The organism is Cupriavidus sp. MPR-AND1C (genome assembly GCF_058809705.1).
Genome location: NZ_JBXASU010000022.1, coordinates 1 through 95,544, shown reverse-complemented (window position 1 = coordinate 95,544; position 95,544 = coordinate 1). Strand labels below are relative to the sequence as shown.

The 95,544-nt window shown below is 63.5% G+C and carries 81 protein-coding genes and 3 pseudogenes; 44 read left to right on the top strand and 40 right to left on the bottom strand.

The features are described from left to right. Window positions 1–187: 187 nt before the first annotated feature. Window positions 188–814 (top strand): VTT domain-containing protein, encoded by a 627-nt coding sequence (locus tag AC1RWI_RS14895; protein ID WP_236702056.1) that lies wholly within the window; start codon window positions 188–190, stop codon window positions 812–814. A gap of 49 nt (window positions 815–863) precedes the next feature. Here the strand turns inward: AC1RWI_RS14895 and AC1RWI_RS14890 are convergent, their stop codons facing one another. Together AC1RWI_RS14890 and murJ are read right to left on the bottom strand one after the other, a co-directional pair. Next, window positions 864–1,712 (bottom strand): SirB1 family protein, encoded by an 849-nt coding sequence (locus tag AC1RWI_RS14890; RefSeq protein ID WP_043349368.1) that lies wholly within the window; start codon window positions 1,710–1,712, stop codon window positions 864–866. Between the two features lie 235 nt (window positions 1,713–1,947). Further along, on the bottom strand, window positions 1,948–3,501 hold the full coding sequence (murJ, locus tag AC1RWI_RS14885; RefSeq protein WP_043349366.1) for a murein biosynthesis integral membrane protein MurJ: 1,554 nt from the start codon (window positions 3,499–3,501) through the stop codon (window positions 1,948–1,950). A gap of 380 nt (window positions 3,502–3,881) precedes the next feature. Between murJ and rpsT the strand changes: the two genes are divergently transcribed. Continuing rightward, window positions 3,882–4,148, top strand: coding sequence for a 30S ribosomal protein S20 (rpsT, locus tag AC1RWI_RS14880; protein WP_006157537.1), 267 nt, complete (start codon window positions 3,882–3,884; stop codon window positions 4,146–4,148). Window positions 4,149–4,402: 254 nt separating this feature from the next. Here the strand turns inward: rpsT and AC1RWI_RS14875 are convergent, their stop codons facing one another. Then, window positions 4,403–4,702, bottom strand: coding sequence for a DUF3579 domain-containing protein (locus tag AC1RWI_RS14875; protein ID WP_043349364.1), 300 nt, complete (start codon window positions 4,700–4,702; stop codon window positions 4,403–4,405). A gap of 396 nt (window positions 4,703–5,098) precedes the next feature. On the opposite strand from AC1RWI_RS14875, the gene argF reads away from it, so the two are divergent. The 3 genes from argF (at window position 5,099) to ppnP (ending at window position 7,870) form a co-directional block, all read left to right on the top strand. Beyond that, complete coding sequence (gene argF / locus AC1RWI_RS14870) at window positions 5,099–6,022, top strand: ornithine carbamoyltransferase (protein WP_492867186.1); 924 nt, start codon at window positions 5,099–5,101, stop codon at window positions 6,020–6,022. A gap of 189 nt (window positions 6,023–6,211) precedes the next feature. Continuing rightward, a complete protein-coding gene (locus AC1RWI_RS14865; protein ID WP_043349357.1) occupies window positions 6,212–7,441 on the top strand; it encodes an argininosuccinate synthase in 1,230 nt (409 codons plus the stop codon). Window positions 7,442–7,558: 117 nt separating this feature from the next. Then, window positions 7,559–7,870 (top strand): pyrimidine/purine nucleoside phosphorylase, encoded by a 312-nt coding sequence (gene ppnP, locus AC1RWI_RS14860; RefSeq protein ID WP_043349354.1) that lies wholly within the window; start codon window positions 7,559–7,561, stop codon window positions 7,868–7,870. Window positions 7,871–7,889: 19 nt separating this feature from the next. Here the strand turns inward: ppnP and murB are convergent, their stop codons facing one another. Next, window positions 7,890–8,906: a UDP-N-acetylmuramate dehydrogenase gene (gene murB / locus AC1RWI_RS14855; protein ID WP_043349350.1), complete on the bottom strand. Its 1,017-nt coding sequence runs from the start codon at window positions 8,904–8,906 to the stop codon at window positions 7,890–7,892. A 140-nt stretch (window positions 8,907–9,046) separates the two neighbouring features. Between murB and AC1RWI_RS14850 the strand changes: the two genes are divergently transcribed. Then, window positions 9,047–9,532, top strand: a complete 486-nt coding sequence (locus AC1RWI_RS14850; RefSeq protein WP_006157531.1) for a YajQ family cyclic di-GMP-binding protein — start codon at window positions 9,047–9,049, stop codon at window positions 9,530–9,532. A gap of 51 nt (window positions 9,533–9,583) precedes the next feature. Here the strand turns inward: AC1RWI_RS14850 and AC1RWI_RS14845 are convergent, their stop codons facing one another. From AC1RWI_RS14845 to AC1RWI_RS14835, 3 genes are all read right to left on the bottom strand, one after another. Further along, entirely contained in the window at window positions 9,584–10,033 is a 450-nt protein-coding gene (locus AC1RWI_RS14845; RefSeq protein ID WP_043349346.1) for a DUF192 domain-containing protein, read from the bottom strand. Between the two features lie 187 nt (window positions 10,034–10,220). Beyond that, window positions 10,221–10,442: a hypothetical protein gene (locus AC1RWI_RS14840; protein ID WP_043349343.1), complete on the bottom strand. Its 222-nt coding sequence runs from the start codon at window positions 10,440–10,442 to the stop codon at window positions 10,221–10,223. Between the two features lie 103 nt (window positions 10,443–10,545). After that, entirely contained in the window at window positions 10,546–11,232 is a 687-nt protein-coding gene (locus AC1RWI_RS14835) for a pseudouridine synthase (protein ID WP_043349339.1), read from the bottom strand. Window positions 11,233–11,553: 321 nt separating this feature from the next. Here AC1RWI_RS14835 and icd point away from each other — a divergent pair, with 321 nt between their 5' ends. The 4 genes from icd to AC1RWI_RS14815 all read left to right on the top strand — a co-directional run bounded on the left by icd (window position 11,554) and on the right by AC1RWI_RS14815 (window position 15,218). Beyond that, window positions 11,554–12,804: an NADP-dependent isocitrate dehydrogenase gene (icd, locus tag AC1RWI_RS14830; RefSeq protein WP_043349336.1), complete on the top strand. Its 1,251-nt coding sequence runs from the start codon at window positions 11,554–11,556 to the stop codon at window positions 12,802–12,804. A 284-nt stretch (window positions 12,805–13,088) separates the two neighbouring features. After that, window positions 13,089–13,661, top strand: coding sequence for a PAAR domain-containing protein (locus AC1RWI_RS14825; RefSeq protein WP_492867182.1), 573 nt, complete (start codon window positions 13,089–13,091; stop codon window positions 13,659–13,661). Then, the gene (locus AC1RWI_RS14820; protein ID WP_492867180.1) at window positions 13,661–14,362 is read left to right on the top strand and encodes a hypothetical protein; all 702 of its coding nucleotides are present in this window, start codon (window positions 13,661–13,663) and stop codon (window positions 14,360–14,362) included. The genes AC1RWI_RS14825 and AC1RWI_RS14820 overlap by 1 nt, the downstream gene beginning before the upstream one ends. A 379-nt stretch (window positions 14,363–14,741) precedes the next feature. Continuing rightward, the gene (locus AC1RWI_RS14815) at window positions 14,742–15,218 is read left to right on the top strand and encodes a type II toxin-antitoxin system mRNA interferase toxin, RelE/StbE family (protein ID WP_492867188.1); all 477 of its coding nucleotides are present in this window, start codon (window positions 14,742–14,744) and stop codon (window positions 15,216–15,218) included. On the opposite strand, the gene AC1RWI_RS14810 is transcribed toward AC1RWI_RS14815, so the two are convergent. After that, on the bottom strand, window positions 15,209–15,415 hold the full coding sequence (locus tag AC1RWI_RS14810; protein WP_006157526.1) for a cold-shock protein: 207 nt from the start codon (window positions 15,413–15,415) through the stop codon (window positions 15,209–15,211). The genes AC1RWI_RS14815 and AC1RWI_RS14810 overlap by 10 nt on opposite strands. A gap of 513 nt (window positions 15,416–15,928) precedes the next feature. Here AC1RWI_RS14810 and clpS point away from each other — a divergent pair. The 4 genes from clpS (at window position 15,929) to AC1RWI_RS14790 (ending at window position 20,569) form a co-directional block, all read left to right on the top strand. Beyond that, the gene (gene clpS / locus AC1RWI_RS14805) at window positions 15,929–16,255 is read left to right on the top strand and encodes an ATP-dependent Clp protease adapter ClpS (protein WP_006157525.1); all 327 of its coding nucleotides are present in this window, start codon (window positions 15,929–15,931) and stop codon (window positions 16,253–16,255) included. After that, window positions 16,252–18,546, top strand: a complete 2,295-nt coding sequence (gene clpA, locus AC1RWI_RS14800) for an ATP-dependent Clp protease ATP-binding subunit ClpA (RefSeq protein ID WP_043349328.1) — start codon at window positions 16,252–16,254, stop codon at window positions 18,544–18,546. The genes clpS and clpA overlap by 4 nt, the downstream gene beginning before the upstream one ends. A 152-nt stretch (window positions 18,547–18,698) precedes the next feature. Continuing rightward, entirely contained in the window at window positions 18,699–19,712 is a 1,014-nt protein-coding gene (locus tag AC1RWI_RS14795) for a Bug family tripartite tricarboxylate transporter substrate binding protein (RefSeq protein ID WP_043349324.1), read from the top strand. 14 nt (window positions 19,713–19,726) lie between these two features. Beyond that, window positions 19,727–20,569 (top strand): VOC family protein, encoded by an 843-nt coding sequence (locus AC1RWI_RS14790; RefSeq protein WP_043349321.1) that lies wholly within the window; start codon window positions 19,727–19,729, stop codon window positions 20,567–20,569. A gap of 39 nt (window positions 20,570–20,608) precedes the next feature. On the opposite strand, the gene dut is transcribed toward AC1RWI_RS14790, so the two are convergent. From dut to AC1RWI_RS14760, 6 genes are all read right to left on the bottom strand, one after another. Continuing rightward, entirely contained in the window at window positions 20,609–21,109 is a 501-nt protein-coding gene (gene dut, locus AC1RWI_RS14785; RefSeq protein WP_043349318.1) for a dUTP diphosphatase, read from the bottom strand. Window positions 21,110–21,209: 100 nt separating this feature from the next. Continuing rightward, complete coding sequence (locus AC1RWI_RS14780; RefSeq protein WP_043349315.1) at window positions 21,210–22,232, bottom strand: LLM class flavin-dependent oxidoreductase; 1,023 nt, start codon at window positions 22,230–22,232, stop codon at window positions 21,210–21,212. A 47-nt stretch (window positions 22,233–22,279) separates the two neighbouring features. Then, the gene (gene coaBC, locus AC1RWI_RS14775; protein ID WP_043349313.1) at window positions 22,280–23,476 is read right to left on the bottom strand and encodes a bifunctional phosphopantothenoylcysteine decarboxylase/phosphopantothenate--cysteine ligase CoaBC; all 1,197 of its coding nucleotides are present in this window, start codon (window positions 23,474–23,476) and stop codon (window positions 22,280–22,282) included. A gap of 193 nt (window positions 23,477–23,669) precedes the next feature. Then, entirely contained in the window at window positions 23,670–24,209 is a 540-nt protein-coding gene (gene lspA, locus AC1RWI_RS14770; RefSeq protein WP_043349310.1) for a signal peptidase II, read from the bottom strand. Continuing rightward, a complete protein-coding gene (gene ileS / locus AC1RWI_RS14765) occupies window positions 24,209–27,100 on the bottom strand; it encodes an isoleucine--tRNA ligase (RefSeq protein WP_043349308.1) in 2,892 nt (963 codons plus the stop codon). The genes lspA and ileS overlap by 1 nt, the downstream gene beginning before the upstream one ends. Before the next feature lie 148 nt (window positions 27,101–27,248). Beyond that, on the bottom strand, window positions 27,249–28,256 hold the full coding sequence (locus tag AC1RWI_RS14760) for a bifunctional riboflavin kinase/FAD synthetase (protein WP_043352294.1): 1,008 nt from the start codon (window positions 28,254–28,256) through the stop codon (window positions 27,249–27,251). Window positions 28,257–28,444: 188 nt separating this feature from the next. Between AC1RWI_RS14760 and AC1RWI_RS14755 the strand changes: the two genes are divergently transcribed. Then, window positions 28,445–30,235 carry a hybrid sensor histidine kinase/response regulator gene (locus tag AC1RWI_RS14755; protein WP_492867175.1) on the top strand — a complete coding sequence of 597 codons (1,791 nt, stop codon included), beginning with the start codon at window positions 28,445–28,447 and terminating at the stop codon, window positions 30,233–30,235. A 97-nt stretch (window positions 30,236–30,332) separates the two neighbouring features. Here AC1RWI_RS14755 and AC1RWI_RS14750 read toward each other — a convergent pair whose 3' ends face one another. Further along, the gene (locus AC1RWI_RS14750) at window positions 30,333–30,992 is read right to left on the bottom strand and encodes a response regulator (protein WP_043349302.1); all 660 of its coding nucleotides are present in this window, start codon (window positions 30,990–30,992) and stop codon (window positions 30,333–30,335) included. A 241-nt stretch (window positions 30,993–31,233) separates the two neighbouring features. Between AC1RWI_RS14750 and purN the strand changes: the two genes are divergently transcribed. The 8 genes from purN (at window position 31,234) to nadC (ending at window position 42,715) form a co-directional block, all read left to right on the top strand. Further along, entirely contained in the window at window positions 31,234–31,890 is a 657-nt protein-coding gene (purN, locus tag AC1RWI_RS14745; RefSeq protein WP_043349299.1) for a phosphoribosylglycinamide formyltransferase, read from the top strand. Continuing rightward, window positions 31,887–33,293, top strand: a complete 1,407-nt coding sequence (locus AC1RWI_RS14740) for an RsmB/NOP family class I SAM-dependent RNA methyltransferase (protein ID WP_043349297.1) — start codon at window positions 31,887–31,889, stop codon at window positions 33,291–33,293. Before purN ends, AC1RWI_RS14740 begins: the two co-directional genes overlap by 4 nt. A gap of 621 nt (window positions 33,294–33,914) precedes the next feature. After that, entirely contained in the window at window positions 33,915–35,570 is a 1,656-nt protein-coding gene (locus AC1RWI_RS14735; protein ID WP_492867172.1) for an amino acid adenylation domain-containing protein, read from the top strand. After that, window positions 35,567–37,312: a serine aminopeptidase domain-containing protein gene (locus AC1RWI_RS14730; protein WP_492867170.1), complete on the top strand. Its 1,746-nt coding sequence runs from the start codon at window positions 35,567–35,569 to the stop codon at window positions 37,310–37,312. Before AC1RWI_RS14735 ends, AC1RWI_RS14730 begins: the two co-directional genes overlap by 4 nt. A 187-nt stretch (window positions 37,313–37,499) precedes the next feature. After that, window positions 37,500–38,903: a mechanosensitive ion channel family protein gene (locus AC1RWI_RS14725; RefSeq protein WP_043349291.1), complete on the top strand. Its 1,404-nt coding sequence runs from the start codon at window positions 37,500–37,502 to the stop codon at window positions 38,901–38,903. Between the two features lie 399 nt (window positions 38,904–39,302). Further along, window positions 39,303–40,493, top strand: a complete 1,191-nt coding sequence (locus AC1RWI_RS14720; protein ID WP_043349288.1) for a DesA family fatty acid desaturase — start codon at window positions 39,303–39,305, stop codon at window positions 40,491–40,493. 168 nt (window positions 40,494–40,661) lie between these two features. Further along, window positions 40,662–41,813: a quinolinate synthase NadA gene (gene nadA / locus AC1RWI_RS14715; protein ID WP_492867168.1), complete on the top strand. Its 1,152-nt coding sequence runs from the start codon at window positions 40,662–40,664 to the stop codon at window positions 41,811–41,813. Beyond that, entirely contained in the window at window positions 41,810–42,715 is a 906-nt protein-coding gene (nadC, locus tag AC1RWI_RS14710; RefSeq protein ID WP_052494680.1) for a carboxylating nicotinate-nucleotide diphosphorylase, read from the top strand. The genes nadA and nadC overlap by 4 nt, the downstream gene beginning before the upstream one ends. 71 nt (window positions 42,716–42,786) lie before the next feature. Here the strand turns inward: nadC and nadB are convergent, their stop codons facing one another. The 4 genes from nadB to radC all read right to left on the bottom strand — a co-directional run bounded on the left by nadB (window position 42,787) and on the right by radC (window position 45,909). Continuing rightward, a complete protein-coding gene (gene nadB, locus AC1RWI_RS14705; RefSeq protein WP_492867166.1) occupies window positions 42,787–44,385 on the bottom strand; it encodes an L-aspartate oxidase in 1,599 nt (532 codons plus the stop codon). A 219-nt stretch (window positions 44,386–44,604) separates the two neighbouring features. Beyond that, window positions 44,605–44,775: a 50S ribosomal protein L33 gene (gene rpmG, locus AC1RWI_RS14700; protein ID WP_006157508.1), complete on the bottom strand. Its 171-nt coding sequence runs from the start codon at window positions 44,773–44,775 to the stop codon at window positions 44,605–44,607. A gap of 13 nt (window positions 44,776–44,788) precedes the next feature. After that, complete coding sequence (gene rpmB / locus AC1RWI_RS14695; RefSeq protein WP_006157507.1) at window positions 44,789–45,022, bottom strand: 50S ribosomal protein L28; 234 nt, start codon at window positions 45,020–45,022, stop codon at window positions 44,789–44,791. A gap of 212 nt (window positions 45,023–45,234) precedes the next feature. Then, window positions 45,235–45,909 carry a RadC family protein gene (radC, locus tag AC1RWI_RS14690; RefSeq protein WP_043349278.1) on the bottom strand — a complete coding sequence of 225 codons (675 nt, stop codon included), beginning with the start codon at window positions 45,907–45,909 and terminating at the stop codon, window positions 45,235–45,237. A 90-nt stretch (window positions 45,910–45,999) separates the two neighbouring features. Here radC and AC1RWI_RS14685 point away from each other — a divergent pair, with 90 nt between their 5' ends. From AC1RWI_RS14685 to AC1RWI_RS14655, 7 genes are all read left to right on the top strand, one after another. Next, complete coding sequence (locus AC1RWI_RS14685) at window positions 46,000–46,497, top strand: FKBP-type peptidyl-prolyl cis-trans isomerase (protein ID WP_043349275.1); 498 nt, start codon at window positions 46,000–46,002, stop codon at window positions 46,495–46,497. A gap of 50 nt (window positions 46,498–46,547) precedes the next feature. Next, window positions 46,548–47,510 (top strand): 4-hydroxy-3-methylbut-2-enyl diphosphate reductase, encoded by a 963-nt coding sequence (gene ispH, locus AC1RWI_RS14680; protein WP_492867163.1) that lies wholly within the window; start codon window positions 46,548–46,550, stop codon window positions 47,508–47,510. A gap of 639 nt (window positions 47,511–48,149) precedes the next feature. Continuing rightward, window positions 48,150–49,355 (top strand): branched-chain amino acid ABC transporter substrate-binding protein, encoded by a 1,206-nt coding sequence (locus AC1RWI_RS14675; protein ID WP_043349269.1) that lies wholly within the window; start codon window positions 48,150–48,152, stop codon window positions 49,353–49,355. Between the two features lie 208 nt (window positions 49,356–49,563). Further along, window positions 49,564–50,499 (top strand): branched-chain amino acid ABC transporter permease, encoded by a 936-nt coding sequence (locus tag AC1RWI_RS14670; RefSeq protein WP_043349266.1) that lies wholly within the window; start codon window positions 49,564–49,566, stop codon window positions 50,497–50,499. 13 nt (window positions 50,500–50,512) lie between these two features. Beyond that, the gene (locus tag AC1RWI_RS14665) at window positions 50,513–51,673 is read left to right on the top strand and encodes an ABC transporter permease subunit (protein ID WP_043349262.1); all 1,161 of its coding nucleotides are present in this window, start codon (window positions 50,513–50,515) and stop codon (window positions 51,671–51,673) included. A gap of 13 nt (window positions 51,674–51,686) precedes the next feature. Then, a complete protein-coding gene (locus tag AC1RWI_RS14660) occupies window positions 51,687–52,463 on the top strand; it encodes an ABC transporter ATP-binding protein (protein WP_043349258.1) in 777 nt (258 codons plus the stop codon). 15 nt (window positions 52,464–52,478) lie between these two features. Next, a complete protein-coding gene (locus AC1RWI_RS14655) occupies window positions 52,479–53,195 on the top strand; it encodes an ABC transporter ATP-binding protein (protein WP_043349255.1) in 717 nt (238 codons plus the stop codon). Between the two features lie 108 nt (window positions 53,196–53,303). On the opposite strand, the gene AC1RWI_RS14650 is transcribed toward AC1RWI_RS14655, so the two are convergent. Both AC1RWI_RS14650 and AC1RWI_RS14645 read right to left on the bottom strand, forming a co-directional pair. Continuing rightward, window positions 53,304–54,491: an acetylornithine transaminase gene (locus tag AC1RWI_RS14650; protein ID WP_492867160.1), complete on the bottom strand. Its 1,188-nt coding sequence runs from the start codon at window positions 54,489–54,491 to the stop codon at window positions 53,304–53,306. A 266-nt stretch (window positions 54,492–54,757) separates the two neighbouring features. Then, the gene (locus tag AC1RWI_RS14645; RefSeq protein ID WP_043349249.1) at window positions 54,758–55,822 is read right to left on the bottom strand and encodes a CDP-6-deoxy-delta-3,4-glucoseen reductase; all 1,065 of its coding nucleotides are present in this window, start codon (window positions 55,820–55,822) and stop codon (window positions 54,758–54,760) included. Window positions 55,823–55,831: 9 nt separating this feature from the next. Here AC1RWI_RS14645 and AC1RWI_RS14640 point away from each other — a divergent pair, with 9 nt between their 5' ends. The 11 genes from AC1RWI_RS14640 (at window position 55,832) to hutG (ending at window position 68,365) form a co-directional block, all read left to right on the top strand. Continuing rightward, window positions 55,832–56,812 (top strand): NAD-dependent epimerase/dehydratase family protein, encoded by a 981-nt coding sequence (locus AC1RWI_RS14640; RefSeq protein WP_043349246.1) that lies wholly within the window; start codon window positions 55,832–55,834, stop codon window positions 56,810–56,812. A 466-nt stretch (window positions 56,813–57,278) separates the two neighbouring features. Beyond that, window positions 57,279–58,250, top strand: a complete 972-nt coding sequence (locus AC1RWI_RS14635) for an ABC transporter substrate-binding protein (protein WP_043349244.1) — start codon at window positions 57,279–57,281, stop codon at window positions 58,248–58,250. Between the two features lie 13 nt (window positions 58,251–58,263). Continuing rightward, window positions 58,264–59,136 carry an ABC transporter permease gene (locus tag AC1RWI_RS14630; protein WP_043349242.1) on the top strand — a complete coding sequence of 291 codons (873 nt, stop codon included), beginning with the start codon at window positions 58,264–58,266 and terminating at the stop codon, window positions 59,134–59,136. After that, window positions 59,133–59,912 (top strand): ABC transporter ATP-binding protein, encoded by a 780-nt coding sequence (locus tag AC1RWI_RS14625; protein ID WP_492867156.1) that lies wholly within the window; start codon window positions 59,133–59,135, stop codon window positions 59,910–59,912. Before AC1RWI_RS14630 ends, AC1RWI_RS14625 begins: the two co-directional genes overlap by 4 nt. A 15-nt stretch (window positions 59,913–59,927) precedes the next feature. After that, window positions 59,928–60,701 carry a histidine utilization transcriptional repressor HutC gene (hutC, locus tag AC1RWI_RS14620; RefSeq protein ID WP_043349236.1) on the top strand — a complete coding sequence of 258 codons (774 nt, stop codon included), beginning with the start codon at window positions 59,928–59,930 and terminating at the stop codon, window positions 60,699–60,701. Window positions 60,702–60,777: 76 nt separating this feature from the next. Further along, a complete protein-coding gene (gene hutH / locus AC1RWI_RS14615; protein WP_043349232.1) occupies window positions 60,778–62,358 on the top strand; it encodes a histidine ammonia-lyase in 1,581 nt (526 codons plus the stop codon). Window positions 62,359–62,419: 61 nt separating this feature from the next. Beyond that, complete coding sequence (gene hutU / locus AC1RWI_RS14610) at window positions 62,420–64,141, top strand: urocanate hydratase (RefSeq protein WP_052494679.1); 1,722 nt, start codon at window positions 62,420–62,422, stop codon at window positions 64,139–64,141. Further along, the gene (locus AC1RWI_RS14605) at window positions 64,138–64,749 is read left to right on the top strand and encodes a HutD/Ves family protein (protein ID WP_043349229.1); all 612 of its coding nucleotides are present in this window, start codon (window positions 64,138–64,140) and stop codon (window positions 64,747–64,749) included. The genes hutU and AC1RWI_RS14605 overlap by 4 nt, the downstream gene beginning before the upstream one ends. Beyond that, complete coding sequence (gene hutI / locus AC1RWI_RS14600) at window positions 64,746–66,038, top strand: imidazolonepropionase (protein ID WP_492867152.1); 1,293 nt, start codon at window positions 64,746–64,748, stop codon at window positions 66,036–66,038. The genes AC1RWI_RS14605 and hutI overlap by 4 nt, the downstream gene beginning before the upstream one ends. Then, window positions 66,035–67,435: a formimidoylglutamate deiminase gene (locus AC1RWI_RS14595; RefSeq protein WP_043349227.1), complete on the top strand. Its 1,401-nt coding sequence runs from the start codon at window positions 66,035–66,037 to the stop codon at window positions 67,433–67,435. Before hutI ends, AC1RWI_RS14595 begins: the two co-directional genes overlap by 4 nt. A 114-nt stretch (window positions 67,436–67,549) precedes the next feature. Then, window positions 67,550–68,365, top strand: a complete 816-nt coding sequence (hutG, locus tag AC1RWI_RS14590) for an N-formylglutamate deformylase (protein ID WP_492867150.1) — start codon at window positions 67,550–67,552, stop codon at window positions 68,363–68,365. A gap of 665 nt (window positions 68,366–69,030) precedes the next feature. Here the strand turns inward: hutG and AC1RWI_RS14585 are convergent. From AC1RWI_RS14585 to AC1RWI_RS14555, 7 genes are all read right to left on the bottom strand, one after another. Beyond that, window positions 69,031–70,206 carry a DUF4382 domain-containing protein gene (locus AC1RWI_RS14585; protein ID WP_492867148.1) on the bottom strand — a complete coding sequence of 392 codons (1,176 nt, stop codon included), beginning with the start codon at window positions 70,204–70,206 and terminating at the stop codon, window positions 69,031–69,033. A 178-nt stretch (window positions 70,207–70,384) separates the two neighbouring features. Next, entirely contained in the window at window positions 70,385–73,600 is a 3,216-nt protein-coding gene (locus AC1RWI_RS14580) for a pilus assembly protein (protein WP_492867146.1), read from the bottom strand. A gap of 60 nt (window positions 73,601–73,660) precedes the next feature. After that, window positions 73,661–74,203, bottom strand: a complete 543-nt coding sequence (locus AC1RWI_RS14575) for a PilX N-terminal domain-containing pilus assembly protein (protein ID WP_492867144.1) — start codon at window positions 74,201–74,203, stop codon at window positions 73,661–73,663. A 3-nt stretch (window positions 74,204–74,206) separates the two neighbouring features. Next, window positions 74,207–75,220: a PilW family protein gene (locus AC1RWI_RS14570; protein WP_043352281.1), complete on the bottom strand. Its 1,014-nt coding sequence runs from the start codon at window positions 75,218–75,220 to the stop codon at window positions 74,207–74,209. A 17-nt stretch (window positions 75,221–75,237) separates the two neighbouring features. Beyond that, window positions 75,238–75,828, bottom strand: coding sequence for a type IV pilus modification PilV family protein (locus tag AC1RWI_RS14565; protein ID WP_043349214.1), 591 nt, complete (start codon window positions 75,826–75,828; stop codon window positions 75,238–75,240). Then, window positions 75,825–76,313, bottom strand: a complete 489-nt coding sequence (locus AC1RWI_RS14560) for a GspH/FimT family pseudopilin (protein WP_043349213.1) — start codon at window positions 76,311–76,313, stop codon at window positions 75,825–75,827. The genes AC1RWI_RS14565 and AC1RWI_RS14560 overlap by 4 nt, the downstream gene beginning before the upstream one ends. Before the next feature lie 3 nt (window positions 76,314–76,316). Further along, on the bottom strand, window positions 76,317–76,844 hold the full coding sequence (locus tag AC1RWI_RS14555) for a type IV pilin protein (protein ID WP_492867141.1): 528 nt from the start codon (window positions 76,842–76,844) through the stop codon (window positions 76,317–76,319). A gap of 790 nt (window positions 76,845–77,634) precedes the next feature. Between AC1RWI_RS14555 and AC1RWI_RS14550 the strand changes: the two genes are divergently transcribed. Together AC1RWI_RS14550 and AC1RWI_RS14545 are read left to right on the top strand one after the other, a co-directional pair. Further along, a complete protein-coding gene (locus AC1RWI_RS14550; RefSeq protein WP_043349211.1) occupies window positions 77,635–78,669 on the top strand; it encodes a patatin-like phospholipase family protein in 1,035 nt (344 codons plus the stop codon). Window positions 78,670–78,755: 86 nt separating this feature from the next. Then, a complete protein-coding gene (locus tag AC1RWI_RS14545) occupies window positions 78,756–79,661 on the top strand; it encodes an adenylate/guanylate cyclase domain-containing protein (protein ID WP_043349207.1) in 906 nt (301 codons plus the stop codon). Between the two features lie 260 nt (window positions 79,662–79,921). Here the strand turns inward: AC1RWI_RS14545 and AC1RWI_RS14540 are convergent, their stop codons facing one another. The 6 genes and pseudogenes from AC1RWI_RS14540 to AC1RWI_RS14515 all read right to left on the bottom strand — a co-directional run. Continuing rightward, a complete protein-coding gene (locus AC1RWI_RS14540) occupies window positions 79,922–80,254 on the bottom strand; it encodes a hypothetical protein (protein ID WP_492867138.1) in 333 nt (110 codons plus the stop codon). 414 nt (window positions 80,255–80,668) lie between these two features. Then, the gene (locus AC1RWI_RS14535; RefSeq protein ID WP_492867136.1) at window positions 80,669–80,806 is read right to left on the bottom strand and encodes a hypothetical protein; all 138 of its coding nucleotides are present in this window, start codon (window positions 80,804–80,806) and stop codon (window positions 80,669–80,671) included. A gap of 226 nt (window positions 80,807–81,032) precedes the next feature. After that, on the bottom strand, window positions 81,033–85,436 hold the full coding sequence (locus tag AC1RWI_RS14530; RefSeq protein WP_492867134.1) for an NACHT domain-containing protein: 4,404 nt from the start codon (window positions 85,434–85,436) through the stop codon (window positions 81,033–81,035). A gap of 228 nt (window positions 85,437–85,664) precedes the next feature. Then, the gene (locus AC1RWI_RS14525; RefSeq protein WP_492867132.1) at window positions 85,665–87,062 is read right to left on the bottom strand and encodes a PDDEXK family nuclease; all 1,398 of its coding nucleotides are present in this window, start codon (window positions 87,060–87,062) and stop codon (window positions 85,665–85,667) included. A gap of 267 nt (window positions 87,063–87,329) precedes the next feature. Further along, window positions 87,330–88,151: pseudogene (gene istB, locus AC1RWI_RS14520) on the bottom strand (IS21-like element helper ATPase IstB). A gap of 45 nt (window positions 88,152–88,196) precedes the next feature. Then, window positions 88,197–88,706, bottom strand: a pseudogene (locus AC1RWI_RS14515) (IS21 family transposase); the annotation flags it as partial. 280 nt (window positions 88,707–88,986) lie between these two features. On the opposite strand from AC1RWI_RS14515, the gene AC1RWI_RS14510 reads away from it, so the two are divergent. Continuing rightward, window positions 88,987–91,395 carry an nSTAND3 domain-containing NTPase gene (locus AC1RWI_RS14510; protein WP_492867130.1) on the top strand — a complete coding sequence of 803 codons (2,409 nt, stop codon included), beginning with the start codon at window positions 88,987–88,989 and terminating at the stop codon, window positions 91,393–91,395. A 111-nt stretch (window positions 91,396–91,506) separates the two neighbouring features. On the opposite strand, the gene AC1RWI_RS14505 is transcribed toward AC1RWI_RS14510, so the two are convergent. The 6 genes and pseudogenes from AC1RWI_RS14505 to AC1RWI_RS14480 all read right to left on the bottom strand — a co-directional run bounded on the left by AC1RWI_RS14505 (window position 91,507) and on the right by AC1RWI_RS14480 (window position 95,399). Then, window positions 91,507–92,376, bottom strand: coding sequence for a hypothetical protein (locus AC1RWI_RS14505; protein WP_492867128.1), 870 nt, complete (start codon window positions 92,374–92,376; stop codon window positions 91,507–91,509). Window positions 92,377–92,431: 55 nt separating this feature from the next. Beyond that, entirely contained in the window at window positions 92,432–92,683 is a 252-nt protein-coding gene (locus AC1RWI_RS14500; RefSeq protein WP_492867126.1) for a hypothetical protein, read from the bottom strand. A 213-nt stretch (window positions 92,684–92,896) separates the two neighbouring features. After that, window positions 92,897–93,889 (bottom strand): annotated as a pseudogene (locus AC1RWI_RS14495) (helicase RepA family protein). Window positions 93,890–93,987: 98 nt separating this feature from the next. Then, the gene (locus tag AC1RWI_RS14490) at window positions 93,988–94,815 is read right to left on the bottom strand and encodes a DUF7146 domain-containing protein (protein WP_492867124.1); all 828 of its coding nucleotides are present in this window, start codon (window positions 94,813–94,815) and stop codon (window positions 93,988–93,990) included. Beyond that, entirely contained in the window at window positions 94,812–95,183 is a 372-nt protein-coding gene (locus AC1RWI_RS14485) for a hypothetical protein (RefSeq protein WP_492867122.1), read from the bottom strand. Before AC1RWI_RS14485 ends, AC1RWI_RS14490 begins: the two co-directional genes overlap by 4 nt. Before the next feature lie 12 nt (window positions 95,184–95,195). Then, a complete protein-coding gene (locus AC1RWI_RS14480) occupies window positions 95,196–95,399 on the bottom strand; it encodes a helix-turn-helix transcriptional regulator (protein ID WP_492867120.1) in 204 nt (67 codons plus the stop codon). Window positions 95,400–95,544 lie beyond the last annotated feature (145 nt).

The following is a 95,544-nucleotide window of genomic DNA, read 5'->3' as shown; positions in this document are numbered from 1 at the left end:
GCTGGGCGGGGTGCGGGGCTTGGGCAGGCATGGGCGGAATTATACGTGGGTGCGCCGCCTGGCCCATGGGCGCGCGATGGATGAAAAGTGGCTGGGCAAGGTGACTTTGGCGCCTGTCCGGTCTTGTATGATGTCGGCAAATTATCGAACGGGGATCGAATTGGATATTGCATTGCAGTTCATCGACATGCTGCTGCACGTCGACAAATACCTAGGCACCGTCATCCAGAACTACGGTGCGTGGGTCTACGCCATCCTCTTTGCCATCGTGTTCGCTGAGACCGGGCTTGTGGTGCTGCCTTTTCTCCCGGGCGATTCCCTGTTGTTTATCGCCGGCGCCTTCTGCGCCACGCACGCCATGAATGAATGGGCGCTGGTCGGCCTGCTGCTGGTGGCCGCGACCGGCGGCAATACGGTCAACTACTTTGTCGGCAGCTGGGTCGGGCCGAAAGTGTTCGATGGCCATTGGCGCTTCCTGGACCAGCAGGCGCTGCGCAAGACGCACGATTTCTACGAGCGCCATGGCGGCAAGATGCTGGTGATGGCCCGTTTCCTGCCGATCGTGCGTACCTTCGCGCCGTTCGTGGCCGGCGTGTCGCAGATGACTTTCGCCAAGTTCCAACTGTTCAACGTGATCGGCGCGGCGGCCTGGGTGCTGGGCCTGGTGTTTGCCGGCTACTTCTTCGGCAACCTGCCGTTCATCAAGCAGTACCTGAACCTGATCGTGCTGGCGGGCATCGGCGCGGCCGTGGTGCCGCTGGTGCTGGGTGGCCTGTGGAAGCTCGTGCGGGGCGGCAAGCGCCGTCCTTCCTGAGCCAGCGTGGGCAGGCATTGGCCTGCCCCGCCTGAGTTTCAGCTCACTTTCAGCTTACGCTGCGGCTCATCATGCGCAGCGCCGGCATGCGGTCGCGGATCTGCGTGGTGTCGGCCGCATCCGGGCGCGCCATCACATAGGCTTCCAGGTCGGCCAGCGCCGGGCGGAAGCACTCCAGGTTGGCATACGCCAGCCCGCGGTCGCGCACCTCCTCGATCGAGCCGGGCAGCAGGATCACCAGGCGGTTCTGCACCGCCAGCAATCGCTGCCAGCGCGACTCCTGCAGATAAATCGACTTGAGATTGCGCAGCATGCGCGCCACGATCTCGCGGTGGCTGGCCACCTGCAGGAACAGGCCCAGCGGCACCTCGTTGGGATCCGCGATGCCCTCGCGCTCCAGGTGCGGATCGAGCATGTCCTGCAACTGTTCCTTTGACAAGGTCTCGCCGGTGAGCGGGTCCACCACCACCTCGCCGGCCGGAATCGACATCCGCACCAGGAAATGGTTGGGGAAGGACACGCCCTTGAGCGGCAGCCCAATGTGCTGGCCCAGTTCCATATAGAGTACCGCCAGCGAAATCGGGATGCCGCGCCGCTGCTTGAGCACGACGTTCAGGTATGAGTTGTCGGGGTCGTAGTAATCGTTCGCGTTGGCGCCGAAGCCCAGGTCGCGGTAAAAGAAATGATTGAGCAGACGCATGCGCTGAATGGCCGGCGTACCTTCGGCGACGCGGCGTTTCAGGCGTACCGCGAGCATGTCGAGCGCTGCGAGCTCGGCCTGCAGGTCCAGGTCCGGATAGGCATCCTGGGCGATCGAGAGCACGGTCTCTGTCAGCGGGATACCGTTCTCGTCTGCCACGAGACTGGCAAAGTATTCCAGGACTTTCGTGGTTGTCATTGCGGCGTTCCTGAATGCGGCCTGGCGGCTGTTCCAGATGAATGCTGGCGGCGTGGCGTGCGTTCCCGAACGGTAGGGTGTTGGTACCGTCCGCGGTCGCGCGCCTGGGCAGAACCGCTTCGTCTCATTCTGACACAACCTCAGTAGCCTTGACCCTGCACCGCGCGCTGCCGCGACCCCTGGCCGATGCCGTCTGGCACTGGCGAAAAGGGCAGGTTTGGCAGGCGGGGGCTTGTTAGCCGGCTCTCCGCTTGAACGCGGAGTATCTCAGCCCCATGAGCCACAGTGTACCGAAGTAGACGACTGCCGCAAGTACCAGGCACGAGGCCAGCAGGGCGATACGCAACAATGGCGTGGCACCCAGGGCGACCCAGTCGAAGTTGCGGGCGAACCACAACAGCATGCCCGCCAGCAGCGTTACGGCGGTCAGCAACTGTGCCAGGAACAGCCACCAGCCCTTGGCCGGCGAGTAAAAGCCGCGCTTGCGCAGGCCCAGGAACAGCAATAGCGCGTTGACGGTGGCACCGAAGCTGATCGACAGCGCCAGGCCCGCATGGCCAAAGCGCGGCACGAAGACGTAGTTGGACAACTGCGTGATCACCAGCACCAGCAGGGCGATCTTGACCGGTGTGCGGATGTCCTGGCGGGCATAGAAGCCCGGCGCCAGGATCTTGATCAGGATCAGTCCCAGCAGGCCGATGCCGTAGGAGACCAGCGCCTGGCGGGTCATTTCCACCGCATGGGCGTCGAACTTGCCATAGTTGAACAGTACCGCCGTGAGCGGCGCGCCGAACACGAACAGCCCGACCGCGCACGGCACGGCCAGCAGGAAGGTCAGGCGCAGGCCCCAGTCCAGCAGCCCGGAGTATTCGGCCCGGTTTTCCTCGGCGCTGGCTTTCGACAGGCTCGGCAGCAAGATGGTGCCCAGCGCCACGCCCAGCAGCGCGGTCGGGAACTCCATCAGGCGGTCAGCATAAGTCAGGTAAGACACGCTGCCGGCGGCCAGGCGCGAGGCGATATTGGTATTGATGATCAGGCTGATCTGGGCCACCGAGACAGCCAGCAGCGCCGGCGCCATCTGCCGCATGACGCGGCGCACGCCGGGCTCCGCCCAGGCCGCGCGCAGGTTCAAGCGCAGGCGCGGCATCACCCCCAGGCGCCGGAGCGCCGGAATCTGCACCGCCAGTTGCAGGATGCCGCCCACCAGCACGCCCCAGGCCTGCGCGTAGATCGGCTGCGCCATATGGGGGCCGACAAACAGCGCGGCAATGATCAGGCAGATATTGAGCAGCACCGGGGTGAAGGCCGGCATGGCAAAGCGGCGCCAGGTGTTCAGGATGCCCGAGGCCAGCGCCACCAGTGAGATCAACCCGATATAGGGAAACATCACGCGCGTCATGAAGACCGCGGCGTCATAGGTTTCGCCGCCATGCTGGCGAAAGCCCGTGGCGACCACCATCATGACCACCGGCGCGCCGATCACGCCAAGCAGCGAGACGCCCATCAGCACCCAGGTCATGACCGTGGCAACGGCATCGATCAGCGCTCGGGTATCGGTCTCGCCGCGCTTGCTGTGGTATTCACCCAGGATTGGCACGAAGGCTTGCGAGAACGCACCTTCGCCGAAAATCCGGCGCAGCAGGTTGGGGATGCGGAACGCCACGTTGAAGGCGTCGGTCATGTCCGAGGCGCCGAAGGCACGCGCGATCAGGATCTCGCGGATGAGGCCTGTGATGCGCGACAGCATCGTCAGGCTGCTGATGGTGGCGAGCGCTTTGAGCAGGTTCAAGATGGTTCGGCGGCAAGGGGTGGCGGCAGCAGCGTGGGTCGGACCGCCGGTGCGAACCGGGTTCAGACGCCGGGCGCGCGCCAAAGTTGCATCGAGGCCACGCGAGGGCGGGGCCGGTGTGGCGCGTATTATACGGTTTGGCCCCGCAGGCGCCCGGATATGCACGTATATCGGCCTTTGCTTCGCCCTGCTCGAGATGAGCAGTTGCTCGGCTTGCCAGCCGCTTTTTCTTGTGTGTATAATTGCCGATTCACAAGGCTAGTTGCGTTCCGGATTCGTGTGCCAGTGCATCCCGGGTCGCTTGATGTGCACTTAATTGTGTCCGCGGTTTGCTCCGTCCTCCCGTCGGGCACGCATCTGAATTCAGGAAATCTACTTAAATGGCAAATTCCGCACAAGCTCGCAAGCGCGCGCGCCAGGCCGTCGCCCAGAACGCCCACAACTCCAGCCTGCGTTCGCGTCTGCGTACCGCAGTGAAGGCTGTTCGCAAGGCGATCGAAGCCGGCGACAAGGCTGCTGCTGCCGAGATCTTCAAGAACTCGCAATCGATCATCGACGCTATCGCCGACAAGAAGATCGTGCACAAGAACAAGGCTGCACGCCACAAGTCGCGCCTGTCGTCGGCTATCAAGTCGATGGCTGCCTGATATAGGCTCTGGTGCCGGGCGCAAGCCAGGCACCTCCGGCTGTTGTCGGCCATTGCGTGATCGCGCTGCTTCGGCGGCGTATCGCGGTCCTGGCCAGGTTGCCAGTCGGCAGGGTGGATTGCCTGACGGTAGTCCAGCCGATAAAAAAGCTCGTCATTCGACGAGCTTTTTTTGCTTTGTACTTTGGGCTGGTGCCTGCCCCGGTGGTGCGTGCGGCTAGCATGCGGCCATGCCGAGGCTTCTTCAGTGCGAGCTCACTCCAGCGAGCAGGCCTCGACCAGTTGCAGGTTGTTGTCGCGGGCGAAGTTGAGCACGAAGTCGAGCGCTTTGGGCTCGATGTCGCGCAGCCGCGCATCGACCACCACGCTCTTCAATCCGCCAGCTATCACTGGCCGCACGTAAGGTGAGTAAGTAATGCGGGGGTCGCCGGTGTCGCCTTCGGGGCGGAATTGCGCCATCACGCCGCACAGTCGTTCAGCCCAGTCGCTTGGGCGGAAGGTCTTGCCTTCCTTGGTGATGCCTTGGATGAAGTATTCGCGAACTGTGGGATTCATGAGACTGCGGGGATAAGACGGGTGACTCGACGGTAAACCCGCCAGACTGACCAAACGGAAGCCCGTTTGACGCGGCCAGGAAACAATAAGTTCGTTTCATTCCGGCCGTGGCGGCGGGGGCGCCGGTGTCGGCGGGGGCACTTTTGATGCCGGCAGCGGGCGGTGGCATGGGTATGCCGGGCCCCGCGTGAATCAGCCGGTATTATATCTTATATAAGACTCGCGCATAAGCCTCCGTGCCGGGCGAGGTGCCGCGCATGCTCGCCAAAGCCACAATAATCCCTTATGATTCTTACAGTTAAATTGCGTAAGCGACGCGAAAGGCGGCTCCGCGGCATGGCCAGGTCATGAACCCTTCATGGCGGCATGCCACCACCGAGCCGCCTTCTTTGTTTTATGAGCCCAACTTCGATCAAGCATTACCTCCAGTTCAGCGACCTGACTCCCGACGAGTACGAGTACCTGCTGGACCGCGCACGGATTCTGAAGACCAAGTTCAAGAACTACGAGACATGGCATCCGTTGCACGACCGCACGCTGTCCATGATCTTCGAGAAAAACTCGACTCGTACGCGCTTGTCGTTCGAGGCCGGCATCCACCAGCTCGGTGGCCATGCCGTCTTCCTCAATACCCGCGACTCCCAGCTGGGGCGCGGCGAGCCGATCGAGGATGCGGCGCAGGTGATCTCGCGCATGGTCGACATCATCATGATCCGCACCTTCGGCCAGGAAATCATCGAGCGTTTCGCCGCGCATTCGCGCGTGCCGGTGATCAACGGGCTGACCAACGAATACCATCCCTGCCAGGTGCTGGCCGATGTCTTCACGTACATCGAGCAGCGTGGCAGCATCCGCGGCAAGACCGTCGCATGGATCGGTGACGCCAACAATATGGCCTACACCTGGATCCAGGCGGCAGAGCGCCTCGGCTTCACGTTCCATTTCTCCGCGCCTCCTGGCTATCAGCTCGATCCGGCCATGGTGCCGGCAACGGCTGCTCATCTCGTCAAGGTGTTCGACGATCCGCTGACCGCCTGCCAGGGGGCCGACCTGGTCACCACCGACGTGTGGACCAGCATGGGCTACGAGGCCGAGAACGACGCCCGCAAGCGCGCCTTCCAGGACTGGATGGTGACTACCGCCATGATGGATCGCGCCGGCGACGATGCCCTGTTCATGCACTGCCTGCCTGCCCACCGCGGCGAGGAAGTCGAGGCCGCCGTGATCGACGGCCCCAAGAGTGTGGTCTGGGAAGAGGCTGAGAACCGCCTGCATGTGCAAAAGGCGCTGATGGAATACCTGCTCTGCGGGCGCTACTGACCGCTGGCGGCCCGGCGCCACGATTGATGCACATGTGGTGCGCCAATCCGGTACCCGCATGCTCGCCCGGCTCGCCAAGTGCCGCCCAAGCCGGGGCGGACGTGTCAAAATAGCGGTCTTTCCGCATTCCTTTTTCTCGCGTGACTGGCTTTGTGGCCGGCCGCGCTTACTTTTCGCATCGAGTCGAACATGAGCGATATCAAGAAAGTCGTGCTCGCCTACTCCGGCGGGCTGGACACTTCGGTGATCCTGAAGTGGCTGCAAGACACCTATCAGTGCGAGGTGGTCACCTTTACCGCCGACATCGGCCAGGGCGAGGAACTCGAACCTGCACGCCAGAAGGCGCTCAAGTTCGGCATCAAGCCGGAAAACATCTTCATCGACGACCTGCGCGAAGAGTTCGTGCGCGATTTCGTCTTCCCGATGTTCCGCGCCAACGCCGTCTATGAAGGCGAGTACCTGCTCGGCACCTCGATCGCGCGTCCGCTGATCGCCAAGCGCCAGATCGAGATCCTGCGCAGCACCGGCGCCGACGCTGTGTCGCACGGCGCTACCGGCAAGGGCAACGACCAGGTTCGCTTCGAGCTGGGCTACTACGGCCTCGAGCCGGGCGTGAAGGTCATCGCCCCGTGGCGCGAGTGGGACCTGTTGTCGCGCGAGAAGCTGCTGGCCTACGCTGAAAAGGCCGGCATCGACATCGACATGAAGCACAAGAAGGGCGGCGCCCCGTACTCGATGGACGCCAACCTGCTGCACATCTCCTTCGAAGGCCGCCACCTGGAAGACCCCAAGGCCGAGGCCGAGGAAGACATGTGGCGCTGGACCGTGTCGCCGGAGAATGCACCGGACGCGGCCGAGTACCTGGACGTCGAGTTCGAGGGCGGCGACATCGTTGGCCTGAACGGCAAGCGCATGACCCCGGCTGAAGTGCTGACTGAGTTGAACCGCCTGGGCGGCAAGCACGGCATCGGCCGCCTTGACCTGGTGGAAAACCGCTACGTCGGCATGAAGAGCCGTGGCTGCTACGAAACCCCTGGCGGCACCATCATCCTGAAGGCCCACCGCGCTATCGAGTCGATCACGCTCGACCGCGAAGTGGCTCACCTGAAGGACGACCTGATGCCGCGCTACGCCAGCCTGATCTACAACGGCTACTGGTGGAGCCCGGAGCGCCGCGCACTGCAAGTGCTGATCGACCACACCCAGGCCAAGGTCAATGGCTGGGTCCGCGTCAAGCTGTACAAGGGCAATGTGATCGTGGTCGCCCGCGACTCCAAGGACACGCTGTTCGACAAGACCATCGCGACCTTCGACGATGACGGCGGCGCCTACAACCAGGCCGATGCCGGCGGCTTCATCAAGCTGAACGCGCTGCGCATGCGCATCGCCGAAAACGCTCGCCGCCAGCGCGGCGAGTAAGCCAGACCGCAGGCATGCAACAGAAGAGGGGCCGTCATGGCCCCTTTTTTGCGCCGCCTTGCCCTCCGGTATTCCCGATCCAGTCATCCAGAACCAAGAGCATCAAGGAGAAATAGCGTGAGCCAGTTCGACAACGTATCCGTCGTCAAGAAAGCCAACCTGTACTTCGACGGCAAGTGCGTGAGCCACACCGTGCTGTTCCCGGACGGCACCCGCAAGACGCTGGGCGTGATCTTCCCCGCTGCGCTGACCTTCAACACCGGCGCCCCGGAGATCATGGAAATCAATGGCGGCGTGTGCCGCGTCAAGCTGGCTGGCGAAGACCAGTGGCAAACCTATGGCGCTGGCCAGCAGTTCAATGTGCCCGGCGACAGCAGCTTCGATATCGAAGTGACTGAAACGCTGGACTACGTCTGCCACTTCGGCTGAGCACGGCAGCCCGGACGGTTTAAAGCACCACCGGCTCGGGTTCGATTCGCACGCCGAAGCGGGCCTGTACCGCATCGGCAATGCGGTGCGCCAGCGCCAGCAGCGCCTGCCCGGTGCCGCCGCCGTGGTGCACCAGCACCAGCGCCTGCTTGCCATAGACGCCCACCGGGCCGTCGCTGACCCCCTTGAATCCACACTGGTCGATCAGCCAGCCGGCCGCCAGCTTGTAGCTGCCGTCAGGCTGTGCATGGCTGACCAGGTCGGGATACCGGACCAGCAGCGCGTCGCGCTGTTCGGCGCCCACTACCGGGTTCTTGAAGAAGCTGCCGGCATTGCCGACCTGGGCCGGATCGGGTAGCTTGCGCGAGCGGATCGCGATCACCGCGTCGCGGATGCGGTCCGCCGTGGAATGCGCTGCGGAATCTTGCGCCAGCTCGCGCGCCAGTTCCGCATAGCCCAGCACTGGCTGCCACGGCAGCGGCAGGCGCAGGGTGACGGCAGTGATGATGTAGCGGTCCCGCCCCTCACGCTTGAACAGGCTGTCCCGGTAGGCGAATTGGCACTGCTCCAGCGTCAGGTGGACGAATTCGCCGCTATGGCGGTCGAACGCGCGCAGGCTGTCGAAGCGCTCGCGCAGCTCCACGCCGTAGGCGCCGATGTTCTGGATCGGCGCCGCGCCCGCGGTGCCGGGGATCAGGGCCAGGTTTTCCAGGCCCGGAAGGCCGTCGGCGATCGTGCGGCTGACCAGCGCATGCCAGTTCTCGCCGGCACCGGCCGTGACCAGGTGGGCGGCATCCGCCGAGGCCACCGCGTAGCCGGGAATCTCCATCAGCAGCACCAGCGCGTCGAGGTCCCGCGTAAGGACCACATTGCTGCCGCCGCCGAGCACCACCAGCGGCAAGCCTTGCGCGCGGGGATCGGCCAGGGCGGCCAGCAGGTCGGCTTCGCTGCGCACATGCACCGCAAAGCGCGCGCGCACGTCGAATCCGAATGTATTGTGGCGGCGCAGGGGATAAAATTCGAGGAAATCTGCCATGCAAGGGAAAGGTGAAGCGGCCCGCCGGGGTCGACGGCACCGGACTGCAGGGTAGGCTGGATTATACGTAAGCGCCGCCGCCAGCCGGCGCGCGCCCGGTACAGGCAATAAGCAACACGCAGCAAGACAAGGAGAATGCAATGCCGTCGTTTGACGTAGTGTGCGAAGCGAACATGATCGAGGTGAAGAACTCGGTCGAGCAGGCCAACAAGGAAATCACGAACCGTTTTGACTTCAAGGGTTCGGATTCGCGGGTCGAGCACAAGGAGAACGAGCTCACCGCGTTCGCCGATGACGATTTCAAGCTCGGTCAGGTCAAGGACGTGCTGATCAGCAAGATGGCCAAGCGCAATGTCGACGTGCGCTTCCTCGACTACGGCAAGACCGAGCGCATTGGCGGCGACAAGGTCAAGCAGGTCATCACCATCAAGAAGGGCGTCACCGGCGACCTGTCGAAGAAGATCGTCAAGATGATCAAGGACAGCAAGATCAAGGTGCAGGCCAGCATCCAGGGCGACGCGGTGCGTGTCACGGGGACCAAGCGCGACGACCTCCAGAGCGTGATTGCGTTGCTGCGCAAGGACGTCCCCGAAGCGCCGCTGGACTTCAACAACTTCCGCGACTGATCCTGTCGCCGGCAAGCGTGGCAGCCATGCTGCCGCGCGCCTGCTTTTTCTTTAGCGCGCCTGCGGCAAGCCGCCGATCTTCGCGCCGGCCTTCAGGCCCTTCTGCGCAAACCAGCCCTTGTTCATCTCCAGCGCGTAGCGTACGGCCGCGCGCGGGCAGTGGTTGTCCTCGGTCTGGGGCGCCATGTCTTCGATATTGACGATGGACCCGTCATCGGCCAGGAAGGCGATCGACAGGGGCAGGTCGGTATTCTTCATCCAGAAGCAGTGTCCGGCTTTCTCTTCGAACACGAACAGCATGCCCTCGTTGGCGGGCATGGTCTTGCGGTACATCAGGCCGAGCTCGCGGGCTTCCGGCGTGGCGGCGATTTCCGCCTTGATCGCGTACATGCCAGCGGTGAGTTGCCTGACCGGCAGGCTGGCCGGGGACTGGGCACAGGCGGTGGCCATGGCGGCGAGCGAGCAGCCGCTGACGAGCAGGTTCTTGAGCAAAGGGCGCATGTGTTGGAGCGGCGAATGACGGGTTCGGGACAGCCGCCAGCATAGCGCAGCTACCGCGCGAGCGGCACGGACAAATATTCCACTTCGTTGCACAGGGCCTTACTACCGCGAGCAAGAAAAAAGGCAGGCGCCCTGCGGGCAACCTGCCTTGCTTGCCGGGCGCAAAGCCCGGCCTGCCTGCAAACTCTTACTTCGTTGCAGCAGCTTCAGCCTTGGCAGCCGGAGCAGCCTTGGTCTTGCTGTGAGCGTGCTTCTTGGACTTCTTGGCGCTCTTCGTCGCGGGCTTTGCAGCCGGTGCTTCAGCGGCAGGCGCTGCAGCAGCCGGGGCTGCCGGTGCGGGTGCGGCGGCTTGGGCGAAAACGCCGGTGGCGAACAGGCCGGCAACCAGAGCAGCGATCAGTTTGTTCATGCTTAACAACCTCGAAGGTAAATCGATTCGGAAGAGTTGACGCGTATGCGACGTGTCAGTGTCAAAAACGAAACGAGGCGGTGAGCCGTTGACCCACGACTTGTTAATATTTGTAACTTCTTGCGCGAGGGCGTGCGCGGCGCCGCTGCGCCGGGATGGGTGCCGCCCCCGATCCGCCCCCGCCCCCGCGCACGATCGCGCGGGGGCGTGGTGCGGTTACGGCTACGGCTTCCAGACCGAGCGCGCTCGGGTCGATCTCGCACCATTGCCCCGGCGCGAGCCCGAGCGTGCGCAGGTCGAGCATGCCAATTTGCACGCGCACCAGGCGCAAGGTCGGAAATCCCACTGCCGCGGTCATGCGGCGCACCTGGCGGTTCTTGCCCTCGCGGATCTCGAGTTCCAGCCATTGGGTCGGGATGGCGGCGCGAAACCGCACCGGCGGATGGCGTGGCCACAGAAAATCTGGCTCGTCGATGCAGCGCGCTCGCGCCGGCAGCGTGCGGAAGTCTCCGAGGTCGACGCCACTGCGCAGGTGCGCCAGCGCAGCTTCGCCGGGCACGTTTTCGACCTGGGCCAGATACGTCTTGGGCAGTTTGTGGTGCGGATCGGCGATGCGCGCCTGCAGGATGCCATCATCGGTCAGCAGCAGCAGGCCTTCGCTGTCGGCATCGAGCCTTCCCGCCGGATACACGCCGGGCCGCTGCACGCAGTCGGCGAGAGTCGGGCGCGACGGGTGCGCGGAGAACTGGCTCATGGTGCCGAAGGGTTTGTTCAGTGCGATCAGCGTCATCGAGAGTAATGGAGTCTGGCGCACGGGTGGGCGCTTGAATGGCTTCAGTATGGTGCGTCAGTATGCCGTAGCCCCGGCCGGGCGGCGCGGGGCCGGCCAGGATGGCGGATCATGAAATTTTGCTGCATAATACGAAAAGGTCTTATGTCTTATATAAGACCCGTGTGCGTGTGACGCATAGCCGGGCAGTCCGCGTGTGGTGCGCAGCGGCATCGCCTGCGCGCCAATCGCCGTTAAAATGCCCGCGCGCCACCCAAATCTCGCCGTCTGGTCACGAATCCGGCGGCTCGTTGCAACCCCCCGTTCCGTACTGGAGACGTCATGTATCAACACATCAAGGTTCCGGCCGGCGAAAAGATCACGGTCAACCAGGATTTTTCGCTGAATGTTCCGGACAATCCGATCATTCCATTCATCGAAGGCGACGGTACGGGCCTGGATATCACCCCGGTGATGATCAAGGTTGTCGATGCAGCCGTGGCCAAGGCCTACGGTGGCAAGCGCAAGATCTCCTGGATGGAGATCTACGCCGGCGAGAAGTCGACCAAGGTGTATGGCCCCGACGTGTGGCTGCCTGAAGAAACCCTGGAAGTCCTCAAGGACTACGTGGTGTCCATCAAGGGCCCGCTGACCACGCCGGTTGGCGGCGGCATCCGCTCGCTCAACGTGGCGCTGCGCCAGCAGCTGGACCTGTACGTCTGCCTGCGCCCCGTGGCCTACTTCAAGGGCGTGCCCTCGCCGGTGCGCGAGCCGCAAAAGATCGACATGGTGATCTTCCGCGAGAACTCGGAAGACATCTACGCCGGGATCGAATGGGAAGCGGAAAGCGACCAGGCCAAGAAACTGATCGCCTTCCTGCAGAACGAAATGGGCGTGAAGAAGATCCGCTTCCCGGATACCTCGGGCATCGGCGTCAAGCCGGTCTCCAAGCAAGGCACCAAGCGTCTGGTGCGCAAGGCCATCCAGTACGCGATCGACAACGACAAGCCGTCGGTGACCATCGTGCACAAGGGCAACATCATGAAGTTCACCGAAGGTGGCTTCCGTGACTGGGCCTACGAGCTGGCACAGCAGGAATTCGGCGCCGAGCTGATCGACGGCGGCCCGTGGTGCAAGTTCAAGAACCCGAAGACCGGCCGCGAAATTGTCATCAAGGACGCCATCGCCGACGCCTTCCTGCAGCAGATCCTGCTGCGTCCGGCTGAATATTCGGTGATCGCCACGCTGAACCTGAACGGCGACTATATCTCCGACGCGCTGGCGGCCCAGGTTGGCGGCATCGGCATTGCCCCGGGCGCCAACCTGTCGGATTCCGTGGCCATGTTCGAAGCCACCCACGGCACCGCACCAAAGTACGCCGGCAAGGACTATGTGAACCCGGGTTCCGAAATCCTCTCCGCGGAAATGATGCTGCGCCACATGGGCTGGACCGAAGCCGCCGACCTGATCATTTCCTCGATGGAGAAGTCCATCCTGTCGAAGAAGGTCACTTATGACTTCGCCCGTTTGCTCGAAGGCGCGACACAGGTGTCGTGCTCGGGCTTTGGGCAGGTGATGATCGACAATATGTAATCGCAGTTCGGGCCGTCTCAGCCTGAACCGAAACCCCGGCGACTCGACGGTCGCCGGGGTTTTTTTTATCCCGTCGTATCAGGAGGTACTACGGCCAGGTCATCGACATAAGAAAAGACCGAATAGGACACATAAGGAAAATGCTCTCCGCACGTGCAGAAATGTCTGATTGATTTTGGTGCTGTATTGCGCACAAATAGGGGGTGCCAAACGCCTATCAATCAATCCATGGGAGAACGTATGCACAACGTGAAGCAGTTGACCGCAACTTGGGAGGCCAAACCATGATGCGCAGAGTTGCGTGTGTGGGCGACAGGCTTTCACCAGATGGCGTCATCCTCCCGTATGACGGGCCAGTTTTCACTATTGGCGACGGTGCCGGCCACCAGATAGCGCTTATCGGTGGGCAAGCCTACTGCGAAGCCTGCAAGACCACCGGCATCATTGCAAAGGCTGGCGGACCGAGCCGTATTAGCTTCATGGGCGAGACGGCGGCTGATGGCGATATCGTGCTCTGCAAGTGCCCGACACATCCGAGCATTATCGCCACTCTCGCCGGCGAGACTTGGTGCGACGACGAAGCCGACAGTGCTGGAATGGCAAGCGTGCAGGAAGTTATCGCGGGCACAACTGATTTCCCAGCAGCGGCGCCCTTCCTGGCCTCTAATCCCCGTTACGACCAACAGGTGCAACTTCTGGACGAAAACTCCGGCCAACCCCTGGCACGCCGGCGCTACCGCCTCACAGGCGATGGCGGATCGATTGAGGCGCGAACGGACGACAGCGGTATGACCGAGCGCATTTCGAGCGATACCGCAGCGACCGTGACGCTGGAGATTTTTGGGGAGGATGCCTGATGCAACCAATCAAAACGATGCAAATTCCATTGACTCCGATTGAGAAGCGCGCGCCTGTGAAGGTCTATCTGTTGCGGCCTCGCGGGACTCTGTATTGGGGTGGGGCCGGACTTGATGGAGGCTACGTGCGGCCGCAACTCGAGGCATTCCGGAAGGCCGGGGTTACCCACTGCTTTGCAGGCCTTACAAACTCGGCGACTGCCGATCTTCCCAAGGGCACGGCCTATGCATTTGCGGGCACGTTGGTTGATGCCATTCGGTCCGGTCTGGCCATCCGCTCACGCGATGACGGGGAATGGACAATCACAAGCGGCATGGCGGCAGAGGCTCCCCAATTCAATCTGATAGGTTACAGCTATGGGTCACTGCTAGCGGCTCAGACGGCATGGTCTTATGCTCGTGCCGGGCACGTGATTGATCATCTCGTATTGGTGGGGTCACCTATCGAGGCAGGGTTTCTCGCCGATCTGCGCAGCCACAAGGGTATTCGCAAGACCACTGTAATCAATCTGACTGAGTATGGAGATCCGATTTACGCCGGGATGCCATGGGCAGAGCTTGCTGTGGCGGCACCGTTGCTCGGCAAACAAATGATTGCAGACAAAGGGGAAGGGCATTTCTACTATGCGCATGTAATGCCAGACAGCCCGCGTCGTTGGACCGCCCTAGCGCAGCGAGTTGCTGACGAAGGGCTCCGATGAAACGGGCCAGTGGCAGGCTTGCACGCGCCGTGGACTGCATCAGTATCGGCCTAGCGCTCCTGGGCGTGGCCTTTGGCGCCTACACAGTAGCTACGCCGATAACAACCATTGACCAGGTGACGACCGGCCCTCTGGTGGCGGTTGCCGGCGCCGCACTTGTTCTGGCCTGTCTCCTGGCTCTGATTGGCCTGGTGCTTGTGTTGCTAGCGCTTGTTCTACGTGCTCCTGGGCGGTGGCGCATCATTGCCTCCTATTGCGTAGGGGTGGCGCTCTTCGTCGGCACCTTCCTGCTCGCGGATTCCTGGGCGGCCCGTCACCTACCCCCACGGCAGACTAGCGCTGCCGCCATGGTCGGCCATCTCGATGTAAGTGCTTAGCCATCTTTCCACAGGCCGACGACGCGCCGTTCGGGCCTGAGTGGCTGGACCATGCCCTCATGGGCGGCTGGGCCGACCATCGCGAATGCCACGTTGGCGGCGACTTCCTGTTGATCTACTGGCTGGATAGTGCCGGCACTGGAGGGCAAGATATTTTGCGTCTAATGCCGTACATTTCGAGGTGTATGAACGTGCGGAACCAGCCAAAATTGTGCAAAAAGCCACCAAAGAGCTACAAAAACGACCGGAAATCAATGAGGAATCGAAGTGGCAGGCTAACAGGCGCGACCAGGCCAAACAAAAAGCCCGGCATTGACCTGACCGGGCTTTTTATCGGATGCGTTACGTACTGCTGTCCAGCCTGCGTACTTTGGGGCGGGGCAGGCCGATCCCGTTCCGGGGGTGACCCCCCGCATCCTGTCGTGGCCGCCTCAAGCTCTACCGGCTGGTGCGGCCGCGCACCGAATCCTCAGGCGTGATCCTGGATATTGGTGGCTTGTTTGCCCTTGGGGCCCTGGATGATTTCGAAGGATACGCGCTGACCCTCTTTCAGGGTCTTGAAGCCATTCATCTGGATGGCCGAAAAGTGCGCAAACAGTTCTTCTTCGCCGTCGTCCGGCTTGATGAACCCAAAGCCCTTGGCGTCATTGAACCATTTGACGATACCGCTTGCCATAAACTCCCCCAACAAAAAAAGCAAGATACGAGCGGGGGAAAGCGCCGCGGCCAGCGGGTGCCCGGCTAGTGTTCCTGCGCGCTGCCCGGATGGAACCGGGTCGGGCGCAAAGGCACGACTGTGCGGGCACCGCGTGGTGGCCAGTTTGATGTGCTGACTCGCCGCCGCTGGATTCGTGGGCCTCCCTGCTCACGGATCACTCAGTCCGGATGATTGCTTGGCTCGCGTAACCAGACGTGAATGTGCGAACGATTCTTCTGTCAAACCTGCGCACTGTCAAGTTGGCAGATTCCCCACTCCCGGTAGGGTGTGGCGGGAAAGGAACGGCTGTAGATGGTATTTTGGAGGGAAAGGGCGCACCGCGAAGGCGTGCGCCCTCCCGTTCAGTTGACCCACGAGTGAACCCGGATGCCTTCGGCGTCCACGGAGTCTGGATGGCCGCTGCATCGGCCTCTTGAATCCGGTGTCTTTTCCCCAAATTGCAGAGTTGTGCGTAAGGGTTAGAATAAAGCCATGGCTACACGGCTGGCAAATGTCCCACAACGCGAAGCAGGCACCGTACTGGAGCGGAAAGAGCAGGCGCTCAAACCGCCCGCCATGTACAAGGTGTTGCTGCTGAATGACGACTTCACCCCGATGGAGTTCGTCGTGATGATCCTGCAGCAGTATTTCAGCAGGGACCGGGAGACGGCAACGCAGATCATGTTGACCGTCCACCGGGAGGGTAAGGGGGTCTGCGGCATCTATACCAGGGATATCGCGGCAACGAAGGTCGAGCTGGTGTCAACCCACGCACGGCAGGCGGGTCATCCGTTGCAGTGCGTGATGGAGGAAGCATGATTGCGCAAGAATTGGAAGTCAGCCTGCACATGGCGTTTGTTGAAGCCCGGCAGGCACGCCACGAGTTTATAACCGTGGAGCACCTGCTACTGGCGTTGCTTGACAACCCCACGGCAGCGGAAGTCTTGCGCGCCTGCGCAGCCAATATTGAGGATTTGCGCACCAGTCTGAAGAACTTCATCGCGGACAACACGCCCGTGGTGCCTGGTACCGACGAGGTGGATACCCAGCCAACGCTGGGCTTCCAGCGCGTTATCCAGCGCGCCATCATGCATGTCCAGTCCACTTCCAACGGCAAGAAGGAAGTGACCGGGGCCAATGTCCTGGTGGCGATCTTTGGCGAGAAGGACTCGCACGCGGTGTACTACCTCCAGCAGCAGGGCGTGACCCGGCTGGATGTGGTCAATTTCATCAGCCATGGCATCCGCAAGGACCAGGCCGAGCCTGCCAAGCATGGCGACGGCACGGCCGAGGGCGAAGGCGGTGATGGCAAGGAGAGTCCGCTCGAGCAGTTCACCCAGAACCTGAACACGCTGGCCAAGGCCGGCAAGATCGATCCGCTGATCGGCCGCGAGAGCGAGGTTGAGCGGGTGGTCCAGGTGCTGTGCCGCCGGCGCAAGAACAACCCGTTGCTGGTGGGCGAGGCGGGCGTCGGCAAGACAGCGATCGCCGAAGGCCTGGCTTGGCGCATCACCAAGAACGAAGTGCCCGACATCCTCGAGAAGGCGGTCGTGTACTCGCTCGACATGGGCGCGCTGCTGGCCGGCACCAAGTACCGCGGGGACTTCGAGCAGCGCCTCAAGGGCGTGCTCAAGTCGCTCAAGGACAATCCGAACGCGATCCTGTTCATCGACGAGATCCACACGCTGATCGGCGCGGGCGCCGCTTCGGGCGGGACGCTGGACGCCAGCAACTTGCTCAAGCCGGCACTGTCGTCGGGCCAGCTCAAGTGCATCGGCGCGACCACCTTCACCGAATACCGAGGCATCTTCGAGAAGGACGCGGCCCTGTCGCGCCGTTTCCAGAAGATTGACGTGGTGGAGCCGTCGGTCGACCAGACCGTGCAGATCCTGCGCGGCCTGAAGTCGCGCTTCGAAGAGCACCATGGCGTCAAGTACGCGGCTGCGGCGCTGACTGCGGCGGCCGAGTTGTCGGCGCGCTTCATCACCGACCGCCACCTGCCGGACAAGGCCATCGATGTGATTGATGAGGCTGGTGCGGCCCAACGCATCCTGCCCAAGTCCAAGCAGAAGAAGACCATCGGCAAGGGCGAGATCGAGGACATCGTTTCGCGTATCGCGCGCATCCCGCCGCAGAGCGTCAATCAGGATGACCGCAGCAAGCTGCAGACCCTGGATCGTGACCTGAAATCGGTGGTGTTCGGCCAGGAGCCGGCCATCGAGGCGCTGGCTTCGGCCATCAAGATGTCGCGTGCCGGCCTGGGCAAGACGGACAAGCCGATCGGCTCCTTCCTGTTCTCCGGCCCGACCGGGGTGGGCAAGACCGAAGTGGCCAAGCAGCTTGCCTTCATCATGGGCATCGAGCTGCTGCGCTTCGACATGTCCGAATACATGGAACGCCATGCGGTGAGCCGGCTGATCGGCGCGCCGCCGGGATATGTGGGCTTTGACCAGGGCGGCCTGCTGACCGAGGCCGTCACCAAGAAGCCGCACTGCGTGCTGCTGCTGGACGAAATCGAGAAGGCGCATCCGGATATTTTCAATATCCTGCTGCAGGTGATGGACCATGGCGCGCTGACCGATAACAATGGCCGCCGCGCTGACTTCCGCAACGTGATCATCATCATGACCACCAATGCGGGAGCGGAAACCATGAACCGCGCCACCATCGGCTTCACGTCCTCGCGCGAGCAGGGCGACGAGATGGTCGACATCAAGCGCATGTTCACGCCGGAGTTCCGTAACCGGCTGGATGCCATCATCAGCTTCCGCTCGCTCGACGAGGAAATCATCCTCCGCGTGGTCGACAAGTTCCTGATGCAGCTTGAGGAGCAGCTTCACGAGAAGAAGGTGGAAGCCAGCTTCAGCGACCACCTGCGCAAGTTCCTCGCCAAGAAGGGTTTCGACCCGCTGATGGGCGCGCGGCCGATGCAGCGCCTGATCCAGGACCTGATCCGCAAGGCGCTGGCTGACGAACTCCTGTTCGGCAAGCTGGTGTCCGGTGGCCGGGTGGTGGTGGATCTCGACGAGCAGGACCAGATCAAGCTGGACTTTGCCGAGGCTGCCGCGGAACCGCCGGAAGCGCCGGAAAACGAGAAAGCGGAAGTCTAGGGCAACGCGCGGGGGGCAGGCAGAGCGGACCTTGCCTGCAATTCGTGCTATCCTCGGGCAAAATACAGGGCGGCAGCGATGCCGCCCTTTTTGTTTTGGCCGGGTTCGGCTGCGCACCGCAGCTGTGCGCCCGTCATCCGTCTGAGTACCCGATGTCCCAATCCCAACGCTCGCGGCTGCGCCGCCTGCTGCTCAAATCGTTGCCATTTGGCGCGATGCCCCTGATTCCCGTGCCTGGCCTGGCTGCCTTGGGTGGCGATGCCACGACAGGCGCGTCCGGCCGTCCGATCGCCATGGTGTTGCCGTTCCCTCCCGGGGGCAGCGTCGATATCGTCGCACGCCAGCTGCAGCCCGGCCTGAAAAGCGGACTCGGCCAGACGGTGGTGATCGACAACAAGCCAGGCGCCGGTGGCCTGATTGCTTCGAGCACCGTGGCCCGGGCCAAGCCGGACGGCAGTACGCTGCTGATGGCGTTCGACACCCATGCCATCAACCCGTTTGCTTACAAGAACCTGCCCTACGATACCTTCCGCGACTTCACGCCGATCTCGCAACTGGTGCGATTTCCGCTGGTGATCGCGGCCAACCCGTCGTTGCCCGCGTCCAACGTGAAGGAGTTGGTCGCCATGGCGCGGCAAAAGCCGGAGAGCGTCCGCTACGCGTCTTCCGGCATCGGCAGCCTTAACCAGCTTGCCGCCGAGGCGCTGGCGACCGAGGCCGGGGTGCGCTTTCTCCACGTGCCGTACAAAGGTGGCGGCCCGGCGGTGCAGGCTGTTCTGTCCAATGAAGTCGACGTATTTTTCTCCAGTTACGCGGCGGTGCAGGCGCATGTGGCTGCCAAGACGATCAAGCTGCTCGGCGTGACCGGCACCACCCGCCTGCGCCAGTTCCCGCAGTTGCCAACCGTGGCCGAGCAAGGCTATCGCGGATTCGAAGCCTATTCATGGATCGGTGTGTTTGGCCCGGCCGGGTTGCCGGAGCCGACCGTTGCGCGCCTGCACGATGCCTTGGTTCAGTCGTTGCGGCAGCAGCGCGTGGTGGATGCGCTGGCCATGCAGGGTTTCGAGATCGTCGGCGGCAGCCCCGCCGAGCTGGCCAGCCTGGTGCGCCACGAGCACGACAAATGGCAGGCAGTGGCGCGCAAGGCCAATATCCAGTTCGATTGAAGCGAGAGGGTGCGATGACGATGGAACCGCTAGACCACGCTGTGATGGTGTGTCCCGACCTTGACGCCGCGGCGCAAGCCTGGCGCGGGTTTGGCTTCACGCTGACGCCGCGCGGTTACCACACGCTCGGCTCGCAGAACCATTGCGTCATGCTGACGCGCGACTATCTCGAGCTGTTGCATGTCACCGCGCCAAGCCCGACGCGGCAGTATTACTGGGATGCGCAGGAGGCCGGGGGCGGCTGCGCGGGGCTGTCGTGCAAGAGCAGTGATACGTTCACCGCTGCGGCACAGCTGCGCGGTGGCGGCTGGCACACTTCGGACCCGATCGAGTTCTCGCGGCCGGTGCGGCTGGACGATGGCACGGAGCATCCCGCGACCTTCCGCGTCGCCGCGATCGACGATGCGCCGGGCGCGCGCTTTTTCATCTGCGAACACCGCACGCCGGAGCTGCTGTGGCGTCCCGAATGGACTACGCATGCCAACGGCGCTGTGGGCATTGCTACGATGTTCCTGGTGGTGGCGCCGTCCCTGGTGGAGGCTGCCGGGCGTGCCTACGCCGAACTGACCGGCGGCGAGATGACGCAACTGAGCGATCACATCTGCAGCCTGGCGCTGGATGGCGCCACGCTGGTGGTGACCACGCCGCAGGCGCTTGCCGCTGCGACCGGCACCGAGCATGTGCGCCGCGCCGTGCCGGGGTACGCCGCCATCAGGCTGCGCACCAGCGACCTGGCCGCGGCCCGCCGCGGCTGGCGCGAGGCGCGCGTCGAGGCGCTCGACCTGGGGCCCGATGAGAGCCTGATTCCCGCCTCTCTGGCCGGCGGCGTGGCGCTGCTGTTCGAGCAGGCGCGCTAAGGCAGTAGCGTCGAGCGCGCCGTCTTTTTCCCTTCCCGCTTAGCTGCCGCTCTTGGCGTGATGCACGCCGGTTGAGCCGAAGCCGCCGGCGCCCCGCGCGGTGTCTTCGGAGAAGGTTTCAACCGTCTTGAACACGGGCCGCAGCACCGGCACGAACATCATCTGCGCGATGCGCTCGCCGGGCTGGATCACGATCGGCTCGGTGCCGGGCGCATTGCGGTTCCACACGCTCACCATGATAGGGCCTTGGTAGTCGGCGTCGATCACGCCGATCGAGTTGCCCAGTACCAGCCCTTTCTTGTGGCCCAGGCCCGAGCGCGGCGCGATGGTGGCTGCCATGTAGGGGTTGCCCATGTGCACGGAGATGCCGGCAGGCACCAGTTGCGCCGGCGTGCCCGGCTCGATGGTGAGCGCGGCGTCCAGGCAGGCGTGCAGGTCGATCGCCGCAGCCATATCGCTCTGGTAAGCCGGCAGGCCCCATTCATGCAGGCGTGCGTCAAGCACCTTGATTTCGACGGTGGGGTTGGCTTCGAATGTCATGGCTGGTCGGTCTCGGGAAAACTAAAACAAAACAACAAAACGTTGGCAACCCGAGATGATAGCCGAGCCTGGTCGCCCCCTGGTTGTGCCTCACTCGCCCTCACTCGCCCGACAGGTCGAACGCCTGCGCCAGCAACTCGTAGGTGCGCAGCCGCGCCGCGTAGCTGGCGGCCACGCTCAGCACTACCAGTTCGTCGGCGAGGAAGTGATCGCGCAAAGCCAGCATGCGCTGCGCCACTTGCTCGGGCGTGCCGCAAATGGTGCGGGGGCGCTCGCGCTCGACGATCAGCCGGTCGCGCTCGCTGAGCTCGTGCTGCGCGGCCTGCGCGAGCGAGGGGATCGGCGCGTTGACGCCATAGGCCATCTGCAGCCGGCGCAGGTCCACGGCGCGCTCCAGCTCCGCCGCCTCGGCCTCGGTGTCAGCGCAGATCACGAAGATCGCCGCCGCGCTATAAGGCTGCTCGTCATAGCCCGCCTCGAAATCGCGGCGGTACTGCTGTGCGACGGCGTGCCCCACATGCGGATTGATAAAGTGGGCAAAGGCAAAGCGCAGCCCCAGGCGCGCCGCCAGGGCGCCGCCGAAGTCGCTGGAGCCCAGCACCCACAGCTGCGGCCGCGTATCGATCTCGGGTTGCAGCACAACGCCCTCGGCGATATGGCCGGGCGGCAGCTCGCCACGGAACAGCCAGGACAGGTCCCGCACTTGCTCCTCGAACTGGTCGCCCCGGTTGTACTGGCCCATGGCCACCGCCTGCGCGGTCCGCATGTCGCCGCCCGGCGCGCGCCCCACGCCAAGATCGATGCGGCCCGGGAACAGGCCCTCCAGCATGCGGAACTGCTCCGCCACTTTGAAGGGGCTGTAGTAAGGCAGCATGACGCCGCCCGAGCCCAGCCGGATGCGCTTGGTCACGCTGCCCAAGCGCGCCAGCATGACTTCAGGCGCCGGATTGCACACGCCGCGCAGCCCGTGGTGCTCGGCGCACCAATAGCGGGTGTAGCCCAGCGCTTCGGCGGCCTGCGCCAGCTCCACGGTGGCGGCCAGCGCGTCGCGCGCATGATGGCCGGCGATGACCGGGCTTTGGTCGAGTACCGAGAGGCGCAGTCTGGGTTTGCTTGCGGACATATCGAAGGTCGGGGCCAGGTGATGTTCGGGGGGCTGGGCGCTTGGAATCAACGGCGCGCGGGCACGCGCTGGGCGATGGCCGCGACCAGATCGCGCGCCAGCGTCAGCTTGTCGGCGCGCGGCAGGCGGGTCATGCCTTGGGCATCGAACAGCACGATCTCGTTGTCGTCCATGCCAAACGTGTTGTGGCCGATATTGCCCACCAGCAGCGGCACGTTCTTGCGCTGGCGCTTTTGCTCGCCATATTGCTCGAGCTTTTCGCTCTCGGCGGCAAAGCCCACGCAATAGGGCGCGTTCGGCTTTGCGGCCACGGCGGCGAGGATGTCGGGGTTCTGCACGAAGTGCAGCGTCGGCGTGTCGCTATCGTTGGCCTTCTTCAGCTTCTGGCTGGCGACTTCGGCGGGACGCCAGTCGGCCACGGCCGCGACCGCAATAAACACATCGGCGCCTGGCAAGCCCGCCATCACCGCATCGTGCATCTGCTGCGCGCTTTCCACGTCGGTGCGAGCCACGCCGCGCGGCGTGGGCAGCCCCGTCGGGCCGGCCACCAGCACCACGTCGGCACCGGCCTCGCGGGCCGCGCGCGCGATGGCAAAGCCCATCTTGCCAGAGGAACGGTTGGTAATGCCGCGCACCGGGTCGATGGCTTCAAAGGTGGGCCCGGCCGTGATGACCACACGCCGCCCGGCCAAGGGCTTGGGTTGGAAGAACGCGATGATGTCGGCAAGCAGTTCCGAGGGCTCCAGCATGCGGCCGTCACCGACTTCGCCGCACGCCTGATCGCCGCTGCCGGGGCCCAGCAGGGTTACGCCGTCCTTGCGCAACTGCGCGGCGTTGCGCTGCGTGGCGGGCGCCTGCCACATCTGCAGGTTCATGGCCGGTGCCACCAGCAACGGACAGTTGCGGGCGATGCACAGGGTGGTCAGCAGGTCGTCGCACAGGCCGTGCGTCAGCTTGGCGAGGAAATCGGTGGAAGCGGGCGCGACCACGATGGCGTCGGCTTCGCGCGAGAGATCGATATGGGCCATGTTGTTGCCCACGCGTGCGTCCCACTGGGAGGTGAAGACAGTGCGCCCGGAGAGTGCCTGCATGGTCACCGGCGTGATGAATTGGGTCGCGCCTTCGGTCATGACCACCTGCACGGTGGCGCCGGCCTTGGTCAGCAGGCGGACCAGTTCGGCCGATTTATAGCAGGCGATGCCGCCGGTCAGGCCAAGGACGAGATGCTTGCCTCGCAGATCCATGGATATGCTCTTCGCTTGAAGTGGTTGTCCGGTTGTCGCGGCGGGCGGCAGCGCTTGCCGTCCCCGCGCCGGAGAAACGTCAATAATACCGGCTTGCCCGCGCGCGCGTTGGCGGCGCTGCCATCCTGCCAGTCAGGCAGCACCATGAAAAACGCCCGCATGACGCGGGCGCGGTTCGAATGCCGGCGTAGCCTCAGTGCCGGCGAACACGGCGCAGTTCGTCCACGATCAGCAGCACAGCGCCCACCGTGATGGCGCAGTCCGCCACGTTGAAGGCCGGCCAGTGGTAGTTGCGCACATAGAAGTCGAGGAAGTCGACCACATGGCCGTACACCACGCGGTCCACCACATTGCCGATGGCGCCGCCAAGGATCAGCGAGATCGCAAAGCAGAACAGGCGCTGCCCGGTATGGCGGTACAACATCCAGATGATGAACAGCCCCACCACCACGCCAAGGCCGGTGAAGAACCAGCGCTGCCAGCCGCCGGCATCCGCCAGGAAGCTGAAAGCGGCGCCCTTGTTATAGACCAGCACCAGGTTGAAGAAGCGCGTCACCGGACGGGATTCGCCGTAGGCGAAGGTCCGCACGATGATGATCTTGAAGAACTGGTCCAGCACGATCACCAGCAGGGCGAACGCCATCCACAGTAGCGGGGTGGCGTTGCTGCCTTTGGTGCCCTTGCTGCCGGCGCGTTTGGTGCCGCGCGTGGTGCGCGTGGTGGTGGCGGCCATCAGGCGTGGCTCCTGTGTTCACCGGCGCCGAACAGGTTGCTGTCACAGCGGCCGCAAAGGGTGGGGTGGGCCGGGTCGCGGCCAACGTCGGCACGGTAGTGCCAGCAACGCTCGCACTTGGCGTGCACCGACGGCGTCACGGTAACCAGCAGGTCGCCGCCTTCCGGCGCCGGGGCTACCTTGGCAGCGGACGTCAGCAGCACGAAGCGCAGGTCGTCGGACAGGCTCTGCAGCGCGGCCAGCACCGGGCCGCCGGCCTGGATGGTGACTTCGGCTTGCAGTGAGGAACCGATCTCGCCGTCCACGCGCACCGCTTCGAGCTGCTTGGTGACTTCGGCGCGGGCTTCGCGGATCACGTGCCACTTCTGCAACAGGTCGTCGGCCTGGTCGATCGCCGGCACGTCGTAGTAGGTGCTGGTGAAGATGGTGTCGGTGTGCTCGGTGCCATGGCCGAAGATCTGCCAGGCTTCTTCCGCCGTGAACGACAGGAACGGTGCCATCCAGTGCAGCATCGCCTGGGTGATGTGGTACACGGCGTTCTGCGCGGCGCGGCGTTCCTTCGCGTTGGCCGCGGTGGTGTAGAGGCGGTCCTTCAGCACGTCCAGGTAGAAGCCCCCCAGGTCTTCCGAGCAGAAGGTCTGCAGCTTGGCGACCACCGGGTGGAACTCGTAGCCATCGTAGTGCGACAGGATTTCCTGTTGCAGGCGCCCCGTCAGAGCCACCGCGTAGCGGTCGATTTCCAGCCATTCCGACGCCGGCAGCGCGTGCTGCGCGTGGTCGTAGTCGGCCAGGTTGGCCAGCAGGAAGCGCAGCGTGTTGCGGATGCGGCGATAGCCTTCCACCACGCGCTTCAGGATCTCGTCGGAGATCGACAGTTCGCCGGAGTAATCGGTCGAGGCCACCCACAGGCGGATGATCTCGGCGCCCATCTTGTTCGATACGTCCTGCGGCGATACCGTGTTGCCGACCGACTTCGACATCTTGCGGCCTTCGCCGTCCACCGTGAAGCCGTGGGTCAGCAGCGCCTTGTAGGGCGGCTTGCCATACAGCATCGAGGCGGTCAGCAGCGACGAATGGAACCAGCCGCGATGCTGGTCCGAGCCTTCCAGGTACAGGTCAGCCAGGCGGCCGTCGGGCAGGTCGGCCGATGCGTCGTACAGGTCTTCGCGGTGGGAGCCTCGGATCACGGTCCAGTGCGTGGTGCCTGAGTCGAACCACACGTCGAGCGTGTCGCGGTTCTTCTCGTACATGGCGGCTTCTTCGCCCAGCAGTTCCTTGGGATCGAGCGCCTGCCAGGCTTCGATGCCGTGCACTTCCACGCGCTTGGCGATTGCCTCCAGCAATTCGGGCGTGCGCGGGTGCAGCGCGCCGGTTTCCTTGTGCAGGAAGAAGGCCATCGGCACGCCCCACTGGCGCTGGCGCGACAGGGTCCAGTCGGGCCGGTTGGCGATCATGTTGTGCAGTCGCTGCTTGCCCCACGCCGGGTAGAACTCGGTTGCCTCGATGCCGGCGAGCGCGGTTTCGCGCAGGGTCGGGCCGTTGGTGCCGTCTTCATTGACCGGATCCACGTCCATGCCCGCGAACCACTGCGAGGTGGCGCGGTAGATGATCGGCGTCTTGTGGCGCCAGCAGTGCATGTAGCTGTGGGTGTACTTGTGCGAATTGAACAGGTTGCCCGAGGCCTTCAGCACTTCGACGATCTTGGGGTTGGCGTCCCAGATCTTCTGGCCGCCGAACAGCGGCAGCGTGCTGGCATAGACGCCGTCGCCCATGACCGGGCTGATGATGTCCTTGTCGTTCATGCCGTGCGCCTTGCACGACTGGAAATCCTCCACGCCGTAGGCCGGCGCCGAGTGCACGATGCCGGTGCCGGTATCGGTGGTGACGTAGTCGCCCAGGTAGATCGGCGACAGGCGGTCGTAGCCCGCGTCCATCTTGGACAGCGGGTGGTGGAAGCGGATCTCCGACAGCGCTGCGCCGGTGGTGGTGGCCAGCACCTTGCCTTCCAGTTCGTAGATCTTGAGCTGCTCTTCGACGCGTTCGGTGGCCAGGATCAGGAAGCCGCGCGAGGTATCGACCAGCGCGTACTCGACTTCCGGGTGCATGTTCAGCGCCTGGTTGGACGGGATGGTCCAGGGCGTGGTGGTCCAGATCACCACCCAGCCCGGCTTGGCGGCGAGCTGTTCGGCCGGCAGTTTGAAGGCATGGGCCAGCTTGTCGGTTTCGGCGAAGGGGAAGCCCACGTCGATGGACAGATCGGTCTTGTCCTTGTACTCGACCTCGGCCTCGGCCAGCGCCGAGCCGCAGTCGAAGCACCAGTTCACTGGCTTCAGGCCGCGGAACACGTAGCCCTTTTCCATGATCTTGCTCAGCGCGCGCAGCTCGTCGGCTTCGTTGCTGAAGTTCATGGTCATGTAGGGATGTTCCCAGTCACCCAGCACGCCCAGGCGCTCGAAGTCCAGCTTCTGGCGGGCAATCTGCTCGGTGGCGTAGGCTCGGGCGCGCGATTGCACTTCCTGCACCGGCAGGCCCTTGCCGAACTGCTTTTCGATCTGGATCTCGATCGGCATGCCGTGGCAGTCCCAGCCCGGCACATAGACGGCGTCCAGCCCGGTCAGGCCGCGCGCCTTGACGATCATGTCCTTGAGGACCTTGTTGACCGCATGGCCGATGTGGATGTCACCGTTGGCATACGGGGGGCCGTCGTGCAGGATGAACTTCTTGGCGCCCTTGCGAGCGGCCCGGATCTTCTTGTAGAGCTGCTTGTCCTGCCATTGCTTGACCCACAACGGCTCGCGCTTGGGCAGGTCGCCGCGCATCGGGAAGGGGGTCTCGAGCAGGTTGACCGGGTACTTGCTTTTTTCGGGCTTGGCGCGTTTGTCGTTGGACATGTCGATTCTCGGGGCAATTCGGTTGGCGCGCGGCACCAGCTCTGCTGGGTGCGGGCGCGCGGTACGGCGTGGACCGGCTGCGGAGGGTGCCGCGGGCTGGCTTCGGGTTGGGGTAGCGACCCGGGTCCCGCCGCGCGGGAACGGGGCGCTAGCTAATTCGGTCGGTGGCGGAGGTGGCGAAGTCGCGGCTGCCCGCGGCCGGGAGCGTGCCCTCGGCCGAGACCGGCACTGTCAGGCCGAAGAAGGCGCGCGCGTCCGCGCTGTCCTTGGCAATGGCGGCGGTCAGCGCCTCCAGGCCATCGAACCGGGCTTCGTCGCGCAGTTTCTTCATGAACTCGACCCGCACCAGCTTGCCGTAGACGTTCTGCTTGAAGTCGAACAGGTGCACTTCCAGCAGCACCCGGCCGGCATCTTCGATGGTCGGGCGCACGCCGATGCTGGCCACGCCCGGTATGGCGTGCTCTGCCAGTCCATGCACCTGCACGACGAAGATGCCGCTGACTGCCGGCCGCTTGTGGGAAATACGCAGGTTGATGGTGGGAAAGCCCAGGTCGCGACCGAGCTTGCGGCCGTGGACCACATGCCCGCTGATGGCATAGCCATGGCCAAGCAGGCGGCGCGCGTGTTCGAGATCACCATCGCCCAGCGCCTGCCGCACGGCGGAACTGGAGATGCGCACGCCGCCTTCGGAGACCGAGCCCATCTGCTCCACGTCGAAGCCGAACTGTGCGCCGGCCTGTTGCAGATAGGCAAAATCGCCGGCGCGCCTGGCACCGAAGCGGAAGTCGTCGCCGACCAGCAGCCAGCGCGTGTGCAGGCCGTGCCAGAGCACGTTCTCGACGAATGCTTGCGGGGACTGCGCGGCAAAGTGTGCGTTGAAGTGCTCAACGACAACACGATCGACACCGTTGCGGCGCAGGCTTTCCAGCTTGTCGCGCAGCAGCGCAATGCGCGTTGGCGCCTTGTCCGGCGTGAAGAATTCGCGCGGATGCGGCTCGAATGTCATCACGCATAGCGGTAGCCCGCGTGCATCCGCCGCAGCGCGCGCGCGCGCGAGCAGCGACTGGTGGCCGCGGTGCACACCGTCAAAATTGCCGATGGTGAGGGCGCAAGGCGCCCGGCTTTCGGCGTTGGGCAGGCCACGGAAGACTTTCACGAGGACGGCAACAAGCGTTTGGATAAAGCGAGCATTATAAGGCGAATGGTGGACAAGTTTGGCCCGGCGGCGGTGGCCGTCATGCCCGGACTGGCGTTTTTGTGCACGGATCGACTCATCGCCGTGGCGTTGCGCCCCAAAAGGCGGCATGATATGGCGGATTGCACTCGCTGCCCCCCAGCCCTCCTTTGAACGCGCTGCTAAACCGAATCCTGCCGCCGCCAGGGCCTCCGCTCGATACCGAAACGCGGGCCAAGCTGCTGGCGACCATCCATCGCGTCTCCCCCACCGCCATCGTCGCCTCGGTGGTGCTTCCGGCTTTGACCGCGATCGCCTTCTGGTCGGCCGCAGACCAAAGTGCCCTGGTGGGCTGGTGCGGCGTCATGCTGGTGCTGACCGCGGCCACCTGCTGGTTCTACTTCGGCTACCTGCGCGATTGCGCCACCATGAGCCGCTCGGCGCACACGCGCAAATGGTGGGCCAATATGCGCGCGATGGCCTTCCTGACCGGGCTGACCTGGGGCAGCTCCGCGCTGCTGCATCTCTATACCGGCTCCACCGTCTTTTCCAGCGTGCTGTACCTGCTGGCGCTTGGCGTGCTGGCGGGCGGCGTTACCGCGCAGTCGCCGGTGCCCTCCAATCTGGTCTACGCCGGTATCCCGATCCTGGTACCCAACATCCTGCTGGCCGAGTACGCCTTCCCGGGCCATGGCACCTATGTGCAATTGCTGCTGGTGGTCTACGCCATCATGCTCACGCGCCATGCCCTGAACCTGCAGCGCACGCTGGTGCGGGCCATCCAGCTGGAAAGCGACAGCCGCAGGCTGGCCAAGCAATTCCAGGAGGAGAAGGAGAGGGCACTGCATGCCAGCGAGGAAAAGTCGCGCTTCCTGGCCGCCGCGAGCCATGACCTTCGCCAGCCGGTGCACGCGCTGGTGATGCTGGTGGAGGCGCTGCGTGCCCGCAACAAGTCATCGTCGCTCCATCCGCTGGTGGAGCAGGTAGCCGCCGGCACCCAGACCATCGACCTGTTGTTCCGCTCGCTGCTGGACCTGTCCAAGCTCGAGGGCCGCAAGGTGCTGCCCACGCTGGAGCCGTGCGAGCTCAGCCACCTGATCAGCGAGGTCATGAGCCAGTTTGCCGCCGACGCGCGGGAAAGCGGCCTGACCCTGACCCCGCGCGTGCCCGAAGAGCTGTACGCCATGGCCGAGCCGGTGCTGCTGCGCCGCGCGCTGTTCAATCTTGTGCAGAACGCCCTGCGCTATACCCGGCGCGGCGGCGTGCTGGTGACCGCGCGCGAGCGCCGCAAGCATATCCGCGTGGAGGTGTGGGACACCGGAGCCGGGATTACGCCCGAGCATCTGCCGGACATCTTCTCGCCGTATTACCAGGTGCACAACCCGCAGCGCGACCCGTCCCAGGGCCTGGGACTCGGGCTGGCGATCTTCAAGGAATGCGTGCGGCTGATGCGCGGCACCTACGGCGTGCGCTCCGTGCCGGGCCGGGGGTCGGTGTTCTGGTTCTCGCTGGCGCCGGTGGCGGCCGAGACCGTGGCAACCATCCGTGCCGTGCGGGCCAACGCGCTGGCCGAGGACGCCAAGCCCGACCACCTGCGCGGCACCGTGCTGGTGGTCGACGACGACACTCAGATCCGCAAGGCATGGATTGCGCTGATGGAGGCATGGGGCATCCAGGTTGCCTGCGCCGCGCACGGCGCCGATGCCGACCGCCTGTTCCTCCAGGGGCTCAAGCCGGACATCATCTTCTGCGACCTGCGCCTGCCCGGCAGCGAAAACGGACTGGACCTGCTGGAACGCTGGCAGAACACGCAGCCGCAGGCGCGCAGCGCGCTCTTGTCGGGCGACCTGAAGTCCGACGCGCTGGCGGCGGCCGAGGAGGCAGGCTACTTCGTGCTGCCCAAGCCGGTCGACCCCGCTGCACTGAGGCTGTTGCTGCGGCGCTGGCTGCGGCCCGCCTGAGCGGCGAAGGCATAAAAAATGGGCCGGCGCATGACACGCTGGCCCATCTTTTTTGTTCGCCGTCTGCCCAGGGAGCAGCTGGCGTTGCCGGTGCGCGTTACTGGCGCAGGCGGAATCGCTCCATGCGCGACATGACCTGCATGCGGGTGCGCACGCCTAGCCGCTGGAGGATGGCCGAGACATGTTCCTTGACGGTGTTTTCCGTCAGGCCGAGCCGCCGCGCGATGACCTTGTTGGGCAGGCCTTCGAGCACCAGCGCCAGCACCGAGCCCTGGCGCGGGGTCAGGCCGAGTTCCGCCGGCGTGACCGGAATGCCGTGCGCCGGCCCGAAGGATTGAGCACGGCCATTGAGCGCTTCGTCCGACGGGAAGGAGGTGTCGCCTGCCAGCACCTTGCGCACGGCGGCGGTGAATGCGTTGGCGTCCAGGTGCTTGCCGACGAAGCCACAGGCGGCAAGCGCGCGCGCGCGGCCCACGATTTCCGGCGTGGCCTCGGCCGACATGAAAATAAAGCGAGCGGAAGGTACCAGTGTCTTGAGCGCCTGCATGGCGTCGAAGCCGGTACCATCGGTCAGCCAGATATCCAGCAGCACGATGTCAGGCCTGAGTCCTTGCTGCAAGGTATTCAACGCTTCTTTGGCGCTTCCGGCAGCATGGACGGCAACGTCGGGCATCACTTCCGCCAAAAACGCGGTAGTGCCGGACAAGGCCATAGGATGATCATCGACCACCAACAAGGTCGGTGCAGCGTTCGACATGCGATTTCCCGTCTAATTTCCCAGTTCGTCCTTGTTGTCACTTGAAGCCGAGTTAACGGACTGCGCGTGGACGATAGCAGCCACTCTAGCAGAGCGGGCGAGGCGTCACAATCCACCGGACGCGGGTTCACGTTGCGTATAGGCCATGCGAAATGGCGCCGCGGGGAGGGTTTCGCGTGTTTTAAGTGCCTAATGCGCTCGCTTTGGTCGTGTACTGGCCCCGGCTTGGTAGAATTGCGCGATGAAAAATATCGTTATCCTGATTTCTGGGCGAGGCTCCAACATGGAAGCCATCGTCAGCGCCTGCGCCGCCGAAGGCTGGCCGGCGCGCGTAGCGGCGGTCTTGTCCAACCGGCCAGACGCCGAAGGTCTGAAGTTCGCCGCCGGCCACGGCGTGGCTACCGGCGTGGTGGACCACACGCTATATGATGATCGCGCCACTTTTGACGCTGCGCTCGCCGCTGCCATCGACGCTTTCGCGCCGGACCTGGTGGTGCTGGCCGGGTTCATGCGCATCCTGACGCCGGGCTTCGTCGACAAGTACGCCGGGCGCATGCTGAATATCCATCCGTCGCTGCTGCCGTGCTTTCCGGGGCTGCATACGCACCGGCAAGCCATCGAGGCCGGCGTCAAGGTCCACGGCGCCAGCGTGCATTTCGTCACGCCCGAGCTCGATCACGGCCCCGTTATCGTCCAGGCCGCGCTTGACGTGCTGCCCGACGACACGCCCGAGAGCCTGGCCACACGCCTGTTGCCGTGCGAACACGTTATCTACCCGCGCGCTGTGCGCTGGTTTATCGAGGACCGGCTGCAAGTGCATGCCGGCGTAGTCCGGGTCGAACCACCCGAATCCCAGCTGTTTACGGCCTTTGCTGCCGCTACGGAGGTGCAGTCATGAGCCGCAATACCGCAGGGGCCCGCCAGCCCGTCCGCAACAAGAACAAAGACCACAAGGGCACGCCCATCCGCCTGTCGCGCTCGCGCGATGCGAACGACGGCCAGGCCCCGCAGCAAGGCCGCGGGCCGCATGGCGGGCTGCATGCCGTCCATATCCAGCATATTGACCGCCTGCTGGGCAAGGTGCTGATGTTCACGCGCCCGTCCGATGTGGTGGTGAGCTACTACTTCCGCGAAAACCCCAAGCTGGGGCATCGCGAACGCGGCATCATCGCCGAGGCCGTGTTTGCCGTGCTGCGCCGGCGCGTGGAGTTTGCGCAGTTCGCCGCCAGCGGCACGGGTGCTTCGCAGCGCCGCCTGGCCTTGCTGGGCCTGGCCGCCACACTGGGCCGCGACGTACTGACGCCGTTCTTGCTGCCGGAAGAGGGCGAGTGGCTCGATCGCCTGACCACGATCGAGCGTTCCAGCCTGGCGCCGCGCGTGCGCGCCAACCTGCCCGAATGGCTGTTCGACCAGCTGGCCGCGCGCCACGACGAAGCCTTTGTCGAAGCGCTGGGCGATGCCTGGCTGCGCCCGGCGCCGCTGGACCTGCGCGCCAACCTGGTCAAGACCACGCAGGAGGCCGCGCTGGCCGAACTGACCGCCGCGGGGCTGAAGGCCGAGTTGACGCCGATGGCGCCGTCCGGCATCCGCCTGGCCGGCAAGCCGGCGCTTAACCAGTTGCCGCTGTTCGTCAACGGCCTGGTCGAAGTGCAGGACGAAGGCAGCCAGCTGCTGTGCAACCTGGTCGCGCCCAAGCGCGGCGAGATGGTGGTCGATTTCTGCGCGGGCGCGGGTGGCAAGACGCTCGCCCTGGGTGCGCTGATGCGCTCCACCGGCCGCCTCTATGCGTTCGACGTGTCCGAGAAGCGCCTGTCCAACCTCAAGCCGCGCCTGGCGCGCAGTGGGTTGTCCAACGTGCACCCCGTGCTGATCGACTCCGAGCACGACGCCAAGATCAAGCGCCTGGCCGGCAAGATCGACCGCGTACTGGTGGATGCGCCCTGCAGCGGCCTGGGCACGCTGCGGCGCAATCCGGACCTGAAATGGCGCCAGTCGCCACAATCGGTGCTGGAGCTGACCGTCAAGCAGGCGGCCATTCTCGAATCCGCCGCGCGCCTGGTGAAGGTGGGCGGGCGCGTGGTCTACGCGACCTGCAGCGTGCTGGAGGCCGAGAACGAAGGCATCGTGCGCGGTTTCCTGGCCTCGCACCCGGCCTTCCGCCTGGTGCCCGCCGCACAGGTGCTGGCCGAGCAAAAGATCACGGTGCCCGGCTTGCCGGAGGATGCCGAGATGCTGGCGCTTTACCCGCACCTGCACCAGACCGACGGCTTCTTCGCCGCCGTACTGGAGCGCGTCAGCTAAAGCCGTATCCGCCAGGCGGCCGCGCCGGGGAAGCATCCCCGTGGTGCCCGGCCGGCTGGCGCCTGTTTCGCGGCGGGGCCATTCGGCCCCCCCCCCCCCCCCCCCGCCTCTCCCGTTCTCTCTTTCTTTTTCCATCCACGATTCCCTGCCGGCACGCAATGCGCCTGCGTCGCTCAGCCCGCGCGCACGCCGCCGGTGTGTCTGGTGTGTGTCCGGTGTGTGTCGATACGCAGATCCTGATGGACTAAGCCTTCTGGGCGGCTCCTCATCCTTTGTGGCGCGCGTTGGCGCGGGGAAGCCGGCCATGCATGTTGCCAGCGCGAGGCTGGCCGGCGCATACCCGCTCCGGGCTACGTGAAGGTCGCCATCGTAGAGCGCGGTCCGCGTCCATTTGCCCCCCCATTCGCACGAATGTAAAAGATCTTAAGTTCAATACATTTAAGGTGGCGCAACTTGTCTTCTCGGGCAATGCAGCCTAAGTTGGCAAGACAACGCGCGTCAGGCAAGTACAACGGCGCGCGACCGTGCAGGGCGGATCGGCGCCGGCACAATTTTCGGACGGGGTTTCAGAACGCGCCGGTCCCGCAACGGGGGTGGCGCGCTCGGTTCGTGGGGGGCGGGATGTTGCATTCATTCTTCTTCGATACGGCTGCGCGGCGGCCCGGCGACCACGCCTTGTGGGTCGACGGACGTTTTTACGCTTACGAGGAACTGCGCGCACGCGCAGGCCGCGTGAGTGCCGCGCTGGCGGCGTATGCAGGGGGCGGAAGCCGCAATTGCGTCCTGTTCGCGCACCGCAGCGTCTCGGCGTACGCCGGCCTGCTCGGCGTGCTCGCGGCGGGCATGGCCTATGTGCCGTTGCATCCGAGGTTCCCATCGGCACGCAACGCCGCCATCGTCGCGCGCTCGGGCGCACGGGTGATGTTGGTCGATCGTGCATGCGCACCGCAGCTTGATGCGTTGTTGCCCTTGCTACCCCCGGATTTGCACATCGTCCTGCTGGATCCGGAGGCGCTGCCGGCAACCGGATGTCCGGGCGGCAGCGCGCGCTTCGCCCCGCTGCCGCCAGCGCCTTTCGTGCATGACCCGCCCGGCCAGCTTGCCGTTGTCTCGGGAGACGACCTTGCCTACCTGATCTTCACCTCCGGCACCAGCGGGCCGCCCAAGGGTGTGATGATCCCGCATGCCAGTGCCGTGGCATATGTCAGCGCGCAGATGCAGCGCTTTCCAAGCGAGCCTGGCGCGCGCTTCAGCCAGTTCGCCGATCTCACCTTCGATTTCTCGGTGCATGACATGCACGTCTGCTGGGCGAACGGGAGTTGCCTCTACGTGCCCGCGCTCCAAGACCCGCTTTACCTGGCCGGTTTTATCCAGGAGCACAGGATTACCCATTGGGCCAGTGTGCCCTCCGTGCTGGCGCTGATGCAGCAGTTTCGCAAGCTCACGCCCTGCGCGTTTCCCAGCGTGCGGATGACCTTGATGGGGGGCGAGGCCTTGCCCAAGACGCTGGCGCGGGCGTGGTCGCGGGCGGCGCCGAACACGCGCATCGTCAATGGCTACGGACCCACCGAAGCGACGGTGATCATGCTCACCTTCGAGCTGACCGAGGCGTTTCTTGCCGATGCGTCGCGCCCTGCGGTGCCGCTCGGCAAGCCATATCCCGGCGTCGAGCTGATGGTTGTCGACGATGCGCTTGCGCCGGTGCCGCCCGGCGCGCAGGGTGAACTGCTGATTGGCGGCGCGCAGCTTGCCAAGGGCTATCTCGGTGCCAACCCGCTGGACGCGCAGCGCTTCTTTACCCGCGCCTATCCCGAACGGGCGTGCAGACGCTGGTACCGCACCGGCGATGCCGTGGCCGAATCCCCCGACGGCCTGCTTTATCACGGCCGCATTGACATGCAGGTGAAGATTCGCGGCAACCGCGTGGAACTGCAGGAGATTGAGCAGGTGGTGCAGGCTGCCAGCGGTAGCGCGCAGTGTGCCGTGCTGGCGTGGCCACTGGATAGCGCCGGCAAGCCGACGGGGCTGGTCGCCTTTGTGCAGGCATCGGGCGATGCCTCGCCGGGCGAACTCGGTGCGCGCATGGTGCGGATCCGGCAAGCGTGCCGGCAGAGCCTGCCGCTCTACGCGCAGCCGGATCGCATCGTCTGCCTCGACGGCCTTCCCGTGAACGTGAACGGCAAGATCGACCGCGGCCAGTTGCAGGCGCGCTGCGAGCGTCTGGCCGTTGGCGCGGGGGACGCACGGCAGGCGAGCCGCAAGGCGTTTGCGCCATGACGCCACTGCATTTCGACGGATGCTTTGGCTGGTACCACCCGGCCCAGGGTCAGCGCGCGGTGCTGCTGTGCAATGCGATCGGGCATGAAGCCCTGTGGACGCATGCCGGCCTGGCGCGGCTGGCGGAGCGGCTCGCGGCCCAGGGCGTGCCCGTGCTCAGGTTCGACTATCCCGGCACCGGTGACTCCGCCGACCTCGAACATGCCGGCGCGCCGGGTGCGTCCTGTGTCGATGCGTGGCTTGCCGGGATCGATGCCGCTGGCAAGTTGCTCAGGCGCTTGTCCGGTGCCCGGGAACTCGTGTTGTTGGGCGTGCGCGGGGGCGCCTCGCTGGCGGCACTGGCCGCCGGGCGCGGCGTGGCCGGGCGGCGCGTCGATGCGCTGGCGTTGCTTGCGCCCGTGGCCAGCGGCAGGATGCTGGTGCGGGAGATGAAGATGATTGCGCAGACCTGGCGCTCGCTTGCTTGCCGCGCTGTGGAGCCGGGTCCGGCGCCTGGCGCTGGCCGGCAATCCGGCATGGACATCCTGGGCATCCATTTCACCGATGCCGCGATCGACGGCCTTGGCGGCATCGACCTGCTCAATGCGTCTTGTGCCCCCGCCCCGCAAATCCTGATCGCGGGCGGCGAGCCTCAGATGGCCCCGCTGGCGCGCCACTACGGCACGCTGGGCGCGCAGGTGCGGATGGTGCCTTTCCCTGACCTGATCGACTGGCTGCAGGACCCGTTGCATGGCACGCCACCGGATGCGACGTTCGCGGAGGTGGCCGGCTGGATTGCCGATCTGGGGCCGGCGGCGCCAGTTGGCGAGCCAGCCCCGGATGGCCGCGCGATGGCGGCAGGGACGGCTTCGTGCCTGCGCGCTGGCGAGTGGGTGGAAACGCCGGTGCGCTTCGGCCAGGGCCTGTTCGGCATGTTGTGCGAGCCGCTCGGGCCGCGCATCGAGCGGCCGGCAGTGCTGATCAACAATTCCGGCGGCACGCATCACGTCGGTGCTGGGCGTTGCGGGGTCATGCTGGCGAGGCGGCTGGCGGCACGCGGTGTCGCCTCGTTTCGCATCGATGTGCGGGGTATCGGGGACGCATCCGTTGGCGCGCAGGCCATCGCGGGGGTGCCGGCCGATCCGGAGGGGTACCGCGATGCCGTCGCCGCCTGCGACTGGCTGCTTGCCCACGGTCATCGCGAGGTGGTGGCCTTCGGCGTGAGCTACGGCGCCAATGTCAGCCTGCACGCCGCGGGCGCGCACCCCGGCCTGGTGGGCGCCGTGCTGGTCAACCTGCAGCGCTTGTTGCGCCGGGAGGCCTTCACCCGGCCCCGGTGGCTGATCCATGGCCGCAGCGCACCCACGGCGCAAGAGGGCGCGCCCGGCATCAATGCGGCATCGGTCCTGCCCAAGCCTGCCGCGCACGAGCAGCGCGAGATCGAAGGCTTGCTCCAGTCGCTCGACGCACGCGGCACGGCGCTGCGCATGCTGTTCGGCCCGGACGATCCCGGACCCTTCGAACTGGCGCGGTTCTTCGGGCCGACGCTGGCCGGCCTCGCCGGCTTCTCGCAGTTGCAGATCGAGATCGTCGATGGCCTGGACCACGGCATGCTGAACCCGCCAGGGCGGGCGCGGGTGATCGACTACTGCATCGACCTGCTATGTGGCCCCTTGCATCCTGGGGCAGACTTGCGGGATCGGCTGCAGCGCATCGCCGAGCCGTGGCGTCGCCCGCCGGATTGCCGGCGAAGGTGCAACTGACAGTGCTCGGCATATTGACCTGTTTGCCCGGCGGGCCCGGCGCCAATCCTGCGTCGCGCGGGGGCAGGGCGGCTAGAATGGCTGACTTTTTGGCCGCGGGGCATGCAGTCACGTCATGCAGTGTCCCGCTTACCTTGCCAGGGACCACCGATCCTGACCGGATGGACCCTGCCAGCCACGGCAGAGCATGAACCCCATTTCCCTGAACGAACTCCATGTCGAGCATCCGGCCTTTGGCAAGATGCTCGATGACCTGATCCGCGACGCGGGTGGCCCTGGCTTCATCTGGCAGTTGGCGGTGCTCGCCGCTTGCCTGGCGGTGGCCTGGCCATTGGCCAGATTGATCGTCAAGCGCCTCGAAGCCCGCTACGCCGGATCCAGCTTCTCCCTGCGTTTCGCCGCTGCCAGCCTGGAACGCGCCATGTTCCCGTTGTTCGGCTGGCTGCTGGTGATGGGTGCGCGCTTCGGGCTGGAGCCGATGATGTCCATCAGCGTGCTACGGCTCGCATTGGTACCCCTTTCCGGCATTACCTTCCTTTATTTTGCCTTTTACATCCTGCGTCGCGTGATGTCGGGCAATGACCAGTTGCGCGGCATGCTGCTGCTGGTCGAAAAAGTGCTGACGACCCTGGTTTGGGCGGCGATGGCACTTTATGTGCTGGGTTTGCTGTGGGATGTGGTGAATTGGATGGACGATATCCGCTTTTCGCTGGGCGGCAAGCAGAAGATCAGCTTGGCGGACACGCTGGTGGCCGTCGTCTGGATCCTGGTCACCGTGCTGGTGGCCATGTGGTTCGGCTCGTGGCTGGAAGAGCGCTTGATGCGCTCGACCGGGCTGGACAGCAACCTGAAAGTGGTCTTGACCCGGATCTCAAAGGCGCTGCTGCTGCTCGTTTCCCTGTTGCTGAGCCTGTCGCTGGTCGGCATCGACCTCACCGTGCTGTCCGTGTTCGGCGGCGCGCTCGGCGTTGGCCTGGGGCTGGGCTTGCAAAAGATCGCCAGCAACTACATCTCCGGATTCATCATCTTGCTGGACCGCTCGGTCAAGCTGGGTGACCAGATCACCGTCGACAAGTACACGGGGATCGTTTCGCAGATCCGGACGCGGTACACCGTGGTGCGCAACGGCGATGGCGAAACCCTGGTGCCGAACGAGCAATTGGTGGCGCAGGCGGTGCAGAACCATTCGTTCTCCAATACCCATGTGCGCGTGGCGACACGTGTGCAGGCAGATTACGCGGCGGATCCCGAAATGGTGCTCGCTCTGCTCGTGGAGGCAGCGCAGGATATCCCGCGCTTGATGCCACAGCCGGGGCCGTCAGCATTTCTGGTGTTGTTCGGCGACAATGGCATCGAATACGAGCTTGCTGGCTATATCGCCGATCCCCAGAATGGAAAGCTGGGCGTGCAATCGGCGATGAACAGGGCGATATGGCGGAAGTTCAGGGAGCATGGCATCTCGATCCCGTATCCGCAGCGCGAGGTGCGGGTGTTGGGGAAAGTGGAAGCCGATGGCAATGGTGGTCCGATAAAAGATGCGCAAGAGGCACGTATCGATCTGCCGGGTGCCCTCGGTGGATCGGCATCCTGAGCGTTCACGGGGCGTTTAGGCCACCTTATGGAACAATCCGTGTTGCTTAGCGTCAAACTGAGGGAAAAAGCGGATGTCCGCGCGATGCGCTTCCGGTAGAATCCAAGGTAGTTGCGGGTTCATTCGAAAAGCACGTCTCGTTCGGGTGAGTTTGTTCGACCTCCCGCCCCACACCAGACAGCCGCCAGATTGCAGCGGCTCGTGTCCAGTCCGCCGGCAGGCAGCAGTTTTGCCCATGGCGCCAGGCGCGCGTGCCTTGGGGGCTCCGGCGTCTGCCGGGGTTTCCGGCAGGCGCCGTATGACGCAATCATTGAATTTGCAGTCCTTTTTCTGCACCTTGTTTGCGGCTCGCCCTGTCGCGCCGCACTGAATGCCCCTGTTTAATCGACGGAGAACAGTTTGTTCGACACTATTCTTGACTGGGCCGCTAACGGCCTCGCCAACTGGTCCTGGTGGGAGATTGTGATCTACACCCTCGTGGTGACGCACATCACCATCGCGGGCGTAACCATCTACCTGCACCGCTGCATGGCGCACCGGTCGCTGGACCTGCATCCTATCGTTTCGCATTTCTTCCGTGGCTGGCTATGGCTGACCACCGGCATGGTCACCAAAGAGTGGACCGCCATCCACCGCAAGCACCACGCCAAGTGCGAGACCGAAGACGATCCTCACAGCCCGCAGACCCGTGGCATCCGCAAGGTGCTGCTGGAAGGCGCGGAACTGTATCGCGCCGAGTCCAAGAACAAGGAAACCATTACCAAGTTCGGTCATGGCACGCCTGACGACTGGGTCGAGCGCAATGTCTACTCGCGCTTTGGCTGGCAAGGCGTTGGCCTGATGCTGATCATCGACGTCGCCCTGTTCGGCGTGATCGGCCTGAGCGTGTGGGCCGTGCAGATGCTGTGGATCCCGATCCACGCCGCCGGCATCATCAATGGCCTGGGCCACTGGTGGGGCTATCGCAATTACGATTGCGAGGACGCTTCGACCAATGTCTCGCCGTGGGGCATCATCATCGGTGGCGAAGAACTGCACAACAACCACCACACCTACCCGACGTCGGCCAAGTTCTCGATCAAGTGGTACGAGTTCGATATCGGCTGGGGCTACATCCGCGCCATGCAGGCGGTTGGCCTGGCCAAGGTCAAGAAGACCCCGCCGAAGGCGCGTCTGGTGGATGCCCGCCCGGTTGACCACAACACGCTGGAAGCCATCATTGCCAATCGCTATGACGTGATGGCGCGCTATGCCAAGGCGGTCAAGAGCGCCTACAAGCAGGAACTGGAGAAGCTGAAGGAAGCCCGCGTGGCCGAGTACAGCAGCTTCAAGCCGGCTCGCAAGTGGTTCCACCGCGAAGAAGCCAAGCTGGCCGATCCGCAGCGCCAGCAACTGGCCAGCATCGTGGAGCAGAACAAGTCGCTGCATACCTTCGTGGAAATGCGCCGCGAGCTGGCCGCGATCTGGGGCCGCTCCAACCTGACGCGCGAACAGCTGCTGGCGCAGCTGCAGGCCTGGTGCCACCGCGCCGAGGCCAGCGGCATCCAGGCACTGCACGATTTCTCGCTGCGCCTGCGTCGTTACGCCTGATGCGGGCTGATGCCCGAGCTGGCGTGGCCTGATACAATTTAGATCGCCCAAAAGCCCCGCCTCTGGCGGGGCTTTTGTTTTCGCTAGACTCCCCCAATATCAGGGCCAGCAGCGATAGCGGATTCCAGGCGGAATTCCGAGGCACGCTGTCCAAGAGGAGTATCGGAGATGACCCCCCAAACGATCAAAGCCGTCGAGTTCGAAAAGCCGAACCTCTCGACGGAGTCCCCCGAGGGCGGCAGCTGTGTCGCCCACGCCTGGGCCAAAGTGCCTCCTGTGCTGTCGGCGCAGGAGCGCACGGCGCTCAAAGCGCGTATCAAGACCCTGCTGAAGCAACGCAATGCGGTGCTTGTCGCGCACTATTACGTCGATGCCGACCTGCAGGACCTGGCCGAGGAAACCGGCGGCTGCGTGTCGGACTCGCTGGAGATGGCGCGCTTTGGCCGCGATCATCCGGCCAAGACGTTGGTGGTGGCGGGGGTTCGCTTCATGGGCGAGACCGCAAAGATCCTCAGCCCGGAAAAGACCGTGCTGATGCCCGACCTGGACGCGACCTGCTCGCTTGACCTGGGTTGCCCGTCCGACGAATTCGCCGCGTTCTGCGACGCGCATCCCGATCGCACGGTGGTGGTCTATGCCAACACCAGCGCCGCCGTGAAGGCGCGTGCCGACTGGATGGTGACCTCGAGCATTGGCCTGAAGATTGTCGAGCACCTGCACGCGCGCGGCGAAAAGATCCTGTGGGCCCCGGACAAGCACCTGGGCGGCTATATCCAGAAGCAGACCGGCGCCGACATGCTCTTGTGGCAAGGTTCCTGCCTGGTGCATGACGAGTTCAAGGGCATCGAACTTGACCTGCTGCGCCGGGAGTTTCCCAATGCCAAGATCCTGGTGCATCCGGAGTCGCCGGCCAATGTGGTCGAGCAGGCCGATGTGGTGGGCTCGACTTCGCAACTGATCGCGGCGGTAAAGGAGCTGGACGCGCGCGAGTTCATCGTCGCGACCGACAATGGCATCCTGCACAAGATGCGCCTGGCCGCGCCCGACAAGCATTTCATCGAAGCCCCCACTGCCGGCAACAGCGCGACCTGCAAGAGTTGCGCGCACTGCCCCTGGATGGCGATGAACGCACTGACCAATCTGGCCGAAGTGCTGGAGAACGGTCATAACGAAATCCATGTCGACGCGGACATCGGCCGCCAGGCCGTGACCTGCATCGATCGCATGCTCGACTTCGCCGCGCAGCAAAAGGCCAATGTGCGGCCCACGGCTGACCTGGCGAGCGAACAGGCCTTGTTCAAGGGAATCGGCCCGGCATGAGCAGCAATCCAAATGTGAATACCGTGAATACCGTGAATTCGAGCCGCAACGCTCTCTTCGACAGCTACGGCCCGGCGCTTGCCGCGGCGCTCCAGGCCAATGTCAGCGCAGCGATTGCCGAAGATGTCGGCAGCGGCGACCTGACCGGCATGCTGGTGCCCGCCGGCAAGCCGGCTCGCGCACGCGTGATCGTGCGCGAGCAAGCCGTGCTGTGCGGCCAGCCGTGGTTCGACGCATCCATGCGCGCGGTCGATCCCGCGCTGCAGGTCGTCTGGAAGCAGGCCGAGGGTGCCCGCATGGCGCCGGACTCGGTGGTCTGCGAGATCACCGGCCCGGCCCGTTCGCTGCTGACCGCGGAGCGGCCGTCGCTGAATTTCCTGCAGTTGCTGTCCGGCGTGGCGACCGCCACGCGCCGCTATGCTGACCTTGTCGAAGGCACCCGGGCGCGCGTGCTCGATACCCGCAAGACGTTGCCGGGCCTGCGCCTGGCGCAGAAGTACGCGGTCAGGGTCGGTGGTGGCGACAACCAGCGCCTGGCGTTGTACGACGGCATCCTGATCAAGGAAAACCACATTGCCGCGGCCGGCAGCATCACCGCCGCCATGCAGGCCGCGACCGCGCTGGAAGCCGGTGTGTCGGTCCAGGTCGAGGTGGAAAGCCTGGCCGAGTTGGAAGAGGCATTGGCAGCCGGCGCGAAGTCGATCCTGATCGATAATTTTACCGAGGCGATGATGCGCGATGCGGTACGTATCAATGCCGGGCGTGCCTTGCTGGAGGTCTCGGGCGGGGTCAGCGCGGATACGATCCGTGCTTTTGCGGAAACCGGGGTGGACCGGATCTCCGTGGGGGCACTGACCAAGGATGTGCGCGCGACCGATTATTCGTTGCGGATCATCGAGTAAGCGGGATTGCTCGGGCCATGAAAAAAGCGCGCCAAGGCGCACTTTTTTCATGGCGAAACCCAGGCGCGGGCTTACTTCGCCCGTTCCCGCTTGAATGCCGGCTGCATCACCGTGGGCAGCGCTTTCGGCAACGTGTCGGGATAGTCGCGGCTGAAGTGCAAGCCACGGCTTTCATGGCGTGAATACGCGCTATCCACGATCAACGAGGCGACTTCCACCAGGTTACGCAGCTCCAGCAGGTCGCGGGTGACGCGGAAGTTGGCGTAGTACTCCGCGATCTCCTCGCGCAGCAGGGTGATGCGGTGCTGGGCGCGCTCGAGCCGCTTGCTGGTGCGCACGATGCCCACGTAATTCCACATCATGCGGCGCAGTTCGTCCCAATTGTGCGACACCACGACTTCCTCGTCGGCATCCGCAACCCGGCTCTCATCCCATTGGGGCAGGGCAATGTCCGGTTGGCCGGCCTTGTCCTGTCCCGCAATGTCGAGGGCTGCCGCGCGCCCGATCACCATGCATTCGAGCAGCGAATTGGAGGCCAGGCGGTTGGCGCCATGCAGGCCCGTGCAGCCGGTCTCGCCCACGGCGTAGAGGTTGGCTAGATCGGTGCGGCCCGCGGTATCGGTGACCACGCCGCCGCAGGTATAGTGCGCCGCCGGTACCACCGGGATGGGCTCGCGGGCGATGTCGATGCCTAGTTCCAGGCACCGTGCGTGAATGGTCGGGAAGTGCTCGCGCAGGAAGGATTCGGGTTGGTGGCTGATGTCCAGGTGCACATAATCCAGGCCGCGCTTCTTCATCTCGAAGTCGATCGCGCGCGCCACCACGTCGCGCGGAGCCAGTTCGGCGCGTTCGTCGTGCTCCGGCATGAAGCGAGTGCCGTCGGGCAGCTTCAGCAGGCCGCCTTCGCCGCGTACCGCTTCCGAAATCAGGAAAGACTTGGCGTAGGGGTGATACAGGCAGGTCGGGTGGAACTGGATGAACTCCATGTTCGACACCCGGCAGCCCGCGCGCCAGGCCATAGCGATGCCGTCGCCGGTAGCTGTGTCGGGGTTGGTGGTGTAGAGATAGACCTTGCCCGCGCCGCCTGTCGCCAGCACGGTGTGGGTGGCGGTAATGGTCTGCACTTCGCCACTGGCGTCTTCCAGCACGTAGAGGCCGTAACAGCGGTTGCCCGGCAGGCCAAGTTTGCGCGAAGTGATCAGGTCCACCGCGAAGTGGTCCTCGATGATCGTGATATTGGGGTGCTGGCGCGCCTGCTCGCTCAACGTGGACACGACGGCATGGCCGGTAGCGTCCGCCGCGTGGATGATGCGCCGACGGCTATGGCCGCCTTCACGCGTGAGGTGGAAGCCGAGTTCTGCCTGGTCATCGCGGGTGAACGGCACGCCGCGGTCGATCAGCCACTGGATCGCTTCGCGCCCTTGCTCGACGATATAGCGCGTGGCGCTGTCATCGCAAAGGCCGGCGCCTGCCACCAGGGTGTCCTGCGTATGCTCATCGTGGCTGTCGCCTGAGTCCAGGACCGCGGCAATACCGCCCTGGGCCCAGTCGCTGGCGCCTTGCGTCATGGCACGTTTGCAAATGATGACAACCCGATGGGTGTCGGCCAGTTGCAGCGCGACCGTCAGACCGGCCAGTCCGCTGCCGACAATGGCGACATCGAAGTTCATGGTGCGAGAGACACGCGCGGCGCGCGGTCGGGAGGCAGGAAAGCTGGAAAGTGTACACCGCCAGCGGGCTTGCGTGGGCAGGCAAGCCATGCGTGAGCCGGGGGGGTGAGAGGCGTTGGCTGCGCAATGCGGCGTATGCTGCCCGAAAAAGCAAAAACCCCGCGTGAGCGGGGTTTCTACAGACATGCCGCGCGATCGGCATGCGGAAAACAGGATCAATTACTTGATCTTGGTTTCCTTGTACGACACGTGCTTGCGGGCGACGGGATCGAACTTCATGATCTCCATCTTTTCCGGCATCGTGCGCTTGTTCTTGGTGGTCGTGTAGAAGTGACCCGTACCTGCAGTCGACTCCAACTTGATTTTATCGCGTCCGCCCTTGCTGGCCATGATGTGCTCCTAATTAGACTTCGCCACGTGCGCGCAGATCCACGAGCACGGTGTCGATGCCTTTCTTGTCGATCAGGCGCAGGCCGGCGTTCGAGACGCGCAGGCTCACCCAGCGGTTTTCCGATTCAACAAAGAAACGACGATTCTGCAGATTGGGCAGAAAACGACGCTTGGTCTTGTTGTTTGCGTGGGAAACGTTGTTGCCGACCATCGGCGCTTTCCCGGTCACTTGACAGACGCGTGCCATGAAGCACTCCTAACTCTTCTACGTGGACAATGTTCGCAACAGATCAACAAAAGGCGCGCTGGCCCGGACTGCAGCGGTTGAGACTTCAGCAAACGAGCATTATAGCCTGGAAGGCACTGGTGAATCAATGCTTTCCCTCGTTTACCGTTCAGGGGTGTGCATCCGTGCGGTGCGCATCACAACGCGCATCACAACGCGCATCGCATCTTGCATCACAGCTGGCCGTGTTCGGCGAAGGAGTGGATGTTACTACCTGCGACGATGAAATGGTCAAGAACTTGCACGTCGATCAGGGCCAGGGAGCGCGACAGCGAGCGGGTCATGGTGAGATCGGAGGCGCTGGGCGTGGTGTTTCCCGACGGGTGGTTGTGCGCGACGATGACTGCCGCAGCGTTATAGGCAAGTGCCTTGCGGGCAACTTCGCGCGGATAGACGCTGGTCTGGGTCAGCGTGCCGCGAAACAGCTCCTCGCTGGCGAGCAGGCGGTTGCGCGCGTCCAGGAACAGGCACAGGAACGCCTCGTAAGTCAGTCCCGCCAGTGACAGGCGCAGGTAGTCGCGCACCGCCGTTGGGGAATCCAGCGCCCCGGGCAATTGCAGTTGCTCGCCCAGCGCGCGCCGGGTCAGCTCGCGGGCCGCCTGCAACTGTGTGTACTTGGCGCTGCCAACGCCTTTGACGCGTGCCAGTTGCCCGGCGTCCGCCGCAAACAGGCTGCTGAGCGTGCCGAAATCGTTCAGCAGCTCACGGGCGACGTCAACGGCACTTTTTCCGGCTACGCCCACGCGCAGGAACACGGCGAGCAGTTCGGCGTCCGAGAGCGAAGCGGCCCCGCTGCTCAGCAGTTTTTCGCGTGGCCGCTCGCTGCTGGGCCAATCCGTAATGCGCATGGCACGATCCCCTCGGAACAATGGCACCGAGGACAAGGCGGCGCTCGGTCGAGTCGCTTACAATACGGGTTATTGACTGGTTGAGCACCTATGACTTTGCAAACTTTTGCTTCCGGCCCGAAGGATGGGGACGGCGCCGCGGATCGCCGCAAGACCGTGCAGGCGGACTCCTTCCTGACCCTTCACTACAGCATCTCCATGGAGAATGGCACTGAGATCGTCAGTACCTTCGCGGAGAAGCCGGCCACGCTGCTGCTGGGGCAAGGCCAGTTCGCGCCTACCCTGGAGCAGGCGCTGCTGGGCATGCCGGAGGGCGAGCGCATGACTTACCGGCTGGCGCCGGAGCACGCTTTTGGCCCGCGCAACCCCGATCTGCTGCAACGGGTATCGCTGGCGACGCTGCGCGAGAACTCTTCGTTTGAAGAGGACTACGCGCCGGGCGATCTGGTTGAGTTCAATGCGCCCGGCGGCGGTAAGTACGCCGGTGTGCTCAAGGAGATCGGCACGACGTCGGCGCTGTTCGATTTCAACCACCCGCTGGCAGGACAGACCATCCTGTTCGATGTCCAGCTGATCGGCATTCTCTAAGCAGACCACCGGCCGGGCCTCGTGCCGGCACCCTTGAGTCGAATCCTTGCATGTCTGAACCCACCACAGCCCCCGATGCCGAGATCCTGATGGCGCAGCCGCGCGGCTTTTGCGCTGGCGTGGATCGCGCCATCGAGATCGTCGAGCGCGCCCTTGCACGCTACGGCGCGCCGATTTACGTGCGCCACGAAATCGTCCACAACGCCTATGTGGTGGAAGACCTGCGCCGCAAGGGCGCAGTCTTCGTGCAGGAGCTCGAGGAAGTGCCGCCAGGCTCGACCGTGATCTTCAGCGCCCACGGCGTATCCAAGGAAGTGCGCGCGGACGCCACCGTGCGCGGCCTGAACGTTTTCGACGCTACCTGCCCGCTGGTGACCAAGGTGCACGTGGAAGTCGGCAAGATGCGCACCGAGGGTTGCGAGATCATCATGATCGGCCACAAGGGTCACCCTGAAGTCGAGGGCACCATGGGGCAGGCCGAGGGCGGCATGCTGCTGGTCGAGTCTTCCGAGGATGTCGCCAAGCTGCGCGTAGCGGATCCCGAGCGCCTGGCATTCGTGACCCAGACCACGTTGTCGGTGGACGAAACGCTGGAGATCGTCGCCGCGCTCAAGGCGCGCTTCCCGCGGATCCGCGAGCCCAAGAAGCAGGACATCTGCTACGCCACCCAGAACCGCCAGGATGCCGTGAAGTTCATGGCGCCCCAGGTGGAGGTGGTGATCGTGGTGGGCAGCCCCAACAGCTCCAATTCCAACCGCTTGCGCGAGCTCGCGGAGCGCCTGGGCGTGCCGGCCTACATGATCGATTCACCCGATCAGCTCCAGCCGGAATGGATCGCGGGCAAGCGCCGCATCGGCCTGACCGCCGGCGCCTCCGCCCCTGAGGCGCTGGCACAGGCCATCGTCGCGCGCCTGCACCTTCTGGGGGCGCGCAACGTGCGCGCGCTGGAAGGGATCGAGGAGAAGATGTCGTTCCCCTTGCCGCGGGGGCTGCAACAGGCCACATCCGCCTGATCCGCCCGCGTTACCCGACCGTCTGGCAAAACGGCCCGCTCTAGCGGGCCGTTGCTTTTTGCGCCGCCGTGTCTGTGCGGCGGCGCACCTTCCTCGCGCAGGTTGCACGCCGTTGCGCACCATTCTCTCGCCGGGGTTGCACCAATATATGGCGCTCCATATTGCCTGTTATCCCTTGGATAATGCACAAATCCGGCGCGAACCGCCTCGTGCTTGTCTGATTTAAAAGACAAATAAGGGAAATCCCTGTGATTGGGGATTTCCCTATTATGGTGCCGGCGCACTCGCGCGTTGTATTTGAATGAGACTGTCGATATTAAATGAAACACCTATTTAATACGCGACCCCGCAAGTGACTTAAGGGCTGCAAAGCCAACCTGTGGCAAGCGGCAGGCACGAATCTTGTTAGTATCAACGGCTAGCCTTCATGTGGGAGGGAATTGCCCCAATATGTGCATTGGGGAAATTCCCTAGCTCATTTGGTGGGTTAATCCTTCAGGTTGTTGCGTCGCATATTGCATCCGTATAAAAAGGGAATACAATTCGCGCGTTTCAAATTGAAACTAAACTAAGGCGGTTCAGGGAAGCGTCCGGGGGGCGTTGGTTTACCCTGATCATGTGAATCCTAGGAGATCACTCATGCAAATCACGTTTGCCAAGATTCTGCCGATCGCAGCCGCAGTGGCGCTGGTTACTGCTTGTGGCAAGAAAGAAGAAAAGCCCGCTGATGCGGCAGCATCGGCTCCTGCCGCGGCCACCGCGCCGGCAGCAGGCAGTGGCGATGTCGTAGTAAAGATCGGCCATGCGGCACCGCTCACCGGCGGCATCGCTCACCTTGGCAAGGACAACGAGAACGGCGCCCGTCTGGCCGTGGAAGAAGTTAACAAGACCGGCCTGGAGATCAACGGCAAGAAGATCAAGCTCGAGCTGGTTGGCGAAGACGACGCAGGCGACCCGAAGACGGGCACCGCCGTGGCGCAGAAGCTGGTGGACGCCAAGGTCGTGGCCGTGGTTGGCCACCTGAACTCGGGCGTATCGATTCCGGCCTCCAAGATCTATAGCGATGCCGGCATCGTGCAGATCTCGCCGTCGTCGACCAACCCCGACTACACCAAGCAAGGCTTCAAGACCACGTTCCGCGTGGTGGCCACCGACGCCCAGCAGGGCCCGGCACTGGCTAACTACGCCACCAAGAGCCTGCACGCCAAGAGCGTGGCCATCGTCGACGATGCCACTGCCTACGGCAAGGGCCTGGCCGACGAGTTCGAGAAGACCGCCAAGGCTTCGGGCGTGAACGTGGTGGCACGTGAAGCCACCAACGACAAGGCTACCGACTTCAAGGCCATTCTGACCAAGATCAAGGGCAAGAAGCCCGACGTGATCATGTATGGCGGCATGGACGCCACCGGCGGCCCGTTCGCCAAGCAGGCCAAGGAACTCGGCATCAGCTCCAAGATCGTCGGCGGCGATGGTGTCTGTACCGACAAGGTGGCTGAGCTGGCCGGCGATGCCGTGTCCAACATCATCTGCTCGGAAGCCGGTCTGGCGCTGTCCAAGATGGAACAAGGCGCGGATTTCGACAAGCGCTACCAGGCTCGCTTCAATGCGCCGGTGCAGATCTACGCACCGTTCACCTATGACGCCGTCATGGTCATCGTTGACGCCATGAAACGCGCCAACTCGACCGAGCCGGCGGCCATCCTGGCCGAGATGCCCAAGACCAACTACAAGGGCCTGATCGGCAACATCGCCTTCGATGAAAAGGGCGACATGAAGGAAGGCACCATCACGTTGTATGAGTACAAGGACAAGAAAAAGACCGTCCTTGATGTCGTGAAGATGTAAACCGGGCTTACCGGCCCATCCGAACGGCACCGCGAGTATGTTGCGGTGCCGTTTTTTTAGCCTTGCCATACGTGCAGCATCCTTACCATGGGTGGAGTAGGCAGGCCGCTTACCAGCAAATATCGACACTACCAAACCACCCACATATCAACGTCCCCCCGACATCCACACCATGCCGAGGGAATTTGGACGGAAGCAAGGAGTTTTCATGGATATCTTTATCCAGCAGATCGTGAACGGTCTCGTGCTCGGCAGCATCTATGCGCTGATCGCACTCGGCTACACCATGGTCTACGGCATTCTCGGGATCATCAACTTCGCCCACGGCGATGTGCTGATGATCGGCGCGCTGACCGCCCTGTCAGCCATACTTGGCTTGCAGAAATTCTTCCCCGGCTTGCCGGAGTGGCTCACGCTGGTGATTGCCACGCTGATCGCCATGCCGGTTTGCGCCGCGCTGGCCTACACCATCGAGCGGGTCGCCTACCGGCCGTTGCGCAACGCGCCCCGGCTAGCCCCGCTGATTACCGCCATCGGCGTGTCCATCATCCTGCAGACCCTGGCGATGATGATCTGGTCGCGTAACCCGCTGACCTTCCCGCAGCTGCTGCCCTCGTCGCCGATCGATATCGGTTCGACCGGCGCCACCATCACGGGCAAGGAAATCGTCATCATCGGCATGGCGCTGATGGTCATGGCGGGCCTGCTGACCCTCGTCAACCGCACCAAGCTGGGCCGCGCGATGCGCGCCACCGCCGAGAACCAGAAGGTGGCAGGCCTGATGGGCGTGAACCCGAACTTCGTCATCTCGGCCACCTTCATGATCGGTGCCGCGCTGGCCGCGCTGGCCGGCGTCATGATGGCGACCAACTACGGCAATGCGCACTTCTACATGGGCTTCATCCCTGGCCTGAAGGCGTTCACCGCCGCGGTGCTGGGCGGCATCGGCAACCTTGCCGGCGCCATGGTCGGCGGCATGCTGCTGGGCCTGATCGAAGCGTTGGGCGCCGGCTATATCGGCGATCTCACCAACGGGGTGTTTGGCTCCAACTACCAGGATGTGTTCGCCTTCATCGTGCTGATCATCGTCCTTGTATTCCGTCCGTCCGGCATCATGGGCGAGCGGGTTTCCGAACGCGCCTAAGGAGAGAGAATCCATGAATACCCCGATTCCATCCCCGGCGGCGCAGGCTGCGCCGCTGACCAAGACGCCGGCCAAGACCATGGCCGCGCTGCTTGGCTTCCTGATCATCGCACTGTGCGCCCCGTTCCTGGTGCAGACGCTGGGCGGCAACTACTGGGTGCGCGTGCTCGACTTCGCGCTGATCTACATCATGCTGGCGCTAGGCCTGAACATCGTGGTGGGCTTTGCCGGCCTGCTCGACCTCGGGTACATCGCCTTCTATGCGGTTGGCGCCTACATGATGGCCTTGCTGGGCTCGCCCCACCTGGCCAACCAGTTCGAGTGGATCCACCAGCTTTTCCCCAATGGCCTGCACCTCTCCATGTGGTTCGTGCTGCCGCTGGCGGTGCTGGTGGCGGCAACGTTCGGTGTGCTGCTCGGTGCACCAACGCTCAAGCTGCGCGGCGACTACCTGGCCATCGTGACCCTGGGCTTCGGTGAGATCATCCGCATTTTCCTCAACAACCTCGACCGGCCGCTCAACATCACCAATGGCCCGAAGGGGATCACCGCGGTGGACCCGGTCCACATCTTCGGCTTCGATTTCTCCAAGTCACACGAGATCTTCGGGCTGAAGTTCACGCCGGTGTTCATGTACTACTACCTGCTGGTCGTGCTGGTGATCGCCATCGTGTTCATCTGCCTGCGCTTGCAGAACTCGCGCATCGGCCGCGCCTTCGTGGCCATCCGCGAAGACGAGATCGCCGCCAAGGCGATGGGCATCAACACCCGCAACATCAAGCTGCTGGCCTTTGCCATGGGCGCATCGTTCGGCGGCGCGTCGGGCGCGGTGTTCGGTGCCTTCCAGGGCTTCGTGTCGCCTGAGTCGTTTGTGCTGTGGGAGTCCATCTACATCCTGGCCATCGTGGTGCTGGGTGGCATGGGCCACATTCCCGGCGTGATCCTGGGCGGTATCTTGCTGGTGGGTTTCCAGGAACTGCTGCGCGCCGTGGCGGAGCCGGCGCAGAACATGATCTTCGGCCACACCATCGTCGACGCCGAGGTGCTGCGCCAGCTGTTGTTCGGGCTGGCCCTGGTTGGTGTGATGCTGTATCGCCCGGCGGGCCTGTGGCCGTCGCCGCGCAAGGAAGACCGGCCGGTGATCCGCCGCCCGGGCAGCGTTGGCCGTTTCTGACCAGGAGGACATCATGAGTAACGAGAATCTCCTCCTGTCGGTACAGGGGGTCAACAAGCGATTCGGCGGCCTGCAGGCACTGTCCGATGTGGGCCTGCAGATCAAGCCGGGCGAAATCTACGGCCTGATCGGTCCCAACGGGGCCGGCAAGACCACCTTCTTCAACGTGATCACCGGCCTGTACACACCGGACTCCGGCGAGTTCGTGCTGGGCGGCAAGGCCTACCAGCCGACCGCCGTGCACGAAGTCGCCAAGGCCGGCATTGCCCGCACCTTCCAGAACATCCGCCTGTTCGGCGAGATGACCGCGCTGGAAAACGTGATGGTGGGCCGCCACGTGCGTACCAAGGCTGGCCTCTTTGGCGCGGTGTTCCGCCCGCCTTCGGTCCGGCGCGAGGAGCACTCGGTGGAAGACTGGGCGCATGACCTGCTGGAGTACGTCGGCATCGGCAAGTACGCGCACTTCACCTCGCGCAACCTGTCCTACGGCCACCAGCGCCGCCTGGAGATCGCGCGGGCGCTGGCCACCGAGCCCAAGCTGCTGGCGCTCGATGAGCCCGCCGCTGGCATGAACGCCACCGAGAAGGTGGAACTGCGCGGCCTGCTCGACAAGATCCGCAGCGATGGCAAGACCATCCTGCTGATCGAGCACGACGTGAAGCTGGTGATGGGCCTGTGCAACCGCCTGACCGTGCTCGACTACGGCAAGGTCATCGCACAGGGCCTGCCGCACGAAGTCCAGAGCAATCCAGCGGTGATCGAGGCTTACCTCGGTACCCCGGCGCACTGACGGGGGAAAGACACAATGAAAGAAACACTACTGAAGATATCCGGCCTGAAGGTCGCGTACGGCGGCATCCAGGCGGTCAAGGGCATCGACCTCGAGATCAAAGAAGGCGAACTGGTCACGCTGATCGGTGCCAACGGCGCCGGCAAGACCACCACCATGAAGGCCATCACCGGCCTGCAGGGATGGGCCGGCGGCGATGTGGAGTACATGGGCAAGTCCATCAAGGGGGTGCCAAGCTACACGCTGCTCAAGCAAGGGCTGGCGATGGTGCCGGAAGGGCGCGGCGTATTTGCGCGCATGACCATTACCGAGAACCTGCAGATGGGCGCCTACACGCGCACCGACGAGGCCGGCATCAAGGCCGACATCGACCGCATGTTCGGCATCTTCCCGCGCCTGAAGGAGCGCGCCAACCAGCTGGCCGGCACCATGTCCGGCGGCGAACAGCAGATGCTGGCGATGGCGCGCGCGCTGATGAGCCAGCCCAAGCTGCTGCTGCTGGACGAGCCCTCGATGGGCCTGTCGCCGATCATGGTCGCGAAGATCTTCGAGGTGGTGCGCGACGTCTCCGCGCTGGGCGTGACCGTGCTGCTGGTGGAGCAGAACGCGCGGCTGGCGCTGCAGGCCGCCCACCGCGGCTATGTGATGGAGTCGGGCCTGGTCACCATGAGCGGCGACGCCAAGCAGATGCTGGACGATCCGAAGGTCCGCGCGGCGTATCTGGGCGAGTGATGCCGCCTGTGTGACGCCGTGGTTTGCTGCAAGGAAAAAGCCCCGCAAGCGATTTGCGGGGCTTTTTCTTTTTACCTGGCCGGCGGCGCGCCGGCTTCAGGACAAGGCTCAGGCCAGCTTTTTCAGCAGCGTGCGCAGCATGCCGATCATCTGGTCGATTTCCTCGATGGTCACGTTCAGCGCGGGCATGAAGCGCAGCAGGTTGGGGCGCGGCGAATTCAGCAGCAGGCCTTGCGGCTGCATGTCGCGCGCTTCTTCCACCAGTTGCGGGCCGATGTCCTTGTTCAGCACCAGCGCGCGCAGCAGGCCTTCGCCGCGCTCGCCACCCAGGCCGAACTCGGACGTCAGCGCCAGCAGCTGCTCGCGCAGGTAGGCGCCTTTGTCCTGCACGCTTTGCAGGAAGCCGGGCGCGGTCAGCTGCGAGATCACGGCGCTGCCAACGGCCGTCATCACCGGGTTGCCGTTGTAGGTGCCGCCCTGGTCGCCGGCTTCGAAGCTGGCGACTTCGGCCTTGCACAGCAGGGCTGCCAGCGGCACGCCGCCGCCAATGCCCTTGCCCAGCGTCATGATGTCCGGCTCCACGCCCGACAGTTCATAGGCGAACATGGTGCCGCAACGGCCGCAACCGGTCTGCACTTCGTCGACGATGAACAGCAGCTTGTGCTGGTCGGCCAGCTTGCGCAGGCCTTGCATGAATTCGCGCGAGGCGGGGATCACGCCGCCTTCGCCCTGCACCGGCTCCAGCATGATGGCCACGGTCTTGTCGTTGATCAGCTTTTCGACCGAGGCCAGGTCGTTCAGGTCGGCCTTGGGGAAGCCCGGCACCTGTGGCGCGAAGATGGTGTCCCAGCCGGCCTTGCCCGACGCGCTCATGGTGGCGAGCGTGCGGCCGTGGAAGCTGTGGTCCATGGTGATGATCTCGAACGCGCCGTTCTTGTGCTTGCGGCCCCATTTGCGCGCCAGCTTGATCGCGCCTTCGTTGGCTTCCGCGCCGCTGTTGGCGAAGAACACCTTGTCAAAGCAGCTGGCATCGGTGAGCTGCCTGGCCAGCCTGAGCATGGGTTCGTTGTAGAACGCCGGGCTGGGGTTGAACAGCTTCTTCGACTGGTCGACCAGCGCGTCGATCATGGCCTGGTTGGAGTGTCCCAGGCAGTTGACCGCCCAGCCCTGCACGAAGTCCAGGTATCGCTTGCCGTTATGGTCCGTGAGCCACGAGCCCTTGCCTTCGGTAAAGACGAGCTCGGGCCGGTTGGTGATGTACATCAGGGATTGGACGGGGTACTCAGCAAATGCCATGGCGGACTCCAGGGGTCGGCGTGAAACAGGGGAGAGGAGAGCAGAAAAACAAAAAGCCACGGGGATTGCCCGTGGCTTGTTGACCTGAACAGAAGCTATGGACGGTCAGCCGCGAGGCACCCCGGTAGGGAGCGACGTACGGTAGCTGCGTCGGTTGTCGATAGCGTAGTTCATGGCGGCCAATATAAGGCCCATGCGCCCGGCTGTCAAAACGAATTTTGGCGGAGCCGGGCATTGTTGTCGCTTGGAAACGGGCAGCGGGGCGCTCAGGCCGCCGGTGCCGAACCCGCCGGATGCATGTCCGCTTCCGACGTGAACGAGTCGGCGAAGAAGGCATCCTCGTGCAGGTCGCAGCGCAGGGAAAAGTCCTTGCGCGCGGCATTGATCATCACCGGCGCGCCGCAGGCGTAGACCTCGAAGCCGGACAGGTCGGGATGGTCTTCCATCACGGCCTCGTGGACAAAGCCGGTGCGGCCGTCCCAGTCGTCGCTGTCCTGGGCGTTGGAGATCACCGGCACGTAGCGGAAGTTGGGCAGCTCGCGCGCCCATTGCTCGCACAGCGCATGCATGTAGAGATCGCGCGGGCGGCGGCCGCCCCAATACAGCGTCATCGGGCGGGTGATGCCGGTGTAGACCGCGTGCTCGACGATGGCCTTGATCGGCGCGAAGCCGGTGCCGGAGGCCAGCAGGATGATGGGCTTGTCGGAGTCTTCACGCAGGAAGAAGCTGCCGAGCGGGCCTTCGAAGCGCAGGATGTCGCGCTCCTTCATGGCCGGCTGGCCTTCCCTGGCGCCGAACACGTAGTCGGTGAAGGTGCCGCCGGGCATATGGCGGATGTGCAGCTCGATCGGGCCTTCCTGGTGCGGCGGCGTGGCGATGGAGTAGCTGCGGCGCTTGCCGTCGCGCAGCAGGAACTCGACATACTGGCCGGCCAGGAACTGCATGCGCTCGGTGGCGGGCAGTTGCAGGCGGGTCACGATGACGTCGTCGGCCACGCGCTCCAGGGTGGCGACGCGGCACGGCACCTTCTTGATGGGGATGTCGCCGGCGCCTTGCACCTCGCGGCACTCGATGGTGATGTCCGAGGTGGGCTTGGCGCAGCAGAACAGCGCGCGGCCCTCGGTCTTTTCCTGCGCGGACAGCGCGGAAAGCGCATGGTCGCCCTGCTCGATGCCGCCAGCGGTGACACGGCCCTTGCAGGATCCGCATGCGCCGTTCTTGCAGCCGTAGGGCAGGCCAATGCTGTGGCGCAGGGCCGCAGTAAGGATGGTTTCATCCGCGGCCGCTTCAAATGTGCGGCCGCTGGGCATGACGGTAACTTGATAAGCCATAATCACTCTATGAGCAAAAATCTGTCGCGACGCCGCCTGGGTCGCCCGCGCCTACTCATCGTTGGCTGTGGGGATGTGGGCACACGTTGCCTGCGTATTCTATCGACGCGCTGGCGCGTCTTTTCCATCACTTCGCAGCCGTCCCGCCGCACTGAGCTGCGGGACAACGGCGCCGTGCCGCTGGTAGCCGACCTGGACCGGCCCGCCACGCTGGCGCGCCTGGCCGGGCTGGCCGACAGGGTGCTGCACCTGGCGCCGCCGCCGTCGCGCGGCGAGGGCGATCCCCGCACGCTGGCGCTGCTGCGCGCCTTGCGGCGCGGCGCCTGGCGGCGGTCCGCCGCACGGCCGGGCGGATGGTCTGCCAAGCCCGCCATTCTACCCGACCGACGCTACGGCAGGTCCGGCCGACGCGCTGCGCCGCCAGCGTTTGTCTACGCCAGCACCTCGGGCGTGTATGGCGACCGGGGGGGCGCCAGGCTGGCGGAATCGCAGGCGGTGCGCCCGCAAACCGCGCGCGCCCGGCGCCGCGTGGCGGCAGAGCAGTCCGTGCGGGACTTTGGCCGCCATGCCGGCTGGCGCGCTTCCATCGTGCGCATCCCCGGCATTTATGCCGAAGACCGGCTGCCGCTGGCCCGCCTGGCCAAGGGCACGCCGGCGCTGGTGCCGCAGGACGATGTCTATACCAACCACATCCATGCCCTGGACCTTGCCCGCACCATGGTGGCGTCGCTGTTCCGCGGCCGCGCGCAGCGGGTGGTGCATGCCAGCGACGATTCGGAAATGCGCATGGCCGATTACTTCGACCTGGTGGCCGACCGCCGCGGCCTGCCCCGCCCGCCGCGCCTGGCTCGCGCGCAATTGCGCGAAGCCGTGGAGCCAACCTTGCTCAGCTTCATGAGCGAATCGCGCCGGCTGGAAAACGCCCGTCTCAAACGCGAGCTGCGCCTGCGGCTGCGCTATCCCACCGTGGCCTCCTTTTTCGACGCCTGAATGCAGGTGCTCTCGGCGTCGCCCGGGAGCGCTTTCCTTTCGCATCCTGGTGGCGCCCCGGTGGCGCCTGGTGGCACACCGTTTGCATTGGTGTTGCCGCTCGATCCTGTATAGACAGCAAGTGATGCTTTCAGCGTAACCGTGCGCGGATCTGGTGCGCGCAGGCGAAGGCGGCAAGCGCCGGATGCCCCGTCAGCGGGCATCGGCGGGCACCCGGCCTGATCCCGTAACGCCGCCATTTTGTGCGCGTTTCGTGCCGTTCCAGGCTCGGCCGCACCTAAGTGCCGGCCACGCCAGTTCTGTCCTTCGCCTCGGGTTAACTACTGCATTGACTTGTATATACAGGGTTGCTAAATTGCCTGGCAAATGACCGGCGCTGCAAGTACGGCGCCGCCCGAGCCGGGCGATCCGGCCGCCGCCCGCGCTGGCGCGGCCCCGTTCGCATCACACCAAAGGAGCCAGGAAGATGGGATTTCGTATCCGTAGCGGTAAGTCGCTAGCCGTCGCCGTAGCAGCAGTCGTCGCCACGCTGGGTGCCGCAGGCACCGCGCAAGCGCAAGCCACACAGGTCACGCTGGGCATGAGCGGCTGGACCGGCTTCGCGCCGCTGACGCTGGCTGACAAGGCCGGCATCTTCAAGAAGCATGGTGTCGACGTCGACATCAAGATGATTCCGCAGAAGGACCGTCACCTGGCACTTGCCGCGGGTGCCATCCAGTGCGCTGCCACCACGGTCGAGACCCATGTGGCCTGGAATGCCAACGGCGTGCCCATCACCCAGATCGTGCAGCTCGATAAGTCCTACGGCGCCGACGGCCTGGCCGTGCGCGGCGACGTGAAAGGCTTTGCCGACCTCAAGGGCAAGACCATCGGCGTGGACGCGCCGGGCACCGCGCCTTACTTCGGCCTGGCCTGGATGCTCAAGAAGAACGGCATGAGCCTGAAGGATGTGAAGACCACCACGCTGTCGCCGCAAGCCGCCGCGCAGGCTTTCGTCGCGGGCCAGAACGATGCTGCCATGACGTATGAACCGTACCTGTCGTCGGTGCGCCAGAACCCGGACAAGGGCAAGATCCTCGCCACCACGCTGGACTACCCGATGGTGATGGACACGCTGGGCTGCGCGCCCAAGTGGCTCAAGGACAATCCCAAGGCCGCGCAAGCGCTGGTGGACAGCTACTTCGAAGCGCTCGACATGATCAGGCAGGACCCGGCCAAGGCGAACGACGTCATGGGCGCGGCGGTCAAGCAAAGCGGCGAGCAGTTCGCCAAGTCGTCCGCCTACCTGCGCTGGCAGGATCGTGACGCCAACCGTAAATTCTTCGGCGGCGAGCTGGCCAGCTTCAGCAAGGAAGCGGCGCAAGTGCTGCTGGAGATCGGCGTGATTCGCCAGGTGCCGGACGTCACCGCCCTGTACGACGCGCGCTTCATCAAGTAACGAGGTCGGTGCCATGACGCAGGTTCACATTGGTTCGCCCGCCGCGGGTGCGGCGACAACGCCCGCTCCCGCCGCGGTGACGCCGGTGGCCGCGCGCCGGCATCCCTGGCTGGCGCCGCTGGCGCCGGTCACCCAGCGCGCGCGCTGGGTGCTGGGCTTGTCGTTCTTCGTGGTGTTCTTTGCCGCGTGGGCGGCGGTGACCCTGGGCGGCATGGTGCCGCGCAACTTCCTGGCCGATCCGGCGACCATGGCCCATGAAGGTTTGCTGCTATTCACCGAGTACAACTTCATCGGTGACATCGGCATGACGGTATGGCGCGTGCTGGGCGGCTTCGTGCTGGCCGCCGCGCTGGCCGTGCCGCTGGGCATCTTCATGGGCGCGTACAAGGCGGCGGAGGCGTTCTTCGAGCCCTTCGTCTCGTTTTGCCGCTACCTGCCGGCATCGGCCTTCATCCCGCTGCTGATCCTGTGGGCCGGCATCGGCGAGGCGCAGAAGGTGCTGGTGATCTTTATCGGCTCGTTCTTCCAGATCGTGCTGATGGTGGCGGTGGCAGTGGGTGGCGCGCGGCGCGACCTGGTGGAGGCGGCCTACACGCTGGGCGCCAACAGCAGCGGCATCGTGCGGCGCGTGCTGATCCCGGGCGCCGCGCCTGAGATCGCCGAGATCCTGCGCCTGGTGCTGGGCTGGGCCTGGACCTATGTCATCGTGGCCGAGCTGATCGGCTCGTCCTCCGGCATCGGCCATATGATCACCGACAGCCAGGCGCTGCTCAACACCGGGCAGATCATCTTCGGCATCATCGTGATCGGTTGCATCGGCCTGGTCTCCGACCTGGCTTTCAAGCTGGCCAACCAGCGCCTGTTCCCGTGGAGTTCGATCAAATGAGCGCGCTGTCCATCCAGCAGGTCTCGCGAACCTTCGTCAATCCGCGCGGCGGCCAGACCCTGGCCCTGCAGCCGACCGATTTCGAAGTGGCGGACAACGACTTCGTCACCATCCTCGGCCCCTCGGGCTGCGGCAAGTCCACGCTGCTGCGCATCGTCGCCGGGCTGGATACGCCCACCACCGGGCGCGTGCTGCTCGACGGGCAGGAAGTCACCGGCCCGGGTGCGGAGCGCGGCATGGTGTTCCAGTCGTACACGCTGTTCCCGTGGCTGACCATCGAGCAGAACGTGCGCTTTGGCCTGCGCGAGCGCGGCATGAGCGCGGCCGGCCAGCGCGAGCGCAGCGACTTCTTTATCCAGCGCGTGGGCCTGCGCGGCTTCGAGCATCATTTCCCCAAGCAGCTCTCGGGCGGCATGCAGCAGCGCACGGCCATTGCGCGGGCGCTGGCCAACGACCCCAAGATCCTGCTGCTGGACGAGCCCTTTGGTGCGCTGGACAACCAGACCCGCGTGCTGATGCAGGAACTGCTGCTGGGCATCTGGGAAGCCTCGCGCAAGACGGTGCTGTTCGTCACGCACGATATCGACGAGGCCATCTTCATGGCCAACCGCGTTGCCGTGTTCTCGGCGCGCCCGGGCCGCATCAAGCGCACCATCGACGTGGACTTTGCGCATCCGCGCCACTACACCATCAAGACGTCGCCGGCGTTCTCGGAACTCAAGGCGGTACTGACCGAGGAAATCCGCGCCGAGGCCATGGCCTGCGCCGAACACTGAGTTGCCAACCAAGCCATGAAAGCTGCCACCGCCAACCGCCGGGGTGTTCCCGATGCCACGCCCGCCGCGCTCTACCAGCAGGTGAAGGACTACATCGCGCGCCATATCCAGAGCCGCGCGTGGCAGCCGGGGGACCGTGTGCCCTCCGAGCAGGAGCTTGTCACCCGCTTTGGCGTGTCGCGCATGACGGTGAACCGCGCGCTGCGCGAGCTGGCCGAGCAGGGCCGGGTGGTGCGCGTGGCCGGCGTGGGCACCTTCGTGGCGCAGCACAAGCCGCAGTCGACGCTGCTCAACGTGGTCAACCTGCAGGACGAGATCCGCATGCGCGGACATGACTACGCTTGCGACGTCATGGTGGTGGAACGCGTGGCTGCCTCCATCGAGGTAGCGGCCGCGCTGGATCTGCGCACCGGCGAATCGGTGTTCCACTCCGTGTGCGTGCACCGCGAGGACGGCGTGCCGGTGCAGCTCGAAGACCGCTATGTGAACCCGCGCGTCGCGCCGGACTTCATCAACCAGGATTTTGCCGCCGCCGACGCGGTGAAGCCTGGCGAGTACCTGCTGCGCCACGTACCCTACGACCAGATCGAACACGTGGTCGATGCCATTTCCGCCACGGCGGAACAGGCCGCCCAACTGGAAATGCCGGCTACCCAGCCGTGCCTGCTGCTGACCCGCCGCACTTGGACGGGCGGCACTCCCGTGACCTTTGTACGTTGCCTGCACCCAGGCAACCGCTACCGCCTAGGCAGCCGATTCCGCGCCGATGGCAACCCGGCCTTCGGCTGAACCAGCCAAGGGCCGTTAGTTTTTTCAGATCCACCAGCCAACGCACGAACCAGGCTGTATAGACAGGAACATACAAATGAGCGCCACCCAAGCCAACCAAACTTCCCGCCCGCTGCTGACCTTGCAGCCCGGCTCCGTCACGCTGGCCGACCTGCGCCGCATCCATCGCGGCGAAGTGAGCCTGGCGATGGATGCATCCGCGTGGGCTGGCGTACGCGCGTCCCAGGCCACCGTGCAGGACATCATCGACGCAGATGCGGTGGTCTACGGCATCAACACCGGCTTTGGCAAGCTGGCGCAAACACGCATCCCGCATGACAAGCTGGCGGAGTTGCAGCGCAACCTGGTGCTGTCGCACAGCGTGGGCACCGGCGCGGACCTGCACAGCGACACCGTGCGCCTGATCCTGGCGATCAAGGCGGTGAGCCTGGCGCGCGGCCATTCCGGCATCCGTCCCGAAATCATCGAGGCGCTGCTGGCGCTGACCAACGCGGGCGTCACGCCGTGCATTCCGGCCAAGGGCTCGGTGGGCGCGTCGGGCGATCTCGCGCCGCTGGCGCATATGTCGTGCACGCTGATTGGCGTGGGCGAGGTGATGATCGACGGCGTGCGCCGCCCGGCCGCCGAAGGGCTTGCCCACGCGGGCCTGGCGCCCTTCACGCTGGGCCCCAAGGAAGGGTTGGCGCTGCTCAACGGCACGCAGGTTTCCACCGCGCTGGCGCTGGCGGGCCTGTTTGCCGCCGAAGACATCTTCGCTGCCGGGCTGGTGGCGGGCGCGCTGTCGCTCGAAGCCATCAAGGGCTCGGTCAAGCCGTTCGACGCGCGCATCCACGCCGCGCGCGGCCAGGCCGGCCAGATCGCCGTGGCCGGCGCCGTGCGCGCGCTGCTCGATGGCAGCAAGATCGTGGACTCGCACGTGAGCTGCGGCCGCGTGCAGGACCCGTACTCCATCCGCTGCCAGCCGCAGGTGATGGGCGCCTGCCTGGATAACCTGCAACACGCCGCGCGCGTACTGCAGATCGAAGCCAACGCCGCGTCCGACAATCCGCTGGTGTTCCCGGAGCAGGGCGACGTGATCTCGGGCGGCAACTTCCACGCCGAGCCGGTGGCGTTTGCCGCCGACATCATCGCGCTGGCCATCGCGGAGATCGGCGCGATCTCCGAGCGCCGCCTCGCGCTGCTGCTCGATTCCGGCCTGTCCGGCCTGCCGCCGTTCCTGGTGCGCGACGGCGGCCTGCATTCGGGCTTCATGATCGCGCAGGTCACTGCCGCCGCGTTGGCTTCCGAGAACAAGTCGCTGGCGCATCCTGCCAGCGTGGACAGCTTGCCGACGTCGGCCAACCAGGAGGACCATGTGTCGATGGCCACCTACGGCGCGCGCCGCCTGGGCGATATGGCGGAGAACACCGCCGTGGTGGTCGGCATCGAAGCCATGGCCGCCGCGCAGGGCATCGAGTTCCACCGCCCGCTGGAGTCCTCGCCGCTGATCGAGAGCGAGATCGCACGCATTCGCGAGCGCGTGGCCTTTGTGGAAGGCGACCGCTACTTCGCGCCGGATATCGAGGCGATGAAGCAGTGGGTGCAGCAGGGTGACGCGGGTGCGGGCTGGCCCGAGGCGGTGCGGCAGGTGCTGCCGTCGCAGGTGGGCGTGGCTTGATGCGCGCGCCACTCTCGAACGCAGGCTGAACCGCAGAACTGAACAGGCAGGAGAACCCCACATGAACGCCAACGAACACCAATTCACCAAAGCGGCGCCCCTGCGTGGCCAGCGCGAGATCCGCGCGCCGCGCGGCACCGAGCTGCACTGCAAGAACTGGCTGATCGAAGCCGCCTACCGCATGCTCCAGAACAACCTGGACCCCGATGTGGCCGAGCGCCCGCAGGACCTGGTGGTGTACGGCGGCATCGGCAAGGCGGCGCGCAACTGGGAGTGTTTCGACGCCATTCTCGACAGCCTGCGCAACCTGGGCGAGGAAGAGTCGCTGCTGGTGCAATCCGGCAAGCCGGTGGGCGTGTTTCGCACCCATGCCGATGCACCGCGCGTGCTGATTGCCAACTCCAACCTGGTGCCGCACTGGGCCACCTGGGACAAGTTCAACGAGCTGGACCGCGCTGGCCTGATGATGTACGGCCAGATGACAGCCGGCTCGTGGATCTATATCGGCACGCAGGGCATCGTGCAGGGCACTTTCGAGACCTTTGTCGAAGCCGGTCGCCAGCACTACAACAACGATCTCACCGGCAAGTGGATCCTCACGGCAGGTCTGGGCGGCATGGGCGGCGCGCAGACGCTGGCCGGCGTGCTGGCCGGCGCGTGCGTGCTGGCGATCGAGTGCCAGGAGTCGCGCATCGACTTCCGCCTGCGCACGCGCTATGTCGACAAGAAGGCCACCAGCATCGACGAAGCGCTGGCCATGATCGAAGAAGCCACGCGCAACAAGCAGGCCATCTCAGTCGGCCTGCTCGGCAACGCTGCCGAGATCATGCCGGAGCTGGTCAAGCGGGCGCAGGCCGGCGGCATGCGCCCGGACATCGTCACCGACCAGACCTCGGCGCACGACCTGGTCAACGGGTACCTGCCGGCGGGCTGGACCGTCGGGCAATGGGAAGCCGCGCGCACGGCCGATCCCAAATCAGTCGAGGCCGCTGCCAAGACCTCCATCGTCAAGCACGTGCAGGCCATGCTGGCCTTCCAGCAGATGGGCGTGCCCACGTTGGACTACGGCAACAACATCCGTCAGGTCGCCTTTGATGAAGGCGTGGCCAATGCCTTTGATTTCCCGGGGTTCGTGCCGGCGTATATCCGCCCGCTGTTTTGCCGCGGCAAGGGCCCGTTCCGCTGGGTTGCGCTATCGGGCGACCCCGAGGACATCTACAAGACCGATGCCAAGATGAAGGAACTGTTCCCCGAAGACGCGCACCTGCACCGCTGGCTGGACATGGCGCGCGATCGCATCGCCTTCCAGGGCCTGCCCGCGCGCATCTGCTGGGTGGGGCTGGACGAGCGCCACCGCGCGGGCCTGGCGTTCAACGAGATGGTGAAGAACGGCGAGTTGAAGGCGCCGATCGTGATTGGCCGCGACCACCTGGATTGCGGCTCGGTTGCCAGCCCCAACCGCGAGACCGAAGCCATGCGCGACGGCTCCGATGCGGTGTCCGACTGGCCGCTGCTCAACGCGCTGCTCAACACCGCGGGCGGTGCCACGTGGGTCAGCCTGCATCACGGCGGCGGTGTGGGCATGGGCTTCTCGCAGCATTCTGGCGTGGTGATCGTTTGCGATGGCACCGATGCTGCCGCCAAGCGCATCGAACGGGTGCTGTGGAACGACCCGGCCACCGGCGTGATGCGCCACGCCGACGCGGGCTACGAAAGCGCGATCGACTGCGCCCATGAGAAGGGCCTGAACCTGCCGATGGTGCCAAAGGCGGCAGGCGTATGAACGGCGTCGAACGTTTCTCGCTCGGCGCGCTGGCCGCGCACCCCTGGAAGAACGGCGGCGGCGTTACCCGCGAGATCGCCGCGTGGCCGCCGGGCGCCGGCATGGACGCATTCCTGTGGCGCGTGAGCGTGGCCGACATCGCCGCCGATGGGCCGTTCTCCGCCTTTCCCGGCATCGACCGCCAGATCGTGCTGCTGGACGGCGAGGGCGTGCGCCTGCTGGCTGACGATGGCAGCTTCGATCATCGCCTCGATACCGTTGGCGAGCCCTTTGCCTTTGCCGGCGAGCGCGGCGTGCAGGCCACGCTGCTGGATGGCGCCACGCGCGACTTCAATGTGATGACGCGGCGCGGCCAGTGCCGCGCGAGCGTGGTCGCGGCGCACGACGAATTCACGATCGCGCCCGGCGCGCATGCGGTGTTGTTGTTCGTGGTTGAGGGGGCATGGCGCCACGGCATTGCCGGCCAGGGCGGCCAAGCCGTGCTGGCCAGCGACGACGGCATGCTGTTTGCGCAAGGCGTAGCGGTGCCATATCGCCTGCAGGCGATGTCGGAGCCCGCGCTTTGCCTGTGCGTCACCCTGGAGTTGGAGTTGGAGAACCCGCAATGAACCTGAACCCGGCGCAGGCCGCCGCTATCTCTTCGTCCACTGAATCCGCCAGGTCCGCCGATGGCGTCTGGCATCGCTGCCACCTGCTGCCCGACGGGGATCCCACCAAGGCCATCCGTGACGCCGCGCTGGTCGTGCAGCAAGGCCGCATCGTGTGGCTCGGCATGCAGGCCGAGCTGCCGCAGGTGTATGCGGCGCTGCCGCGCCATGACGCGGGCAACGCCTGGATCACGCCGGGCCTGGTCGACTGCCACACCCACCTGGTGTACGGCGGGCAGCGTGCCGATGAATTCGCCATGCGCCTGGCCGGCGCAGGCTATGAGGAAATCGCGCGCGCCGGCGGCGGCATCGTCTCCACCGTGCGCGCCACCCGCGCCGCCGATGAAGACACGCTGTTCGCGCTGGCCGCCGCGCGTCTTGCGCCGCTGCTGGCCGAAGGTGTGACCACCCTGGAGATCAAGTCTGGCTACGGCCTGGATCTCGCCAGCGAACGCAAGCAGCTGCGCGTGGCGCGCCGCCTGGGCGATGCCTTCGGCGTGACAGTGCATACCACCTTTCTTGGCGCGCACGCGCTGCCGCCGGAATACGCGGGCCGCGCCGACGACTACATCACGCTGATGTGCGAAACCATGATGCCCGTGCTGGCCGACGAGGGCCTCATCGATGCGGTGGACGCCTTTTGCGAATCCGTGGGCTTCAGCCTGGCGCAGACCGAGCGCGTCTTCCAGGCCGCCGAGCGCCACGGCTTGCGCGTCAAGCTGCACGCCGAGCAACTCAGCAACCTGGGTGGCACCGCGCTGGCGGCGCGTTACCGCGCGCTGTCGGCCGATCACCTGGAACATCTCGATGAGGCCGGCGTCGTTGCCATGGCCGGGTCGGGCACGGTGGCGGTCCTGCTGCCGGGTGCCTACTATTTCCTGCGTGACACCAACCTGCCGCCGATCGACCTGCTGCGCCGGCATGGTGTGCCGATGGCGATCTCCACCGATCACAATCCCGGTACGTCACCCGTCACTTCGCTGCTGCTGATGATGAATATGGCGTGCACCCTGTTCAGGCTGACCGTGCCCGAAGTGCTGGCAGGCGTCACCACGCACGCCGCGCGCGCGCTGGGCGCAGCCGACCGGCACGGTTTGCTGGCCGCCGGGCGCGCCGCCGATTTCGTGCTGTGGAATGTCGATTCGCCGGCCGAGCTGGCCTACTGGTTCGGGCGCAATCCCGCCGCCGCCGTGGTGCGCCAGGGCAAGGTCTATCCTGCGGCCACGTCAGTGCAAGGAGTGCGGCCATGAACGCCGGAAGCCTGTTTGCCACGCAGGCCTTGCTGCCCACGGGCTGGGCCAGCGATGTACTGCTGGCCTGGGACGACGCTGGCGCATTCACGACGGTGCAGGCCGGCGCGCAACCCGCCGTGGACGTGCCGCGCGCCGCCGGGCCGCTGTTGCCGGGCATGCCCAATCTGCATTCGCACGCGTTCCAGCGCGGTTTTGCCGGGTTGACCGAGTTCCGCAGCGAGACGCTGGCTGACGGCCAGCAGAGCGATTCCTTCTGGAGCTGGCGCAAGCTGATGTACCGCTTCGCGCTGCGGCTTTCGCCCGATACGCTGGAAGCCATCGCCACGCAGCTCTATATCGAGATGCTGCGCGCGGGCTACACCAGCGTTTGCGAGTTCCACTACGTGCATCACGACACACACGGCAAGCCTTATGCCGACCCTGCCGAGATGTCGCTGCGCCTGCTGCGCGCCGCCCAGACCGCCGGCATCGGCATCACGCTGCTGCCGGTGCTGTACCAGACGGCCGGCTTCGGCGACAAGCCCGCGGTGCCGGATCAGCGCCGCTTCCTGCATGAGACGCACGCCATGCTCGCCTTGCTTGGCCGGCTGGCCCCGCAATGCCATGGCCAGGCTCGCCTGGGGCTTGCCCCGCACTCGCTGCGCGCGGTGCCGCCGCAGAGTCTTGCCGACGCCGTGGCGGGCCTGCACGCGCTGGATGCAACAGCGCCGGTGCACATCCATATCGCCGAGCAGCAGCGCGAGGTCGACGAGTGCATCACGCTCACGGGCACACGCCCGGTGGCATGGCTGCTCGACCATGCCGAGGTGGATGCGCGCTGGTGCCTGGTGCACGCCACGCACCTGGACTGGGATGAACGCAGGCGGCTGGCGCACAGCGGCGCGGTGGCCGGCATCTGCCCGACCACCGAGGCCAACCTGGGTGATGGGGTATTCGATGCCGCGCCCTACCTGGGGCAAGGCGGTGTCTGGGGCATCGGCTCGGACAGCCACGCCAGCGTCAGCGTCGTGGAAGAGCTGCGGCTGTTCGAGTACGGCCAGCGGCTGGCGCTGCAAAAGCGCAATGTGCTGGCGTCGGACGCGCACAGGCAGGTGGCGGACCGCCTTTACCTCGATGCCGCCTTTGGCGGCGCGCGCGCCTCGGGCCGGGATATCGGCGCGATTGCCGTCGGGCAGCAGGCGGATTTCGTCGTGCTGGACGGGGCGCATCCCGCGCTCTCGGGTTTGTCGGGCAGCCAGGCGCTGGCAGTCCATGTGTTTGCCAACCATGGGCATGAGACACTAGCGGAAGTCCGCACGGCGGGCCGCATGCGCGTGCAGCATGGTCTGCACGCCTTGCAGGCCGATGCTGGCAAGCGCTTTGCCGCTGCGCGCGCAAGCCTGCTGACTGACTAAAACCCGGCGCACCACGCGGCCTGACGCTTGAAGCTTGTCGCTTGACGCGACAAGCTTCAGGCCCGCGTTGATGAGCACTGCGCCTTTACGTTGCAAAGCAGCAAACAAGAAAACATGGCCTTCTCGACCGATACCCCCGCTTTCACCCTGCATCGCGGCACGCGCCCGATGCTGGTGTCGATGCCGCACGTCGGCACCCACCTGCCGGCCTCCGTGTCCGACCGGCTGACCGCCGAGGCACGCACCGTGCCCGATACCGACTGGCACCTGGAGCGCCTGTACGATTTCGCGCGCGAGCTCGGCGCCTCCATCCTGGTGGCCACCCACTCGCGCTACGTGGTGGACCTGAACCGCCCGCCCGACAACGCCAATCTCTACCCCGGCCAGGACACCACCGGCCTGTGCCCGGTCGATACCTTCGACAAGACGCCGATCTACGCCGACGCCAGCGGCCTGCCCGCCGACGATGAAATCGCCGCGCGCCGCGACGCCATCTGGCGCCCGTACCATGGCGCGCTCGCCGAAGAACTGGCCCGCTTGCGCGCCGAGCACGGTACCGTGGCGCTGTGGGACGCGCATTCGATCCGCTCGGTGCTGCCGCGCTTTTTCGAAGGCAAGCTGACCGACTTCAACCTGGGCACCGCCAATGGCGCCAGCTGCGACGCCGCGCTGGCCAACCAGTTGCTGGATATCGCGGGCGCGTTGCCGGGCTATACCTCTGTGCTTAACGGGCGCTTCAAGGGCGGCTATATCACGCGGCAGTACGGGGCGCCGGCGCAGGGCGTGCAGGCAGTGCAGCTCGAGTTGACGCAGTCGGCCTATATGAGCGAGACCTATCCCTTTGCCTATGACGAGGCGCGGGCAACGCGCATTCAGCCCACGCTGAAGACGATGCTGGAGACGGTGTTGGGGTACGTGGAAGCGCGTTAAGCCTGCTGGCGCCTGCCGATTCTCGGTGTCCTCGTGCTTTTGCATGACTACCGGCGCGACCCCTAGCCACGGGTCGCGTTGTCACATCTACTGCAACAAATCCGCCAACCGGCAAAGATCTTGGCGGGTCCGCGTAGGCAGCGGCCGCCGCTGGCCCGGTCACGCGCGCCACCAGTTCTTCATTGGGCAGTCCAGGCATCGACTCGGCATCGATCACGTTTTGCGAGCCGATGCAGCCAATGCTGCAGTCCACCGCCATGATCTTGCGGTGATTGCGCTGGTCGAGGCGCGCGCTCTTGCTTTTGAGCACCGCCATCAGCGAGCGCATGGGCAGGGCCTGCACCACCTCCACGCCGCCGTCGCGCAGCGTATCGGCAAACATGCGCCAGCCAGCGCGCGCCCCGCGCATCCACCAGCAGGCGGCAGCGCACGCCCCGCGCGCTTGCTAGCAGCGCCCTTTCTTCGCCTGGCCAGGCGGACAGAAACCTGGACCGGGGCCCGGATCCACCACGACGGCAGCGGGCGCCACCACGGCACCGTTTGGCGTATAGACTGCGCAACCCGACAGGGTAGCGGCTGTCGCGCACACTAGCAGAATGATTTTCATACTTTCTCCTTGCATATCGAACGGTCGCATTCAAGCGGCTTTCTGCCGCAGTCTTCGGTCAGAACGCGAAATTCTGCGTCACGCTGCCGGCGCCGACGTTTACGGGCTGCGACTGGATGGTGCCACTCGCGCTGGTTGCTTCGATGGTGTACTTTCCGGCCGCGCTGACATCCGGGAAGAGCGCGATCGGCAAGGTTGCCTGGTAAGTGCCAACCGATGGCGATGCCGTGGGCAAAATCAGGCTGTAAGCGCCCGTTGTGCTGTTTGCCGTCGCACTTGCGATTGTGTAGTTGTTGCCCCCCGTCAGTTGCAGCGCGCGCAAGCTGCCAGCCGCGCTGGCCGGCGACATGGAACCCGAGACCGTGTTGACCGTGGAAGCCGGCAAGTCGATGGGGGCGCCTGACGTCGACACCACGGTGCTTGCACCGGCAACAACCGGAACACTACGCACAATGCCAACTGCGCGGCTGGCCGGTACGATGACCACATCGACATTGCCATTGGTGCTGCTCTGCTCGATGGGCGAAAGCGTGAATGCGCCCAGGCTGTCCGCAACGGTTGCCTTCACGACCACGCCATTGCGTTCGGCGTAGACCTGGGCGCCGGCCTCGGCCGCGGTCAACATGCCGGTGACCTTGCCGCTGACGACGACGGGCAGCGCGGTGACCACCGGCTTCAGGTTGTAGCCGCTATTGCCGCGCGTCACCACCGATTTGCACGCATCGAAGTCGAGCACGAGATCGGTGAGCGTATCTGGCGCAACGGTAAATGGCCGGATGATCTTGATCCCGCTCTGGATGGCGCTCGGCGTATCCAGCGCGGTCTCCGTGCCACCGGTAGGAACGACGGAATTGGCAAGCGAATTGCCCGCGTTTGGTGTCAGCAGCAAACGGATCTGCTGGTACGTGCCAGCAGGCAGCGCTGTCTTGCCAAGGGTGGCGAGCACGCCGTTGGTGAGTGACAGCAGGTCGATGCGTTGTGCCGGTGACACGGGAATGTCCACCCAGTCCGAGCCGTTCTCGTCAACGTTGGCGTTGCCGTTCACACGCACCTTGTTGACGGTCACGAACACGTGATCGAAGCCGCAGGCGGGTGCGTCAGTCATGGAAACCTGCAAGGTTCCCTGCGACGCCTGGGGCGTGCCGCCATCGCCCCCGCCACCACACGCAGCCAGGCCGAATGTGCCGGCGCAGCCAAGCGCCAGCGCGCTGTAAACGGACTTATGGTCTCTCATCACGATCTCCTCTTTAGGACGACATTGGGGATACCCAGAGATTAAGATTCGTGCGGCCCGTACAGTGTTAGTCCACTGTAACAATGTAAATTTTTCGATACAAATGTGAACCGGCGAGGCGTCGTGCACTGCATCATTGGCGACCCCGCCCTTGGTGGCAGGACGGGGCCGATTCTGACTAGTGCTTGTCGCTTTCCGGGTACCAGTAGATGCGCTTGCGTTTGCCGACGCCAGCGATATTGACCTTCTGCGCACCTAGCGCGGAGGTGGCATCGCCGCCGCCAGGACCGGTCTGGTTCCCCCCGCCGAGCAAGACCGGCACCACGGTCGCGCTCGTGCCGCTGCCGATCGATACCATGCCGAACACGGACGATGGCGGGAAGCCGCCGCCGTCCAGGATGATCGAGCGGGCCGGGTTTTGCCCGGCCGACGTCAGGAAGCTGAAGGAGTAGCTACGGGCGATCCCGAGATTCGGATAGCACGTGTTGGCATCCGGCACTCTTGGCGTGTTGGTACCGATCGTGGTGTAGCCACTGACCGTCAGCGGTGCGTTGACCGCCTTCTCGCCGGGATTGGTCAGCGTGATGTAGAAGCCCGAACCCGATCCGTCATAGGTGCCCGTCAGCGTCGTGGCATCGACAAGGCCGGCTTCGGTGATCGGCTTCCAGGTCGACGGCATGCCGAGGATGTTGGTGTCCTTCAACATGTAAAGCCGATTGACCACGTTGTAGGCCGTGCCCGGCGTCGTCGAGGCAGAGTAAAGCGGATGCTCGCGGTCTCCCGTGCCGGCAGTGACGGCATCGTAGCCAGCGGTGGAGACGACATCGGGGGGGTAGAAAAACTTGCGTGCGGCGTTTGTGCCGGACGCGCCACCTAGGGCGGCAAGCTTGTTCAGGGTCCAGTTCGCCGGCGCATTCCCCGCGGTAGTCTCCAGATCCGCGCGCCAAATGTTGCCACCGACGTCGCCGACATAGAAGCGTTCGATGTACCCGTCGCCGTTGCGGTCGAGCACGGTCACATCCGAGGGGATGGCACGAGTCAGGCCCGGCACTGGCAGACAGGTGCCGCCCATGCCCGCGCAGCTAGGCAGGGCACTCCATACGGGGGAGCCGGTCAAGGCATCGAGCACCAGAACGCCCCGCCCCATGATGTCGGTGCCTGGTGCGGGATCACTGTCCTCGGTCGTGTCGTAGCCAGCACCCATGACGATGAGCGCGGACGCGCTGCCTCGCGCGCGTATCACACGTGGCTGGGACCAGCTCTGGCCGAGTTCAGGGAAGTCGGCGTTGGTGCGCTTCCACAGGTAGCGAGGATTGGCGGGGTCGGTCACATCCAGGGCATAGATCAGCCGGCCGCCGCGGCGTGCGGTCAGGTAGAGGACGATGCGCGGATGTGCCGGGTCCCGCAGGTCTTGCATGACCGTCGTGCTGCCGTCGAAGAAATAGTCGCGGGGTGTCGGTGCCGGGGTAATGCCACCCGGCGTGGTCGAGAGCTTTACCTCCGGCGAATTGGTATAGATGCGGCTGAGCTTGCCGAGAAACTCCGGAGCAATAAAGCCCCAGAGCTCACCCCCGGGCCTTACGCTGCCGATCCCCTGTGCCTGGTTGCCGTTGATCGCGTGGAACACGCCGTCGTTGGTGCCATAAAACACCACGACCCCCGTGCTTCCACCATAGTTGACGACCGCCGGCCGCGAGTGCAGCACATCGGCATGAATCGAACCGCGCACGGTGACCGGTGAGCCCGGACCCTGCTGCGCCTCCTGGCCGGCGATGCTGCTGGCATCCGCCGCTTTCACATCCGCACCGCGCATCCAGGCGATCAGCTTGGGCAATTCCGTACTGCTGATGGTTGCCGCACCACTGGTTCCGGCGTTGACGGCCGCAAGGCCATTGGCGCCGTTCAGCCATGTATTGGCGGTATCGAACGTTGGCATGGCGGCGTTGGTCGGGCAGTTGCCCGCGCCGTTGCACGTAAACAGTACCCGGCTATCCTGGCTGGTCAGCAATTGGGCGCGCAGCATCTCGCCCGCGCCGCCTTTCTCCACCACCTCTCCATCGGGCGAGTCCAGGTTCCATCCGGTGCTAGATGGGCTGTTCGTCCAGAAGCCCTTGGCGGGCCAGTTTGCCACCCCGCCGGTGCCATAGCCACTTGTGCTGAACGTGAGCGGGGGCTCAGCGGTCCAGTAGCTGACGGCACCCGGGGAAATGAACCCGGTCGCGGCGTTGCTGATCGCGCTGTTGCCGCTGGCATCCTGCAGTACGATATTGCCCTTGCTGTTGTAGCCAATCTGATACTGCTTGAGATTGCCCATCCAGCGTGGCGCGGCCGTGGCGTCCGGGCGGAACATGCCGACATAGACCTGGTTGAGGAACTGGCCTTGCGCGTTCACCGATGCCGGCAAGCTCACCGAGGCAAAGACGCTGTTGACGGCCTGCACTTCGTTGAAGATCTGCAGCAAAGCGGAAGTCAGTCCGTTGACATCCCCGAGCTGGACCACATAGGTCTTGCCGCCGCCATTGGTCCCCATGCTATCTGTGAACTGGACGTAATCCGGGTTCTTGCCATCAGTCACCGCGATCGTGTAGGTCACGATGTTCTGCTGGTTGGCCATGTTGCCCTGTACGTCGGTCTGGTACATGAAGCGAGCCCATTCGTCGCCCCAGTTGCTCTGGTATCCGTTGTAAGGGGCGGGAATCGTGATTTGCTGTTGCTGGGCGGTAGTCGCGCCCGCGGCTACCAGCGCGTTGATGACGTTCTGGCCAGTGTCCTGCGGCTTGCCGTTGTTGACGGCGTTGGCGATATAGATAACGAAATTGCGCTGGCAGGGATTGTCGATGGGCGATGTGTACTTGGTGCCCGACAAGCCGGTCCGCCCGGCGTAGAAGGCCCACGACTCCTGCATGCCTCCGCCAACCTGCGAGTTGTTCGAGTTGTCGGCCAGGCGATCGATGGACTTCACATACGTCAGGAAATTGTCCACGCCGGTGCTGTCCATCAGCGGCAGCTTGTAAGGCGCCACCGACGGAAACCGCATCGAGCCGCCGACATTATTCCCGGTGCCGAACATCATCACCCCGAGATTCAGGTTGCCCAGCAGGGCGGGGCTGTTCTTGATGGACGCCACCGCGTTATAGAGTGCGCACTGCTCGGCGCCGACATCCTTGCCAGCGTTATTGCTGGATACCACGTTCGCCGTGGAGCAGGTGAAGCTGGCCGAAGCATCCCAGGTTGACGCGTTGTCGAACAGGATCAGCACATTGGGCTTGCCAGCCTGTGGCTGCAAACCCGTGTACAAGTCGATGTCCTCCGCCATTGCCGGGCGCACGACGCAGAGTGAGAACAACGCGGCAATGGCAATGCGCGAGGCGATGCATCCGGCGGATTGGCGCATGGTGAGTCCTGGTGTACGAGGTGAAATGATCAGATCAGCCGCCCATGGGCGGGGACAAGCTCACGGACAAGCCGTGCCGGTCGGAACGCGTACTGCAACTCCCTGGTGCAAGGTGGTGCTGGTGCCGGTGGCGCTATCGTTGACGCTGGCGTTCACGTCCCATTGCGTGGCGTTGCATAAAGAATTGCCGCCACCGGCTCCGGAGGCGGTCAGCATGCCGGTGTTCTGGTTGCCGTTGCCGATGAAGCAGGAAACATCGTCGGCGTTGGTGGTATCCAGATCGGTATTCTTGATCGGTTTGCTGGTCTGGCACGCAGGCGCGGCAACCTGTGCCGTGTAGTCCGCGTTGCCATCGCCATTGACGTCGACCGGCACACTGGCGGCGGCCGCCGCCGGGCTGGCGGTGAAGTCCTTGCTGATGACCTGTTCGATGGCTTGTTGTGCTGCATTCTGCGCTTCGACGCCATGCTGCTGGTTGGCGGCGACCTTCACATTGACGACACTGGATCCAACCAGCGATATCGTCATCAGCATGAAGATGACGAGGAAGATCAATGTAACGATCAGGGTGGCGCCGGACTCCCCGCGTTTTGCGTGTTGCATGGCTTACTCCCGGCGGCCTGCCACATTGGCCAGCCTTGCCACCCGGGCATAGACATGGCGCTTGAAGCCGTCGTTGAATGGGCCGCTCGCGGTGGGCCGCCCGAGATCATAGGTGCGGCTGTCGGTCCAGCCGAGCGAGGTCCGTTGTGCACGGGCCAGGATGTTGATGCGTACCGATGTCACGTTCTGCCAGTTGGTGAGCGCGGCGACCGTCCAGTCATAGGCCGGCGCTGAGGCGCAGATCGCCTGGTTGTTTGCGCCGGGGTCGCTGACATAGCAGTCGGCGGAGCCGTTGTTGTCGAGGTCCACCCCGTAGGACAAGTGCATATCCTGGATGCCTTGCGCCATCGAGCTGACCTGAAAGGCACCGCCGATCAGTTCGGCCATTTTCAGCGTCGGCACGCCGTCGCCATTGCCGGAGCACACATCGCAGGCGGCAAGATAAAAGATGCGCACGACTGCCTGGCGCAACACCGTGGGCGTGGCCGCGTCACATGCCTTGGTGCGCATCGTGAAGGCCGGCGCGCTGGCGCCGAACACGAACGATGTGGCGTCGTTGGCGCAGAATGAAACCTGCATATAGGCCTGTCCGGTGATGGGTGTCGTGGTTGGCGTCGTCGAGACGCGCCTGATCACCAGCACCTCCGAGGTTGGCGCGAGGCCAGGCAGGCAAGGGAGTGCCGTGCCTGGCGCGTAGCCCTGCACGGCAAGCGGTACTGTGGCGGGCGAGCTGGCAAAGCCGAGTGCATCGGGTGTCGTGGCACATGCGGCGGGGCCTGCCACCGTTGCACCGCTAGTTACGCTGGCAGCGCCAAAAAAGCCCGCAAGCTCGATTTCGCGCCCGAGTGTGTCCAGCACGTAGCGCCCGTTCTCCACCTGCTCTGCGCTATTGGAAAACTCGGAGCGTGACCGCGTGGTGGAGAAGTACAGGCTCCCGAGCGCTGTCAGGAGCAGCAGCCCCAAGGTCAGCCCGACCATCAGCTCGATCAAGGAAAGGCCGCGCTGACGGTGCCGCATTGCAATGTGCAGCCTGGTCACGAGAGCACTCCAATGCGTACCTGGATACTTACCGCGCGGCGGTTCGCATCATTGCCAAACTGCCCACTGCCACAAGGCAGCGCGGGGGCTGCGGTCTTGGCGAGGCCCTGCCACGCTACCGTGATGCGATAGATCTGGTTCGCGGCATCGACGGCTTCGATACAGCCAAGCGCGCCGATCATCGCACCGACCGCCTTGCCGCCACTGATCTCCGCGCTCCCGAGCAACTCGGTACCCCAGGCTGCCAGGTCGGCATTGGCGATGGCCACCTGGGCTGCGGATCCGACCGTGCAAGCCGGCGGGGCAACGGTCGCGCTGCCCGCCGTCGTGATGATTGTGCCGCTGGCATAGCAGGGCGCGGCCTGGCGATTCCCATTCAGCCGTGCCGCCATGTCCTGTAGCAGTGTCAGCGCCTGCACGCGTTGATAGGATTCCATCTCCGACTGGCTGGAGCGCGCGATCAGGCCCGCAGTTCCAAGCAGCGCCACTAGCAAGATCACGACCGATATCAAGACCTCGATCAGTGTGGCGCCGCACTGCGAGGACCGGGCCGCGCACTTGCCATGGCGTGACGAGCGCGAAGTCATGTGCAAGCTCCGGATACCACAGCGATGCGCCCGGTGCCGCTCACTTGCACGCAGATCGTAGAAGCCGGCTGGGGGGAAACGGAAGGCGCGACCTGGAACGTCAGGCTCCCGGTCGCGGGCCTGCCGTCGTTGCCGATCGCAAGGGAGTTGCCCGCACTGGCAGTGATTGCAATGCCGTCATAGGGGCCGAAGCTGCGCACCTTCTCGGTGCCTGCCGTTACGGACCAGCCACTGGCCCAGGCGCTCGATGCGGCCATGGTGATGGTGCTGTTACGCTTCACCGCTTCGCTGCGGGTCAACGACACGGCGGCAGAGAGGTCGAGCGCAGCATTACGCGCGCGTTGCGTCGCAACCATGCTTGAGAACGAAGGGGCCGCGGCAAACGCAATGATTGCCAATATCGTCAGCGTGGCCAGCAGCTCGATCAATGTGAATCCGCGCTTGGGGAGAAGGCCGGCCGCGCGCCATGCAGTGAAATTTCGCATGGGCTATTTCCAGCAGTTCAAGCTGCCGCCCGACGCGCTCTTGTCCCCGTTGCCTGACAGGGTAAGCGTTCCGCACGCGGTGTCGTTGGTGGCCTGCCCGCCTTGCGGCGTTGCCGACAGCACATAGCCGGGCGGTGGGCCCGCGACCACGGCGACGGTGATCTGGTAATTCGGGGAGACGGTGGCGGGAAGGCTGGCGTAGCCGAGCGTGGCAAGGCTGGACGCATAAGCCCGGTTGTCTACCAGATAGCGCTCCTGCATGCTGGAAACCTCAAGCAGGAAAGATTCCGCTGCCACGCGATTGGATCGCACGACGTACTGGAGATAGGACGGGTAGGCGACTGACGCGAGAATCGCAATGATTGCCACGGTCACCATCAGCTCGATCAGCGTAAAGCCTGCCTCGAGCCGAGCGCGCCGGTCGCAACCGATACACGCCGTGACCGCCCCAAAATCCCGAAATAACCGATGCTTTCGGCTAAATCGCACCGCCGGGCTTCTTTGGCCCATGCTCGCGCTCCTGTTTTTCATTATTCTCCAGACGACCCGGTTCCGGAGGTACTTCGCGGGGAGTGTAGTCGCGATTCACGTGATGGTCAAAGCCTCTGCTGTATGGCTCGGCTAGCGTTGTAACGCGCCCACTATCGGTCAGGCAATGGACTTGCCGCAGCAGGAATTCGCCTGCGGCATGGACGATCTGCAAACAGAAATCGGTAATGTGCCTTGAGGTTATCTTTTTAAAAAATTGACACTTCCGGGCTTGCCGATGAGGGGGGGCGAGGTGCCCGACAACGGGTGCGGTCGCCGCCGGTCAGCTTGTCATCGGCGTATTCGTACGATCTGATGGTGTCGGCGCGGCTCAAGGCCTCGCAGGCGGTGCGGGTGGTGCATGAGTGGATCAAGGCGCTGATAGGGGGAGCAACCGTATCAAGCGGGGCAGGGGTAGCACCCCGGCAACATCTGTTCCCATCGCCATGCAGGTCTGCAGAAGGCAAAAGAAATCTGGGCGCTTTCCATCTCTCCATTTGCGTCCAGGCGCCGCTTCATACCTGATCCGTCTCTTTTGTCCCAAGCGGCCGGATGGATGGCGAAGCCAGGCAATGCGCGGGATTGAGCCGGTTGTCCGCCCGCATGCACTACGCTGCAACCAAAGGGGAGGCGGAAAGGCCAGCGCGGGCCGAGCTGCCAGGGCTGGACGATGCCGGCTACGACACCAGCGCCCGGTGCAACCTGGCGTGGCCGCTCGCCCGGCCGGCGCCGCTCCCACTCCCAGGCACGCAGAGGCAGAAGCATCACTAAGGCACGCAAACAGGAGGCCACCATGCAAGCCAAGCAACCCCCCGCGATCCGCCGCATCAACATCGCGTTGCAAGGGGGCGGCACCCACGGGGCATTCAGCTGGGGCGTGCTGGACCGGCTGCTGGAAGACAAGCGCATCGGCATCGACGGCATCAGTGGCACCAGCGCCGGCGCCGTCAATGCCACCGTGCTTGCCTACGGCCTGGCAAGCGGTGGGCCCGAGGGCGCGCGGCAGGCCCTGGAGACGTGCTGGCGCAAGGTGTCCGACTGCGCGAAGCTGAGTCCCCTGCAACCTACCTGGCTGGACTGGTTGATGGGCGCCGGCGGCAATATGGAGATGTCGCCGGCGTGGATGATGTTCGATCATCTCACGCGCTTTTACTCGCCTTACCAGCTCAATCCTTGCAACCTCAATCCGCTGCATAACATCCTCGACGAGACCATCGATTTCGAGGTGCTGCGCCGCAGCAAGAGCGTCAAGCTGTTCCTGTGCGCAACCAATGTGCTGCGCGGACGCATCCGCGTGTTCAGCACCGGCGAGGTCTGCGCCAAGGCCGTGATGGCTTCGGCCTGCCTGCCGACGCTGTTCCAGGCCGTGGAGATCGACGGCGAGTATTACTGGGATGGCGGCTACATGGGCAACCCGCCGATCTATCCGCTGATCTATGAAACCGACAGCCGCGATGTGCTGATCATCCGCCTCAACCCGATCCACATTCCCCAGGTGCCTGTCACGGCACGCGAAATCCTGGACCGCATCAACACACTCAGCTTCAACTCCTCGCTGATGCGCGAGATGCGCGCCATCGAGTTCATCACCCGGCTGATCGACGAAGGCGCACTCGACCCGGCACGCTACCGCCGCATGCTGATCCACAGCATCGATGCCGAAACCGAGATGGCCCGGCTGGGCGCGCCCAGCAAGTTCAACGCGGACTGGGCCTTCCTGCGCGGCCTGTTCACGCTCGGGCGCGAGCGGGCCGACGCCTGGCTCGCGGCAAACTTCGAGGCACTCGGCCAGCGCTCATCGATCGATATCGCTGAAACATTCCTTTGAGCGTTCGGCCGCGTACTACCATCAGTGCAGGGCGCCGCGCGAGGCGCGCGGCGAGCGAACGGGTTGAGGCGCAGTTTGAGGTGCATATGGACCGGGAATCGATGCCTGCGAAGTCCGACGGTGACGGGTCCGTACTGTTCGCGGATATCAGCAGCAGCACCAAGCTGTATGAAAAGGCCGGCAACGCGGCCGCCTTCGGTGCGATCGGGCAGTGCATCGCCCTGATGAAGTCCTGTTCGTCGGCGCAGCAAGGCCGCGTGGTGAAGACCATCGGCGATGAAGTCATGGCAGTGTTCCCCTCCGCCGAAAATGCCATGCAGGCTGCACTCGACATGCAAATGGCGATTGCCGCGCTGCCGCCCGTATCCGGCATCCCCATGTCCATCCATATCGGCTTTCACCACGGCCCGCTCCTGCATGATGCATCGGGCGACGTGTTCGGCGACACGGTCAACCTTGCCGCGCGCCTCACCAAGCTCGCATCGCAGGGGCAGATCATCACCAGCAAGGACGCCGTGGCGCATCTGCCGGCAAGCCTGCGCCAGGCGATGCGCTACCTCTACCCGATACAGGTGCGCGGCAAGGACGTGCCCGTGGAGTTGTTCGAAGCGATATGGCAGCAGAACGCCGACATGACCATCCTCGCCGACGTAAGCCAGCGCGCGATCCGCCCCGCGCTGCTAACGCTGCGGTATCGGGAGATGGAGGTCCGCATGAACGGCGCATCGCCGCCGGTCACGATAGGGCGCGACGCCGCGATGACGATCGTCGTTGCGGATCCGCAGACATCGCGGTTCCACGCCATGATCGAGTTCCGCGCCGGCAAGTACATGCTGATCGACAGAAGCGCGAACGGTACGCATGTCGCCATCGACGGTGATGACGAAATCATCCTGCGCCGCGATGAGGTCGCGCTGAGAGGGCACGGCTGGATTACGTTCGGGCAGTCGATGGCTGGCGCCGGGGAGCGGGTTGAGTTTTTCCCGGCTTAGCGTCCCGGCGTCGGGCCAGCACGCTGTACGGACTATCGACGTGTGGCGAAGCTGCGCTCGCCCTTGGGCGCACGCATCTATGTATCTGCTTGTTTCTTGGGAAATATTGTGGTCGGGGTCGGACTGAAATAGTTGCCGGAAAGCAATGTCGGACAAGCGGGTTGGCGTTTGTAATTCTGGATGTACCCCCAAATGTACCCCCAGAAGCCGGGGACTTCCGCTAGCACATCACAAAGACAGGAAACAAGAGCGGGGGCTGCTCACAACTCCTGCAGCCTCGACAGCAAACGACATTTTGAGCCGATTCGCCCGGCTACGTCCGCAAACATCTCGCGCAGCGCACCATCTGACGTGACAAGGAAGTCGCATTGTGCAATAGCAAGGGTGAAAAATTGGACGTCTACACCGTCAGAGCGTTTCAGTTTCCGATTGCTTGCAACGCGATAAGGAAAGGTCAGTTCCTCGGCGTGAACGGTCGGGCAGGTACGGTAGACGTCATCAATCCGCGAAAGCAGCGAATCCGCTAAGGCTTCACGCTGCTGTTTTGGGATCCATTTGTTGCTGGCCTGATTCCGCTCAGGGAGCAGGGTCATTAGCCATGTACGATCGATAAGTTGTGTATCACGATCCACGATCCCGGCCTTGTACGCGTCGCGTCCAGCCGAAGCGGCTGACGGACTGTCGTCCAGGGCTATGTCTAGGTGCCTCCTAGCCCTCCCTCTAGTGAGCATCCTCACGCCATCCCGGAAGGTTTCGCCTACAAACGGAGTTGCCGGGTTCTGGGGACTGCCGAACGTTGCCCACATACGCGCAGGCGTGTCGCAGAACGGCCCAATAGCTTCGATCCTGTAGGGGCTGTCTAGGTAGTGGGCCGCCAGGTAGTGGACAACCTCTTGGGTTTGGACCAGGCGAGGATTCGCGCAGTACAGTGCGTCAAGTTCAGCGATGAACTTGAGGCAGCCCTCCCGAGTTTCTCGTCGTGGGGCACGGGCCGTCTCATACATATTTCACACGGAAACGGCAAAGCGATGCATTTTCCCTTCCGCGACTTCCATTACCAACGCGCGTTCGGCATCGGCGTCTATGACTCGGGTGAAGCCCGCAATATCGGAAATGTAATTCTGGTCAAGGTAGATGACCCCCATCGATCCCTCAGTTCACACTCATACGATGACGCATCGAGAACGCCAGTCTATCGTGTAGGCCAGTAAGTGCCGGCGCCTTGACTGGGCAGAGTGAAACAGACTGTGCGTGGGCTGGACCCTGCGTGATCGGTACCCTCACTCACAATTTCGCGGCGATAAAAAAATGGCTACCCAATCGGTCGCGGGTGCTGCAGGTCTAGCGATTTGATACCCCCTCCCCCCCTTTCTATGATGGGGCGTGGGGGATTATGGACCTGGCATCGAGCTTCTTTCCAGAATTCCTTCTGGCGGTCCTAGGTTTTTGATCGTCGCGATCGCGTGCATCCAAGGCAAATGCCCTGACTTCCACGGGACCTGTTTCATTGCTCGTCACATTACTTGCCGTTGTGTGCAAATGCTTCATGAGAGCGTTGAAATCCCAGATAGAGCCGTCTTTTTTCCAACTTCTGTTAGTGTGCAGCGACACTACCAAAATACCGTGGCGCCTTTTGTCTGTCCGAAGGTAGTCTCGGGCCAGTTGGCCGCTGAGCGTGCCTTCGAGCTGGGTAACCGTCCAGCCCTTATTTCCGTTCTTCACCTCTATGGCAACTTCGACGTTTGCAGACGTGGAGGAAACGACGATGTCAGGTTCATTTCTACGGGCAACCTTCGGCTCTCGATGCGCGTGATAGCGTCCTTTGGACCGTTCATTTAGGCGCTCCGTTAGCCAGGTTTGTACTTGGTGTTCGTCTTGCGCGAGTTCAAGCACCGACCTGCTACTTGCATCGGACTGATCAAACGAGGTTGCAATATCGGACAGTACAGCGGCGACAACACGGAGTAAATCATTTCCAGTCTTGGCTGGCCCGGTCCCCGCACGCTCAAGGGCAAGTACTTCGGATTCGGTCCAAGGGATCAAATCTCCATCCGTTTCCGCCTTGCCATGTGCCAGCTCAACGATGCGCAGACTGTTGCCGCTAAAGGTGGGCTCAGATGCCAGTCCTAGTAGCGCCTTGAAGGCTTCTGTCCCAGGACGAGACAGCAACGTGTTGAGTACATGGCGCTGTGCGTCTTCGACTGTGTCTCTTACCGTCCGAGTTCCGCTACCGCCCGCACTTCTGTCGACGCGCGGTAACAGGTTGCCGTAGAGGAGCTTTGCAAGTGCCAAAAGCGAAGGGACTGACATCTTTGCCAACGCGCTCGAAGCGTCGCGAAAACTGCGCCCAAATAGATGGCCGAGCCACTTTTGCACTCGATTTCGCCACGCAGTTTCGCTCTCGCCATTTTGATGTCCCATTAGCCCACTAAGCCGAAGCGCGGCGGCGTCTGGTGCCAAAAGCAGGTACAGTTCGTAGTACTTCAGCGCACGATTGTCATCTGGAGTTTGCAGATGCGATTCGAGCCTTGCCTCAACAAGCCGGTGTAGGGCCGTTGCAGATATCTCTGTGCGACCAGCCGTCACGACTTGCAATGCCATCTCCAATGTCCGGTCGTCGACTGGCTCGCCTTTGCTCAACAATCGAAAGACGCGAGAAGCCACAACGGATCGGATAGCCGTTGCAGCATTCGCACCACTGGCTAAGAGATCGCTACGAACTCCTTCTGAGGAGTACTCGAAGTCCACTGAACGCTGAATCACATTGACAGCATCACTCATGCGAGTACTAACGAGTTGTTGGAACCAGCTTGTACTACTGTCGCCTGCGTAGCAGCTATGCTTGACGGCGAGCCGCACTTCCTCGGTAGAAAGATTCTTTGCCCAATCCGAATCCTCGGCGCTTTCGATGGCGAGGCCGTGGAGCGCCAGAATGCTTATATGCTTGGTCGTGAAGCTTCCGTTTCCATGATAGAGGGGGCGTTCAGCTTTGATTTGTCGCCACGCTGCGCACATTCCGTTCTTGTAATGCTGTGCCACAATTTTTCCGAAGACAGGAATTAGCTGGCGCCACGCCGTAGAACTACCGGGTGAATCATCTCCGGTCTTAGCCTTGATCCAGTTTGTGAGATGGTGAAGGCGATAAATACCTGCCTGCCAGCTGATCAAATTCGCTGGAGAATCGAGCAGCTCAGGGTGCTTCCCCAATTCTTCACGAAAATCGCGCCATGACTGTTTGGCGCCATCCTCTAGCCGCTTTCGCTCTAATTTGTTTTTCTCCACTCGGACTACGCTTCTATCAAGCGGGGGAGGTGTTTCAAAGAATTCCAAGTCCTGATGCAATCGCGGCTCACCAGCAGCAATTTCTTCCAGACGGAATCGTTCGGCCGGGAGCCGCCCCGCCCTGTGCAGAACATGGTACACAGCGCTAAAGGCAACACGGCGCTCACTCTCATGGGCGAGCGCTTTCGCATCCTCAATGAGCCAGTCGAGATCGTTGTCTCCGACCCGCCATAGTTGAGCGCCTGTAAAAGGTCCAATCTGCCAGAAATAGATTGGTGGATTCTCGCGTGGCTTTCTTTTTCCCCCAATCTTTGTGTTTGCCCACATCAACTCACGATTTAGCATTGCGTCTGCAACAACCTGCTTGGCGACCGACTCATACGCATCCAAATTGTTGTGATCTGTTACGCGCTCAAGAGCCAAAAGGAGGCGCACCAACCCGGGTTCGATATCCCCCTGGCGAGGATTGGTTAGTATCAGTTGTGCAACCTCTGCGAGCCCGCTTCCAAGCTCGGCATACTCCTCTGTCTCAGAAATGCCATCGACATCTTCCCCGCCCCCTTGATCCAAGCAAAGCTCTGCCAGGCCAAATGCGAGCCGTCGGGCCGAAGCCATATCCGTAGAAGCTCGAAAAAGCTCTGCAAGACTGTGCCCAAACCCTTCGCTCTGGAAGCGGTGCGCAGGCTGAGATCGCGCGATGAGTTCGAGTAAGTCCGCCGCTGTTAGATGGTTGGGATATAGAACGGCGCCAAACTCGGGCGCGACGCGAGCGTTCAACCTGTCTGGAGCCGAGCGTACTTTGCGCGCCAATAGCTCAAGGCCTACGTCGTCAGAGCAAGCGCGCAATGCACGGGCCGCGACCACACGACTGTACTGGTTCTCATCATCGTCAAGGGCAACCCGACGAACGAGTTCAGTGCAACCGGGTATTGGGCCCTCTTCGATAATGCGCAGCAGTTGTAGGCGGAAGTCATCGCGCTCATTCTTGATCCAGGCGTCACGGATTGAATCTGCCAGCTCTGGGTCGGCAAACATCCAAGCAGCGCGATAGTCGATCATTTCCGCATTGAGCTCGCCTTTTGCATCCAACGTTGCATAAGTCGACAAAAGACGCGCGCGAACAGATATTGGAAGCGATTTGGGATCGCCGTGCGCGATCAGGCAGACAGGCTCGCGCCGAATGACTTCGTTCAGTATTAGCGAGTTGCTCAACGCAAGCCAAGCTGCGACTGCCCTTAGCGCGGGGCGAATAGTCTCAACACCGTAAAGCTCGACAAGCAAAAGCTGCTGGACCTCTTCAAGAGGACAATTGGCGTCGAGAAGGCGTTGCAACCAAGAAGCTGCCAAGTACTCTTGACTTGACCGCTGGTGGAAGCGCACTCTGCCGTAAGTCGCCGGGGAAAAAAGTCCGCGCCGGAGCAATGTGCCAACCTGCGCAGGAGTCCAATCTTGCAGTACTTTCAACGGCTCAATTACACCATGTGAAAGCTCAGTTTCCGGTTCCTGACCAATCGCGCGCAGGGTGAAAGTCCTCCCCAGTACAAGCGCAGCCGCTAGCCGTTCTGCGCCTTCTCTGGCTTGCTGAGGTGTGATTTGATCCGCGTCTGGTCGATGTGCGTCTTCCTCAGTCAGTTTCCGACGGATGCCTTCTTCGGTCATCGCTTGAAGCGTTCCGAACGCCGAATGCGCTTTCCAATAACCAACAAGATCAATGAGATCGCCAGGCCGCTCGGTCATACGCAGCAAGCCCGTACGGTCGGCTTCCCGTAAGAATTCATCGACGTCGTTGACTCCGGCAGCTTGGGCGAATGTCCGCTTCTGCTCAAACGCTAGAGGGACGAGCTGTACGACAAGCAGATCAACCGGTACTTCCGTTGGCCGTGGTAGGGGCTGACGACGAGTATTCTCCGATCTCTTGAAGAGGGGCGCCAGTAGGTCCTCATCTGGATCCAAGGATGCCGATGCATTAGGAAGGACGACGTGCGGAAGCCGATCGCGGATAAGTTCTCTATCTCCCTTGCCATGCCAATCGCTAGCGCGGCAGGTGACCAGCACGTGTGCGCGGCCAAGATTGTCGCGCCCAAGCTCCTTGGAGAATCGTCGCAAAGCCGAGTCAAAGTTCTTCTTGTTAAGTCGAGCTTCATCAACGGAGTCAAGAAAGAACCATGCGGGTTCATTCGCTAGCTTCCAAGCCTGGAAGCTGTCTGTGTCAGTCTCATCCAAGCTGGCTTCAAACCCACTATCAGCAAGTTCCTCAATGCGAACGAAGTACGCTTGCATGCCTTGGCTCTTGAGTCTTCTCGCTTGAAAAAGGAGCTCCTGCGTCTTCCCGCTGAGAGCTTCAGCAAGAAGCACGACTCGCTTGCGTTGCAGAAGCTCGTCCCAGCTCAGCCAACCACCGTACTTGCGTCCGGTCGAAATCCCCCATTCGAGCGTCGCCTCCGTATCCTTGATTAACGGCGCAAACATACGATTGAGATTAACGAATTCCATGAGTACGAGAATTATATTGCGCCCATTTCCGGGCTGGATTCATCTTCGGGCGGGTAGTGGCCCGAACTTACTGCAGTCACGTCCTAGGAGGAGTAGACGACGGGCTTGGTCACCATTTTAGACTTGAAGCGTTCCAGCCATCTGCGAACACGAATCGGACGCAACATATCTCGTGCAGCACTCATAAGTTAATATCCCATGCGCCAATATCGCGTGCTAGGAGCGACGTTACCGATTGCCACGGCAAGGCTTGCTTCCACAATGCGGACAGCCGGTACCGTGGCGGAGGCTCGCCCACGACGTTGACCAACAAAGGCCGCAACAACAACGCAGCCTGAGCGGCTCGTTTTGGCCTACAAACTCATTGGACTCCACGTAACCCCCCAACTTGGCCATGTGGCGTTGAATTTTTACGAGCGTTTCAGCGCGATGTCTTGCTTGCTGACCGGCTTTCCAGCAAGCCGTACACCAGACGCCCCGGCGAACCAATCTGGGCGACTTCATCCACTCATGTCCGGCAGCGCAGCGCCATCGAAGCGGCATGTCTTGCCCCAAGTACTGAGAACTCTGACAAGAGCCACTGTGGACGCGTGCCATCGCCTGGCATTGAGCCAGTCGATCATCAACGACGATGGCGATTTGCCGCAAGTTGAGCGTCGGCTTGTCGCGCCACGCACCGCGGTCAAAACCGGCGTGCTCCAGTTCCGACCGAATGTAGGCTTCGATTTCCTGGTGCAGGACCGTGTAGGGAATTTCGATCAGAGTGATGCCATTTCGGTGGCAGGCGGCCCGCTTGATCTCGTCGCGAGCCTGAAGGGCGGCAAGCCGGTCGCGGTCCATCTTGAACTGCCTGACCCTCGTGAAATGCTGCGCCCCCTGATACTCGAACGCGAGCCGCAATACCTCGCAGTATCCGTCGAGTTCGAGCGGCTTGCCGTGTGTGCCGAGCAGCCAGCGCGGACGTGCCCTCGGAAAACTCGCCTCTAGCAGGTATTCGAACACCGCTCGGCAAATGCGCTCGCTTAAGCCATGTCGGCACATGGGGCACCATCGCCCCGCGATCAAGTTTGCTGGGGCCGTCGGCCACCGGTGCCCGAGCGCGCATTCCCATTCGAGCGGGGTGTAGATATTCCGATAGACTGTGGAAATGCACTTGCCACCTTTCGCGGCAGCCAGTTCGCGCATCGCCCCGATCGTCAGATTTGTGTTTTCCCGGCTCTTTCTTTCGTTCGCGCATGTCTCGCACCAGTGTCCCGCGAACACGCTGACCGGCTTCGTCCACCACCGATGCTTTGCTGCACATTCCCATTCAAGCAGCGTGTGGCTATCCACATAGACAGGAGAAAGGCAGCGCCCAAATTGCTTCCGAGCGATCGATTGGCACTTGAGGTAACCACGATTGCGCTGCTGCCTTACCTGCTGCTCGCGGGCGCAAACGCCGCACCAATGGCCGGCCAACACGCTTTCACCGGTGGCCTCCCATTCGTGACTTTCGCGGCATCGCCAGCGCAATCTTGTTCTCCCGTTCACGTAGGCTGTCGAAAGACACTCCCCTTCCTGAAGACGGGCAACTTGCTGCATTTCGTCCAGCGTGTGCGCTGGTTTTCCGGACTTCCAAGTTCGCATGACGTCCTCCGATTGCTTACGAGGACACCTTAGTCACAAAAATCGCGTCCACCAAATGCCACATCTCCGCCAACTTGTTGGCAGATAGCCGATTGCGCGAAGAGGGGGTACTTGCAAGCATATTTTTCATCCCCCTCTCACAGCCATGCTGTGAGAGGGTTATTCACGGATGCTCGCAGAATATTGTCTTTGGGTGTAGAGCGTCAACTACTTTGGCCGGTCGAACGACAACTATCTTGGCCGGTCGGCTGGGGTAATCGTCGCGAGTCAGGTCGTCATAGTTGTCGCTCCTTCCGGTTCGGTTTCGGGTAATTGACGCCGCCGCGCCCGCTTGTTGTCGCTGGCGTTGCGACGTCGGTAGCTTTCGACGTTCAGCTCGAAGATCGTCGAGTGGTGGACGAGTCGGTCGATGGCGGCCACCGTCATGGACGGGTCGGGGAACACTTCGCTCCAGCCGGAGAACGGCTGATTGGCCGTGATCAGCAGGCTTCGCCGCCCGTATCTCTCTGCGATCAGCTCGAACAGTACGCTCGTCTCGGCCTGGTCCTTGCGCACGTACGACAGGTCATCGAGGATGATCAGGTCGAAGCGGTTCAGCTTGCCGAGCATCGACGGCAACTGCAGGCTTTAGCGGGCCACCTGCAGCTTCTGCACGATCTCGCTGGTGCGCGTGAACGGCACGCGGTAGCCGGCGTCGATCAGGGCGTGGCCGATGCCGGAACCCAGATGCGTCTTGCCGCCTCCCGGCGGCCCGAACAGCAGGATCGTGGCGCCTTTCTCCAGCCATGAATCGCCGGTTGCGAGCGCCATCACGTGGGCCTTCGAGACCATCGGCACCATGCCGAAGTCGAAGCTGTCGAGCGTCTTGGCCGGATCGAGGCGCGATTCGATGCGATGCCGTTCGATGCGCCGTTTGACCCGCTCGGCGAGCTCGTGCTCAAGCAGCGCACCGAGCAGCCGGGTAGCCTGCCAGCCCTCCTTGTCGGAGCGCTGTGCAAACTCGGGCCATAGCCGTGCGATCGTCGGCAGCCGTAGCTCGTTGAGCATCAGTCCCAGGCGCGCGGCATCGTAGGTGGCGGGTGCGTTCATGCCGTCACCTCCTCGGCGAGCAAGGTGTCATAGAGCGCCGCCGCCGGCGTACTCCCAGTGCGAGAAGGCGAGCACGAAGTGATACAGCCGGTGATCGAACGGCGCGCCGGCGATGGTCGCATGCAGATCGCGCATGTCGGTGAAGTCCGACAGCCCCTGCACGCCGGGCAGGTGTTCCTGCGGGAAGAAGATCTCCTTGCTGGGGCCCTCGATCGCGCGCCACTGGCTGACGCGCCGTTCGAGCGTGCGTCGCATGCTGTCGGGGAATCGATCCGGATGAGCTTCCTGCAGCCTGGCCAGCAACGTGACGGCCTTGAGTCGCGGCGAGTGGCGCAGCAGCGGCACGACCTCGCCGTCCCAGACGTCAGCGAACGGATCGTGGCGGGTACGCCACGTGCGCGGCGGTTTCTGCGATGGCAGATGGGCACCGTGCTCGAATCGCCGCGCTGTCCGGACGCTCATGCCGGCCATCGCCGCTGCGACTTCCTGGGTGTGATGTTTGCGCTTGTTCATAAAGAGGCGGACCTGCTGGTCCGTAATATGGGTTCCGGACATGGCTGTTCGCTTCTTCTTGACCGCAATCAGCCATCCTAAAACCCCCTCCGCCCGGCGCCGCCGGTGGGGCAGTGTCTCCGGCGGCTACGCCGCCTCCGCCACCGCCCCACCGGCAAAGACAATCGTCGTCAAACCGGCCAAGATAATTGTCGCCGTCTACTTTGGGAGAGTAGTTTTCCGTATGGTGGCAGTTAGATGTCGCAGTTAGGTAAATCGGCTGTGAAGGCGCGTCGCTGCACGGATCTGTTACGCTATTTTGTGAACCCGTACGGAGTGGAGAATGGTGGCTGAGCAGAAAGGCAGGGGGTTGCCGGGATATCGAGGCTTCGAGTACCAGATTGACGCATCTATTTGGATCGCGTTGACCGTTCTCTTGCGAGATAGACAGGCAGCCGAGATCTATATAGAACCGGCTAGTGCGGAAGACATCGAGATTGATGTGACGCCGGACGAGCGGGACGCAACTTTGACGTTCCCAGCTTCGTCTAGTAGACGGGTCATGATTCAGTGCAAGACGCGCAGTACGGGTCCTTGGACGCATGACGCATTTTCCGAGGTGGTGGGTAATGGGCTACCGCGGCCAAAAGGTTCGAGGGGGCCGGCCCCACGCAAACGCGCGCTGGAAATCCTGCGGGATGAGCCAGATGCCTGTTACTTCCTGATGACCAATGCGGGAGTTGAAGGTAGCCTATACGGACTGCACCAGGATTCCCTGAACGTGCCGCCAAAGCACGCCGCATCGGTCAGGGGGTTCCTTGATCCAAGCCTTCGCGGTGCCGGCAACAAATTGAATGGACGAGTCTCAATTCTGGATGGTCTGACTGAAGAATTGCTCGTTTTTCGTATCGAAAAGCTGCTCTTTGTCCAGTTCAAGGTGCCTTATCTCCAAATTCAGCCTTGTGTCGCGGCGCTCAAGCACGCATGCCGGTCACGGTTGTTAGGCCATGCTTCTTCGGCGCTGACCGCCGTCAGCCTTGCAGAACTAATCAAAACTCATGGCGGTATTGCCAACGGACTGATCCGTAGGAATATCCAGCTTCCGACAGATTTTGCGCAGATGTTCGAGCACCTGAAAACGCACAACGTGATCTTATTGCTGGGGCCTCCTGGGGTAGGAAAAACGACGCTCGCGCAGCATCTGGCTGAACTGCATCGCGTCGAGGCGATCCCTTTTGAAGTGCATCACGTCCGGGAAATCAGTAGCCTAAGCGAGAAGCTTGAGCAGCCGGGACCGGCGCTATTTGTCATATCAGATCCTTGGGGAATTAGCGATCATCTTTCGACGACACCGCTAACCCATGAGATGCGCAACTTCCTCGTCCGTGCAGGTCATGACAAGCGCTTCGTCATCACTTCGCGTAGCGATATCATTCATTGGGTCGACAAGGCCACATTGGCATTTCTCGAGCCTTACAAATATAGAGTTTCAGTTAAGAGTTATAGCGAAGCATCCCTATGGGCCATCGCCACCGAACCTGTTAGCACAATTCCTTCTGCATTGGACGTGGCTGAACGAAACCGTCGCGACATCTTGCGCACTTTGAAAACACCATATGAGTTGAACATGTTTGGTGTTTTACTCCGCAAGGAGTTGGGTACATACGAAGTTCGTGTTGTTCATCAGCCGCTCCCTTTTGAGGATCAGATTACAGCGACTTGGCACACGGCGACTGGCTATACCGACGAATCGGTCATGATTCGGTCGATCATTTCAAGCGCGGGGAGCATGACCACAGCCGCCGGCATCCAGCGATTGTTGATACGATGGCCGGTAAATTCCGCGCACCATGCTGCCCTATGTTGGTTGCTATTGGAGGCATTTGAAAGCTACGAGCATGACGAGTTCGTACGGATTTGCCACTTGGTCGGCTCGGAAGCGAGGGCTGAACTAGAGCCAGCTGGTTACATTGGGTATTTGCAGGACGCTGGGATACTCGACATTGACGCTGGCCGGCTCACTGTCCATTCTTTTGCATTGCGTGGTATGGCGGACTACGTCAAAGGGCATGCAAACACGGTGGGTACGTTAGTAGGCCATCTTATAACCTACTTCATCAGAAGAATCTCTCAATCCAACCATACCGAAGACACCGTCGGTCGAGCCTTGCATCTGGCCGCAGTATGGACGCAAATGGCTGGGCGTGACAATGAGGCGGCCCTTGGTGCTACAAGGCAGGTAGACGCGTTTCTGGAGGAAAGTTGCAGGAAAGCGGATAGTCGTCGATTCGCAGATGCTGCCAGTTTCGCCATTTGGTGGCGTTACGGTCGCTCGCCTTTCGCTAGGCTCATGCATGCATTTCGCCCTGGCGAGTCAGATTTTACCCCTCCTTGGTATCCCGTGGATTTCGACGCCGAGACCGTGCATCAGATCATAACTACAGGCACAGCAGCCTACTGGTTGCCGAGGATTATTACCGAATTTGTGCCCTATACCACTATTTGGTACGGGTTTGAGGAGGCCGAATTTGTGGCATTTGTCACGCAGTTCGGAGTGCCTTTGGAACAAGCCTGTCGAAAGGCCTTGTTCACAATAGAAGACAGAATGTTTGTTGATCGCGGCGACGGCGTCTGCGACGACCCCCATCTGGATATCAATCTAAAAGCGCTGAAAAGCCTGCTGGCGGCCTATTCAACTATCCCGCACCCAGAGAGATATTTGCGATCTAAATACGAGGAGGACGATGTCTGAGTACGTCGCACTTCAACCTAACTCGGTGCTTTCTGAAGGAATGGCGGTTCGAGTGTGAGTCGTAGGAGGGGCTGCACCCCAAGGCAGCAGCCCCCAAAAAGCCCAAATGCGCTAACCCATGAAGTGCACCGCCAGCTTGTGGGTGTTCTTGCTGCCCAGGCGTTCGGCAGCCGGTTCCTGCTGGCCGGCACCGTGGTTTTGCGTGCGGGGGCGGGATTGCGCCGTTGTCGATGCGGGCGCGTCATCCGGCTCACTGAGGCCATTGTCTTGGAGCACGTCGGCCAGCTTAAGGCGCTCGCGACTCAATGTCACCTCGCTGTCCACATTGAGCCGAGGAGTCGGTAGCGAAAATTTGTCCAGCGCCGGCTGCAGCTTATGGGTCAGAGCGGTCAGGCGCTCGCTTACCTCGTTCCGGGTCAGGGGCAGCAGCGCCATGCCCGTCACCTCGGCCATCGCTTCCTTCAGCGCAGCCGAGAGCGCGGCCACTTCGTCGGCATTGGTTTCATAGCGGATCGACTTCTCACCCGTCCACGAGCGGTGCGGGAATGCCGTAATCTGCGTGAGATGCCGCAGCTTGTCGCTGGCATCGCCAAGATGCTCGTGGAACTCATCGAGCCATTCATCGCGGCACGCAATCAGTTCCTGCCGCAATTCGTGCGCCTCGCGCAGCTTGAGCGATTCGAGCGCATAGGATGCGGTCCGTGCCCGGTGTTCCTCTTCCCGCGCAGCAATCAGTTTGGCTTCTGCCGCTTCCAGCGCGCGCATTGCGCCCTGATATGCCAGACCGGCAGCGGTGATCCCCTTGTCGTGTCGCTGGTCAAGACTATCCAGATTTGCCTTGAGCACGATGCGCCTTTCGATGATGGCACGCTCGGCGCGCTCGCGGATTTGTTCGGCCTCGGGCGACTCAATGAGCTGACGCAATGCCTGTTCATCGCGCTTCGTGAGGTTTGCATTGTCGAAGAAGTTAAACATTTTCATGGTCCTTAACTCCAAAAAGTGAAAACAGAAGAGCAGCCGTCAAGTCGAGGCGTTACTACGCCATCTGCCAGCCGACGACGTTGTAAAGGCGGAACTCGGTGCGGGCGTCGTACCACATGGCACCGGTGGAGTCGGCGACATATCGCGCCAGCCGGTAGGCCGGGTCGTTGTCGCGGTGCGCGCGGTTCGCGGCGTCGACCTTCACAAGAACATTGCTGACGCCGCCTGCGCTGTCCAGCAACGACACAAGGCCGATTGCGGCATCGGCCGGGCTACTCCAGGTCGGCGGTTGAATCACAGCAGTCATTTCTTCACCTTATCGAAAATACGCATTTAGCGCGGGTTTGGTTTGGGCTGTTCGTACGGACGATTCAAATGGCCATGTGGGTTTCCTATGTTTTTGTTCTTGGTTCGGCGGGTACGTTTAGGTACACCCCTAAAGGGTGGTGTACCTAAACGTACCTATCCTGCGAGGTACACCACGGGAGCGCGTACCTAAACGCACCTTTGCGTACCTTGTTCACTTGGCTGCCTCCGCAACAGAGACCATGCCGGCGATATCGTGTATCGCCAGTGCAGTGACCAACTTCTTCATGGCGCGATAAACGGAGCCCTTTTCGTACTTGCCTTTGAAGTGAGCGACCACGGCGCTCTTCTTGATGCCGAACTTGTGCAAGGCGAGAAACTCCACAACGGCCCCTTCAACTTCGCCCATGCGCTTACTCCCCTGCGGCTTTTCCGGAGCATCAGTGGCCACCACCACGCAGGACGTCGCGGGGTCTCCCCATTTTGTACGTCCCAGCTCCACAGGTTGAATCCGGAACCCGATGCGCTCACCTTTTGTGGGCAGGTCACGCTGCTTCGCGCTTTCGGCGCAGCAACCCGCGGGTGAGGCTGTCACTTCAATTTCGGTATCCACGGCGGCTCGAACGCCGCTCCAGCCGCGCGCACCAGCGGAGGCATCTTTCCCGCAGTGGTGAATGAGCAGGAAATGCGCGCCACACTCGGCGCGGATGCGGTCGAAGTGGCGGATGACAAGCCCCATGTCCTGCCCGGCGTTTTCATTTGCGCCTGCGCTGAGGCGGGCCAGGGTGTCGCCCACAATCAGGCGCGCACGTTGTCCGCGCTCGGCTTCCAACTGGCGCACCAGTTGAATCACAGCAACGGTGTCCGCTTCCCCGTCGAAGAGGTCGATCGGGTTTTGGACGATGGCGAAGTTCGGTACGAGCACGCGGTGATGAATCTGATAGGCCTGCAAGCGGGCACGCACCGATGCGGGGGATTCGGCGGCGAGGTAAATCACAAGCCCTGACTCCGTCTTGCGGCCGAGTCACTGCACGCCACGTGCCACGGACGCGGCCATATCGATCGTCAGGAACGTCTTGCCGCCGTTCGGGCCGCCGAAAAGCATGCTGCCACCACCTGCCGTTAAAACCCCTTGCACGATCTCGTCTGCGGGCGTAAAGGTGTCCGGCAATTCATCGGCAAATACCACGCTCAGACGTGATTCCATCTTGGGCGGGTCGGCGCGGCCAGTCATTTCATCGGGTACCGGCATAGCAAATCGCTCGGCTTGGGATAGCACGTCCTTCATGCGGGCCATGTTCGCGTTCATGCTTCCGTCCCCGCGAGGACGTCGTTCAGGTCGTTTTCGACTTGGCGCGTAACGAACACCTCGGCATTGGAATTGACCCAACGGCCAGCGCAAGCGTTGGAAGCGGCCGAGCCGGCCGGGTCGTTGTCAGCGCCAATAATGAGACAGTCAACGCCGGTCAGGCAGGGGAACGCGGCGAGGTTGCCCGCGTCGATGCATGCCCAGACCGGCTGATACGCCCACGCGAGGCTCAGGGCAGTTTCCAAGCCTTCGGCGACACCCAGACCCAGCGTGACGGCGTCGTCGGGCCACAAGCGAATGACGCCACCTTGCTTGCGATGACCGCCCAGCAGCAGGCGTGGCGGGTTCACGTCGGCCTTGCGGCCGTTGGCACAAATCCAGGTGCGATGCAGGCTCAGTGGTTGGCCCGGCATTGCGTCCGTAATCAGGCCAACCAACGCGGGCCCGGTATAGCCGGTCGGATGTTTCAGGCTAGGGTGATAACGCAGATCGCCATCGGCGGGTGGGATGACGCAGCAGCGTCCGCTCAGATAATCCAATGCGACTCCAGAAAGGGGCATGCAGAGGTTCCAGAGTTCGCGCCCGTAATCGGACAACACGTTGTGCCGGCGTGCCGTGGCGACCTCGAAACTAGGCAAGGCTGCTCGCTGCCAGGTGCCACGTTCCGGGCGGTGGCTCACGCTGAAGCCGCAGCGGAAGCAATGCGCAACGCCGTTGCCGGCAGGCTCCACAGTGATACTCAGAGCCGTATCGGAAGCGCCGCGACGGCAAGCCGGACACGGACGGCGGTGCTTGCCGATCCCGTATTCAAGCCAGTCGATCATGCGGCCCCCTTCAAGTACTGGAGGAGCCAGCACACCAGCAGCTTCTGGACGTCGGAGTCGGTCAGATAAAAGAAGCCGGGGCGGCCGCTACGGCCATTGCGGTAGGTCCAGGTGCTGCGGCGGCAAGGGATTTCGAAGCCACGGCGGCGCAGTTCGGCGATGAGCTTGTGAGCGCTGCGGGAGTCAGCGATACGTTCGATTTCTGCGATCCGACGCGGGCGCTCCAGCAATGCATGGAGCACCAGCAGATGACGGGGATTGCCAGCACCGATGAATGCCGTGCGGATGCTTGCGTCCAATGGGGTTTGGATGGACGCCATCACGAACATTCCCTTTGTGGCGGTTTGGGCGTTATGCGGCTGTTTCATTTGTCGCACTCCTTACGCCTTGTAGCCGGCAGGGTTTGCCAGCCACGCATCGATGTCACCAGCGCGCCAGCCGACAGTGCGAGGGCCAAGAGCGACAGGGGCAGGGAAGGTCTTATTTTTGATGCGCTGGTAGATGGTGGAGCGGGACAGGCCCGTCGCAGTTTCTACTTGCTTGCGGCGAAGGATCGCCAGAGCGGCGCGGAGTTGTTCGGCCATGTGTCACCCTTAGTGGATTGTCCGGGCCAATCCCGGAACACATGGCTATTTGATGTCTTGCGGCGCACCAGTAAAAGATGGGCGAATTGCGAAAACCCACCCGAGGATAGTCCCGAACGGGTGGGTGGGTTTCGGTAAATGGGGA

Bases quoted from the DNA above. Each gene is read 5' to 3' on its own strand.
- AC1RWI_RS14845 (WP_043349346.1), bottom strand. From the start codon at position 10,033: ATGCGCCCTTTGCTCAAGAACCTGCTCGTCAGCGGCTGCTCGCTCGCC.
- AC1RWI_RS14510 (WP_492867130.1), top strand. From the start codon at position 88,987: ATGGTGGCTGAGCAGAAAGGCAGGGGGTTGCCGGGATATCGAGGCTTC.
- AC1RWI_RS14655 (WP_043349255.1), top strand. From the start codon at position 52,479: ATGAAAGAAACACTACTGAAGATATCCGGCCTGAAGGTCGCGTACGGC.
- hutC (WP_043349236.1), top strand. From the start codon at position 59,928: ATGAAAGCTGCCACCGCCAACCGCCGGGGTGTTCCCGATGCCACGCCC.
- AC1RWI_RS14490 (WP_492867124.1), bottom strand. From the start codon at position 94,815: ATGATCGACTGGCTTGAATACGGGATCGGCAAGCACCGCCGTCCGTGT.
- ispH (WP_492867163.1), top strand. From the start codon at position 46,548: ATGTCTGAACCCACCACAGCCCCCGATGCCGAGATCCTGATGGCGCAG.
- hutG (WP_492867150.1), top strand. From the start codon at position 67,550: ATGGCCTTCTCGACCGATACCCCCGCTTTCACCCTGCATCGCGGCACG.
- AC1RWI_RS14735 (WP_492867172.1), top strand. From the start codon at position 33,915: ATGTTGCATTCATTCTTCTTCGATACGGCTGCGCGGCGGCCCGGCGAC.
- AC1RWI_RS14640 (WP_043349246.1), top strand. From the start codon at position 55,832: ATGAGCAAAAATCTGTCGCGACGCCGCCTGGGTCGCCCGCGCCTACTC.
- AC1RWI_RS14795 (WP_043349324.1), top strand. From the start codon at position 18,699: ATGTCCCAATCCCAACGCTCGCGGCTGCGCCGCCTGCTGCTCAAATCG.
- lspA (WP_043349310.1), bottom strand. From the start codon at position 24,209: ATGGCCGCCACCACCACGCGCACCACGCGCGGCACCAAACGCGCCGGC.
- AC1RWI_RS14535 (WP_492867136.1), bottom strand. From the start codon at position 80,806: ATGGGGGTCATCTACCTTGACCAGAATTACATTTCCGATATTGCGGGC.
- hutI (WP_492867152.1), top strand. From the start codon at position 64,746: ATGAACCTGAACCCGGCGCAGGCCGCCGCTATCTCTTCGTCCACTGAA.
- rpsT (WP_006157537.1), top strand. From the start codon at position 3,882: ATGGCAAATTCCGCACAAGCTCGCAAGCGCGCGCGCCAGGCCGTCGCC.
- AC1RWI_RS14560 (WP_043349213.1), bottom strand. From the start codon at position 76,313: ATGCGAAATTTCACTGCATGGCGCGCGGCCGGCCTTCTCCCCAAGCGC.
- AC1RWI_RS14565 (WP_043349214.1), bottom strand. From the start codon at position 75,828: ATGACTTCGCGCTCGTCACGCCATGGCAAGTGCGCGGCCCGGTCCTCG.
- AC1RWI_RS14630 (WP_043349242.1), top strand. From the start codon at position 58,264: ATGACGCAGGTTCACATTGGTTCGCCCGCCGCGGGTGCGGCGACAACG.
- AC1RWI_RS14545 (WP_043349207.1), top strand. From the start codon at position 78,756: ATGGACCGGGAATCGATGCCTGCGAAGTCCGACGGTGACGGGTCCGTA.
- AC1RWI_RS14550 (WP_043349211.1), top strand. From the start codon at position 77,635: ATGCAAGCCAAGCAACCCCCCGCGATCCGCCGCATCAACATCGCGTTG.
- AC1RWI_RS14570 (WP_043352281.1), bottom strand. From the start codon at position 75,220: ATGCGGCACCGTCAGCGCGGCCTTTCCTTGATCGAGCTGATGGTCGGG.
- AC1RWI_RS14865 (WP_043349357.1), top strand. From the start codon at position 6,212: ATGAGCGATATCAAGAAAGTCGTGCTCGCCTACTCCGGCGGGCTGGAC.
- AC1RWI_RS14835 (WP_043349339.1), bottom strand. From the start codon at position 11,232: ATGACGCTGATCGCACTGAACAAACCCTTCGGCACCATGAGCCAGTTC.
- AC1RWI_RS14740 (WP_043349297.1), top strand. From the start codon at position 31,887: ATGAGCCGCAATACCGCAGGGGCCCGCCAGCCCGTCCGCAACAAGAAC.
- clpS (WP_006157525.1), top strand. From the start codon at position 15,929: ATGGCTACACGGCTGGCAAATGTCCCACAACGCGAAGCAGGCACCGTA.
- AC1RWI_RS14580 (WP_492867146.1), bottom strand. From the start codon at position 73,600: ATGCGCCAATCCGCCGGATGCATCGCCTCGCGCATTGCCATTGCCGCG.
- purN (WP_043349299.1), top strand. From the start codon at position 31,234: ATGAAAAATATCGTTATCCTGATTTCTGGGCGAGGCTCCAACATGGAA.
- AC1RWI_RS14750 (WP_043349302.1), bottom strand. From the start codon at position 30,992: ATGTCGAACGCTGCACCGACCTTGTTGGTGGTCGATGATCATCCTATG.
- AC1RWI_RS14725 (WP_043349291.1), top strand. From the start codon at position 37,500: ATGAACCCCATTTCCCTGAACGAACTCCATGTCGAGCATCCGGCCTTT.
- icd (WP_043349336.1), top strand. From the start codon at position 11,554: ATGTATCAACACATCAAGGTTCCGGCCGGCGAAAAGATCACGGTCAAC.
- AC1RWI_RS14650 (WP_492867160.1), bottom strand. From the start codon at position 54,491: ATGGCATTTGCTGAGTACCCCGTCCAATCCCTGATGTACATCACCAAC.
- rpmB (WP_006157507.1), bottom strand. From the start codon at position 45,022: ATGGCACGCGTCTGTCAAGTGACCGGGAAAGCGCCGATGGTCGGCAAC.
- AC1RWI_RS14790 (WP_043349321.1), top strand. From the start codon at position 19,727: ATGACGATGGAACCGCTAGACCACGCTGTGATGGTGTGTCCCGACCTT.
- AC1RWI_RS14645 (WP_043349249.1), bottom strand. From the start codon at position 55,822: ATGGCTTATCAAGTTACCGTCATGCCCAGCGGCCGCACATTTGAAGCG.
- coaBC (WP_043349313.1), bottom strand. From the start codon at position 23,476: ATGGATCTGCGAGGCAAGCATCTCGTCCTTGGCCTGACCGGCGGCATC.
- AC1RWI_RS14840 (WP_043349343.1), bottom strand. From the start codon at position 10,442: ATGAACAAACTGATCGCTGCTCTGGTTGCCGGCCTGTTCGCCACCGGC.
- AC1RWI_RS14890 (WP_043349368.1), bottom strand. From the start codon at position 1,712: ATGACAACCACGAAAGTCCTGGAATACTTTGCCAGTCTCGTGGCAGAC.
- nadC (WP_052494680.1), top strand. From the start codon at position 41,810: ATGAGCAGCAATCCAAATGTGAATACCGTGAATACCGTGAATTCGAGC.
- AC1RWI_RS14595 (WP_043349227.1), top strand. From the start codon at position 66,035: ATGAACGCCGGAAGCCTGTTTGCCACGCAGGCCTTGCTGCCCACGGGC.
- AC1RWI_RS14485 (WP_492867122.1), bottom strand. From the start codon at position 95,183: ATGAAACAGCCGCATAACGCCCAAACCGCCACAAAGGGAATGTTCGTG.
- AC1RWI_RS14685 (WP_043349275.1), top strand. From the start codon at position 46,000: ATGACTTTGCAAACTTTTGCTTCCGGCCCGAAGGATGGGGACGGCGCC.
- radC (WP_043349278.1), bottom strand. From the start codon at position 45,909: ATGCGCATTACGGATTGGCCCAGCAGCGAGCGGCCACGCGAAAAACTG.
- AC1RWI_RS14625 (WP_492867156.1), top strand. From the start codon at position 59,133: ATGAGCGCGCTGTCCATCCAGCAGGTCTCGCGAACCTTCGTCAATCCG.
- AC1RWI_RS14480 (WP_492867120.1), bottom strand. From the start codon at position 95,399: ATGGCCGAACAACTCCGCGCCGCTCTGGCGATCCTTCGCCGCAAGCAA.
- AC1RWI_RS14780 (WP_043349315.1), bottom strand. From the start codon at position 22,232: ATGTCCGCAAGCAAACCCAGACTGCGCCTCTCGGTACTCGACCAAAGC.
- AC1RWI_RS14585 (WP_492867148.1), bottom strand. From the start codon at position 70,206: ATGAGAGACCATAAGTCCGTTTACAGCGCGCTGGCGCTTGGCTGCGCC.
- nadA (WP_492867168.1), top strand. From the start codon at position 40,662: ATGACCCCCCAAACGATCAAAGCCGTCGAGTTCGAAAAGCCGAACCTC.
- AC1RWI_RS14555 (WP_492867141.1), bottom strand. From the start codon at position 76,844: ATGAAAAACAGGAGCGCGAGCATGGGCCAAAGAAGCCCGGCGGTGCGA.
- AC1RWI_RS14605 (WP_043349229.1), top strand. From the start codon at position 64,138: ATGAACGGCGTCGAACGTTTCTCGCTCGGCGCGCTGGCCGCGCACCCC.
- hutH (WP_043349232.1), top strand. From the start codon at position 60,778: ATGAGCGCCACCCAAGCCAACCAAACTTCCCGCCCGCTGCTGACCTTG.
- AC1RWI_RS14525 (WP_492867132.1), bottom strand. From the start codon at position 87,062: ATGCGAACTTGGAAGTCCGGAAAACCAGCGCACACGCTGGACGAAATG.
- AC1RWI_RS14730 (WP_492867170.1), top strand. From the start codon at position 35,567: ATGACGCCACTGCATTTCGACGGATGCTTTGGCTGGTACCACCCGGCC.
- AC1RWI_RS14820 (WP_492867180.1), top strand. From the start codon at position 13,661: ATGCAACCAATCAAAACGATGCAAATTCCATTGACTCCGATTGAGAAG.
- hutU (WP_052494679.1), top strand. From the start codon at position 62,420: ATGAACGCCAACGAACACCAATTCACCAAAGCGGCGCCCCTGCGTGGC.
- murB (WP_043349350.1), bottom strand. From the start codon at position 8,906: ATGGCAGATTTCCTCGAATTTTATCCCCTGCGCCGCCACAATACATTC.
- rpmG (WP_006157508.1), bottom strand. From the start codon at position 44,775: ATGGCCAGCAAGGGCGGACGCGATAAAATCAAGTTGGAGTCGACTGCA.
- AC1RWI_RS14500 (WP_492867126.1), bottom strand. From the start codon at position 92,683: ATGACTGCTGTGATTCAACCGCCGACCTGGAGTAGCCCGGCCGATGCC.
- AC1RWI_RS14530 (WP_492867134.1), bottom strand. From the start codon at position 85,436: ATGGAATTCGTTAATCTCAATCGTATGTTTGCGCCGTTAATCAAGGAT.
- AC1RWI_RS14575 (WP_492867144.1), bottom strand. From the start codon at position 74,203: ATGCAACACGCAAAACGCGGGGAGTCCGGCGCCACCCTGATCGTTACA.
- AC1RWI_RS14825 (WP_492867182.1), top strand. From the start codon at position 13,089: ATGATGCGCAGAGTTGCGTGTGTGGGCGACAGGCTTTCACCAGATGGC.
- AC1RWI_RS14850 (WP_006157531.1), top strand. From the start codon at position 9,047: ATGCCGTCGTTTGACGTAGTGTGCGAAGCGAACATGATCGAGGTGAAG.
- AC1RWI_RS14635 (WP_043349244.1), top strand. From the start codon at position 57,279: ATGGGATTTCGTATCCGTAGCGGTAAGTCGCTAGCCGTCGCCGTAGCA.
- AC1RWI_RS14895 (WP_236702056.1), top strand. From the start codon at position 188: ATGCTGCTGCACGTCGACAAATACCTAGGCACCGTCATCCAGAACTAC.
- AC1RWI_RS14660 (WP_043349258.1), top strand. From the start codon at position 51,687: ATGAGTAACGAGAATCTCCTCCTGTCGGTACAGGGGGTCAACAAGCGA.
- dut (WP_043349318.1), bottom strand. From the start codon at position 21,109: ATGACATTCGAAGCCAACCCCACCGTCGAAATCAAGGTGCTTGACGCA.
- AC1RWI_RS14670 (WP_043349266.1), top strand. From the start codon at position 49,564: ATGGATATCTTTATCCAGCAGATCGTGAACGGTCTCGTGCTCGGCAGC.
- AC1RWI_RS14540 (WP_492867138.1), bottom strand. From the start codon at position 80,254: ATGACCCTGCTCCCTGAGCGGAATCAGGCCAGCAACAAATGGATCCCA.
- AC1RWI_RS14675 (WP_043349269.1), top strand. From the start codon at position 48,150: ATGCAAATCACGTTTGCCAAGATTCTGCCGATCGCAGCCGCAGTGGCG.
- AC1RWI_RS14810 (WP_006157526.1), bottom strand. From the start codon at position 15,415: ATGGCAAGCGGTATCGTCAAATGGTTCAATGACGCCAAGGGCTTTGGG.
- argF (WP_492867186.1), top strand. From the start codon at position 5,099: ATGAGCCCAACTTCGATCAAGCATTACCTCCAGTTCAGCGACCTGACT.
- AC1RWI_RS14505 (WP_492867128.1), bottom strand. From the start codon at position 92,376: ATGAAAATGTTTAACTTCTTCGACAATGCAAACCTCACGAAGCGCGAT.
- ileS (WP_043349308.1), bottom strand. From the start codon at position 27,100: ATGTCCAACGACAAACGCGCCAAGCCCGAAAAAAGCAAGTACCCGGTC.
- AC1RWI_RS14875 (WP_043349364.1), bottom strand. From the start codon at position 4,702: ATGAATCCCACAGTTCGCGAATACTTCATCCAAGGCATCACCAAGGAA.
- nadB (WP_492867166.1), bottom strand. From the start codon at position 44,385: ATGAACTTCGATGTCGCCATTGTCGGCAGCGGACTGGCCGGTCTGACG.
- clpA (WP_043349328.1), top strand. From the start codon at position 16,252: ATGATTGCGCAAGAATTGGAAGTCAGCCTGCACATGGCGTTTGTTGAA.
- AC1RWI_RS14665 (WP_043349262.1), top strand. From the start codon at position 50,513: ATGAATACCCCGATTCCATCCCCGGCGGCGCAGGCTGCGCCGCTGACC.